Genomic DNA, 81994 nt, shown 5'->3' with positions numbered 1-81994 from the left:
TTCGAGCTTGGTCGCAAGACGATCTACCAGGGGTCCCGTTCCTCATTCACACCGGGGTTGCATCGCAGGTCACAGCCCTAACGCACCGGTGTTGATCAAGTCTTTGGTCAAAGATCACCGCGAGGAGCTACGAAGCAACGGCTACCATCTCCTGACTGGGACAGAACTGAGGTCCTTCAAGGACCTCAGTCACGTCAAGTCACGCACACCGTCGCTCGCCATCTTCAGTCGCCGAGCCGTCCTCAACGTCGCCATGCTCCTCCGGGACAGCGAAGTCGCACGTCAGGTGCGTACGTACCTGCTCGACAGGGAGTACGTGGCGCGGACTCAGCCTGTGGATAACTTTGTCCACAGTGAGCCCGAGTCCCTCGAGGACCGTATCGACCGACGCATCACCCACATTCTCGGCAAGACCGTCGTCCCCATGTTCAACGCCCTCATCGAGACCTCCGGTGAGCAGCACAGGGAGCTGATCTCCCTCCGGGACGACGTCAAAAAGATCGAGCGGAAGCTCTGCGACCACCACCACCGGCTCAGGCGCCTCGAACAGGCTCAGGGCCCACGCCCCTACACCGGAATCATGGCGTCGATCGACGCCATGAACTGGAGGGAGTTCGAGCACCACGTCGCCGTCCTGCTCCGCCGCGACGGCTGCACCGACATCGTCGTCCACGGCGGCCCCGGCGACCGCGGAGTAGACGTCACCGCGCTGACCGCGGACGGTCGCAGTGTCGTCGCGCAGTGCAAGAGCTTCGCCCCTTACCGTCCGGTGTGGAGTGGCGAGTTGCAGAAGTTCCTCGGAGCTTCCAGGGTCCAGCACCGGGCGGACGTGGCTCTCTTCGTAGCGACAACCTCCTTCACACCCGATGCACGCGCCATAGCCGAGACCCACGGCATCACGGTCGTGGACCGAGGCCACCTCGAGAAGTGGAGCGCCGGGGTACCGCTCCCGGTCCTGCAAGCCGACTGAGAGACCACCGGACGGAGAAAGGCCCGAAGCCGCAAGAGAAAGTTGCGGCTTCGGGCCTTCGCCATCCTAGGGTCAGCGCAGCTCTGCCGGGACCGTACGGTCCTTGTCGACCTTCTCCGTACGCACCAGCTCGCCCCACACGATGTACCGGTACTTCGACGTGTAGACCGGCGTGCAGGTCGTCAGCGTGATGTAGCGGCCGGGCTTCGTCACCCCCGACTCCTTGGGGACCGGCTGGAGCACCTTGACGTTGTACTTCGACGTCTCGGGAAGCTCCTTGAAGACCTTGTAGACGTACCAGGTGTCCTTGGTCTCGAAGACGACGGCGTCCCCCGTCTTCACCTTGTCGATGTTGTGGAACTTCGCCCCGTGCCCGTCGCGGTGCGCCGCCAGCGTGAAGTTGCCCTGCTTGTCCCAGGGGAGAGCCGACTTCACCGGGTCCGTGTAGTAGCCGGCGATGCCGTCGTTGAGGTTCTTGGTGTCGGTGCCCTTCTTGACGAGCACCTCGCCGTTCTTCATCGCGGGTACGTGCAGGAAGCCGATGCCGTCCTTGGTGTCGAGGGCCCCGGGTCCCTCGGCCCAGCGGTCGCGAACGGTGTGGCCCTGCTTCTCGGCCTCGCGGTCGGCGAGCACATTCGTCCACCACAGGGAGTAGACGACGAAGAGGCCCAGCACCAGGCCCGCGGTGATCAGCAGCTCACCGAAGAAACTGACCGCGGTCGCGACGGGATGGCGGTCCCTGCTCCGCACCGGAGGCGCGGACTCGTCGGTCTGCTCGTCCTGCTGCTGGGTCCTCGCTGCCACCGCACCCGTCCCTGTCGTGATGAAGTTCAGCCGACGAGCGCGTCGGGCTTTCCCTTGCTGCGCGGCCGTTCGTCGACCATCTTGCCCCAGACGATCAGCCGGTACGTACTGGTGAATTCAGGCGTACAGGTCGTCAGTGTGATGTAGCGGCCGGGCTTGGTGAAGCCCGAACCGGGCGGCACCGGGGTGATCACCGAGACATTGGACGGGGACGTCTGAGGAAGGACACTGGTCATCTCGTACGTGTAGTACGCATCCTGCGTCTCGACCACGATCGGGTCACCCTTGCGCAGCCGGTTGATGTAGCGGAACGGTTCGCCGTGGGTGTTCCGGTGACCGGCCAGCGCGAAGTTGCCCTGCGCGGCCGACGGCATCGCGGTCTTGAGCGCGCCCTGGCTGTAGTGACCGACCATGCCGCGGTCCAGGACCTTCTCCTTGCTGATGCCCTCGGCGATCGGGGCGACCACATCCAGCTTCGGGATGTGGATGATGGCGAAGCCCTGCCCCGGCTCGAACGCCCCGGGCTTGCGGCCCTTCGCCCAGCCGTCCTGAATCTTGTGCGTCTCTTTCCCGGCGATCTGGTCGGCACGCACATTCGTCCACCACAGCTGGTACGTGACGAACAGCAGCATCAGCACGCCGAGCGAGATGAACAGCTCGCCGGCGACCCGGCTGGCGACCACGGCCGGGCTGTCCTTGGCCGCGCGGGCGGCCCGCCGCGCCTCGACGCGGGACAGCGGACGCCCCTCAGGCGTCGCCGCCGACCAGGTCTCCGGCTGCTGCTCGGCGCGTCGGCGGCCGTGCCCCTTGGCGGCGCGTCGGCGCTCGGCCCGGCCTCCGGTGGTCGGTTCCGTACGCGGTTCGGGTTCTGTGGTCTCCGGACCGGGATCCGGAGCTGCGGCAGGCTCCGTGTCGTACTCCGGCTCTGCTTGCGGTGTCGGAGCCGTCACCGCCCGGTCGGCCAGGCGCCGGGGGTCCGCCGTCCGCAGACCGATCGTCTCGTCGTTGCGGGGGAGCGGCGGCGAGGGCGGAGGCGCCGCGACAGGCTCCTGCTGCCCGTACCAGTCCCGCTCGTACCCCTCGGGGTCGTACCACTCACGCGGCGTCCCCTGAGGCCCCTGTGCCCCTTGTGACGCCTGCGCCTGGCCTTCCCACTGCCGGCCCTGCGCCGCCCCGGTGTCCGCCGTCTCCGCGGGAATGCTCTCCGCCCGGAACCACGGCGAGGCGTGCTGCCCCGGCAGCGGATCGTTCAGCGGGTCCGCCAGCTGGTCGACTGCCGCCTCGAACGCGCCCGTGGCCTCGTACGCTCGTTGCTCGTACGGGCCTTCCTCACCGGTGTCATGCTCGGGGCGGAGTGCGGTCACGCGACAGCCTTGCCCACCACCGGCGCGAGCCCCTCCGACCTCGCGACGGCTCCCGTATCACCGCACCGCACCAGCCAGTTGGCCAGCATCAGATGGCCGTACTCCGTCAGGACCGACTCCGGATGGAACTGCACACCCTCCACTGGCAGTTCGCGGTGGCGCAGCCCCATGATGATGCCGTCGGCCGTGCGCGCCGTGACCTCCAACTCCGGCGGAATCGTCTCCGGTTCGGCGGCGAGCGAGTGGTAGCGAGTCGCGGTGAACGGGGACGGCAGCCCGGCGAAAACGCCCTTGCCCTCGTGCGTCACCGGCGACGTCTTGCCGTGCAGCAGCTCGGGGGCGCGGTCCACCACACCGCCGTACGCCACGGCCATCGACTGCATGCCGAGGCAGACGCCGAAGACCGGGACGCCGGTCGCCGCGCAGTGGCGCACCATCTCGACGCAGACGCCCGCCTGCTCCGGGGTGCCGGGGCCGGGCGAGAGCAGAACGCCGTCGAAGCCGTCCTGGGCGTGTGCCGTGGTCACCTCGTCGTTGCGCAGGACCTCGCATTCGGCGCCGAGCTGGTAGAGGTACTGGACGAGGTTGAAGACGAAGCTGTCGTAGTTGTCGACGACAAGGATGCGGGCGCTCACTGGCCGGCCCCCGTTCCGCTCGTGCCGTCGACCGTCACGTCGCCGAACGGAAGCAGCGGCTCGGCCCACGGGAAGACGTACTGGAAAAGCACATAGACGACGGCGAGTGCCAGTACGAGCGAGATGAGCCCGCGCACCCACGCATTGCCCGGCAGATGCCGCCAGATCCAGCCGTACATGCTGTCCCCTTCATTCGGTACGGGACCAGACTAAAGGGCCGGGGCAGAGGCGTGGGTCAGCTGTGGAAAGCTGCCGGCTTGCCGTCCGTCACAGGCTGCGTCGCGTCGAGATGCGCCCAGGCGATGAGCCGGTGGCTGCTGCCCCATTCGGGATCGCAGGTGGTCAGCGTCAGATAGCGGCCGGGCCCGTCGAAGCCGGACTTGCGGGGGACGGCGTCGATGACACCGGTGTCGCTCGGCACGGTGCGGTACGGCTTCTTCTCGATGCGGTACGTGAACCACGTCGTCCCGTCCGTCAGCACCACCGCGTCGCCGCGGCGCAGCGTCGGGAAGTCCTTGAAGGGATCCCCGTAGGTGCGACGGTGTCCGGCCACCGCGAAATTGCCGACGCCACCGAGGGAGGCGGTTCCGCGGTAGTGGCCGAGCCCCTTCCGCAAGGTTTTGACCTCGGTGTTCTCCAGCACGGGCCACTCCCAGCTCTTGCCGAATCGGGGAATGTACAGCATCGCGAACGGCTTCCCGTCCCGGTAGGCGGCGGGGGCCGGTGATGGCGTGGGTGCGGACGACGGCGAGGCCGAGGGCGACGGCGTGCCTGTCGCGTCCGGCCCGGGTACGGACACGGCCCCCTGCGCCCACTGGTTCTGCAGGGTGTCGATCTGCCCCTCGGTGGCACCGGCGGCCTTCACCCCGGTCCAGAACAGCACGTACACCACAAAAAGGATGATCAAAGCGCCCGCGGTGATGCACAGTTCGCTGAAGGTCCTGACGATCAGTCGCACCGACACCGGTCGGCCTCCCCGGAACTGCTCGCTACTTCACCGGCTTCGCATAGTGGAGATCCACTGTGCCCGAGTAGCCGGGAAGAGTCACCGCCCCGTGCTCGTCGACTTTCCAGCCGAGCCCGTACGCCTTCACGTACAGCAGGTAGTTCCGGATCGAGGAGGAGTTGTCGAGGGCCTTCTTGAGCCGGTCGGGGTCGCCGACCGCGGTGATCTTGTACGGCGGCGAGTAGACCCGGCCCTGGAGAATGAGCGTGTTGCCGACGCAGCGCACCGCGCTGGTGGAGATCAGCCGCTGGTCCATGACCTGGATGCCGCGGGCACCGCCCTGCCAGAGAGCGTTGACGACCGCCTGCAGATCCTGCTGGTGGATGACCAGGTCGTTGGGTTGCGGGTCGGGGTAGCCGGGGTTCGCGGTGGCGTTCGGCGGGGCGTCGTCGAGCGTGACGGCGACGGCCCGGCCGGAGAGCTTCTTGGTGCCCGCGGCCCGCTCCAGCGCCTTGAGCTTGACGTCCTCCGCCTTGGTGCTGCCGTCGTCGCGCTGGGCAAGGGCATCGATGTCCTCGCGCACGGACGCGTTGGAGCCGTCGAGCCCCGCGTTCTTCTCGCTGCGCTGCTGAATGAGGTCGGAGAGCTTCAGCAGCGACGAGTCGGTGCGGATGTTGGTGCCCTTGGCCGTGTTGGCGCTGGTGACGAAGATCAGCCCGGCAAGGGCGAAAACGGCAGCGGTGAGTACTCGGACCGGGTGCCGGAAGGTGCGCCGGACCGGCCCTTGGGGAGAGTCGGCAGAATTGCTCAACGTACCCTTATCTCCTTCGGCGCCACGGAAGCACTACGCTAACGGACGTCCGGGGCAGGCAGCATTCCCCCTCGCGCCCCGCCCCGGCGCCAGCCACAGTTCCCTGCGCGGTCACGCAGCGCATCGACAGGAGAGTTCCTCGTGCCGAAGTCACGTATCCGCAAGAAGGCCGACTTCACGCCGCCTCCGGCGAAGCAGGCAACCAACATAAAGCTGACCAACCGCAGTTGGGTGGCGCCGGTGATGCTGGCGTTCTTCCTGATCGGTCTGGCCTGGATCGTCGTGTTCTATGTGACCGACGGCGATCTGCCCATCAAGACGCTGGGTAACTGGAACATCGTCGTGGGCTTCGGCTTCATCGCCGGTGGCTTCGGCGTCTCCACACAGTGGAAGTAGCCGGACAGCACCCGTAGGACCACAGCCGGCCCCGGTACCGCAACCCTTGCCCTGAGTTACCCACAGCGTTATCCACAGGCGGGGGAAAAGGTCAGACGATCTGTGGATAACTCCCCGGATGTTGACGCCGGTGTGACTGCAGTCTCCCCCATCGAGGGGTGGCACGCCCCTTGTCTCCGCTGGAAAAACCCAGCTCAGCGACAAGGGGCACAGTTGTACCCACAGAATGCACAAGATCGTGCACCCGCTGTGGACAACTGCCCGAGAAGCCCCCCTGGCGGCTGCGATCAGGTCAGTGCGGCAGTTCTGGCAACCACGACGAGGACCACCGCCACCAGGACCAGCGCACAGGTGCCGTACTGCACGAGCGTCCGCCGTTCACGCGGTGCGTGCACCATGGCGATGGCGATCAGCGTGCCCGCGATCAGACCGCCGACATGCGCCTGCCAGGCGATTCCGCCCCAGGGGTTGAACGTGAAGAGCAGGTTCAGCGCGAGGAGCACGAGGACCGGCCGCATGTCGTAGTTCAGCCGACGCATGAGCACGGCGGTGGCGCCCAGCAGACCGAAGATGGCACCGGAGGCACCGAGCGAGCCCTGGTTCGGTGCGGCAAGCCAATAGGTGAGCGCGCTGCCCGCCAGGCCGGAGAGCAGGTAGAGCGCGAGGTAGCGGGCGCGGCCGAGCGCCGCCTCCAGGGGACCGCCGAGCCACCACAGTCCCAGCATGTTGAACGCGATGTGCCACACCTCCTGATGCAGGAACATCGACGTCACCAGCCGGTACCACTGCCCCTCCGCGACCCCTTCCGGTGGACCGCCCTCGTAGAAGGTGGCCCGTCCCAGCAGTGTCAGGTCGTCGAGCAGCGACACCTTCACATGTACCGCGATGAACAGGACGACATTGAGGGCGAGCAGGATCTTGGTGACCAGCCGCGGGTCGGCGGCGACGGTGCCGCCGGCCAGGGTGCGCGGCTGATTGGCAGCCGGGCCGTGCCCCGTGCCTGAACCCTGGCGGACGCAGTCCGGGCACTGGAAGCCGACCGAGGCGCTGACCATGCACTCGGTGCAGATCGGACGGTCGCAGCGCGTGCAGCGGATCCCCGTCTCACGGCCCGGGTGGCGGTAGCAGCTCAATGGGCCGCGGGCATCGGCGGACTGGTCCCGGGCGCCGGGCGGCTGCTCGTCCATCGGTCCCATCACTTGCTGGCCCCCTCGGGTCACGTCGTGGGCGACAGCGCGCATGATGCAGCCCTGCTCGTCCGCTATGTAACCAAGTACGGGCAAGCAGGGCGGTTGGTTCCCGAGACGGCCGATCAGAGAGTGATCACACCATGACCACAGGCAATCATCGGGTCTCGACGACGACCGACTCGATCACCACATCCTGCACCGGGCGGTCGGTGCGCGCGTTGGTCTGGGTGCTCGCGATGGCGTCCACGACCTTCTTGCTGGCCTCGTCCGTCACCTCACCGAAGATGGTGTGCTTGCCGGTCAGCCACGCGGTGGGCGAGACGGTCACGAAGAACTGCGAGCCGTTGGTGCCCGGGCCGGCGTTGGCCATGGCCAGGAGGTACGGCTTGTTGAAGCCGAGGTCCGGGTGGAACTCGTCACCGAACTCGTAGCCCGGGCCGCCGGTGCCGTTGCCCAGCGGGTCCCCGCCCTGGATCATGAAGCCGCTGATGACCCGGTGGAAGACGGTCCCGTCGTACAGCCTGTCCGTGGACTTCTTGCCGGTCGCGGGGTGGGTCCACTCCCGCTCGCCCGTGGCGAGCTCGACGAAGTTCTTGACCGTCTTGGGCGCGTGGTTCGGCAGAAGCCGGATCTCGATGTCGCCTTGGCTGGTCTTCAAGGTGGCGTATAGCTGCTCGGCCACGATCTGCCTTCCGTAAGTCTTCGCTGACGTCCACCGATCCTCGCACGGCCGATCCGTCGCACGGCCTTCCTGCGGCTCCCCGCAGGAACAAAAGAGGCCAAGTGCGTGACGAACCGGCGCGTGCTGAACCGAACCGTGGCATTGTCATCGGCAAGCTCCCCTTGCACCACATTGCTCACAAACATCGCTTATTACCGTTTCGCATGACCGTCTCTCATGCCCCGGATGCCCGCCCCACATGCCGCACACGCCATCGCGGGGCATGATTTCGAAATGGGCGGAAAGGCGGAGTACCTACCCGCCACCAAGGAGGAGGATCCCGTGACCCGCATCGACAGCGTGCGCGCCGCAACCGACTCGGCGAAGGAAAGCGTGCAGCACGCCGCGGAAGTGGTGGCGCCCTACGCCGACTCGGCCAAGGACCAGGCGGCACACTATGCGCACGAGGCCCGTACGCGGCTCGCGCCGAGGGTGTCGAAGGCAGCCCAGCAGGCCCGCGTCCAGTACGACGCGCATCTCGCACCACGTATCGAACTGGCTCGCGCGCATGTGCCCCCCAAGGTCGACGAGGCCGCCCAGCGCGCCGCGCTCCGCACCCGTCAGGCAGCCAGGAGCGCCGCGGAGTACACCGTGCCCCGCGTCGAGCAGGCGATGGCCGCCGCCCAGCCCGTCGCCGGGGAAGCCGCGGCCCGCAGCGCCGCGGCACTGGCCGCACTGCGCGGGCAGGTCACGGCGAAGGAGATCAAGAAGCTGGCCAGAAAGCATGAGCGGCGGGCCAAGGCCGGGCGCGCGCTCAAGGTGGTGGCCGTGGTCTCCGTCCTGGCAGTCGGCGCCTACGCCGCGTGGCGGTGGTGGGACAAGCAGGCCAATCCGGACTGGCTGGTCGAGCCCCCCGCCCCCACGGAGGTCGCCGACCGTACGCCGCTGACCTCGGTCGACGGCAGCGGGCCGACGGCTGTGGACCCCGAGGTCCGCGCCAAGCAGGCCGAGTCGGACAAGACGGACGAGGTGGACGGCACCGACCTCGACGACGGCCGCTGAGAGCCTGTCGGGTGACCTTCGATCGGAAAGCGGAAGCGGTCTGGCGCGTGCGATTCCAAGGCGCCGGAAGGTCATCGGATGGGGTCTCCCCTGCTCGAACGAAGCTGAGAGCTTGGGGAAGGAGCTACTAGGGCATTTCGGCAACGCGGGAAGCGTGCGTGCCAGGGCGTGGCCGCCCGATCAGAGGTCACCCGACAGGCTCTGAGCCGCCACAGCCGCCCGGCCCACGGCAGACACACAAGAGAGCCCCTCCGACCTGCGTTTCCGCAGATCGGAGGGGCTCTTGACGTGGAGCCTAGGAGATTCGAACTCCTGACATCTGCCTTGCAAAGGCAGCGCTCTACCAACTGAGCTAAGGCCCCGAAAAAGAGGACAGCACCAGACGCATCAGCGTCTTGGTCACCGCCGCAGACCAGACTACCGGGTGACCCCCTGAATCTTCCAAAAAGATGGGGACTCCCGGTCGGCAACCACTCTCCGTAAGATGCTGGACGAGGTTCGCAGCAGCGAAGCCTCAGCGAAGGGGAGACGCCATGGATGCAGTTCAGCAGGAAGCAACGGCAAGAGCCAGGGAACTTCAGCGCAGCTGGTACGGGGAACCGCTGGGCGCGCTATTCCGCCGGCTCATCGACGATCTCGGCCTGAACCAGGCCCGGCTCGCCGCCGTACTCGGGCTGTCCGCACCCATGCTGTCCCAGCTGATGAGCGGCCAGCGGGCGAAGATCGGCAACCCCGCGGTCGTCCAGCGTGTCCAGGCTCTGCAGGAGCTGGCCAGCCAGGTCGCCGACGGCAGCGTCAGCGCGGGCGAGGCCACCGACCGCATGGAAGAGATCAAGAAGTCCCAGGGCGGTTCCGTCCTCACCGGCACCGGTCAGACCACGACCAGCGGCGGGGCACCCACCGTCCGTCGCGTGGTCCGTGAGATCCAGTCGCTGCTGCGGTCGGTCGCTGCCGCCGGTGACATCATCGATGCCGCCGACTCCCTCGCCCCGACCCACCCGGAACTGGCAGAGTTCCTCAGGGTGTACGGCGCCGGCCGCACCGCGGACGCGGTCGCGCACTACGAAGGACACCAGAGCTAGGACCTTTCTTTCGGTTCGGGCCGGATTCAGGGGGCGGAACCTGGTACGTGCGGCTGCCAGGCGGAGGAGGGAAACAGCGCCGGGCGTTGTGGACCGACGACAACGCGGCAGATGTGCGTACCAGACCCCACAAGCTCAGCCGAATGAAAGATCCTGGTGCACTACCCCCGAGAGCCAAGCACGAGCCGAAACAGGAACTGGGAGCGGGCACAGCGCAATGGGTGAGGTCTTCGCTGGTCGGTACGAGCTGATCGATCCGATCGGACGTGGTGGCGTCGGCGCCGTCTGGCGAGCCTGGGACCACCGGCGCCGCCGGTACGTGGCGGCCAAGGTGCTTCAGCAGAGCGACGCACACACGCTGCTGCGCTTCGTCCGCGAGCAGGCCCTGCGGATCGAGCATCCTCATGTGCTCGCCCCGGCCAGTTGGGCCGCGGACGACGACAAGGTCCTGTTCACCATGGATCTGGTGAGCGGCGGCTCGCTTGCGCATGTCATCGGCGACTACGGCCCACTGCCCCCGCGCTTCGTCTGCACGCTGCTCGACCAGCTGCTGTCCGGACTGTCGACGGTGCATGCGGAAGGCGTCGTGCACCGCGACATCAAGCCCGCCAACATCCTGATGGAGGCCACCGGCACCGGCCGGCCGCACCTGCGGCTCTCCGACTTCGGCATCTCCATGCGCAAGGGCGAGCCCCGCCTGACCGAGACCAACTATGTGGTGGGAACGCCGGGTTACTTCGCGCCCGAGCAGATGATGGGCGCAGAGCCCGACTTCCCCGCGGACCTCTTCGCCGTGGGGCTTGTCGCGCTCTATCTGCTGCAGGGGAAGAAGCCGGACGCCCGGGCCCTCGTCGAATACTTCGCCTCGCACGGCACCCCCAGCGCCCCGCCAGGCATCCCGGAACCGCTGTGGCAGGTCCTCGCAGGTCTTCTGCAGCCGGATCCGCAGGCCCGGTTCCGCACGGCCACCGGCGCGCGCAAGGCGCTGACGGCCGCGGTCGAGATGCTGCCGGAGCCAGGTGCCGACGACGAACCGGTGGAGGTCTTCGACCAACTCGGCCCGCTGCCCGCCGGTTTCGGCCCCGAAGGCCCGATCGCCACCCCCAGGCCGCCCTCCCCGGCCGACCACACCGCACACGCGGGCCAGGCCGCACAGCAGGCCGTACAGCAGCCGCACACCCCACCGCCCTCCCCGATGTCGGAGACGGGCAGCTTCCATCTCGCCCCGCCTCCGCAGCAGCCGCCCACGCCGCTGCCCCAGCCGGCCCAGCCTGCCCCTGCCCCCACTCCGCTCCCGGCGCATACGGGTTCCCCCTTCCCTGCCGCCCCATCGGACCTCTCCCAGACCCCGACATTCGCGGTGCGGCGCGAACCGGTTCCTACTCGTGCATACACCGCCGAGCAGCAGCAGGTTCCGCACCCCGGGGCGGGATTTCCCCCGCACTTCGCTCCGGCATCGCCCCCGACCCACCCCATGGCCGCCGCTCCCGCACCGGCATCGCAGAAGCGTCCGGGACCGCCCCCGAAGGTGGCGATCCCGGTCCTGCTGGTGGCGCTGATCTGTTTCGCCGTCGGAATCTGGGCACTGACCCAGGCCTGAGGCCCGGTGGCCGCGGCCGCTGTCACCAGGCCTGCGGCGGCCCTCCGTACGGCTGCTGCCCGGCCGTACCACCGGCAGGACCGCCTGCGACGGCCACCGTGCGGCGACGCGCGAGCAGCGTCCACGCCCCGAGCCCGACCACCAGCGCGGCGCCTGCGCCGATCCCGGCCGCGCCCACCATCTTCATCGTGTTGCTCTTGTCGGCCTGAGGTGCGCTCTGCCCGCTCCTGGCCATGTCCTTGTCGTCCTGCGTCACACCGAAGACTCCGGCGGAACCCTCGTACGGCGATGGTTCCGCCGCGTTCTCGACCTGCACCCTGAGAGTCATCGGGATCGCCTTCTTCCCGTAGGCCTTCTCGACCTCCGGGCTGAGCGACACCGACAGGTAGTACCAGCCCGCGAACCGCATGGCACTCTCGCCGGCACGGGACGTGAAGCGGTTCTCGTACGCCACCGGGGGCAGCGGATCGAGCGACACCGAGGCGGGGTTGCCGGAGTACGACAACGGCGAGGCCTCGTCGACATGGCCGTGCGCCGGATTGTCCAGGGACACTGCGAGCGCGTTGCTGACGTACTCGTCCGAACCGCCGACACTGTTGCCGAGGTCGACGCTGGCGAAGATCTGCTGTCCCCAGTCCACCGGCACCTGGTAGAAGAGGGTCTGCCCCGGCTCGATGCCGTCCTTCCACGTGCCGGTATCCAGGCTGGTGGCGTCGTAGTAGCTCGTGCCGCCGGGCCGCTCCTCCTCCTTCTTGGCCCGCGTGGGCGGTGTCGGCGACGCCGAGGGCCAGTCCTCCGGGGCCTCGGTCGGTGCCGTCCCGCCCTTCTTCACCTTCGGCTCCGACTCGTAACGGAGCTCCAGGTCCCAGGCGTCCGGCGTCGAGGTGGCCTTGCTCTCCCGCTCGATCAGGACGTTGTACGTACCGGCGTCCCGACAGGTGCTGCTGTCCTTGTCCGTGATCCGGTAGGCGTACGCAGCGATCGGACGCGGGAACTCGGCCGCCTCGAAGCGGGCGTCCTCGGAACTGCACTGCAGGTCCGTGCTGTCCCTGATGCTGACCGTGATGCCGTCCCCGTACGCGACCTTGCCACCGGCCTTAGGTACGGCCACCGCCGAGACGTACGCGTTCGTGGCGTCGTCGAGGGCGAGGCGGTAGTAGAGCTTCTCGCCCGGTTTGATCGAGCTCCCGTAGACCGATCCGGGCTTCAGGTCCGACGCTTCGGTGCTGACCTCCGCGCCCGGGACCGCCTTCGCCCCGGGGGCGAAGGTGTACGCAGCAGGCTCACCGGCCGCGTACACCTGCCCCGGCAGCGCCGCCACCGCGCACATCGCCGCGACCGCGGCGAGCGTCGCCCGGCCCCTGTTGCGCTGCCTCATCACGCGCTTCCCCTCGTCGTCTGTGTGGCCGACCTGCGGCGGCTGCGTACGAACACGAGCCCGGCGATCACCACCACGGCGCCCGCCCCGGCAGCGGCCGCAACGCCGGTCCATCCTGCCCCGCCCGTACCTCCGCTGTCTCCGGCCGCAGCCGAATTGCCCTCCTTGTCCGCCCTCTTGCCCTCTCCCCTGTCCGGCTTCCCGGCGAGGACGGCGGCATGGTGCTCGGGGCCGGCCCGCTCGTCCCCGAGCACCGACACCCGCAGCACCACACCGATCTGCGCGTTCTCGGCAATCCCGGCAGCCTGCGCGCCCAGCGTCACCGAGATGTAGAACTCGCCCCCGGCATGCACCGGCTGGACCGTCCCCCGGTACTCGTAGCGGTTGGTCCAGGCGACCGGCACCGAACCCATCCTGATCGCGGCCGGACTGCCGCTGTACAGGGCCGACGAGGTGAACTCGCCACCGCCGCCGACCGGGAAGCGGGCCGGTGTGAACAGCTGTGTCGCACCGTACGAGTACGTCGAGGCGACCCCCGCGACCGTGGGTTCGTTGGCGAACTCCACGTCGTAGCGCACCTGCTGGCCCCAGCCCGCCGGAACCTTGTACCAGAGCGTCTGTGCCGGCAGGATCCGGTCGCGCCACACGCCCGGGCCGAGCTTCTCGGCGTCGTTGAATCCGGTGCCTCCCTGCACATCACGGGGGTTGCCGGAGGGCAGCACCGCGCTCTTGCCGCCCGCCCCGTACTCCGGCTCGGACGCGGCGGGCGTGACACCCTTCTTCAGCGGTGCCTCCACCCCGTACACGAGCTCCAGCGGCCAACGCGCGGCATCGGAACCCTTCTTGCTCGCCCGTTCCACCACCAGCCAGTAGTGGCCCGCCCGGTCGCAGCTGCGGGTCCCCTCGGCGGAAGGGATACGGGCGACGGCCGAGGTCAGCGGGGTCGCGCCCTCCTTCTGGTAGAAGCGCGCGGTGTCCGTCGCGCAGGAACTGTCGGTGCCGTACACAATGCTGGTACGCAGCGCGTCGAAGGTGTCGACGGCGGCCCCCGGCTGCGGTACCGCCGTCGCCGAGAAGTCCGCCGTGGACGCGGCGTCCAGACCGACCGCGTAGTACCGCCTCTCGCCCGGACCGATGGTGTCCAGATACTGCCCGGGTACCAGCGCGGGCGCCCGGCCGCCGGTCGCGGCGCCCTCGACCCGCTTGCCATGGAACCGGTAGCCGTCCGCCGAGAGTTGCGCCGCCCGTTGCAACTGCCTGGCCAGCGACTTGGCGTCCGGTGCGTCGTAGTAGCGGCCGTTGCCCGCCTCCGCGATGCATTCGAGCTGCTCGCGGGCTCGGCCCTTCACCTGGAAGCCGACGGTGTCGATGCGCAGCCCGATCCCCTCCTTGCCGAGCCGCTCGGCCACCTCGCAGGGCTGCGGCGTACCGCAGTTGTCCTCGCCGTCGGAGATCAGCAGGATCGTGCGCGTCCCGATGGCACCGTCCGCGGGCTCAGGAAGGTCGTTCGCGGCCTTTTGCAGGGAGAGCCCGACAGGAGTGTCGCCCCTGGGCCGCAGGTCTGCCACGGCCTGCTTCACCGCAGCCCGGTCGAGCGCCTTCACCGGGCGGACGAGACGGGTGTCCGTGCAGCCCCGGGGCCGGTCGGCGCCGTACACCCGCAGACCGGTCGGGTAGCCGCCGGGAAGACCGTCCACGACGGTGCCCACAGCGGTACGGGCGGACTCCATCCGGGTCCGGCCCGTTCCGTCGTCGTCCGCCATGGAGCCGGAGGAGTCCAGCACCATGACCAGGCTGCTGCTGCCGTCCCGGGAGGTCGTGGCCGGGGCTGCAGATGTGCCGTCCGCAGCCGTGCCGGCCGCCGTGGCGGGCATCGCACCCGCGACCAGGGCGAGCAGCGCCCCGCCGATCCAAGTCCCCTCTGCTGAAGTACGGCGATGGTTCCGTGCTCTCACTCGTGCCCCCTCGACCGGCCTACCGACCTCTTTGCTCTCGCAACCTATTGATTTGCGTAGGCGAATTCAAGAGCACAGATGTCACGGTCCCGCAACAGCACGAAGCCCCGGTCGCTCAGCGACCGGGGCTTACACAAGGCTGTTCTGTCTCAGACACCCGAACCTGCGGGCACGGAGTCAGTCGCCTCCGTCCACAGATCCTGCTCGGCGCGATCCGCCTGGATCTGGCGGTACACGAGGAGCCCGCCGATGGCGGCCAGTGCGACCAGGAGAAGCTTCTTCACCGCGCGACCTCGTCTTTCCTTGACGTAGGGGACTTCTGCCGCCCGACTATACACACCGACCGATACCGATCAGTGACCTGCCTGCGACCTGGCTGGTTCCCGGACAAAAGCGGCCATCCCACCCCACCCCGCATCGGTCCGTCCAGCCCGGTTGCACCATACGAGTGGTGTTCATCTGAAGATCGGCGGATCCGCGGCGTCGGTCCCCGAAATCGCGAGCCACATCCACATCATCAGAAAGGTAATCAAACCGGACCACCCGAAAGCGAGGGGCCATGAGCACCTTCAAGGCCAAGAGCATCTGGACCGCCTTCATCACCGCCTTCTTCGCGCTTCTCGCGTCGATGGGGCTCATCAGCACCCCCGCCGCCGCGGCCGCGCAGCCGAAGGCCACGACTCAGAAGCACACGGGTGCGACGGCGGCAACCGCGACCACCCCGTCAGTGCGATGGACCCTTCCGCGTGACAGGTCGCTGCCACCCACGATGAAGCAGCGCATCCGCGCCGAGGCACACGGCTCCTCACCGGCCACCAGGCAACTGCCGACGGACCTGAGGGACGCCATGGGCGCCACAGGCACCACCGGTGCCGCCCGCACCGCCCACGGGGCCCCGGCGGGGGACGCATCCCTCCTGCCACCGTGAGAGCGGCGCCACTGACGCACAGGGCCCCCGTCCGGTTCACACCGGACGGGGCCTTTTCGTGCGCCGGGCAGCCGGGGGCCGGCTTCGTGCCCACCATGGCAGTGGCGGACGGACTCGCAGTCCGCGAAGCCTTGCTCCACGGTCCCCGAACGCGCGATCCCCTGCGCCGACAGGGCCGTTCCCGAGCCCCGCGCTCCGATACCCAAGACCGTGCAGCCCCCGCCGCGGAACCCTGCACGCCCCTGCCGCGCGCATCCCCGTACAACCACGCACAAGCTCGGAGCGGGGCGGCATGATCGACCCTGCGGGCTTCACCCGGAGCTGCGAGCGTCTCGTGACCGGATCGGCATGACCATGGACGTCTATACGCACGTGGTCGGCTCCGACGAGCGGGAAGCCGTCGCGATGCTCGCCGAGCTGCTGGCAGACCCACCCATCAGCTGATGCCGGCCGTAGATGCCAAAGACCCCCAACGATGATCGGTTGGGGGTCTTTGTACTGGTGGGGCCAACAGGATTTGAACCTGTGGCCTCATCCTTATCAGGTCGGTCAGAGGGCCGCTGTCACCCAGAGGAGTCCCTGAGTTGCGCTGGTGCTACGGCCGCTGAGATCCGCCCTGATCCGGCTCCGTCCACCGCTGTTGGCGTCAGCCGATGATGTCGGACATCAGCGGTCCTCTTGACATGCGTGGCCCACGAAGATGTAACCGGCCTGTCGCGTGTTCCCCGTGACCGTCAGCCGACCGGCACGGTCACGGCACGGATCTCGCTGTACGGCGAGTAGTTCCCGGCCGCGTCATAGGTACGGGCCCGGTACTCATAGGTGCGCCCGTCGGCGGGCATCGGGTCGCAGACGGTGGCCGTGGCGGCGAAGCGTGGGTCGTAACCCTGGTGCAGGACAACCGACCAGGTGTCCGTCCCCGCCTCGCGGCGCTCGATCTCGAAGCCGGTGAAGTCGCGGATCGGGGCCGGCGTGTTGTCGGTGGCGGTCGCCCGGATGCTGCTCGCGCAGGAGCTCAGGGTCAGGTCGGGGGCGTAGTAGGGGGCGATGCCGTCGGGGATGTTGAGCCAGAGCTCATCGGTGGCGTAGGGGACGAGCCGGTCCGGGTTGTAGGTGGTGGTGCCGCCGTCGTTGGTGACGAGGACACGGTAGTGGCGGGCCTCGCCGTCGGCGGTGACGGGACGGTGGTCCAGGTGTTGCCCTTGGTGGTGCCGAGCGGGACCCAGACCCAGTAGCCGTCCACCTTGTCGTTGCTCAGGACCGTGTAGTGGTCGAAGTGCGGCTCGGTGTTGAGGGGCCACTTCAGGGCGACCTTGCCGGTCGCCTTGTCGTAGGTACCGGTCAGGGAAGCGACGACGGGCAGGGGACGGACGATGGTGTCCGCGCTGCCCGACGAGGTGTTGCCCGCCTTGTCCTTGGCGCGGACCTCGTAGTAGTAGGGCGTGCGGTCGTCGGGGTTCACGAGGGGGTCGGTGTGGCTGCGGGCGGTGGTCGTGGTGACCTTCGTCCAGGTGCTGGAGCCGACGGGCCGCCGGTAGAGGGAGTAACTCGCCAGGTCCATCTCCTTGTTGGCGGACCAGGAGACGGTCGTCTTGCGGGTCGTGGTGTTGTAGGCGGTCTTCACGCCGGTGGGGGCGAGTGGCTTCGTCTTGTCGTACGTGGCCGAAGTCCGGGGCGTATACGTGTACGCGACCTTCGCGGCGCCTGACCAGTTCACGTAGTCGACGCGGACGGTGTGCTTGCCGGACTGGACGGTGAAGTTGAGGTGCGTTAGATCCTGTTGTCAGGAGCGTATGACGACCTTGGATTGTTAAGTCACGCATCTCACAAGCGGTGCCCCCTCTGCCAGAGTTCTGCACCCGCGCCCTGAAGAGCGGCGGGAGCTCCAGGAACTGGACGAAAGATCGCCGGTGAGCGCTGGTCCCAGGAGACGGACCATGACCTGATCTTCTCCTCGGAGCACGGCGGCGTGATCGGCCCGGTGGGCTTCTCCAGGACCTTCAACCGCCTCGTGAAGCGGGCCGGTGTGCGGCGCATCACGGTCAAAGTCCGGCTTGCCCGGCACACCTGCGGCACCCTGCTGGCCTTCCTGAAGGCGCACCCCAAGGCGGCTCAGGCGATCCTCCGGCACGGCCAGATCAGCATGCCCATGGACGTCTACACCCACGTGGTCGGCGACGGGGAGCGCGAAGCCGTGGCGATGCCGGCCGAGCTCCTGGAAGATCCGCTCATCGGCTGACCGCAGCCGATGATGTCAGCAATAGATGACGAAGACCCCCGGCCCAAGTGGACCGGGGGTCTTCGTACTGGTGGGGCTAACAGGATTTGAACCTGTGGCCTCATCCTTATCAGGGATGCGCTCTAACCAACTGAGCTATAGCCCCGCCGCGCTGTGCGCTGACTTCTGAAGATTAGCGCACGTCGGGGCCAGTCCCAAAATCGATACCCGCAGCCCTACTCGTCCTCGGCCAGCGTGAGCTCGACACCGCCCACGAAACCGGCCGACAAGTTGTAGATGAAGGCGCCCAGCGTCGCCAGCGCGGTCGCCAGCACGACGTCGATCACCGCGATGACCGACGTGAAGATGAGGACGCGCGGAAGCGACAGGAACGACTGCACATCGAAGCCGTTGCTGTCGTTGGAGCTGGTCGCCTCGCTGATGCTGCCGCCCACGGTGGAGAAGACGCCCATGGCGTCCATCACCATCCACAGGACCGCGGCCGCCACGACCGTGCAGATGCCGAGCGCGATGGAGAGCAGGAAGCTGACCTTCATCACCGACCACGGATCGGCCTTCGCCACCCGCAGTCGCGCCTTGCGGGTACGCGGAGTGGTCCGCGCCCCCGTCCGCGGGCGACGGGCCGCCTGAGCGGCACCGACGCCCTGCACGCCGCCCTGCTGCGCGCCCTGGGGCGGGCCACCCTGCGTCCCGCCCGCGGGCGAGGGGTATGCCTGCGGCGGGTGGTAAGGCCCGCCTGCCTGCCCCGGCGCGGGCTCACGTTCACCGGGCAGCGGCCCGGTCGCGTATCCCTCGTACTGGGGCTGAGGCCCCCGGGTGTCCGTCACAGTGCCCCCTTGGGAGTCCGTGGCAGGGCCACGGGCACCGTTCGCTCCAGCTCCGGAAGCGGCCGAACCGGCGCCCGTGGCTCCACTCACGCTCTACTCCTCGTGCTCCCCGGCCGAAGGCGACGTGCCTTCGGCAGTGCCCTCGACAGTGTTCTCCGCAGTCGCCTCGGCAGTCGCCTCGGCATCCGCATCTCCGTCGACCTCTTCGGCCTCGCGGCCGGCCTCGGCGTTACGTGCGATGCCGACGACCGCGTCACGCTTGCCCAGATTGATCAGTTGGACGCCCATGGTGTCACGGCCCGTCTCCCTGACTTCATTGACTCGCGTACGAATCACACCGCCGCCGAGCGTGATGGCGAGGATTTCGTCCGTCTCCTCGACCACCAGCGCGCCGACCAGCGAGCCCCGGTCCTCCACGATCTTGGCGGCCTTGATACCCAGGCCGCCACGACCCTGAACGCGGTACTCGTCGACGGGGGTCCGCTTCGCGTACCCACCATCGGTGGCAGTGAACACGAACGTACCGGGCCTGACGACATTCATCGAGAGCAGTTCGTCGCCTTCGCGGAAACTCATGCCCTTGACGCCCGAGGTGGCGCGGCCCATCGGGCGCAGCGCATCGTCCGTCGCAGTGAACCTGATGGACTGGGCCTTCTTGCTGATGAGCAGCAGATCATCCTCGGCCGAGACCAGCTCCGCACCGATCAGCTCGTCGTCGCTGCCGTCCTCCGTCTCACGGAGGTTGATCGCGATGACACCGCCGGAACGCGGGGAGTCGTAGTCCTTCAGCGCGGTCTTCTTCACCAGGCCGCCCTTGGTGGCGAGGATCAGATAGGGCGCGGCCTCGTAGTCCCGGATCGCCAGGATCTCGGCGATCTGCTCGTCCGGCTGGAAGGCCAGCAGGTTGGCGACGTGCTGGCCGCGTGCGTCCCGGCCGGCGTCCGGAAGCTCATACGCCTTGGCCCGGTAGACGCGGCCCTTGTTGGTGAAGAACAGCAGCCAGTGGTGGGTCGTCGACACGAAGAAGTGGTCGACGATGTCGTCTTCCTTGAGCTTCGTGCCGCGGACGCCCTTGCCGCCGCGCTTCTGCGAGCGGTAGTCGTCCGTCTTCGTACGCTTCACATAGCCGCCGCGCGAGATGGTGACGACAATGTCCTCCTCGGCGATCAGGTCCTCGATGGACATGTCACCGTCGAAGGGCACCAGCTTGGAGCGCCGGTCGTCGCCGAACTTCTCGACGATCGCCGCCAGCTCCTCGCTGACGATCTGCCGCTGCCGTACCGGCGACGCCAGGATCTCGTTGTACTCGTTGATCTTCGCCTGGAGCTCGTCGTGCTCGGCCGTGATCTTCTGGTGCTCCAGCGCGGCCAGTCGGCGCAGCTGCATCTCCAGAATCGCGTTCGCCTGGATCTCGTCGATCTCCAGCAGGCCCATCAGGCCCTCACGCGCGATCTCGACCGTCTGGCTGCGCCGGATGAGGGCGATGACCTCGTCGATCGCGTCGAGTGCCTTGAGCAGACCGCGCAGGATGTGCGCCCGCTCCTCCGCCTTGCGCAGGCGGAACTTCGTACGCCGGACGATGACCTCGATCTGGTGCGTCACCCAGTGGCGGATGAACGCGTCGATCGACAGTGTGCGCGGCACCCCGTCGACGAGCGCCAGCATGTTCGCGCCGAAGTTCGTCTGGAGATCGGTGTGCTTGTACAGGTTGTTCAGTACGACCTTGGCGACCGCGTCCCGCTTCAGCACGACCACGAGGCGCTGGCCGGTGCGCGAGGACGTCTCGTCGCGGACGTCCGCGATACCGCCGACCTTTCCGTCCTTGACCAGGTCGGCGATCTTCTGCGCGAGGTTGTCGGGGTTGGTCTGGTACGGAAGCTCCGTGACGACCAGGCACTGCCGGTTCTGGATCTCCTCGACCGCGACGACCGCGCGCATCGTGATGGAGCCACGGCCCGTGCGGTACGCCTCCTCGATGCCCTTGCGGCCGACGACGAGCGCTCCGGTCGGGAAGTCCGGGCCCTTGATCCGCTCGATCAGAGCGTCCAGCAGCTCCTCGTGCGAGGCCTCCGGGTGCTCCAGGTACCACTGGGCACCGGCCGCGACCTCGCGCAGGTTGTGCGGCGGGATGTTGGTCGCCATGCCGACCGCGATGCCCGCCGAGCCGTTGACCAGCAGGTTCGGGAAGCGCGCCGGCAGAACCGTCGGCTCCTGGTTGCGGCCGTCGTAGTTGTCCTGGAAGTCGACGGTCTCCTCGTCGATGTCCCGGACCATCTCCATGGACAGCGGCATCATCTTGCACTCGGTGTACCGCATGGCTGCGGCCGGGTCGTTGCCCGGAGAGCCGAAGTTGCCGTTGGAGTCGACCAGCGGCATGCGCATCGACCAGTGCTGCGCCAGTCGCACGAGCGCGTCGTAGATCGAGGAGTCGCCGTGCGGGTGGTATGTACCCATGACGTCACCGACGACACGGGCGCACTTGTAGAAGCCCTTCTCGGGCCGGTACCCGCCGTCGTACATGGCGTACAGCACACGGCGGTGGACGGGCTTGAGGCCGTCCCGTACGTCCGGCAGCGCACGCGACACGATGACGGACATCGCGTAGTCGAGGTAGGAGCGCTGCATCTCCGTCTCGAGCCCCACGGGCTCGACACGCATGCCCACACCCGCGGCTGCGGGTTCCTCTTCAGGGGTCACAGGGGTGTTCTCGTCGGCCATTGCTGGTCAAAGTCCTTTCGAGCTGCGGCTTGCTTGGTACGGCCGACTCAGATGTCGAGGAAGCGGACGTCCTTGGCGTTGCGCTGGATGAACGAGCGCCGTGCCTCGACGTCCTCACCCATCAGCACCGAGAAGAGGTCGTCGGCCTGCGCCGCGTCGTCCAGCGTGACCTGGCCGAGCACGCGGTGGTCGACGTCCATCGTCGTGATGCGCAGCTCCTCGGCGTTCATCTCGCCGAGACCCTTGAAGCGCTGGATCGAGTCTTCCCTGATCCGCTTGCCGTTCTGCTTGCCGAGTTCGACCAGGGCGTCGCGCTCGCGGTCCGAGTACGCGTACTCGAAGTCGTCACGGCCCCACTTGATCTTGTAGAGCGGCGGGCGGGAGAGGTAGACATGGCCGGCCTCGACCAACGGCCGCAGGAAGCGGAAGAGGAACGTCAGCAGCAGCGTGTTGATGTGCTGACCGTCGACGTCGGCGTCCGCCATCAGAATGATCTTGTGATAGCGGAGCTTCTCGATGTCGAAGTCCTCGTGGACTCCGGTACCGAAGGCCGAGATCAGTGCCTGGACCTCGGTGTTCTGCAGGATCTTGTCGACCCGGGCCTTCTCGACGTTCAGGATCTTGCCTCGGATCGGCAGGATGGCCTGGTACATCGGGTTACGGCCGGACTTCGCCGAACCACCGGCGGAGTCACCCTCGACGATGAAGATCTCGCACTTCGTCGGGTCGTTCGACTGGCAGTCGCTCAGCTTGCCCGGCAGCGAGGCGCTCTCCAGGAGCCCCTTGCGACGGGTCAGGTCGCGCGCCTTCCGGGCGGCGACGCGGGCCGTGGCCGCCGCGATGCCCTTGCGGATGATGTCCGCGGCCTCGTTCGGGTTCCGGTCGAACCAGTCCGTGAGGTGCTCGTGGACCACCTTCTGGACGAAGGTCTTCGCCTCCGTGTTGCCCAGCTTGGTCTTCGTCTGGCCCTCGAACTGCGGCTCACCCAGCTTCACCGAGATGATCGCCGTCAGACCCTCACGGATGTCGTCACCCGTGAGGTTGTCGTCCTTCTCGCGCAGCAGCTTCTTGTCCCGCGCGTACTTGTTGACCAGCGTGGTCAGCGCCGCACGGAAGCCCTCCTCGTGCGTACCGCCCTCATGCGTGTGGATCGTGTTGGCGAAGGAGTAGACGCCCTCGCTGTACTGCGTGTTCCACTGCATCGCGATCTCGGCCGAGAGGAGTCGCTCCTTGTCCTCGGCCTCGATGTCGATCACCGACTGGTGAATGACGTCGCCCTTGCGGGAGTTGAGGTACTTCACGAAGTCGACGATGCCGCCCTCGTAGTGGTACGTGACCGTGCGGGCCGCTTCCTCCTCGGCGACCTCGGCGACCTCCGCGACATCCGCGCCCGCCGTCGCCTTCGCCGACTCACGCTCGTCCGTGAGCCTGATCGTCAGGCCCTTGTTGAGGAACGCCATCTCCTGGAAGCGGCGCGACAAGGTCTCGAAGGAGTACTCGGTGGTCTCGAAGATGTCGCCGTCGGCCCAGAAGGTGACGGTCGTACCGGTCTCCCCGGTGGCCTCGTTACGGGCCAGCGGCGCCGTGGGCACACCGAGCTTGTAGTCCTGGGTCCAGCGGTAGCCGTCCCGCCTGACCTCGACGGAGACGCGCGCCGACAGGGCGTTCACGACGGAGACACCGACACCGTGCAGACCGCCGGAGACGGCATATCCGCCGCCGCCGAACTTGCCGCCGGCGTGCAGCACCGTCAGCACGACCTCGACCGCGGGCTTCTTCTCCGACGGCACGATGTCGACGGGGATACCGCGACCGTTGTCGATCACCCGGACCCCGCCGTCGGCAAGGATCGTGACGTCGATGGCGTCCGCGTGCCCGGCCAGGGCTTCGTCGACCGAGTTGTCGACGACCTCTTGCACAAGGTGGTGAAGTCCACGCTCACCGGTCGAGCCGATGTACATGCCAGGTCGCTTGCGGACCGCGTCCAGGCCCTCGAGGACGGTGATCGCGCTGGCGTCGTACGAGGCAGCCACCTCGCCGCTCTCACCGGGTGTGGACGGAATGTTCTCGTTGGGGTTGCCGGAATCGGCCACGAAGCGCCCTTTCTGGCACAGCACAGGCCGTTCTCCGGACAGGCGGGAGCGGCTGCGTCGTTCGGCTTGTATCGACGACTCCCGCAAGGATGCGGGATTGTTCACCAGTCTACCGGTAGCGCCGACACGAATGGGGGTTTGCCGGTACCTGAGTCCGCATGTGCCGCCCTGAATGAGCGCCTGACGACTCCCCATATTCAGGATGGGGCCCCAAGAGGCTCACGCGGGCATTGAGCGCTTCGGCCTGTCAACCTCTCGCTACGGTGAGGGACGCCTCGGCCACACCGCGGGGTTTCAACCTGCACAGACCCGTACATCACGGAAGCAACGGACAACACTGCAGAGAAGGCAGCACACCACCGCAGCCGAACCTTCTCCGGACTGCGGAACGGCAGCCGCCGACATCGGGCAAAGAACCGCGCAGGGAGAGAAAAGCCCAGGTCAGCCGTAGGTGTCGCCCGGGCCGACGCTTCCCGGCGCACGCAGCGGACCGAATCTGCGCTGGGGACCGCCCGGCCCCAGAACCTTGATCAACTTCACGGTGCCGTGCCCCAGCTCCGCGTTCAGCCGGGCGACCAGCTGCGGCGCCAGCAGCCGCAGCTGCGTCGCCCAGGCCGTCGAATCGCACTGCACCGTGAGCACCCGCTCCTCGGGGGCCTCGTCGTACCGCAGCGGCACACAGTGATTGGCCAGATCCTCACCGACGATCTGCGGCCAGCGGCCCATCACACCGCCCACCGCCGCGGGGGTCTCCCAGCCGCGCTCGGTGATCAGACGATTGATCGCGGCGCCCAGCGGCAACGGATCGCGCCCGTCCGCCCGCGCGCCCGAACGCAGGCCACCGCCCCGTCTGGCCTGTTTCTTCTGCTGCGCCGCGGCCCCGCGCGCCCGAGCCTGCTCCTTCGCGGCACGCAAGGCGACCCGCGCCAGATCGACACCGGACGCCTCCGGCTGCTTCGCCCCGCCCAACGGCTCCTGAGGGCCGTCGGCAGCGCCCTTCGCCGGATCGACGGAGCCGCTCATATCCGCGTCACCTCGCCCGCCGACACCGCATACCGTGTTCCCGCCAGCACACCCGGAACGTCATCGTCCACCGCCGCCGTCACCAGCACCTGCTCACCCGGAGCCACCAGCTCCGCCAGCCTCTCCCGGCGCCGCGCGTCCAGCTCGGCAAAGACATCGTCCAGGACGAGCACCGGCTCATTGCCCTCGGTGCGCAGCAGATCGTACGAGGCAAGCCGCAGCGCCAGCGCGTACGACCAGGACTCGCCATGGCTCGCGTACCCCTTGGCGGGCATCCCGCGCAGTCCCAGCAGCAGATCGTCACGGTGCGGACCGACCAGCGTCACACCCCGCTCGATCTCCTGCTTGCGGACCTCCGCGAGTGCAGCGAGCAGCTGGTCGTACAGCTCGTCACGGGTACGAGCGGGCTCCACGCCCGCACCGACGGAACTGCGGTACTCCAGCGTCACCGGGCCACCACCGGGCGCGACATCCGCGTACGCCTTGTCCGTCAGCGGCTGCAGGGTCGCGATCAGATCCAGCCGCTGCGCCAGCAGCTCCGCGCCCACCCGGCCCAGATGCTGGTCCCACACGTCGAGGGTGGACAGATCCATCGACCGGCCGCCGTGCCTGCGCGCCATCGCCGCGGACTTCAGCAGGGTGTTGCGCTGCTTCAGCACCCGCTCATAGTCCGAGCGGACACCGGCCATCCGCGGCAAACGCGCCGTGATCAGCTCGTCGAGGAAGCGCCGACGCTCCCCGGGATCGCCCTTGACGAGCGCCAGATCCTCCGGCGCGAACAGCACGGTCCGTACGATCCCCAGCACGTCACGGGGCCTGACCTGCGACGATCGATTGATCCGGGCGCGATTGGCCTTGCCCGGGTTGAGCTCCAGCTCGATCAGCTGCGCGCGCTCGCCCTGGGTGACGGCGGCCCGGATGACGGCCCGGTCCGCACCCATCCGCACCAGTGGCGCATCGGAGGAGACACGATGGCTACCGAGCGTCGCGAGGTAGCCGACGGCCTCGACCAGATTCGTCTTGCCCTGACCGTTCGCCCCCACGAAGGCGGTGACGCCCGGGTCGAGAGGCACCTCGACCCGGGCGTACGAGCGGAAGTCGGCCAGCGAGAGATGCGTGACATGCATGGATGTATGCCGACCTTCCCGGCTTCCTGCTCCGTGCTCCGCAGCGCGGGCCGGTGATGTTGGTCCGGCCCGCCCTCGGTGCGGTTACTTCTTGTTCTCGACCGCGTGACCACCGAACTGGTTGCGCAGCGCGGCGATCATCTTCATCTGCGGGGAGTCGTCCTGGCGCGAGGCGAATCGCGCGAAGAGCGACGCGGTGATCGCGGGCAGCGGCACCGCGTTGTCGATCGCGGCCTCCACCGTCCACCGGCCCTCACCGGAGTCGGCGGCGAAGCCACGGAGCTTGTCGAGGTGCTCGTCGTCGTCCAGCGCGTTGACCGCCAGGTCGAGCAGCCAGGAACGGATGACCGTGCCCTCCTGCCAGGAGCGGAAGACCTCGCGCACATCGGTGACGGAGTCGACCTTCTCCAGCAGCTCCCAGCCCTCGGCGTAGGCCTGCATCATGGCGTACTCGATGCCGTTGTGGACCATCTTCGCGAAGTGGCCGGCGCCGACCTTGCCCGCGTGGACAGAACCGAAGTCGCCTTCCGGCTTCAGCGCGTCGAAGACCGGCTGGACCTTCGCCACGTTCTCGGCGTCGCCGCCGTACATCAGCGCGTAGCCGTTCTCCAGGCCCCAGACGCCGCCCGAGACACCGCAATCGACGAAGCCGATGCCCTTGATGCCCAGCTCGACCGCGTGCTTCTCGTCGTCCGTCCAGCGGGAGTTGCCGCCGTCCACGACGATGTCGCCGGGTGAGAGCAGCGCGGCCAGCTCGTCGATCGTGGACTGGGTCGCGGCACCGGCCGGGACCATCACCCAGATGACCCGCGGGCCCTTCAGCTTGCCCACAAGCTCTTCGAGGCTGTGGACATCGGAGACGTCCGGGTTGCGGTCGTAACCGATGACGGCGTGGCCTGCGCGGCGGATGCGCTCGCGCATGTTGCCGCCCATCTTGCCGAGGCCGACGAGACCGAGCTCCATCAGAGATTCCTTAAGCGTTGTGCCGATTCGTACCCTAGGCCGAGCCTACGCCCGGCCGGGGACAGACCGACGGGCATGCTCGGCTCTGAGCGTGCCCGTCGGAAGCTGCCGTTACAGGACCGGTGGCCGGATCAGCCGGAGAGGCGGACCGGCATGATCAGGTACTTGTACGCGTCATCCGCTTCGGCATCCACAGCCGGCCGGCCGCTGAGCAGCGCAGGCTTGGTGGACGTCGTGAAGGAGAGCTGGGCGACCGGGGAGTCGATCGCGCTGAGCCCGTCGAGCAGGAAGGTCGGGTTGAAGGCGATCGAGATGTCGTCACCGTCCAGCACGGCGTCGACGCGCTCCACAGCCTGTGCATCGTCGCTGGATCCGGCTTCCAGGATCAGCACACCCTGCTCGAAGCTGAGCCGCACCGGGGTGTTCCGCTCGGCGACGAGGGCCACACGCTTGACGGCCTCGACGAACGGGGCGGTCTCGATGACGGCGACCGAGTTGAACTCGGTGGGGAACAGCGTCCGGTACTTCGGCAGATCGCCTTCGAGCAGTCGCGTGGTCGTACGCCGGCCCGCGCCCTCGAAACCGATCAGACCTTCACCGGCACCCGAGCCGGACAGCGCCAGCGTCACCGTGTCACCGCTGGTCAGAGCCTTGGCGGTGTCCAGCAGCGTCTTGGCGGGCACCAGGGCGACGGCCGAGGCGTCCGGGTTCTCCGGCTTCCACAGGAACTCGCGGACCGCGAAGCGGTAGCGGTCGGTGGACGCCAGGGTGACGGTGTCGCCCTCGATCTCGATCCGCACACCGGTCAGGACAGGCAGCGTGTCGTCCCGGCCCGCGGCGATGGCGACCTGGGCGGCGGCCGAGGCGAAGACCTCGCCGGGGACCGTGCCCGTCGCCGTCGGCATCTGCGGCAGCGCCGGGTACTCCTCCACAGGAAGGGTGTGGAGTGTGAATCGCGAGGAGCCGCAGACCACGGTGGCCCGTACACCGTCGGTGGAAATCTCCACCGGTCGGTTGGGGAGGGCGCGGCAGATGTCGGCGAGCAGCCGGCCGGAGACCAGCACCGTGCCGTCCTCCTCGACCTCGGCGTCCACCGAGACCCGGGCCGAAACCTCGTAGTCGAAGCTGGAGAAGCTGAGGGCGCCGTCCTCAGCCTTCAGAAGAAGGCCCGCAAGAACGGGCGCCGGCGGACGGGCCGGAAGGCTGCGGGCCACCCAGGCCACCGCCTCCGCGAGTACATCGCGCTCCACCCGGATCTTCACCGGAACCGCCTCCTGCTGTTGCTCGCTCGCCCTGCTGGCCTTCGTGGTCTGGTCGGGGTCGCTCCACCGATGGCAGGGGGAGGACGTCCGGGGACCAGTCTGACGTACGGCACCGACACTCGGTGCTGCTCGGGGTCAAGTCGCGACAAGAGGTTCGGAGAGCTCCGGCGCCGAGTTGTGCACAGCACCCACTTCGAAGCGGAATCCGAGCTAACTCTAAGTGGCAGTAGTAGTAGGGCCTGTGGAAACCGTGGATAACGTCGTTTTCGCAGGTCAGGCCCAGTTTTTTATCCACTGGTCCTGTGGGTGGCATCGGTGGACAACCCGGCGTTTCTGTGGACACGCAAAAGTTCTGCACACCCGATGCACAGGACAGGGGTGTTTCTCCCCAGGGCTGTCCCCAGTTTTACCCAGGTTCCCCACAGCCCAACCGGGCTCCTTGGTGTGACGCCTTTCACTCCGCGCGGTGAAGGCGGGTGTTGTGTTGCCGAACAGTGGACAGGGGTGTGGAGAAGCTGGGGACAACGCAGCCCCGCCTGTGGGCCGTCGGTGGACAACATCGGGGGGCCCCTGTGGACGAATATTTTGTCCACAGGCTGTGGATCACTGTTGACCACAAATCCCCAGGCCCTTGACCTGGCCTGATGGAGTATCGGCAGTCGCCCCTGTGGAAGCAATATGGACAACTTCGCGATCCCCAGGCTGTGGAGGGGAAATTTTCCCCAGATCTGTGGAGAACCGCAGGTCGGCGGCGCGTATTCGAACACCAGGGCCGGGGCGGAGGCGTGCGGATGGCGCCGGGAAGGGCTCCGGGAGGCCTCTGGCAGCTCCGCCAAGGTGTCCCGGCAGCCCCACGGAGGCGTTCCGGAGGCCGGCAGGAGAGCTCCCGGTGGTCGGCAGGAACGGTCCAGAGCCACGCCGAGACATGCCCCGGTCCCATGGATGTGGGCAGGAGACGACGAAGGGCGCCCCTGCCGGACTTGTGTGGAAGTCCGGCAGGGGCGCCCTCGGCGCCGTGCATGAAGTCGATCCAGAAGCCGTACCGGCGCTCTGTCAGCCGTTCTTGATGCGGTTGGTGAGCTCGGTGACCTGGTTGTAGATGGAGCGTCGCTCCGCCATCAGTGCACGGATCTTGCGGTCCGCGTGCATCACCGTCGTGTGGTCGCGGCCGCCGAACTGCGCGCCGATCTTGGGCAGCGAGAGATCGGTCAGCTCACGGCAGAGATACATCGCGATCTGGCGAGCCGTCACCAGCACCCGGCTGCGTGAGGATCCGCAGAGGTCCTCCACGGTCAGACCGAAGTAGTCGGCGGTCGCCGCCATGATGGCCGTCGCCGTGATCTCCGGAGCCGAGTCCTCGCCACCCGGGATCAGGTCCTTCAGCACGATCTCGGTCAGCCCGAGATCCACAGGCTGCCGGTTGAGGCTGGCGAAGGCCGTCACCCGGATCAGCGCTCCCTCCAGCTCCCGGATGTTGCGCGAGATGCGGGAGGCGATGAACTCCAGGACCTCCGGCGGGGCGTTGAGCTGCTCCTGCACCGCCTTCTTACGGAGGATCGCGATGCGCGTCTCCAGCTCCGGCGGCTGCACATCGGTGGTCAGACCCCACTCGAAACGGTTCCTCAGCCGGTCCTCCAGGGTGACCAGCTGCTTGGGCGGCCGGTCCGAGGACAGCACGATCTGCTTGTTGGCGTTGTGGAGCGTGTTGAAGGTGTGGAAGAACTCCTCCTGCGTCGACTCCTTGCTCGCCAGGAACTGGATGTCGTCGACCAGCAGGATGTCCACGTCGCGGTACCGCTTGCGGAAGGTGTCGCCCTTGCCGTCGCGGATCGAGTTGATGAACTCGTTGGTGAACTCCTCGGAGCTCACATAGCGCACTCGGGTGCCCGGGTAGAGACTGCGCGCGTAGTGCCCGATGGCATGCAGCAGGTGAGTCTTGCCGAGCCCCGACTCCCCATAGATGAAGAGGGGGTTGTACGCCTTCGCGGGTGCCTCGGCGACAGCGACGGCGGCGGCGTGCGCGAATCGGTTGGATGCGCCGATGACAAAGGTGTCGAAGAGGTACTTCGGATTCAGCCGGGCATGGGGTTCGCCGGGACCGGGTGCGGGTGCGGGCTGTGCACCCATCGGTCCGGTGGCGCCGCCGGGGCGTCCGGTGCCGGGACCGCCCTGCCGGTGCTGGGGGTCCGGCATGTCGTGGCGCTCGGGGCGCTGCTGCTCGTAACCCTGGCGCTCGGGCGGCTGCGACCGGTAGTCGTGCTGCTGGGGGCGGTAGTCGTGCTGCGGCTCACGCCACTGCTCTGCGGACGCGTCGCGCTCCTGGAATCCGCCGAGCCGGGGCTGCTGCCAGGAGAGGTCCTCCTGGGTGCGCGGCCAGGCCCCGGGCTCGGGGCGCTGCTGCTGGTAGTCGGGGTAGGCGGGGCGGGCCGTCGGCAAGCCGTCGTCCGAGGGCCGGTGGCCGTATCCGTCGTACGCGTCGTTGTGCTGCGGTCCCTGGTAGCGGTGCTGCTGCGGCTGCTGGGACTGGTGCATCGGGGGTGCCGGCGGGTTCGGCGGCTCGCCCGCCGAGTCGTCGACGGTGATCGCGATCCGGATCGGGCGTCCGCATTCGCGGCTCAGGGTCTCGCTGATGAGCGGCGCAAGCCGTCCCTCGAGGACGCGCTTGCCCCATTCGTTGGGCACGGCGAGCAGCGCGGTGTCGGCGACCAGTGCGAGCGGCTGGCAGCGCTCGATCCACTGCTTGTCCTTCGGCTCGATGCCCTGCTGGCCCTCCCCGAGGAGTTGCTCCAGCACTCGTGGCCACACTGCGGCAAGATCGGCAGGTACGTCAGCCACAAGGCACGCTCTCTCGCTGGTCCCACGAATGTGTGGTTCTCGGGACGGGATGGGTCGGGACGGGTGAGGCCCGGCAGGCGGGAAGAAAAAGAACTGCGTCCAACCACGGTAGTCAGGCCGACCCGCGAGGTTCAAGTCGTTGTCCACAGGCTGTGTACAGCGCGGGCCTTCGCGGGGCGGGTTTGACCGGATGACGTAGCCGCGCGTACCGTGACCAGGTCGAGTTGTCGATGGCTGCTGCCGCCTGCCTCCGATGGGCAAAGATCACGATCTGTGATTGTGAAGCGGTGCACTAAGGCGTTTACGCGAGTCTCTCGTGGGCGCACGGTGACAGCCAGGCGATGTCCCGCCAACACACAATCATTTCTGGAGCCCCCGAGTGAGCAAGCGCACCTTCCAGCCGAACAACCGTCGTCGCGCGAAGACCCACGGCTTCCGGCTGCGTATGCGCACCCGTGCCGGCCGCGCGATCCTCGCGTCCCGCCGTGGCAAGGGTCGCGCCAACCTGTCCGCCTGATCGCATACAGGTCATGACGTGCTGCCTACCGAGAATCGGCTGAGGCGGCGCGAGGACTTCGCGACCGCAGTACGTCGAGGATGCCGGGCCGGACGCCCGCTACTCGTCGTCCATCTACGCAGCGGTGCAACGGACCCGCACGTGACTGGGGAGAGTGCTCCCCCGCCGCGTGCGGGTTTCGTTGTCAGCAAAGCCGTGGGTGGCGCGGTCGTACGCACAGCCGTGAAGCGGAGGCTTCGCCATCTGGTCCGCGATCGTCTGGCCATGCTGCCCCCCGGTAGCCTGGTTGTCGTACGAGCGCTGCCCGGATCGGGCGACGCCGACCATGAACAGCTGGCCCGAGACCTGGACGCCGCCCTTCAGCGGCTGCTGGGAGGGGGCGCGCGATGAAGTACCCGCTGCTGGCTCTGATCAAGCTGTACCAGTGGACGATCAGCCCACTCCTCGGGCCGGTCTGCCGTTACTACCCGTCGTGTTCCCACTATGGATATACGGCGATCGACCGGCACGGAGCGATCAAGGGAACCGCGCTGACCGCATGGCGCATCCTGCGGTGCAATCCGTGGTCACCCGGCGGCGTGGACCATGTTCCGCCACGCAAACGTCCGCGTTGGCACGAACTGCTGCGTAATGCACTACGTGGCAGCAAGGGCGGGGACTCCGCCGCTGATGTGCCTCCCGGGGGGACGGTCTCCGAACCCCCGAGCCCGGCCGCAGAGACTTCGCCCAATGCTCAAGGAGCCTGATTAGTGGACACGATTGCCAGTCTGTTCAGCTTTATCACTTACCCCGTTTCGTGGGTCATCGTCCAGTTCCACACGCTCTACGGAGCGATCTTCGGCGATGACACGGGCTGGGCCTGGGGCCTGTCCATCGTGTCCCTGGTGGTGCTGATCCGGATCTGCCTGATCCCGCTTTTCGTTAAGCAGATCAAGTCGACCCGGAACATGCAGGTGCTCCAGCCGAAGATGAAGGCGATCCAGGAGCGCTACAAGAGCGACAAGCAGCGTCAGTCCGAAGAGATGATGAAGCTGTACAAGGAGACGGGTACCAACCCGCTCTCCTCGTGCCTTCCCATCCTGGCGCAGTCGCCGTTCTTCTTCGCTCTGTATCACGTGCTCTCGGCCATCGCCTCGGGCAAGACGATCGGTGTCATCGACCAGCCGCTGCTCGACAGCGCCCGTCAGGCGCACATCTTCGGTGCTCCGCTCGCTGCCAAGTTCATGGACAGCGAAGCGACGGTCCGGGCGCTCGGAGCCTCGCTGACCGATGTCCGGGTCGTCACCGCGGTCATGATCGTCATGATGTCGGCGTCGCAGTTCTTCACCCAGCGCCAGCTGATGACGAAGAACGTCGACCTGACGGTCAAGACGCCGTACATGCAGCAGCAGAAGATGCTGATGTACATCTTCCCGCTGATCTTCGCCGTCATGGGCATCAACTTCCCTGTCGGTGTCCTCGTCTACTGGCTGACCACGAACGTCTGGACCATGGGTCAGCAGATGTACGTGATCAACCAGAACCCGACCCCGGGCAGCAAGGCGCAGAACCAGTACCTGGAACGTCTGCTGAAGAGCGTCACCGCTCACGGGGAGGTGCGCGGCCGGACCAGGCGCAACACGGTCAAGCGGATCGTGGCCAAGGGCCCGGACCGCAATGACATCGAGCGGAAGTTCATCACCGGACTGGCCAAGCTCGGCCTTGCCGCCCAGGAGGACGGCGCGGTGACGAAGAGCGATACCGCTCTTGCCGAGGCCGAGGGTGGATCCGCACAGAAGCGCCAGCAGCCCAAGCGCCAGACCAAGGCGAAGCGTCAGAGCGGTACGACTCAGACCGGTGCCGATCAGCCCGGTGCGGCGAAGGAGACCGACTCCACCGAGTCGGAGGCCAAGACCTCGCTGCAGAAGCAGGACGCACCGCAGGACGACAATCCGAAGCCGGCGGGCAAGCCCGTGTCCGGCTCCTCACGCCAAGCCAAGTCCGGACAGCGCAGGGGCCCGCAGCGGCCCAAGCACCCGTCCAAGAAGTAAGAAGGAGTCCATCCGTGACGGAAGGCACCACCTCCACGGCCGCTGAGGGCAGCGACACCTTGACCCGCCTTGAGCAGGAAGGGGAGATCGCAGCCGATTACCTCGAGGGCCTGCTCGACATCGCCGACCTCGACGGTGACATCGACATGGACGTCGAGGCGGACCGGGCCGCGGTCTCGATCATCAGCGACTCGGCACGTGAACTGCAGAAGCTCGTGGGCCGCGACGGTGAGGTGCTGGAGGCGCTCCAGGAGCTGACGCGACTGGCTGTGCACCGGGAGACCGGTGACCGCAGCCGTCTGATGCTGGACATCGCAGGCTTCCGGGCCAAGAAGCGTGCGGTCCTGGCCGAGCTGGGTGCCAAGGCCGCGGACGAGGTCAAGAAGACCGGTGAGCCGGTGAAGCTGGACCCGATGACGCCGTTCGAGCGCAAGGTTGTGCATGATGCGGTTGCGGCCGCAGGTCTGCGCAGCGAGTCGGAGGGCGAGGAGCCGCAGCGCTTCGTCGTCATTCTCCCGGCCTGACCGGACCCTTGTTCTGTCGGCCCCGTCTGTCCGCAGGCGGGGCCGATCTTTGTCAGCCTGATAGTCAGCCACCCACAGTGCGGTAGTGCGGTATGGAAGGACGGTTCCCGTGACGGCGGAAGTAGAGCTTCCCCAGGCGCCTGAAGAGGCGCGGGCGGTTTTCGGCGAGTTCTTCCCGGAGGCTGTCCGGTACGCGGAGCTCCTTGCCGATGCCGGGGTCAAGCGCGGTCTGATCGGCCCCCGCGAAGTGCCCCGGCTGTGGGAACGGCATCTGCTGAACTGCGCGGTGCTCTCCGAAGTGGTGCCCGAAGGTGTCACGGTCTGCGACGTGGGCTCCGGAGCGGGTCTCCCGGGGATTCCACTGGCGTTGGTGCGTCCCGACTTGAAGATCACCTTGCTGGAGCCGCTGCTTCGGCGGACGAACTTTCTCCAGGAAGTCGTCGAGTTGCTCGGGCTGGACCATGTGACCGTGGTTCGCGGCCGGGCCGAGGAAGTCCTGGGGACGCTTCAGCCGGTCCATGTCGTCACGGCTCGTGCCGTGGCGCCGCTCGATCGACTCGCCGGCTGGGGTGTGCCACTGCTGCGCCCCTACGGGGAGATGCTGGCGCTCAAGGGCGACACCGCCGAGGAGGAGATCAACGGCGCACGGGCCGCTCTGAGCAAGCTCGGAGTGGTGGAGACCGAGGTGCTGCACGTCGGGGAGGGCGTGGTCGAGCCGATGTCCACCGTGGTGCGCGTGGTGGTCGGTGAGAGCCCGGGTGGTGTGAGGTTCGCCGCAAAGAGGGCCAAGGCCGCAAGGACGAGCCGCACGCGACGGCGGCGCTGAGCCGCGTCGTTACGTTGCGGAATCAGTTATTACGTACAGTTCGTGCCGTCTATCGGCAATGCTCCGCACAAGCAGCCATACGCACTCTGTGCGGAGTGTCGTGCCCCTGTAGCTAGGCTGCAGGGGCATCGTGTTTCACGTGAAACGTCGCTCTCTGCTGCATGGAATCATCGGCCGCGGCCGTGCGGCTGCCGCTCCGCGCCATCGCAGGCCCGCTAGGGCTACGGAGTTGTCCACAGAAGTGGATTCATCCACAGAAGAGCGGGCCTCGCTGGTTCACGACCCCGAAAGCATGGCAGGCTCTGCTCATTGCGAGCCTGAAGTCGAGGAGGGTGAATCCTTGCGGTCCGACGCCAACATCGCGGGACCGATGACCGATCCGGTCCCCGGTCCCCGAGCCGAATCGGCGGGGGACGGTGTTTCACGTGAAACACCGCCGCCGATGGATGACACACCCATCGGTCGTGCGGCCCAGCTGGCGGTCGAGGCCCTCGGCCGCGCCGGCGAGGGGCTGCCCCGCCCTGACCAGACACGCGTCATGGTGGTGGCCAACCAGAAGGGCGGAGTGGGTAAGACGACCACGACGGTGAACCTTGCCGCCTCGCTTGCACTCCACGGCGCACGTGTTCTGGTGGTCGACCTCGACCCGCAGGGAAACGCCTCCACGGCCCTGGGCATCGACCACCATGCCGAAGTTCCCTCTATCTATGACGTTCTGGTGGAGAGCAAGCCGCTCTCCGACGTGGTGCAGCCCGTACCGGACGTCGAAGGCCTCTTCTGCGCCCCCGCCACCATCGATCTCGCCGGTGCGGAGATCGAGCTGGTGTCGCTGGTGGCGCGGGAGAGTCGACTGCAGCGAGCGATCCAGGCGTATGAGCAGCCGCTGGACTACATCCTTATTGACTGCCCGCCTTCGCTCGGTCTGCTGACGGTCAACGCCATGGTCGCGGGCGCCGAGGTGCTGATCCCCATCCAGTGCGAGTACTACGCGCTGGAAGGACTGGGACAGCTGCTGAGGAACGTCGATCTCGTCCGGGGACATCTGAACCCCGATCTGCATGTGTCGACGATCCTTCTCACCATGTACGACGGCAGGACCCGGCTCGCTTCCCAGGTGGCGGAGGAGGTGCGCAGCCACTTCGGCAAGGAGGTGCTGCGCACAAGCATCCCCCGGTCGGTACGAATCTCGGAGGCGCCGAGTTACGGGCAGACCGTGCTGACCTACGACCCGGGTTCCAGCGGATCCTTGTCGTATCTCGAAGCAGCTCGTGAGATTGCCCTGCGGGGGGTCGGGGTGCACTACGAGGCCCAGCAAGCCCACTCAGGCAGCCAGAACAGCCAGCAGAACATTTCGGAGGGGATCCAGTGAGTGAGCGTCGTAGAGGATTGGGGCGTGGGCTCGGCGCCCTGATTCCTGCTGCCCCGCAGGAACGTCAGGTACCAGCCTCCGAGCCGGGCGCGGCCTCACCGGGCGCGATCCCGGTGATGACGGCCGAGCGAGGAGTGGCCGCTGCGAAGGTGGCCACGCTCGCGGCTGCTTCCGTTGTACCGGGGCCGGGTGCGCCCGTCTCGCAGCCCGAAGCCTCCTCCGAGGCGACGGACGCTGCGGGAGCGTACTTCGCCGAGGTTCTCCTCGGCTCCATCACTCCGAACCCCCGGCAGCCTCGTGAGGTGTTCGACGAGGACGCGCTTGCCGAGCTCGTCACCTCCATCAAGGAGGTCGGCCTCCTCCAGCCTGTCGTCGTGCGGAAGCTGGGACCGGAGCGCTACGAGCTCATCATGGGCGAGCGGCGCTGGAGGGCCTGCCGTGAGGCGGGTCTGGAGCGCATCCCGGCCATCGTGCGGGCCACGGACGACGAGAAGCTGCTCCTGGATGCACTCCTGGAGAACCTCCACCGGGCTCAGCTGAACCCACTGGAGGAGGCAGCCGCGTACGACCAGCTGCTCAAGGACTTCAAGTGCACGCATGACCAGCTGGCCGACCGGATCGGGCGGTCGCGCCCGCAGGTGTCGAACACGCTGCGTCTGCTGCGGCTCTCTCCGCCCGTGCAGCGCAGGGTCGCTGCCGGGGTGCTGTCGGCCGGTCATGCCCGAGCGCTGTTGTCCGTGGACGACTCCGAGGAGCAGGATCGGCTGGCCCATCGCATCGTGGCCGAGGGCCTCTCGGTGCGTGCGGTCGAGGAGATCGTGACCCTGATGGGTTCCCGGACCACCAGTACCCCAAAGGCCAAGGGGCCCCGGGCCGGCGGTCGGCTGTCTCCCGCTCTCTCCGATCTTGCTTCCCGGCTCTCGGACCGCTTCGAGACCAGGGTGAAGGTCGACCTCGGGCAGAAGAAGGGAAAGATCGTCGTCGAGTTCGCCTCGATGGAAGATCTGGACCGCATTCTCGGCAGTCTGGCGCCGGGTGAGGGCCGCGTGCTGGAGCCGCGTCTCTCCGAGGAGTCGGCCGAGGACGGCGAGGACGGCGAGGGCTGACACCCGCCGAGTGCGCCGTGAGGCGGGCCGTGTTCGGGTACTTACCGGAACACAGCCCGCCCTTTGCTTTCTCACGGTGTCGGCTTCGTCTCGGGGTGGATACGATTCGTTCTGATATGGCACATCCAGCTTGATCCACCTCGGCGGAGGGAGGGCCATGCGATCAGTGAGCCGCAGCCGGCTGGTGACCGTGGGGCTGGGCTTGGGAGCCGTCGGAGGGTTTGTCGGCGGCCTGCTCCGCGAACGGAGTGCACTGACCGCCGCACGTGATGCGGCGGGCGAAGGAAGCGAGGAACAGCCTTCATGGGACGGCGGCTCGTACCGCTCACACTGGATAACCTTCCCGATCTCCCCAAGCGTTGCCGCTCGTGTGTCTTCTGGGAGCTTGATCCGGTCAGTGGGGAAGCTGCGGTAAAGGCAGGCACTCCGGAGCTGGAAAAGGAAGCGTGGATCTCGGCTGTCCTGCTGGAGTGGGGATCGTGCGGCCGGGTCGTCTATGTGGACGATGTGCCGGTCGGCTTCGTTCTCTATGCGCCACCGGCGTATGTTCCGCGTTCGACGGCCTTTCCCACCAGTCCCGTGTCCCCCGATGCCGTGCAGTTGATGACTGCGTGGATCATGCCCGGGTATCAGGGGCAGGGTCTGGGGCGGGTCATGGTGCAGACCGTCGCCAAGGATCTGCTGCGACGAGGGTTCAAGGCGATCGAGGCGTTCGGTGATGCCCGGTGGAAGGAGCCGGCCTGTGTACTTCCGGCTGACCATCTGCTGGCGGTGGGCTTCAAGACCGTACGCCCGCATCCGGTGTATCCACGGCTGAGACTGGAGCTGCGCACGACGCTCTCGTGGAAGGAAGACGTCGAATTGGCACTGGACCGGTTGCTGGGTGCCGTGCAGAAGGAACCGGCACTGCGCCCACTGTGATCCGAGAGCTCGGGAGAATGTGAAACGGGTCCATCCCCTCAAGGGATGGACCCGTTTCACGTGAAACAGCGCACCGTGGTCCTACTCGGCGATGAAGCCTTCGAGGTCGCGGAGGATTGCGGCCTTCGGCTTGGCGCCGACGATGGTCTTGGCGACCTCGCCGCCCTGGTACACGTTCAGCGTCGGGATCGACATCACGCCGTACTTGGCGGCGGTCGCCGGGTTCTCGTCGATGTTGAGCTTGACGATTTCGATCTTGTCGCCGTGCTCGGCCGCGATTGCCTCCAGGGAGGGAGCAATCTGGCGGCACGGGCCGCACCAGGCTGCCCAGAAGTCCACCAGTACGGGCTTCTCGCTCTTCAGGACGTCCTCGTCAAAGGAGTCGTCAGTCACGTTCTTCAGGGCGCCGGCCACGGCGGCCTCCTTAACTTCGCGGGGGTGTGGGGTGAGAGAGGCGTGGATCAGACGGCTGCCGCAGCGATCTTCTCTTCGTCGGCGAGCACGGCAAGGAAGCGCTCGGCGTCGAGGGCGGCGGAGCAGCCGGTGCCGGCAGCGGTGATGGCCTGCCGGTACGTGTGGTCGACGACATCGCCGGCACCGAAGACGCCGGTCAGGTTGGTGCGTGTCGAGGGAGCGTCGACCTTGAGGTAACCCTCGTCGTCCAGGTCGAGCTGCCCCTTGAAGAGCTCGGTACGCGGGTCATGGCCGACGGCGATGAACAGACCGGTCACCGCAAGCTCGGACGTCTCGCCGGTCTTGGTGTTGCGCAGGGTCAGACCGGAGAGCTTCTGCTCGCCGTGAACCCCGGCGACTTCGCTGTCCCAGGCGAACTTGATCTTCGGGTCGGCGAAGGCGCGCTCCTGCATGGCCTTGGAGGCGCGCAGCGAGTCGCGGCGGTGGACGATCGTGACCGACTTGGCGAAGCGGGAGAGGAACGTCGCCTCTTCCATGGCCGTGTCGCCGCCGCCGACCACAGCGATGTCCTGGTCCTTGAAAAAGAAGCCGTCACAGGTGGCGCACCAGGAGACGCCGCGACCGGAGAGCGCGTCCTCGTTGGGCAGACCGAGCTTGCGGTGCTGGGAGCCGGTGGTGACGATGACAGCCTTGGCACGGTGCACCGTGCCGGCCGTGTCGGTGACGGTCTTGATGTCCCCGGCGAGGTCGACGGCGATCACATCGTCGGGAATGAGTTCGGCCCCGAAGCGCTCCGCCTGGGCGCGCATGTTGTCCATGAGCTCGGGGCCCATGATCCCGTCCTGGAATCCGGGGAAGTTCTCCACGTCGGTGGTGTTCATCAGCGCACCACCAGCGGTGACGGCGCCCTCGAAGACCAGAGGCTTCAGCGACGCACGTGCGGTGTAAAGGGCGGCGGTGTAACCCGCGGGGCCGGAGCCGATGATGATCACATTACGGACGTCGCTCACGGGTTTCTTCCTCGTCTCTGCAGACTGCCTACTGTCCACGCCTACTGGGGTCGGTTCAACGACTCTCACCCCACCCAACGGATCCTACGGGGGATGCATTCCCGACGTGCCGGAGCGGCGTCCGGTGCCATTCTCAGGGGCGGGCGTAGGTGCGGGTCAGGAGAAGATCGCCCCTGCCTGCGGGGTCTGTGCGGACGCAGCTCGCATCGATGACGTAGGCCTGGACGAGGGTGGCGTCGGTCTCGTGCGGCAGAACGACGAGGAAGGCGTTGGTGTCCTCGTAAGTGCCTTCCTCGACGGCGAGTGCGGCAGTCTCTCGTCCGGTGCCCAGCTGTACGCAGGCGGGGACGGACGCGACGGGAGCGCGCAGCGGTGTGCCGGAGGCTGAGGCGGCAGGGGACTCGCCCTCCGGGGTCGACTGAACATCGACGGACGGCGCCTGCTTCTCGGCGTTGGGATGCTTGGGAGGGGACGCCTCGGCACTGCTCAGGAGGCTGTGTACGCGCTGGCTGAGCGGGGAGCCCGAGAATGCGCTCGCTCCCGCCTTCGAGGCACTGACCTTCATGTCCGCCGCCTTGGACCCCGAGGAGTTCTGGGACGTCTGGACCATCTGCAGCATGAGGACGGTCATGCCCACCACCGCCGCGCCGAGCGCTGTGCCGAGGACGATGCGGCGGCGGCGCCGTGACGACCGGCGGCCAGGGCCGCCGGCGGCCCTGGGGTGCCCTGAGGGACGGTCCGCAACGTTGGACTGAGCCGCCCTGTTCTCCGCTTCCCGGCCCCGCGCCGCTTGCTCTCCCACTTCCTGACCCTGTTCTGCGGCGGCTTCTGTTTCACGTGAAACATCGGCCTCGGCGGCCAGCGCGGCATCGATACGGTCTGCGACATCCTCGGGCATACGCACGGGAGCGGGCAGAGTGCCGAGCAGTCCGCGGATCTCTTCGAGAGCGGACCGGACGTCGCCACAGAGTGCGCAGTCATCCAGGTGGCGGCTTACTTCCACCGTGCGGGATGGCGAGAGCAGTCCTTCGGTGAGCTCGGAGATCTCCGAGACGTCCGGGTGCTGGGTCGTGTCGGTCGTTGATGTCATGTGCGCCCACCTCCGCCCTTCACTCCAGCGGGATTGCTGGTCTCTGCGTCCTTTGGCCGCGATGCGGGTGGGACGGATGCCCTCTGCGTCCGGTTCCTTCCCATGCCGAGTTCACCGCTCTCTCCGACTTCACCACGGAGGTGGGTCAGGAGGGGGGCCAGCCGGGCTCGGCCCCGTGCACAGCGGCTTTTCACGGTGCCGGTCGGCACCTCGAGGATGCGGGCGGCCTCCGCCACGGGATAGCCCTGCATGTCCACGAGAATCAGTGCGGCCCGTTGTTCGGCGGGAAGCGTGCCGAGCGCCGCCAGAAGCTCGCGGTGCAGATCCTGACGCTCGGCTGGCGCCTCGGCGGACTCGTGGGGCTCCAGGAGCTGTTCGAGTCGCTCGGTGTCGTCGAGGGGTGAGGTCTTGCGTGACGCCGCCTTGCGGACCCGGTCGAGGCAGGCGTTGACCGTGATGCGATGCAGCCAGGTGGTGACGGCAGACTGGCCGCGGAAGGTGTGAGCGGCCCGTAAGGCGGAGACCAGGGCGTCCTGAACCGCGTCGGCCGCTTCCTCGCGGTCTCCCAGCGTTCGCAGTGCCACAGCCCAAAGCCGGTCGCGGTGGCGCCGTACGAGCTCACCGAAGGCGTCCGGTTCACCGGCTACGTGACGAGCGAGGAGGTCTGAGTCGCTGAGTGGCTCTGAAGGCTCGGCGGCCACCTCCCCTCCCTCCCTCTGTGCGTCAGTCCGTCTGTCTATCACGATTCAGGCGAGCGGGGTCAGAGAGATGAGGAAGCTCGGTCCGATGAGTGCTGCGGTCGTTCGTTACTGCTCGCGCAGCAGGCCGACGGGGAGGATGCGTCCCCGCCGGCCTGTGCCATCAGCCGAGAACGGAAATCTCCGAGATGCCGCCGCGGAAGTGGCTCACTGACCCATCCGGCGGAAGTTCGGTGATGTGGATCAGGATGTAGCGGGTCCGCACCGGTTCATCGAGGTTCTTCTCCAGGCCGTTCCCGGCCGTAGCGAGCTTCGTGAGGTGCTGCGAGAAGTCGGAGAGGGACGACGGCGCGGATGCGCTCTTGTCGGCGGCCAGCACTTCGGCCTTCTGACCGCTGCGGTACATCTCGATCTTGATACCTCTCACGTCCTGCACACTGCCGAGGTCAACGACTATGCCGCTGCCCTGCCTGCGGTTCGCGTAGTTGCCGAAATTTGCGTAGCCCCTGTACTGAGGGGTGACCCAGGCGGTGTCCGACTTGCCGTCCACGGCATAGGGCACGTCTTCCTGCTTTATCCCCGAGCCGCTGGGCATGAACTCCGTCGCTTTGACGATCCGCAGCGGCTTGGTCGGAGCGGGAGCATGCTTGTCGCCGTTCTCCGGGTTGGTCTGTGTCCTGCCGGGGTTCCCCGGGTCGTTGTCGCGGTCGAGGAGCGTCTCGGCGAGCTGCCAGCTGCCGAGGCCCAGGGCCGCGATCAGCAATGCGGACACAGCCCACTTGAGGGCCTTGCCGGTGCGGCTCTGGAGTGGCGCCGGGGGTGCGGCCATCACGGGCTGAGTCACGGGTGCGCCGGGACGGGCGGACGGACGTCCGTAGGTGCCCTGCTGGTAGGTCGTCCGCTGGTACTCGGGCGGAGCCGTGAACGTGGGCTCGGGCGGGCGGATGCGCGGCATCGCCGCGACGGCCTTGGCGAGCTCGTCCGGGGTGGTGCACGGCTGTTCCTGCCGGGACGCGGTGGCGCCGTCGTTGGCCAGGGCGCGCATGGCGAGCTCGGAGAGACCTCGGTGTACACCGGCCCGCACCTGGTCGGGGGCGATCAGCCCCACGCCCTTGGGTAGTCCGGAGAGACCGTACGCGTCGTTCTCGTACGGCCAGCGTTGTGTCAGCGCGGCGTAGAGCAGGGCGCCGATCGCCTCCGTGTCCGTGCGCTGTGGACGCTCTGCGGTGATGCCCCGCAGGGCGGAGTTAACGGCGAGGCCGCGGATCCGGTACTGACCGGTCGAGCTCCGCAGCACCGCTCCCGGGGTGAGCCTCAGATGCGCGAGGCCCTCGCGGTGCGCGGCCGCCATGGCCTGGGAGATCTGGCTGACCAGCTGGTACGCGTCGTGAGCGTCCATGGGGCCGGAGGCCAGCAGAGCCCTGAGCTCGGTGGCGTCGGGAAGCCATTCATGGACGACGTAGACAAGGTCGTCCTCCTCGACCGCGTCGAGGACCTGCACGAAGCGGGGGTCGCCGAGCAGTGCGGAGGACCGGGCCGCGGCCAGCACGGAGCGGGCTCGCGGGTGGTCCGCGGGGAGCAGATGGACGCCCACCGCGCGGCGCAGTTTCTCGTCGACAGCACGCCAGCTGCTGAATCCGTCCAGACGGGTGACGCACTCTTCCAGTCGGTAGCGCTGGGCAAGTCTGTGGCCGCTGTGCAGATCAGGGGTCGCCGAGGCGGCCTCCGAGCTGCTTCGCTCATCGTCTGCGTCCTGGGGGCTGGTGCCCGCCGATTCCTGGGTTTCTGCCGTCCCGTCGGTCGTGGCCTCGTCCGCCTTGGCGGCCAGCGGCTCATCACCGCTGTTGTCGGCCACGTCGACGGCAGCCGTGCTACGTTCCGCCACCGTCGTTCCTGCCTCCCCATCCGTTGCGCGATGCCAGCCAGCTCTGCACAGTCACGCCAATTGTGCCCACACTCCAGCGCTATGCACGACACACGGAGACCGGCGATGGTTGTGCGGGCCGGTTGATCCTCAGCGTCCGAGCCGCCCCCGGACCATCCCGACCATGCCGTTGATCTCTTCGATCCGCATGCGCTTCGCCGCGATGAAGAAGACCCCCATCAGCACGGTCCCACCGCAGAGCAGGGCGATCAGCGAACCGAAGGCACCCTCGCCCAGGCCCTGGAGCAGTGCGAAACCCACGCCACCGCCGAGGATCGCCGCGGGGATCGCCGCGAGGCACAGACGGGCGTAGGTACGGACGACGTGTGCGCCGTCCAGGTCGCCGCCCAGCCGGTTGCGCAGTCGGCGCCAGGCGATGCCCACGCCGACGGCATAGGCCAGCCCGTACGAAGCCGCCATGCCGACGACCGCCCACTGGGCCGGAAGCACCGCGTAGCAGAGAACGGAAGCGGCGGCATTGACCCCGGCGACGATGACCGTGTTGTAGAAGGGCGTGCGGGTGTCCTCGTAGGCGTAGAAGCCACGGAGTACCACGTACTGCACGGAGTACGGGATGAGGCCGAGGGCGAACGCCATCAGGATGAAGCCCATGGACCTGGCGGCCTCGGGGCCGCTGGAGGAGTACAGCAGCGTGCACATCGGCACACCCAGCGCGAGGAACGCGAAGGCGACCGGAACGATCGCCACGGCGGAGTTGCGCAGCCCCTGTGAGATGTCGTCGCGGACCGCGCCGGGGTCGTTGTCGTGGGCGGCCCGGGAGATACGGGGAAGCAGGGCTGCCATGACCGAGACGGTGATGATCGCCTGAGGCATGCCCCAGATCAGCTGCGCATTGGAGTAGGCGAGGAAACCCGTGCCCTTCCTGCCGGAAGCCTCACCGGCGGCGGTTGCGAGCTGCGTGACGACCAGTACGCCGGCCTGGTTGGCGAAGACGAACAGAACGGTCCACTTGGCCAGCTTGACCGTCTTGCCGAGTCCATGGCCCTTCCAGTCGAAGCGCGGACGGAAGCGGAAGCCGGCCTCGCGCAGATACGGAATCATCGCGAGGGCCTGGACGACAAGGCCGAGCAGTGTGCCGATACCCAGCAGCCGGACGCCCTCCGGCGGAATCGTCTGCACACCCATGTGGGATTCGGCGGAGGTGCCGTAGACCCAGATGAACATGCCGAACGTGAAGATCATGACGATGTTGTTGAGGACCGGGGTCCACATCATCGCGCCGAACTTTCCGCGGGCGTTGAGGATCTGGCCCATCACCACGTGCACGCCCATGAAGAAGATGGTCGGCAGGCAGTACCGGGCGAAGGTGGTGGCCACATTGTCGGCCGCCGGATCGTTCGCGATCGTGCTCGACATCAGATGGATCAGCAGGGGAGCGGCGAAGACCGCGATCGCAACGATCACGCCGAGTGCGACCATGACGAGCGTGAGCAGGCGGTTGGCGTACGCCTCGCCGCCGTCCTCGTCGTTCTTCATGGAACGGACGAGCTGAGGAACGAAGACCGAGTTGAGCCCGCCGCCCACAGTGAGGATGTAGATCATCGTCGGCAGCGTGTAGGCGATGGTGAAGCTGTCACCGAGCAGCGCCGCACCCAGCGCGGCGGTGATCACCAGGCTGCGGACGAAGCCGGTAAGACGGGACACGAGTGTGCCGGCCGCCATCACCGCGCTGGACTTCAGCAGGCCGGAGGTCCGGCCGCCGGACTTCGGCAGGGCGGGTGCCGGAGCCGGAGCCGGTTCTGGCTCGGACAGAGCGGGGGACCCGGCCGGGCCCTCCTGGTCCCGGAACAGGTGAGCGAACGCGTCCGGTTCCTCGTGGTGCTCGGATGCCTGGGTGACGAGGTCGTCCACACCGACGAACTGCGTGGTCGCCGCGTCGTCCCCGTACGGCAGGTGCCGGGACGGGCCGTCGGGCTCGGGCGGCGGGGTCTGCGCCCAGATGCGTGGATCGGGGGCGTACTGCGCCGCAGGCGGCTGCTGGTAGAGCGGCTGCGGCGGCTGGTACGTGCCAGGGGGTGGCGGCGGGTGGGCGGCGCGGTCGTACAGCGCCTCGGCCACCGGGTCCTGGGCGGACAGATCCTGAGCGCGGTAAGGGTCGCGGTCATACGCGTCCTGGACGTACGGGTCGGGCGGCAGCGGCACCTGGCCCGGGCCCGGTGGCATCGGGGGGCCACCGGAAGAACCATCTCCGCCCGCACCCTGACCACGGTCACCGTCGTACGGCGCGTTCATCGAAACCCCACCTCATCGTCCCCGGCCGACCGGCCACGACAGACATCGCTCAACGGTCTACTTTCTCACCCGTGCCTGATGGCCCCCCGCTTTCCGGACCGGTGTCCGGCGTCGGGTCACTCGGCTGCTCGGGTTCACCGCCGTCGTCGCCGGCCGGGTCGCTTGCGTTGGCGCGCTTGCGATGGGTGTACATCCTGATGCCCGCGAGGACCAGCAGCAGCAGCCCGCCGGCGATCACCAGCAACACGGTCGGTGTGACCTCGGAGACCTTTACCGTGAAGGTCATCTTTTCGCCGTACGGCATGTCGTCCTCGGTGTACAGCTGCGCCACAACCTGTACCTGGCCGTTGGCGTTCGCAGCTGCGTCGAACTTCACGGACTGGCTGTGGCCACCGGCGATACGGATCGGCTTCTCGGCCACCGCGCCGCCGTTGTTCAGCTTGAGCCGCGTCGCGTTCTCCGACTTCAGCCGGAGCTCCAGATGATCGACACCCTGCAACAGCCTGTTCTGCACGGTCACAGGGATCGTGGCGCTGCGGCCGGACAACGTGACGTCCGACTTCGAAATGAGCTGCACCTCGTTGATGAGGCCCTGCAGATATGTGCGTACCGAGTCCCGGTACTGCTGTGCCTCCAGCGGCCTGCCGCGCCACGACGTCGAGATGGCCCGGTTGATCGCGTTGCCGAAGGGGGTCACCACCCGCTCCGGCTGAGTGAGGATGACCTGGAAGCTGCCCAGCGAGACCTGGGTGGACTTGATGTCCTGGAAGGCTTGGGTGGGCAGCTCCTGGCTGCGGAGCCTCTTCGGATACTGGGAGGTCCCGGGGACCCTCGTCGTCGCCTGGGCGTCGGGCTCGGCCTCGGCCGCGCCCACGAGGTCGAGAGGCTGCGTCCACCGTTCGTCGTCGAGGGCGTGCAGGGCGCGTGCCATCGACTGCGCCTGAGCGGCGGTCGGCATCCTTTGTGGCGCGACGACGATGCTGCGCTTGGTGTCCGTGTCCTGCTCGGTCAGCGCGAGGGTTGTGGCGAGGAACTTCTGAACGGCGAGAGTGGAATCCTCCGCACGCGACATGTCTCCCTCGAAGGCCTTGGAGAGCCGGGAGTCGGCCACGACGGCGTTGGTACCGCCACCGATCGGCCGGGCTGCGGACGGTGTGTACGGCAGTCTCCCTGTTTCCTGAAGGCTGTCGCTGCGGGCGATCACGTTGTGGGCACCGGCCGACGTGGCGACATCGACGATCGAAGGATCGATCGCGCCGTCGACCGGCCATGCGAAGTCGGTGGACGGCTTCACGTGCAGGATCGTCTCCACCGTTTTGACCGCCACCTCGGTGGCGGTCTGCAGGTGGCTGAGGGTCCCCGAGACGTTCTTGCCGCGGTGTGCGATGGACGCAAGATCTGGATCGGCGAAAGGCAGCGCCACGACCTTGCCGTCCGCCACCGCCTTCTCCAGTGAGCTGAGCCACCGCTTGGCAACGGCCTGGTTCTTCCCGGGAACGGTGGTGTCGCCGACCTTGACGCGGTAGTTCCTCGCCATCGCATCGACGCCGGCCAGCAGATCCGGGTCGATCACCCAGGTGACGGGCAGCTGGCTGCCCAGCGAGACCATCTGGTCGAGGCGACCGCCCGGAGCGATCTCGGCCGCCAGGTCGTCATCGGCGAAGACCGGTGTCTGCTGCTCGTCCGAGCCGGTCTCCGCAGTGACATGGGCGGATGCGATCAGCGGCCAGAGATAGGTGACATGGGTCCTGGAATTGCTCTCCTCCGCCTGCCAGGGAAGGAAGGTGCGCTGGATTCCGAGCACCTGCTCGTACGAGGTGTGGGTGGTCCGCCCGGACAGGGAGACACCGAACTGGTAGACACCTGCGTCGTCGAGTTCCAGCTTGTCGACGGGCACGGACAGCGTGAAGTCCTGGCTGATGCCCGAAGGGAGCTTCGCGAATTCCACCGTGTACTTACCGCCGATGGCTGCGGGATCGCTGCCGGGCACGTACCCGGTGCGCTCCGCGGCGGCGTCGATCGATGTCCTGCTGAAGAGCCTCGGTCCGACACGCAGATCGACCCGGGCATCGGTGACGGATTCCTTGCTCCTGTTGGTCAGGGTGCCGGAGACGGTGAGAGTGTCCCCCTTGACCGGTGCACTGGGAGCCAGGGTGTCCAGGGACACATCGACGGTGCTGGAGCCGGTGGGAGCCTTGCTCGCCACGTCGGCCTGCGCCGTGGGCGCGGCCGTGCCGGCCAGCAGCGCTGCCACGAGCGGTGCTGCGACGACCAAGGATGCTGTGCGCCGCAGCCACCGGCGGGCAGGAGAAGGACTGATCCCCTGGATGTCTGCCGCCTCGGCCACGCGCCTACCCGTCCCTCGTCGTCGTCAGCTGCTGTCGATGGTTGTCGGTTGCTGCGTCCCCGCATGGTAACGATGTGCGCGGGGGCTAAGTGCTGGGGTGTGCGCTACATGATCGGGAGAGTCTTGCAGGGCGGAGAGAAATGATGACGCCCGGGCCGGTCCGGGCACGTACCCTTTTCTGTTGTGCCGAACGCCAATGAAGAGAATTCCAGTGCCCTGACCCAGGTGCAGCATCGCGCAGTCAGTGAACTGCTGCGGGTCTCCCCGGTCGCCGACGACCTTGCCCGCCGATTCCAGGATGCCGGATTCAGTCTGGCCCTGGTCGGTGGCTCGGTCCGGGACGCGCTTCTCGGCAGGCTCGGGAACGACCTGGACTTCACCACCGACGCCCGGCCCGAGGACGTTCTGAAGATCGTGCGTCCATGGGCCGACTCGGTGTGGGAGGTCGGTATCGCCTTCGGCACAGTGGGCTGCCAGAAGAACGGCTACCAGATCGAAGTCACCACGTACCGGTCGGAGGCGTACGACAGGACCTCGCGCAAGCCCGAGGTCTCCTACGGCGACTCCATCGAGGAGGACCTCGTACGCCGAGACTTCTCGGTCAACGCCATGGCCGTCGCGCTGCCGCAGAAGGAATTCATCGACCCGCACGGCGGTCTGGAGGACCTGGCGGAGCGGGTGCTGCGCACCCCCGGGACACCCGAGGAGTCCTTCTCCGACGATCCCCTGCGCATGCTGCGTGCCGCGCGCCTCGCCGCGCAGCTGGACTTCGAGGTCGCTTCTGATGTCATCACTGCGATGACGGAGATGGCGGGCCGTATCGAGATCGTCTCCGCCGAGCGGGTCCGTGAGGAACTCAACAAGTTGCTGCTCTCCGCGCACCCTCGCAAGGGACTGGCACTCCTGGTCGATACGGGACTGGCGCAACAGGTACTGCCGGAGCTGCCCGCGCTGCGGCTGGAAAGTGACGAGCATCACCGTCACAAGGACGTCTACGAGCACTCGCTGACCGTTCTGGAGCAGGCGATCGATCTGGAGGAGGACGGTCCCGACCTGACTCTGCGGCTTGCCGCGCTGCTCCATGACATCGGTAAGCCGCGGACCCGGCGCTTCGAGAAAGATGGACGCGTCTCGTTCCATCACCACGAGGTGGTGGGCGCCAAGATGGTCAAGAAGCGCATGACGGAGCTCAAGTACTCCAATGACACGGTCAAGGACGTCTCGAAGCTGGTGGAACTGCATCTGCGCTTCCACGGCTATGGCGACGGCGAGTGGACCGACTCCGCCGTCCGCCGGTATGTGCGGGATGCGGGCCCGTTGCTGGAGCGGCTGCACAAGCTGACGCGCTCGGACTGCACGACGCGGAACAAGCGCAAGGCCGGTGCGCTCGCGCGCATCTATGACGCGCTTGAGGAGCGCATCGCACAGTTGAAGGAACAGGAGGAGCTGGACGCCATCCGGCCCGACCTGGACGGCAACGAGATCATGAAGACGCTGGGTGTCGGTCCTGGACCGGTGATCGGCAAGGCGTACGCGTTCCTGCTGGAGATGCGGCTGGAGAACGGCCCGATGGGACATGACGTGGCCGTCGCGGAGCTCAAGAAGTGGTGGGCCGAGCAGAGCTGAAGGTGGGACCGCGGTCATGTTTCACGTGAAACATGACCGCGGTCGGATGTGCCGAAGGGCGCTGTTTCACGTGAAACAGCGCCCTTCGATGCAGCAGCTATCGGTACCTGCCCCGGAAGAGGGCCAGCCCGTTGACTTCATCGGCATCAGACAGAGAACCACACTGGTCCGGCTCTTACGGCTGCCGGAGGTTTCGGTGTAGGCGACGTACTTCTTGGCGTCGCACAGGTCCGTGTCCGTGGTGTCGTCGTGCACCTCGGCCACCTTGTACTCGGCCGCCGACGAGCCGCAGTCGGCCGATGACATGTCCGGGCTGATGTTGGAGTCCTTGTTCTGCAGGCAGTCGCCGACCGAGGCGGCCTTGGCGTCCGACTCGAATATCTTGTTTCAGCCGAACTTCAGACCCGCGAGGGCGCTGAGCGCCACCACGATGATGACGATGTTGCGCACCGCGAGGAAAGCCTTCTTGCCACCGGACATGTTCTGAGGCGGCGGGCCCTGTGGGGGCATGCCCTGGGTCGGAGGACCACCGGGATAGCCGCCGTACGGCTGCTGACCCTGATGCGGCGGGTACGGCCGCTGCTGCGGATAGCCGTACGCGGGCTGTTGGGGTGGGTACGGCTGTTGAGGCTGTTGCCCGTATGGTCCAGGGCCTTACTGGGGCGGATAGGTCATGCGGGTACCCCCGTGGATCGTGCGCCACTCTTCTTTTGACGCGCGCACGCTATAGCACTTCACTGACACGGCTCCACCGGAACATCGTCACGGCGACGATCCCGTAGAGCAGCGCAAGCCCGATCACCACTGTGGCCGACTTCCCGTCAGGAGGCAGTGCCACAGCGGCTACTGCGGCAGCGCCCACAAAGGCCACGTTGAACAGCACGTCGTACAGGGAGAAGACGCGACCGCGGAATGAGTCGTCCACCGCGGTCTGCACCACCGTGTCCGTCGCGATCTTCGTTCCCTGAGTGACGGCTCCGAGAACGAATGCAGCGACCAGCATCGGTCGGGGGGTGAACCACAGCCCGAGCGCGGGTTCGAGGACGGCAGCCGCGGCGGCGCACGTCGCTATCCAGCGGAACCGGCCGAGCCGTCCAACCGCCCAGGGCGTCAGCACGGCCGCCGCGAAGAATCCCGCCCCCGAGGCGCCCACGGCCAGTCCGAGCAGGGCCAGACCGCCGGATTCGCTGTCGGACCAGGCGTACCGGCACAGCATCAGCACCATCACGGTCAGCGCCCCGTAGCAGAACCGGATCACTGTCATGGCGGCCAGTGCCCGTGCGGCGTCCGTCCGTTCCGCCAGATGGCGCAGCCCGCCGACGAGTCCGTGCGCGGTGGTGGCCAGCGCGTCCCTCAGCCGGGTAGGACTGCCGTTCGTATCCGGTCCGAGGAGTTGGGTGGCAAGGCGCAGGGAGGCCAGTGCCGAGGCGAGGTAGAGCCCCGCGCCCAGCAGCACCACTGCGGCATCCGAGTCCGCCGCCACCAGACGTACGGCGAAGGCGAGGCCGCCGCCCGCCGTGGCGGCGAGCGTGCCCGCGGTCGGTGAGAGCGAGTTGGCCATGACCAGCCGGTCCCTGTCGACGACCCGCGGCAGCGCGGCCGAGAGTCCCGCCAGCACAAAGCGGTTGACCCCTGTGACGCACAGCGCGGAGGCGTAGAAGAGCCAGGCGGGTGCGGTGCCGAGGATCAGCAGGGCGGTGCAGCAGGCGAGGGCTGCGCGCAGCAGATTGCCGTACAGGAAGACCTGGCGGCGCGGCCAGCGGTCCAGCAGGACGCCGGCGAAAGGGCCGATGAGCGAGTACGGCAGCAGCAGTACGGCCATCGCGGAGGCGATGTCTGCTGCCGATGTCTGCTTCTCCGGGGAGAAGACGACGTGCGCGGCTAGGGCGACCTGATAGACGCCGTCGGCGGACTGGGAGAGGAGCCGTACAGCCAGCAGGCGACGGAAGTTCCGAAGGCGCAGGAGTACGCGCAGATCACGTACGACGGGCATGTGGGCAAGGGTCACATACGTTGAGGGTCCCCGGGCGGATTGCCCGGGGACCCTCAACGAGGCGGAAGGGGAGAAGCGTTGCCGCTCATCGCCCTGCCGCGTTCACACGCCGTTGCCGGTCGTGTCAGCTCTCGACGTCGCCGTTGATGAACTTCTCGACGTTCTCGCGGGCCTCGTCGTCGAAGTACTGGACCGGCGGGGACTTCATGAAGTACGAGGACGCGGAGAGGATCGGGCCACCGATGCCACGGTCCTTGGCGATCTTCGCGGCGCGCACGGCGTCGATGATGACACCGGCGGAGTTCGGGGAGTCCCAGACCTCGAGCTTGTACTCCAGGTTCAGCGGAACGTCACCGAAGGCGCGGCCCTCGAGGCGCACGTACGCCCACTTGCGGTCGTCCAGCCAGGCCACGTAGTCCGACGGACCGATGTGGACGTTGTCCGCACCGAGCTCGCGGTCACGGATCTGGGAGGTGACGGCCTGCGTCTTGGAGATCTTCTTCGACTCCAGGCGCTCACGCTCGAGCATGTTCTTGAAGTCCATGTTGCCGCCGACGTTCAGCTGCATCGTGCGGTCCAGGATGACACCCCGGTCCTCGAAGAGCTTCGCCATCACGCGGTGCGTGATGGTGGCGCCGACCTGGGACTTGATGTCGTCGCCGACGATCGGGACACCGGCCTCGGTGAACTTGTCCGCCCACTCCTTGGTGCCGGCGATGAAGACCGGGAGGGCGTTGACGAACGCGACCTTGGCGTCGATGGCGCACTGCGCGTAGAACTTCGCAGCGACCTCGGAACCGACGGGCAGGTAGCAGACGAGGACGTCGACCTGCTTGTCCTTGAGGACCTGGACGATGTCGACCGGGGCCTCGACGGACTCCTCGATGGTCTGGCGGTAGTACTTGCCCAGGCCGTCGTGGGTGTGGCCGCGCTGAACGGTCACGCCGGTGTTCGGAACGTCGGCGATCTTGATCGTGTTGTTCTCGCTGGCACCGATGGCGTCCGCGAGGTCGAGGCCGACCTTCTTCGCGTCGACATCGAAGGCGGCGACGAACTCGACGTCACGCACGTGGTACTCGCCGAACTGGACGTGCATCAGACCGGGCACCTTGCCGGCCGGATCGGCGTCCTTGTAGAACTCGACGCCCTGCACCAGCGAGGCGGCGCAGTTGCCCACGCCGACGATGGCTACGCGAACCGAACCCATTCCGGTTGCTCCCTGTGTTGTGTGTTCTTGGTAATTCCGATGAAGGCCCTGCGGAAGTGCCGGGACTTCACTTGGCGGTGTCGTCGGACGGATCCGGCGGGGTATGACCCCGGTGCCGGGGCAGGCCGTCCGTCTCCCCTGCTGTGTTCTGCTGAGCGGAGCCCTCGGGCGAGGATCGTCGCTGATCCCGCCCCGACCGCTCGCTCTCGATGAGCTCGTTCAGCCAGCGCACTTCGCGCTCCACGGATTCCATGCCGTGTCGCTGCAGCTCAAGCGTGTAGCCGTCGAGTCGTTCGCGGGTGCGTGCCAGAGAGGCGCGCATCTTCTCCAGGCGCTCCTCCAGCCGGCTGCGGCGGCCTTCCAGTACGCGCATCCGCACCTCGTGCTCCGTCTGTCCGAAGAAGGCGAAACGGGCTGCGAAATGCTCGTCCTCCCAGGAGTCGGGGCCGGTGTGCGAGAGCAGCTCCTCGAAGTGCTCCTTACCTTCTGCCGTCAGCCGGTAGACGATCTTGGCGCGGCGTCCTGCCAGTGAAGAGGCAGGGGCGACCGCACGTCCGCCGACGGGCGGAACCTCTGCCGGACCGTTTCCCGGTTCCTCGATCAACCAGCCGCTGGCTACCAGCGTCTTGAGGCAGGGGTAGAGGGTGCCGTAGCTGAAGGCGCGGAAGATCCCCAACGAGGTGTTGAGGCGTTTGCGCAGCTCGTACCCGTGCATGGGGGATTCACGGAGCAGACCGAGTACGGCGAATTCGAGGATGCCCGAGCGTCTGCTCAACTTCGCCTCCTCCTTCTCCGAGTGCTCTCGCGGAGCCCTATGCCGAGCTGATGTATCGACTCGATACATCATGACGATAGATCGCTCACCGCGATGCGACAAGGGGGGGCATCGTGAGCGGCGTCACATCACCAATTCGTAGGAAGCGACTTGCGTGATTTGGGGTGAACTTGGGCCCTAGGTGGGTTTTGACCGTGCGTAGTCTGTGCGGCATGCAGACCACCGGGAACCGCGCGACGCCCCCGAGCGTCAGTCGTCGCGGACTGACCGGACGCACTGCGGATGAGCCTGTCGCAGGGTCCGTCCGTAATTCGGGGGACCGGATCTCAACTGCCGCTTCCAGGCGCTCTCGCCTGCCCGAGGAGTAGTCGTTCGATGAGCGAGCACCGTCGCAAGACGCAGCAACCGCAAGGTGGCGGGCGTGCCGCGACCAGACGAGCCGCCCAGCAGTCCGCAGGACGCCGCGCAGCTCCGTCACGCAAAGTAACTAATGAGTCACCTTCCGGTTCGTACGACGACGAGAGTCCGTACGGCGGGCGTGCTGCGGCCAGACGAGCCGCGCAGCGTGGAAGCGGGAGCCGGCGTGCCGCCGAGGGAGGTGGCGCGGGTCATGGCGGCGGGAGTGGCCGACGCCGCGGTGGTGGCGGCGACGGGCACGAGGGTCCTGGTCGGGGCCGCGGGCGCGACAGCCAGCGTCCCGTCAAGAAGCGCTTCATCGACTACCCGCGCGCCGGGAAGTACGGAGCGCGGCGCTGGGTGCCGTCCTGGAGGCTGGTCTCCAGCCTGTGCATCGGCTTCCTCGGCCTTCTCATGGGCCTTGGCGGTATCGCGTACGCAATGGTCGGGAAGCCCAGTGTGAAGGCTGCGGCCAAGGCGGAGAACAATGTCTACTACTGGGCCGACGGGAGGCAGATGATCGCCACGGGCGGTGCGGCCAACCGTCAGATCATCGGTTACGAGCAGATCCCCGAGGCCATGCGGAACGCCGTCATCTCGGCGGAGAACAAGTCGTTCTACACCGACAGTGGCATCGACCCGATGGGTATCGCCCGGGCCTTCTACAACATGGCCAAGGGCGGACAGACCCAGGGCGGCTCGACGATCACCCAGCAGTACGTGAAGAACTCGCGTCTCTCTCAGAAGCAGACACTGAGCCGGAAGTTCGAAGAGCTCTTCATCACGATCAAGGTCGGCAAGACGGAGACCAAGCAGACGGTCATGGAGGGCTACCTGAACATCTCGTATTACGGGCGAGGCGCATCGGGGATCCAGGCCGCGGCACGTACGTACTACGGCAAGGACGCCAAGAAGCTCAATGCAAGCGAGTGCGCCTTCCTGGCCACCCTGCTGAAGGGCGCGACCTACTACGACCCGGCCGGCGTTACCGAGGTCGACCCCAAGATGGCGACCCCTGCGAAGAACAAGGACCGGGCGGTGAAGCGCTGGCGCTGGATCCTCAACGAGGAGGTGAAGGACGGGCGGATGACCCAGAAGGAGCGCGACAAGTACACAACGTTCCCCATGCCGAAACCGCCGAAGCAGAACGCGCAGCTGGGCGGTCAGACCGGTTATCTGGTGTCCCTCGCCCGGGAGAGCTTCCTCAACAACTACAAGGACGTCACCCGGGAAAAGCTTGCCCGGGGCGGCTACGAGATCCACACCACCTTCGACGAGAAAAAGGTCAAGGCGCTCAACGCCGCGGTCAAGAAGGTCTACGACCGCAAGATCAAGCCGAAGCAGCGCCCCAAGACGGACACGCACGTCCAGTTCGGCGGCGCTTCGGTGGATCCGAAAACCGGCGCCATTCTCGCGATCTACGGTGGTCAGGACGCGACGCAGCACTACACCAACAACGCCGACGCCACCGGTGCGCAGGTCGGTTCGACGTTCAAGCCGTTCGTGCTGGCTGCCGCGATGGAGTACGGCAAGCGTGACCCGAAGGGCGATCCGGATCAGGACGAGTCGCAGCGCAGGAAGGTCTCCCCGAAGAGCATCTACAACGCCGACGACCGGCTGAAGATCAAGAAATACAACGGTGAGATCTGGACCAACGAGAAGGGCGAGGAGTGGCTGCAGACCAACGACGGCCATGAGTCGAGGGGGAACATCACCCTTCGCGAGGCCATGCAGCATTCTGCCAACTCCCCGTACGTCCAGCTCGGTATGGACGTCGGCACCGACAAGGTGAAGGACGTCGCGATAGCCGCGGGTCTGCGTGACGACAGGTACATGGCGGACGCGACCGTTCCGTCGTTCTCCATCGGTACGTCCCAGCCCAGCGCGATCCGGATGGCTGGGGCCTACGGCACCTTCGCCGACAGCGGGATGCAGCACGACCCCTACTCCGTCGAGAAGGTCAAGTACCGCGGTGAGGTCGTCTATCAGCACAAGAAGGCGCCCAAGCGTGCCTTCGACAACATCGTCGCCGACAACGTCACCGACGTCCTGAAGAACGTCGTCGAGCATGGGACCGGCACGCCTGCCAAGCTCCCCGGTCGTGACGTGGCGGGCAAGACGGGTACGACGGACAGGAACAAGTCCGCCTGGTTCGTGGGGTACACCCCGCAGCTGTCGACCGCCATCAGCATGTTCCGGTACGACGACAACGAGAAGCACAAGAACCGTAAGTTCGAGGAGATGTACGGCACGGGTGGCGAGAAGACGATCCACGGTGCCTCGTTCCCGGCCCAGATCTGGCACGACTACATGGCCGACGCGCTGAAGGGGGAGGATGTCCTGACCTTCCCGAAGCCGGAGCCGTGGGGCGAGACGCTCTACGGGGGCGGCGCGCCGAGCCCTTCGCCGACGCCGCCCATCGTGCCGTCGCAGACCCCCTCCAGCACGCCGCCCACGACACCTTCGATGACGCCCTCCTCCCCCACGCCCGACCCGAGCGGCAGCTGCGGGGCGTTGGACTGGAACTGCCAGCCCAGCAACGGAGGCAACAACGGAGGCAACCCGGCCGGTAGCGGCGGAGGCGGATCTCCCACTCCGACCGACGGGACTACGTCTCCGTTGCCCCCGTCGGGCGGCGGGGGCAACGGGAACGGGAACGGGAACGGGAGCGGCGGTCTCTTCGGAGGCCCGACCGGATAGCGCCCGAACGGCAGGCCAATAGGCGCAGCCGGAAGAAGGCCACCAGGGCCGCCGCACCACTCGGTGCGGCGGCCCTCGCCGTTTCCACAGCCCCGTACGGCAGGATGTGCGGCATGCCAAGCGCAGATGACACGAGCGTGCACGAGGAACGGCCCGTCGTTCGGCCCACGCACCAGGACGAGATCGCCGCGGCCGGCAGCGAGCTGATCGGCGGGCGGTCGGGGCGCTGGGCGCGACTCGGCTCCGGCCCCCTCACGCCTGTGCGTGTCGTCGCCCTGGTGGCGATCGGCATGTTCGCGCTCGGCATGGTGCAGAAAGTGCCCTGTTACAACTGGGCGTGGTTCAGGGGCGCCAGCTCGCAGTACACGCATGCCTGCTACTCCGACATTCCGCACCTTTTCGTCGGACGTGGTTTCGCGGACGGTCTCGTGCCGTACTTCGACCGGCTGAGCGACACCATGCAGTACCTGGAGTACCCCGTCCTGACCGGGGTGTTCATGCAGGTCGCGGCCTGGCTGACGCCTGGCGGCTCCATCCAGTACCGCGAGCAGATGTACTGGATGGTCAACGCGGGCATGCTGATGATCTGCACCGCGGTCATGGCGGTGTGTGTCGCCCGTACGCACCGGCGCCGTCCGTGGGACGGGCTGCTGGTCGCTCTCGCGCCGGCCTTCGCGCTCACCGCGACGATCAACTGGGACCTGCTGGCCGTCGCGCTGACAGCTGCGGCCATGCTCATGTGGTCCCGGCAGCGGACGCTGGCCTTCGGCATCCTCATCGGCCTCGCCACAGCCGCCAAGCTCTACCCCGTACTCCTGCTGGGGCCGGTCTTCGTGCTCTGCTGGCGGGCGGGCAAATGGCGGGAGTTCTTCGTGGCGACACTCGGCGCGGCCGCATCATGGCTGGTGGTGAACCTGCCGGTGATGGTGTTCGCGCCCGAGGGATGGAAGAAGTTCTACACGTTCAGCCACGACCGGCCGCTCGACTTCGGCTCGTTCTGGCTGATCATCTCGCAGCGCACCGGCATTTCCATCCCGGTCGACACGGTGAACAGCGCATCGACGCTGCTGATGCTCTTCTTCTGCGTATGCATCCTGGTGCTGACGCTGATGGCCCCGCGCCGGCCCCGTTTCGCCCAGCTGGTCCTTCTTGTCGTCGCGGCGTTCATTCTCACCAACAAGGTCTACTCGCCGCAGTACGTGCTGTGGCTGATCCCCCTCGCCGCACTGGCCAGGCCGCGATGGCGGGACTTCCTGATCTGGCAGGCGTGCGAGGTCATGTACTTCCTCGGGATCTGGATGTACCTCGCGTACACGACGAGCGGCGACAAGCACCAGGGACTGCCGACCGAGGGCTACCAGGTGGCGATCGCCCTGCACCTGCTGGGCACGCTCTACCTCTGCGCAGTCGTCGTACGGGACATTCTGATGCCGGAGCGGGACGACGTACGCAGGGACGGTTCGGACGATCCGTCGGGCGGGGTGTTCGACGGTGCCGAGGACGTCTTCGTGCTGGGGCATGCGGCGGCGCATCCGCCGCGGCACGCGGCACCCTTCGAGGGGCCGCGGGTGGAGTGGGGCGCGGCGCACGGGCCGGTCACAGACCGAACAGGGTCACATGGGCCGGCCGCGGACTGAACAGGGTCTCGTCAAGGGCGCGAAACCCTTGGCGAGGCCCTGGCCCCATCGGTCGTGGGGGCCGGTCGCGGTGCCGTCCGGCCCGGTGTCCAGTGCCCCTCCCGGCACGCTTTGCCCCGTCGCGTCGTCCAGCACGCCCGCTCGCCGCGTTGGCCACAAGCCCTGGTAGCGCCTTCCCCAAGCTCTCAACTTTGTTCGAGCAGGGGAGACCCCGCTCAAGGACTTCCGGCCGCCTTGCGATCGCACGCACCGGACGACGCTCCTCATGGGGCAAACATCGCCGGTCACGGCACTAGCGGTCGACGAGGCGGTCGAACTGGGTGGTCGTGTGGCGCAGATGGGCCACCAGCTCGTCGCCGACCTTCGGTTCCTGTGCGTCCGCGGGCACGAACAGGATCGACACCTGCATGTGGGGCGGCTCGGCGAACCAGCGCTGCTTGCCCGCCCAGACGAAGGGCGACAGATTCCGGTTGACGGTGGCCAGGCCCGCGCGGGCGACGCCCTTGGCACGCGGCATCACGCCGTGCAGCGCCTTCGGGGCCTCCAGGCCCACGCCGTGCGACGTGCCGCCGGCGACGACCACCAGCCAGCCGTCGGAGGCGACCTTCTGCTGGCGGTAGCCGAAGCGGTCACCCTTGGCGACACGCGTGACGTCGAGGACGGCACCCCGGTACTCCGTCGCGTCGTGGTCGCCGAGCCACAGCCGTGTGCCGATCCGGGCGCGGAAGCGGGTCTGCGGGAACTGCTGCTGCAGCCGTGCCTGTTCCTCGGCGCGCAGATGGCTGACGAACATGGTGTGCAGCGGCAGCCGGGCGGCGCGAAGGCGGTCCATCCAGCCGATGACCTCCTCGACCGCGTCCGAGCCGTCGGTGCGGTCCAGCGGCAGGTGCAGCGCGAAGCCTTCGAGACGTACGTCCTCGATGGCGGCGTGCAGCTGCCCCAGCTCCTCCTCCTTGACACCGTGACGCTTCATCGAGCTCATGCACTCGATGACGACCCGGGCGCCCACCAGCGCGTGCACGCCGTCCACGGAGGAGACCGACCGGATGACGCGGTCGGGCAGCGGCACGGGCTCCTCACCCCGCCGGAACGGGGTGAGGACCAGCAGATCGCCGCTGAACCAGTCCTTTATGCGGGCTGCCTCGTAGGTGGTGCCGACGGCGAGAGTGTCGGAGCCGAAGCGGATCGCCTCATCTGCGAGTCGCTCGTGACCGAAGCCGTATCCGTTGCCCTTGCAGACCGGGACGAGCCCGGGGAACTGGTCGAGGACGGATTTCTGGTGCGCCCGCCAGCGCGCGGTGTCGACGTAGAGGGAGAGCGCCATGGCCGGTCCGGAACCTTTCTGGTGGCTGCGGTGTATCAGAGGTATGTGGAGCTTGTCGAAGTGTCTGAGCCTGTCGGCCTGCCTGCCGGCGGGCCTGGTGAAGCGCTCATTGAAACGGATGATGCCGGTTTCGTCAGCGGCGCGACATGTACATGTCCAGCGCCTTGTGCAGCAGCTTGTTGAGCGGGAAGTCCCACTCACCGACGTACTCGACGGCTTCGCCGCCGGTGCCGACCTTGAACTGGATCAGGCCGAAGAGGTGGTCGGTCTCGTCGAGCGAGTCGCTGATGCCGCGCAGGTCGTAGACGGTGGCGCCCATCGCGTAGGAATCGCGCAGCATCCGCCACTGCATGGCGTTCGAAGGCCGTACCTCGCGTCCGATGTTGTCGGACGCGCCGTACGAGTACCAGACGTGCCCACCGACGACGAGCATCGTCGCCGCGGAGAGGTTCACCCCGTTGTGGCGCGCGAAATACAGCCGCATGCGATTCGGGTCCTCGGAGTTGAGGACGGTCCACATGCGCTGGAAGTAGGAGAGGGGACGCGGCCTGAAGTGGTCGCGCACAGCGGTGATCTCGTACAGCCGCTGCCATTCGGCGAGGTCCTCGTAACTACCCTGGACCACCTCGACGCCGGCCTTCTCAGCCTTCTTGATGTTGCGCCGCCACAGCTGGTTGAAGCCCTTGAGAACGTCTTCGAGCGAGCGGTTCGCCAGCGGCACCTGGAAGACGTAGCGCGGCTGCACGTCACCGAAGCCGGCGCCGCCGTCCTCGCCCTGCTGCCAGCCCATCTTCCGCAGCCGGTCCGAGACTTCGAAAGCGCGCGGCTCGATGTGCGTGGCCTCGACGTCGCGCAGGCGCTTCACGTCGGGGTCCTGGATACCGGACTTGATGGCGGCTGCATCCCAGCGGCGGATGACGACCGGCGGGCCCATCTTCACCGAGAAGGCGCCCTGTTGCTTGAGATGCGCGAGCATCGGCTGCAGCCAGTCGTCGAGGTTCGGCGCGTACCAGTTGATGACCGGGCCCTCGGGGAGGTAAGCGAGATACCGCTTGATCTTCGGGAGTTGGCGGTACAGCACCAGGGCGGCGCCCACGATCTCGCCGCTCTTGTCGAACCAGCCAAGGTTCTCCGAACGCCATTCGGTCTTCACATCCGCCCACGCCGGGACCTGGCAGTGACTGGCCGACGGCAGACTCTGGATGTACGCCAGATGCTGCTCTCGGCTGATGGTCCTCAGGGTCAGGCTCATGCGGGGCGCTCCTCGGCAGGTGTGTCCCCATCGGTCAGGGGCTCCGGCTCTCGCGCCGAAGCCTACTGCGACCGGGGAGCGCGTCGTCTGGCCCTGTCGGACCTTGTCGGCCAGGTGGGTCCCGGCTGTCCGCCCCCGGGGGGCCTGGGCGACCCCCTGAGGGGGGTGCGGGTGGACTTGCCGGGACCGGCGTCCGGAGGTGTCTGGGACAGGCGCGGCTACAGGCCGCCGAAGAGACCGCCGTGGGCCATTCCCAGGTAGAACCCGATGGCGGACGCGCCTATACCGAGGATCAGCGGGAACCTCTCGCGGGTGGTCACCGAGATGTACTGCCCGTATGCACCCGTGAGGATCCCGATGAGCCCGGCCCACGAGCTGATCAGATGCAGGCTGTGGAACATCGCCGTCACGAAGGCGATAAGACCGAGGGCCACGGTTACCGCCGCCAGAGTGTCCTGGAGCGGATGGGGTCTGCCGTCCGTGGCGAGAAGGGAAACGGCGGGGCGGGTTCGCATTGTCTGTGCCATGGAGTACCTCCTGGCCGAAAAGGCGGCGCATCGTGGCGCCGCTCACACCCGATGTGTACAGATTGCGTCTCCTGAGCACCGGATTTCAACCGGAAGCCGGTGTGCGGGTACTCTGTACGGTCTGCACCGGTGTCTGCCCAAGCCAGCACGGCAGCCCTCCTCGGAAGGGGGCGTTGTCAGTGGCGGCTGTTTTACTCGGAGACACTGTTGCTTACGCATCACGACCCTCCTGCCACGGAACGACCGTGGCCGCTGAGTCCAAAGGAGGTGGGTTCCACATGCGTCACTACGAGGTGATGGTCATCCTCGACCCCGATCTTGAGGAGCGCGCTGTCTCCCCGCTGATCGAGAACTTCCTCTCCGTCGTCCGTGAGGGCAACGGAAAGGTTGAGAAGGTCGACACCTGGGGCCGTCGTCGTCTCGCTTACGAGATCAAGAAGAAGCCCGAGGGCATCTACTCGGTCATCGACCTGCAGGCCGAGCCTGCGGTCGTCAAGGAGCTCGACCGCCAGATGAACCTGAACGAGTCGGTCCTCCGGACCAAGGTCCTCCGTCCCGAGATCCACTGAGCATCTAGCTCAGCGGTCATCGGGTTCGAGTAGCAGCAAGCAGCCAGAAGCAATCCCCGCCGAGAGGTTCACCCATGGCAGGCGAGACCGTCATCACGGTCGTCGGCAATCTCGTCGACGACCCCGAGCTGCGCTTCACCCCGTCCGGTGCGGCGGTCGCGAAGTTCCGTGTCGCGTCCACTCCCCGCATCTTCGACCGGCAGACCAATGAGTGGAAGGACGGCGAAGGCCTGTTCCTCACCTGCTCGGTCTGGCGGCAGGCGGCGGAGAACGTCGCCGAGTCGCTCCAGCGAGGCATGCGCGTTGTCGTGCAGGGCCGGCTGAAGCAGCGGTCGTACGAAGACCGCGAGGGCGTGAAGCGCACGGTCTATGAGCTGGACGTCGAGGAAGTCGGCCCCAGTCTCAAGAGCGCCACGGCCAAGGTCACCAAGACCACCGGTCGCGGTGGCCAGGGCGGCCAGGGTGGTTACGGCGGTGGCCAGCAGGGCGGCGGCAACTGGGGCGGCGGTCCCGGTGGCAGCGGCCAGCAGGGCGGCGGCGGTGCTCCCGCCGACGACCCGTGGGCCACCAGCGCGCCGGCCGGCGGCCAGCAAGGCGGGGGTCAGCAGGGCGGCGGAGGCGGTTGGGGCGGAAGCTCCGGCGGCTCCGGCGGCTCCGGCGGCTCCGGCGGCGGCTACTCGGACGAGCCTCCCTTCTAGGGCAGCTCGTACCCCCACTTCTTGATCACACAGGAGAAACACCATGGCGAAGCCGCCTGTGCGCAAGCCTAAGAAGAAGGTCTGCGCTTTCTGCAAGGACAAGACCCAGTACGTGGACTACAAGGACACGAACATGCTGCGGAAGTTCATTTCCGACCGCGGCAAGATCCGTGCCCGCCGCGTAACCGGCAACTGCACGCAGCACCAGCGTGACGTCGCCACGGCAGTCAAGAACAGCCGTGAGATGGCGCTGCTGCCCTACACGTCCACCGCGCGATAAGGGAAGGGTGACCGAATAATGAAGATCATCCTCACCCACGAGGTCTCCGGCCTCGGCGCTGCCGGCAACGTCGTCGACGTCAAGGACGGGTACGCCCGTAACTACCTGGTTCCGCGTGGCTTTGCTATCCGCTGGACCAAGGGTGGCGAGAAGGACGTGGCGCAGATCCGCCGCGCCCGCAAGATCCACGAGATCGCGACGATCGAGCAGGCCAACGAGATCAAGGCCAAGCTTGAGGCCGTGAAGGTTCGTCTGGCCGTTCGCTCCGGCGACGCCGGCCGTCTCTTCGGCTCCGTCACCCCGGCCGACATCGCTTCGGCGATCAAGGCTGCCGGTGGCCCGGACGTCGACAAGCGTCGCGTCGAGCTCGGCTCGCCGATCAAGACGCTCGGCGGGCACCAGGTGTCCGTGCGTCTGCACCCCGAGGTTGCGGCGAAGCTCGGCATCGAGGTCGTTGCTGCCTAAGGGCACAGCTCACCAGAGCAGCTGAAGGGCCGCACCCCACGGGGTGCGGCCCTTTGTCGTTTCACGTGAAACAGGGTCGACGGCCGCTGCTCAGCGGGTGGCTCCGGTGACGATCCACTTGCCCGAGCGCGTGCGCAGCCAGAGCGTCACCATGCGGACCGTCATCATCAGCGCCATTGCCCACCACAGAGCAGTCAGGCCCCCGCCGTACATGGGCACGAGCAGGGCGACCGGGGCGAAGACGGCCAGGGTGATCAGCATGGCCCAGGCGAGGTACCGACCGTCTCCGGCGCCCATCAGCACGCCGTCCAGCACGAAGACCACACCGGCGATCGGCTGGCACACGGCCACCACCAGCAAGGCGGGGAGCAGGGTGCTCTGCACGTCCTGGTCGCCGGTGAACAAGGGGATGAACAAGGGACGCGCGAGCACGATCAGTGCCCCGAGCACTACACCTGAGGCAATGCCCCACTGCACCATGCGGCGGCATGCCTCGCGTGCGCCCTCGGTGTCATTGGCCCCCAGGTAGCGGCCGATGATGGCTTGCCCGGCGATCGCAATGGCGTCGAGAGCGAAGGCCATCAGACTCCATAGGGAGAGGATGATCTGGTGGGCGGCGATATCGGTGTCGCCCAGGCGTGCGGCGACGGCGGTGGCGATCATCAGGACGGCGCGGAGCGACAGCGTACGAACCAGCAGGGGGACGCCTGCCTGGGCACTGGCCCTGATCCCTGCCGCGTCGGGGCGCAACGATGCGCCGTGTCGGCGCGCTCCCCGCACCACCACGATCAGATAGGCCGAGGCCATGCCGACCTGGGCGATCACGGTGCCCCAGGCCGATCCGGCGATACCGAGACCGGCGCCGTAGACAAGCCCCGCGTTGAGGGCTCCGTTGGCCGCGAAACCGCCGATGGCGACGTACAGCGGGGTCCTGGTGTCCTGCAGGCCACGGAGCACGCCGGTAGCGGCCATGACTATGAGCATGGCGGGGATGCCGAGGCTGGAGATCCGTAGATAGGTGGTGGCGTACGGTGCGGCGGTGTCGGAGGCGCCGAAGATATCGACGAGCCAGGGGGCAGAGGGGAGCGCCACGGCGATGACGGCGATGCCGAGGAGCAGCGCCAGCCAGATGCCGTCCATGCCCTGCCGTATTGCGGAGGCGAGATCGCCCGCACCTACGCGTCGCGCGACCGCTGCCGTGGTGGCGTAGGCGAGGAAGACGAAAATGCTCACGGCGGTGGTCAGCAGAGCCGCGGCGACGCCCAGGCCGGCTAGTTGCGGTGTGCCGAGATGGCCGACGATGGCGCTGTCGACCATGACGAAGAGCGGCTCGGCGACGAGCGCGCCGAAGGCGGGGACGGCGAGTGCGACGATCTCGCGATCGTGCCGGCGACGGCTGGAATGCGAGGTCGCGGTGGCCTGGGTCATGAGGGTCAATCTAATCTTCCACAGGTAACAGATGCAATGGCATAGCAGTCCTTACATTTACTGGCGTTGAGTGTTCTCCTGTGTGCGGTTTGCCGTGATCTTGTGCCGACTCGGAAAGTTTTTCTCCCCCACAGGCCGTGGATGGAGAAAGCCCAGGTCAGCGCTGCGGTCAGGGCGGCTTTATGAGTTTGTCCACAGTGCTGTCCCCTGCTCCGTGCACAGGTTCTGCGGAGTTCTCCACAGCATCTGGTCCGCCGTCCACATGCCCTGTGGATAACCAGATTGGCTGACGGTGCAGCGGGGCCTACCGTGGACCGGCGCCCACACCCCGTTTCAGCCCTGGAATCCCGCAGAACTCGACGTGCCGGAACCGGAGTCGAGCGTCTTGTTTGTCGGTGCTGTGCCGTAAGAAAGAGTGGCACGGCGAAGGTCCGCGGAGCGGACGGGAGGAGGTGGCACGGTGAGCATTCCCGAGCCTTTGGACGACCCCTGGGCCGACACCGGTCCCAGTGACCGTCTGCCCGTTACCCGCCAGCGTCGCGGCGAAGGCCGGGACCGCGGCGAGCAGCACGACCGCGGCAGGGAGAGCGGCGGCTGGGACGGCGGCTCGCCCGGATTCGAGCGCGTGCCCCCTCAGGACCTCGACGCCGAGCAGTCGGTCCTCGGCGGCATGCTCCTCTCCAAGGACGCCATTGCCGACGTCGTGGAGATCATCAAGGGGCACGACTTCTACCGCCCCGCCCACGAGACCGTCTTCCAGGCGATCCTCGACCTCTATGCCAAGGGCGAGCCCGCCGACCCGATCACGGTCGCGGCCGAGCTGGTCAAGCGCGGCGCGATCACCAAGGTGGGCGGCGCCCCCTATCTGCACACCCTCGTCCAGTCCGTGCCGACCGCGGCCAACGCCTCGTACTACGCGGAGATTGTCCACGAGCGGGCGGTCCTGCGACGGCTTGTCGAGGCGGGCACGAAGATCACGCAGATGGGATATGCGGCCGACGGTGACGTCGACGAGATCGTCAACTCGGCGCAGGCCGAGATCTACGCCGTCACGGAGCAGCGCACCAGCGAGGACTATCTGCCGCTGGGCGACATCATGGAGGGCGCGCTCGACGAGATCGAGGCGATCGGTTCGCGCTCCGGCGAGATGACCGGCGTACCGACCGGCTTCACCGACTTCGACGCCCTGACCAACGGCCTGCACCCGGGCCAGATGATTGTCATTGCGGCGCGTCCGGCCATGGGTAAGTCCACGCTGGCCCTGGACTTCGCGCGGGCCGCGTCGATCAAGAACAACCTCCCGAGCGTGATCTTCTCCCTCGAAATGGGCCGCAACGAAATTGCGATGCGGCTGTTGTCCGCCGAGGCGCGGGTGGCTCTGCACCACATGCGTTCCGGCACGATGACCGACGAGGACTGGACGCGGCTGGCCCGCCGGATGCCGGACGTCTCGGCCGCGCCGCTCTACATCGACGATTCGCCGAACCTGTCGATGATGGAGATCCGGGCGAAGTGCCGTCGGCTGAAACAGCGGAACGACATCAAGCTGGTGATCATCGACTATCTGCAGCTGATGCAGTCCGGTGGCTCGAAGCGTGCCGAGAGCCGTCAGCAGGAGGTCTCGGACATGTCCCGAAACCTCAAGTTGCTGGCCAAGGAGCTGGAGCTCCCGGTCATCGCGCTGTCCCAGCTGAACCGTGGTCCGGAGCAGCGTACGGACAAGAAGCCGATGGTCTCCGACCTTCGTGAATCCGGCTCCATCGAGCAGGACGCCGACATGGTGATCCTGCTGCACCGCGAGGATGCGTACGAGAAGGAGTCCCCGCGGGCGGGCGAGGCGGACCTGATGGTGGCCAAGCACCGTAACGGCCCGACGGCGACGATCACTGTGGCATTCCAGGGCCACTACTCACGCTTCGTGGACATGGCGCAGACCTAGAGGGTGTCTTGTAGGTTCTCAAATCCCGTGTCATTTTCTCAGTCGCAATGTCATCTGATTGTCCGAACTGACATGGGATTGAGAATCGCTGGCCACTGCCTTCACTCGTTCGGCTGACCTTGCCTTAGGTCCGGCGTGGGAGCCTCGCACGGATGCGAACGTAGCGCTCGCGGAGGAGGCGGCCGACGATCCGGGGGTGACGCATGGCGGCAGGGCTGAGAGCGGCATCGATCACCGTGAGCCTGCGGGGCCCGGATGGCAGCCAGGTTGAGAACCGGGAGTGGAGCGCGTCCTCGATCGACCTGCTTGCGGCGGCGTCACCCTGGCGAACCTTTCGCTGGTATAGGGGCCAGCGGCACTACTTGGGCACCTACTGGTCCGCCACGATGCGCGACCACGTGATCTACGAGTCGCGCCTCGAACTGGCGAGGCTCCTCTTCGCTGATTTCGATCCGTCCGTACGGCGTGTCGTGGCCCAGCCATTTCTGCTCAAGGCCGAGGTGGACGGGGCTGTGCGCAAGCACATCCCGGACTACCTCCTCGTCACCGACGAGGGGCCCGTGGTCGTGGATGTGAAGCCACTGCACCGGTTGTCGAAGCCGGAGGTGGCCTTCACTTTCGGCTGGACCCGTGAGGCGGTGGAGGCCCGCGGGTGGAAGTACGAGGTCTGGAGCGAGCCACCCACGGCTGAGCTGGAGAACGTCCGCTTCTTGTCGGGCTACCGCAGAGACTGGCTGTTCGACCGTGGGCTCGTCGACGAGCTCCGTGGGGCTGATCTCAACGGAGTCTCTCTGCGGCGTGCGGCGGCCAGCTTGCCCGGTCGCCCGGAGGAGCAAGTCCGATCTGCGGTCTATCACTTGCTGTGGACGCACGAGTTCACGGTGGACCTCGACCGGCCGTTCAGCCCGGCGCACTTGCTCAGGAGAACGGCGTGACCAGGGCCGGAGCGCGGGTCGGCGTCGGTACACACTTCCGCTACGACGGGGAGACCGTCGAGGTGGTCGAGATGGCCGCCACCACGGCCGGCAACGAGGTCGTCCTCAAGGACCGCCACGGCAGGCTCCTGCGTCTGTCATTGCGGGAACTGCTCTTCTCCGACCGGGCCACTCTTATCCCCGAGAGGCCTGGACCGTCCTCGGACGACGCCGAGGAGATTGGCTCGGTGGTACTGGGGCAGTTGGACGAGAAGGACAGACAGCAGATCCTGGAGCGGGCCGAGCACATTCGGGAACTTCTCACGGGATATCGGTCCGGCAGCACCGAACTTGCGCGTGAAGGCGAACCGCGAGCTCCGTACGCGCCGACGCTGTCGCTGGACGCCCGCTATGCGGCGAAAGCTGCGGAACTCGGAGTCACTGATCGCACTATTCGACGGTGGGTCGCCGACTACCGCCGACACGGTGAGGCCGGCCTGGTCCAGCGGACAAGTCTCCAGGCACGGTCCTTCGGCAGGGCCGATGACCGATGGGTGGAGACCGCGCTGGAAGTCATGGTCGAGCACACCGGAGAGTCGAAGCCATCACGCAAGATGGTCATAGATCGGACTCAGGCCCGGGTGATCGCGCGGTTCGGTCCTGAAGTCGTACCCCAGCCCAGCCAAGCCACGGCCTACCGGGTGCTCACAGAGCTGGAGCGGCGACACCCGCTGTTCCGGCTGAGTACGAAGCGCAACCGGGATATCGCCGATCGGCCGGAGGGTCCGTACGGCAAGCTGCGGCCGACGCGGCCGGGCGAGTACCTGCTGATGGACTCCACCCGCCTGGACGTCTTCGCGTTCGACCCGCTGACCCTGAAGTGGGTGCAGGCCGAGCTGAGTGTCGGGATGGACTGGTACACCCGCTGCATCACGGGGATCCGGCTCACGCCGGTCTCGACGAAGGCGGTGGATGTCAGCGCAGTGCTGTTCCAGTCATTTCGGCCGAGGCCTGCGGGGCGGGACTGGCCGCGGCACGCGGTCTGGCCCGAGCACGGCATCCCCCGCACCGTCCTGGTCGACGTCAAGGGCGCCACCGGGCCGGGGCTGGCCTCGCCGCCTTTGGTTCCCGAGACGCTGGTCGTCGACCACGGCAAGGTCTACGTCTCGGAGCACCTGACCAGCGTCTGCCGCCGGATGGGCATCTCCATCCAGCCGGCCCGGCTGCGGACGGGCCGCGATAAGGGGCCGGTCGAGCGCTACTTCCGGACCCTGCGGGAGGGTCTGCTGCAGGTGCTGCCCGGCTATAAGGGCCCCGACATCCACTCGCGAGGCGAGAGCCCGGAGGACGACGCGTTCTTCTTCCTCGACGAGCTTGAGGCGATCATCCGGGAGTGGACCGCGACGGTCTATCACTGCCGGCCGCATTCCAGTCTGGTCGATCCGGGTCTGCCGGGTCTGCGGATGTCCCCGGCGAAGATGTTCGAGCACGGCATGGCGCGGGCGGGTTACATCGAAGCGCCCCGCGACCGGGACCTGGCTTACGAGTTCCTGCAGACGAAGTGGCGCACGGTCCAGCACTACGGGGTCGAGATCGGCCGCCGCCGTTACAGCGGCCCCGGCCTGCCCGAGACGGGAGTCCGCAGCCCCTACGACAGTCCGGTCAAGAACGGCTGGCCTTTCCAAGTGGACCCCGACGACATCACCCGGATCTACTTCCGCGATCCGGCTACTCGGGCCTGGCACACGCTGGTCTGGGAGCACGCGCCGTCGGCCGAGATGCCGCTGAGCGAGGACGCGTTGACGTTCGCCCGCCAACTGGCGGTCTCGAAGTATCGCTTTCCTGATGACCGGCTTGCCGTCGCTGATTTGTTGGAGCGGTGGAATCTCGGGCTGGGCACCACGATCGCCGAGCGGCGCATGGCCCTGCGGCTCTCGCGCGAGCAGGCCGCTATCGAGCTTCCGGAGAGTGAGGCGGAGACGGTCGTCTCGCTTCCCTCCGTACGCAAGGCCCTCGGTCAGGACGAGCAGACCGCGGAACTGCGGGAGCCCGACGTGGTGGCGGAGACGGGGGATGACGACGAGGTTGATCTGGAGGACCTCGCCGGGGAGGACGACTTCTACGCTGATGCCCTGGAGGACGTGTGACCGTCGGCAGCGTTCCGGAGCCGGGCAGTCTTGCCTTGTCGCGGAAGGAGGACTTCAAGGCGTTCGCCGAGAGCCCTCGCCGCAGTCGGCCCGATCTGCTGACCCGCAAGCAGCTGAAGTCCCTGCCCACGCAGGCCCGGGCGGACTACGACCGTCAGCGCCGGCAGTGGCACGCGAACATCGGCCCAGTGAAGACGCCGCAGCTGACGGAGCTCCATGAAGACCTATGGGACATCGTCGACAGCAACGAGCAGGACGGTGACAAGGCCAAGGGGGCGGTGGCCGTCGACGCGTTCCCGGGGCTGGGCAAGACGACCTCGGTGCTGGCCTTTGCACGCGACTTCCACCAGCGGGAGATCGAGGAGTCTGGAGCGTTCACGAGCCAAGGGCACGAGCGGATCCCGGTCTGCCGGGTCGGACTGACTGGGAACACCGGAATGAAGGATCTCAACCGGGCCATGCTGGAGTTCTTCGGCCACCCCGGACAGATGCGGGGGACCACCGCCCAGTTCGGACGGCGGGTGCTGGACTGCGTGCTGTCCTGCGATGTCCGCCTGGTGGTTCTGGACGATCTGCACTTTTTGAAGTGGGGACAGAAGAGCGGCATCGAGGTGAGCAACCACCTGAAGTGGATCGCCAACGAGTTTCCGGTGACGTTGCTGATGGTGGGGGTCGAGCTCGCGAAGAAGGGCCTGTTTGGCGAGGGCACGAACGGGCGCGACACCGCTCTGGCCCAGACCGGCCGCCGCACCACCCGCCTCGGGCTTCGTCCGTTCACCATCGATATGGAGGCCGGGCGCCGGGAGTGGCGGCAGATGCTGCTGGCCCTCGAACAGCGAGTCGTGCTCACCGACAAGCATCCCGGCATGCTCGCGGACGACCTGTCGGACTACCTCTTCGCCCGCAGCACCGGACACATCGGCTCGCTGATGACGCTGATCAACCGCAGCTGCCAGCGGGCGGTCCGCACCGGCGCCGAACGTCTTGACCAGGAGCTCATGGACCGGGTGAAGAACGACGAGGCATCCGAGGCCGCCCGCCTCGAACTGCAGGCCGCGCTGGAGAAGAAACGGCTGACCAGCCGCCCGCGGCCCCGGAGCCGGCGACCCGCATGAGAACGCCGGTCCGCACCCTGCCGATCCGGCTGCCTCCACTGCCCGGCGAGGCTCTGGACTCATGGCTGGAGGCGATGGCCAGGCGGATGGACACCGCGCTCGGTGATGTCCTGCTGCACTTCGGCTTCCCGGTCCGGCACCGGGCCGGAAACCAGTTCAGGGGCATCCCGGCAGACTGGACGATCGTCCTCGACGAGCAGCAGACCAATGCCGTCGCGCACGCCACCGGGACGTCCCCGGAGAAAGTCGCTGCCCTGACCCTGGCTCATTACGACGGACGGGCCCTCCACCTGAGTGCCGGGGGCCGGGCCGTGTCACGGCACGTCCTTTGGGGCCGCGGAGGGGGATCCCGGTTCTGTCCGGAGTGCCTTCATGCCACTGGTGGGCGATGGCAATTGTCCTGGAGGCTCGGTTTCTCCTTCGCCTGCACCCGGCACCGCAGGCTGCTGGCGGACTGCTGCCCGCACTGCGGGAGGGTGCCGCGGCAGCGGCCCCGTTCCGGCCGGTCCGTCCCCCGGCCTGAACTCTGCGGCAATCCACCGACCCGCCCCACCCGCCCGTTCTCGGCGGGCTGCGGCACCGATCTGACTCGCGCTTCGCCACTTCTCCTGCCTCCTGGCCATCCGGTTCTCATGGCCCAAGACCGAGTGATGGAGATCATCGACGGGGCAACGGCAGCTTTCGGCCCCTACCGAACCTCTCCCCAGCCGGCCTCGGCGGTGCTGGCCGACATCCGGGCCCTGGGCATACGCGTCCTGAGCGACCTGCCCACGGCCGTCCTCCAAGAACAGATTCCGGCTGACATCGCAGAAGCTCACCTCAGCACCGATGCGGTCTCCCCGCACACCGGACAGGCCATGGAACGTCCGGGGTTCATGGCCCCGCCCCGAGCCGCAGACACGGCCGTCGCGGTCACCACGGCCCTGAGCATCCTGGAGCAACCAGGAATCCACCCGGCCGGCGAGGCCCTGCGGAGCCTGCTGGAAGCAGTACGCGAGGAACTCACGCAGATCTCGGCGACCAGCATCGACAGCTGGGGCAGGGGCATCAGCCCGGTGCTGCAGTCCGTGCACCTGGCGGCCCTCGCCCCTTCCCTCCGCCCCAGCGAATACGTCCGCTACCGCATCATGACCGAGACCCCCCGCCGGCCGACCCGGACCACTCGGGACATCGAGCAGCGAGCCAGGAAGATCCCCACGATGTTCTGGCCGCCCTGGACGATCCGCCTCGCACCACCTGAAGGAATCCATGCGCGGGCTCTGGCTCCCGTTCTCGCCGCCCTGTTGCTGATTCCCGACAGCCGCACATCCCTGGACCAGGCAGCCGGGCTGATCGGTGACGTCATCGACGGCACTGAGGTGTCACGCCTCCTCCAGGAAGTCGACGACCTTCCGCAATGGCCGGACATCGCCACTGCTCTGGACCGGCTCGCGGACTACCTCGGTGCCAACAGCACCCCCATCGACTACGGTCGGCGCCGACTCCTCGACTACACTGGCCTGCTTCCTCATGACCGCTGGCTGGAGATCTGCCGCCACACCGGAACACCACCGGGAACCGGACGGCGCGAACGCATCGCACGCAGCCAGCTCTTCCAACGTCTCAGCGGCCTGCCCGCCGAGTCTGCCCCCGACGACCTGGGCGGGCCCGACAGTGCAGAGTTCCGGGCGACGTCCCTGCGGTTCACCGCGCTTCAGACCCCTGAACTCGCGCACGCCCTCCAGCAGGAAGCCCTCAACTTCCTGGCCTCACACCACATCCACGACGAGCCCATGACCTGGCAGCCGCCCGCCACCCTGCTGGCAGGGCTCTCCCTTCCCGGCCCCGACCCGGCACACGTCGACCTACCCCGCCTGCACCAGCTTGTCCGCGAACGCCAGCACCCTGTTCAGCACGCCGCCCAGGTTCTGGGTACGACCGTCGAGGCCATCCGACATGTTCTCGACGAACATCCAGCCCCTGCACCCCCGCTGACGAAGAGCACCGCCAGGGCCGCCGGCCGCATCCGGCAGCAGGCCCGGCAAGCCATTCCGGCAGAGCGCTTCACCCGGCTCTACCTTGACGAACACCGGTCCCTCCAGCAGATCGCCACCCTCACCGGCTTCTCCCGCAGAGTGCTGACCGACCTTGCCAAGGAGTACGGCATCCCGCTCCGCGAGGGCCCCAAGGACTACAAGCGCCGCGGCACCGTCGAACGGGCCTGGCTCATCGAGCAGTACGTCCACCGCCGCCGGACCCTGCCGGACCTCGCCCGAGAAGCTGGCATGAGCACCGCGAACATGGCCCGCTGGGCCAAGACCCACAACGTTCCGCTGCGACCACGCGGAGGATCCAGTCACAGCCAGGTACTTCGGGCAATCGACCAGGCCAGCCGAGCACCAAGCATCCTTCGGCCGGCACTCGGCGGCCAGGGGGCCAGCGAACGGTTGAGCCGATTCGCGGCTGCATCTCCCTACCCCAGCCTCGGTGCCGCAGCGAGCGGCCTCGGCCTCAACACGTTCACCCTCGTCGCACAGATCAACCGGATCGAACGAGAACTCGGTGGACCACTCCTGGTCCGGGCGGAACGCGGTAGACCCATGACGCTCACTCCCCTGGGGAAGAAGGTGCTCAAGGCCATTCGAAAGATGCAGGACAACACGATGCCCTGAGACGCGGCATGATCATTCCGGGTCGGCAATGCGTCGGAACACCCCGTCGAACTCGCCGGATGCCACGAGCCCGGCAATCACGCGCACCATGCTGCCGATGCCGGGATTCCGCACGATCAGCCCGTCCGCGCAGAAGAAGCACTGCCCGGAGACCGCCTCTCCGCTCGCCTCCCAGCTCCGCATGAGCCGATCCACCTCGGCGAGAGTGAAGATCGTGGAACTCCAGCGCGACCCGTCGGCAAGATGAACCTCGGCATCGACGTTGCAGACCTCTTCGATCGCCTCGTCCGGTTCCACGAGGAAGAGCACCTGGAAGCCGGCGGCCCGAACCCGGTAGTAGGGAGCCTCCCAGTCGGCATCAGAAGCCCGACCCTCGGACGCCGGGCCCGCCTGTTGCGGCATCGACGCCGTCACTGAAGCTCCTCACCCGGCGGTATGAAGGCGTCGGCGCTGTCGGCGTCCTCCACATGCCCCTGAGCATCGACTGTGATGGCAGTCGCCCGGCCCTGCGAAGTGATCAACCAGGCCAGCACCTGCTCCGTGAGAGGTGATCCACCCGGCCCTTCATCCGTCCAGTGTGCCCGCCATCCCCCACCGGGTATCGCGGCGACCACCTGATCGGCCCGCTCCAAGTGGGAGAAGTCCACGTAGTCCGTGACCTGGCGCAGTGCCCCTCGTTGCGGGTCGACCACCAAGGCTGTCCCGGTTGCGGGATCCCATCCCTCCACGCGCACCATGCGACCGATCTCGGTCTTAGTGCCATTGAAGATGGCGGTCCATCCGGTCTGATTGAAGTATCGGAGTTGCATGGCGTCATGATCCCGGAGGTCCGGCGACCTGCTCGACCTCCGTGTCGTGGAAGCCGTGGTTATCAAGAAACCGACAGGCCGGTGATACTGATGTCAAAGACCCGACGGACTGTGGAAGCGGACCCAGACATTCCTGTAGGGCTCACGGAGCTTGTGGCCGACCGGCGGGCAGCCGGGCCAGCGTTGCTGCCACAGATCCGTCAGAAGCACCCGCACATCTCCAGTCAGTGGAGCCGCGACTGGCTCCCCAAGCAGGGGAGGCCGCCGAGTAGGCGGGAGAGAGTGCGGTCAGTGGATTGCTGCTTTTCTATGCTGGTGCACACATTCACTCGTTGGGGGACTCCGTTGCCAGCGGGATACCGCACCGCCAGCAGTCGTTCGCGTGGTCGTCCTGGCAGACGTAGCCGATGGCACCATCCACGCACCATTCGGCGGCCTCCTCGGAAAGCAGGTCGGGCCCGGCAAGGAGCAGCCGACGAAATTCCGTGGTGTCCGCAATGTCGGCCGGCCGGTTGGTGAACCACTCGTTGAACCAAGGCTTGTCCCGGTATATGCGCCAGTGCGCATTCTCCCGGTCGTCGACAGCCGTAAGGAACCGATCGACGATGCGCCCCCAACTCGGTGCTCCGAACCAGCCGTTGTCGGACGCACAGAAGGATTCGATCAGGGTTCGCAGGCCGAACTCCTTCTCGTGAAGGCAGTACCTTCGCCCCCATGAGATCGCGACCTGCGCCATCTCCGCGAGTTCTTCTCGCGGATCAACCTCGTGCGCCGGGTCGTCAGGGTTGTGGCAGGCCAGCCCGAGCTCGAGTACGGACTGCCCTGTCGGTAGAACCCGGGACGGGTTGACGATCGCGAGACCGAGACCGATCCAGTCGACATGGTCGAACGACAGCATCGAGCGCACGAGTCGGGTGGTTGCCGTGTTGATCCGCATCATTGTGCCGTCGTGGAGCGGACTCTTCCCGGCATGCCAATTCTCGACGGGTGTGTTGCGCCACACGGCGAGCGTGATGCGGGTGGCAGCGAGCCACAGCAGGGCGTCGTCGTCGAGGTGCCCGAACCGCTTGGCACACTCCTGGGCGCCGTAGGTGATCAACTCTTCCGGTTTCGGCCACCTGTGGCTGTCGGGCCCTCCAGGCCCTTCAGGCGCGTACTCATAGTCGTCGGCGTACTCGTCGAGGATCGCACTCAACTCGGTTGCGCTGTAAGCCTCGCTGTACTCGGAGCTGTCCGGCTCCTCGACGGTGTACATGTCGTGGTCCCAGGAGACGTACACGTCGCCCCAGAGCACGACGTCGTCGCACTCGCTGGCGTTGTCCGTCACAACCGGCCTGATGGTGATCGGGGCAGTACGCCCGTCGGTTCGCTCGCCGTCCTTCTCGGCGGCCCATGCGGTGATGATCTCGAGTGGCTTCGGAAGGAGAGGGCCGACCTCGGTGATGCTGAAGGGTTCGTCGTCGTCATCGGTGTCGAACCGGCTGTTGACGAAAGCGACCGCCTCGGAGGGCGTGCTGACGATGGACTGGGTACCGCTCTCGTTGTCAACCACTCGCCACAACGGGCTGTTCTTCACGGTGCTCTCCGATCGCGGTGAGTGCACCCGGGGTGGGTGCGATGCGCCGGGTCGCTCGGCACTGACACCAACTTATGGGCTGATCAACCCATCCCTAGTCCCGAAGGTGCTTGTCGGCGATGACGTTCGGTACGTTCGCGTGCAACCTGCTTTTCGCGACCGCGGCGACACAGCACAGTCCAACAGCGGAGGAGGCGAAGATGGCGCTGAACAAGAAGGGTTCCCGGCGCATAACCGTTGACGGGATCGAGTACCGCTGGCGGATCCGCAGGAAGCCCTCCTACATGCAGGGACTCTGCTGGACACCGATGACCTATGCGGTTGAAGCGGCCAGCGGCAGCCAGCCGGGCACGACCTTGATCGTCACCAGCGGTCAGGCCCATCCCAGCAACTGGGTGGGCGTCGAGACGGAGCCCATTCGTCCGGCTCACGTTGCTGCCAGCATTCGAGAGGCACGGGATCAAGGCTGGGATCCAACCCGGGTCGGTTCTCCTTTCCAGCTTGACCGATCCGCAGGATTCATCGCCCAGTCATGAGGTAGAGCGGAGTAGGGCGGCGCATCTGGCCCGGCATCATGGCCTGGTGACCACATGGATGCGCTGCTACTGGGACGAGGAAGACACCTGGTTCTACTTCGAGGTAGACGCCGACGGCTGGGTGATCCGGCAAGTCGAACTCGAAGGGCCTGAGCTGATCCCGATCGCAGCTGCCTCCCTCGCCGAGTGGCAGGGGGCCCGCGATGCAGGCCGCCTCGATGAGTACGACAGCAGGTTCGGGATCACAGCCGAGCTGCCCGTCTCGGAGTGGGAAGGCCACGAGCCCGAACAACTCACCTTCGAGGAGTTCGAGGAAGTCTGGGGTCCTGCCCGTTGCCAGATTGCATCCCGGCCCGGCTGACCGCTCGGCCCCGCGGAGGCTTCTTGGCATCATCGGGGCATGGCCCCGACCCTTCCCCGCACCGTCCGAGCCGTCGACACCGCTCAGCTCCTGGACCTGGCCCAGGAGGCCGCTATGCATGGCTTCAGCCAGCGGCTCCCGGTCGACTGGCTCCGAGAGCACCTGGCCGCAGAGGCGACGCACTACCTGTTCCCGACGCTCGTGCAGCGGCTCACGCACCGTCCCGAGGTGCCGCTGCAGTGGAGATGCCAGCAACTGCTGACCGTCAGTACCGGCGAACAGATCTGGGGTCTCCTCGACGTCCTTCCCGACACCTTCGACAAGATCCCGGAGACCTTGGACACGGAGTCCAAGAAGGACATCGTCAACCGCATCGAGCAAGCAGTGAAGGTGCGGGAGTGGATGGAACGGACGGCCGCCGATGCAGGTTCATGAGGTCCGGCGCAGCCGGCTGGGCAGTCTGAGGAAATGACATCGATCTGAGACAGCCGCCTGCCGACACGTCGTGAGACTGGAGGGGAACATCCAGGTCATAGCGTCCGCGCATGACACCGAAAGTGAGAACCTACATGTCTGTAGGGTCTCAGATTTCGTGTCGGAATCTCACTGTCGATGTCGGATCGAAGTCGGATCCGACACTGAGCTGAGACTCGCAGGTCGCTGTCGTACCTCGTTCGAGTGAAAGTGTTGCTGGTGTGCTCCCGTCGGCGTGTGGGACGGGAGCATCGTGCTGCCGAGGGCAACTCCAACTCGGGAGTGGGGATGGAAGCGACGGTCAGCTTTCGTGGGCACGGTGGCGGGGTTGAAGAGTGTTCCTGGGCGTCTGTGGCACCGGCGTTGCTGCAGACGGCTCATCCGTGGCGGACGTTCCGCTGGTACAGGAACCAGAAGCACTACTCGGGCACCTACTGGTCGGCGACGATGCGCGACCACGTGATCTACGAGTCACGACTTGAGCTGTCGCGTCTGCTCTTCGCTGATTTTGATCCGTCCGTACGCACCATCGTGGCCCAGCCCTTTCTGCTGCAGACGGTGCTGGAGGGGAAGGTGCGTCGGCACATCCCGGACTATCTCCTGTTCACCGGGCAGGCGCCGGTGGTTGTCGACGTCAAGCCGCGGCACCGATTGTCCAAGCCGGAGGTGGCGTTCACCTTCGGCTGGACCCGGCGGGTGGTGGAATCGCGGGGATGGAAGTACGAGGTCTGGAGTGAGCCTCCGGCCACAGAGCTGGAGAACATCCGGTTCCTGGCGGGCTACCGCAGGGATTGGCTGTTCACTCCCGAGATTCTGGAAGAGCTGCGGGATGCGGATCTCAACGGGGTTCTTCTGGGGCAGGCCGTGGGGTATCTGTCGGATCAGCCAGAACCTCAAGTCCGTGCTGCGATCCACCATTTGCTCTGGACTCAGGTCTTCTTAACCGATCTCGACCGGCCGCTCGGCCCTTCGCACCTCCTGAGGAGGGCAGCGTGAGTAGGGCGGCCGCTTGCGTCGGAGTTGGTACGCGCTTCCGCTACGACGGGGAATCCGTCGAAGTAGTGGAGATGGCTGCGACCACAGCGGGCAACGAAGTGGTCTTGAAGGATGGTCATGGGCGGCTCCTGCGGCTGTCGCTCAAGGAACTGCTGTTCTCCGACCGTGCTGCGGTCAGTCCTGATGGCCCGGGACCGTCCGCGGATGACGAAGGCGAGATCGCCTCCGTGGTCCTCGGACAGCTCGATACGGAGGAGAAGCAGAAGGTCCTGGAGCGAGCTGGGCATGTCCGCGAGGTGCTGACCGGATATCGCTCCGGCAGCAGGGAGTTGGCGGCTGACGGCGAGCCGAAGGCCACCTACGACACGGCAGTGCCGATGGAGGCGAGGAAGGCAGCCAAGGCGGCGGAACTTGGCGTGACGACCCGCACCATTGAGCGCTGGGTCGCTGGATTTCTCCAGCATGGCGAGGCCGGGCTTGCACCGAGGAGGACGCAGTCGGAGCGGTCACAGACCTCGGTCGATGATCGATGGGTGGAGACCGCGGTGGAGGTGATGGTCGAGCACACCGACCAGTCGCGGCCGTCGCGGACGATGGTGATCGAGCGGACCCGGGCTCGGGTGATTGCGCGGTTCGGTGAGGGAGTGGTGCCGCAGCCGAGTCGGGCGACGGCGTTTCGGCTGCTGGAGGAGGTGGAACGACGACATCCGCTGTTCCGGCTGAGTACGAAGCGCAACCGGGACATCGCCGGTCGGCCGGAGGGTCCGTACGGCAAGCTGCGGCCGACGCGGCCGGGTGAGTATCTGCTAATGGACTCCACGCGCCTGGACGTTTTCGCGTTCGACCCGTTGACGCTCAAGTGGGTTCAGGCCGAATTGAGTGTTGGGATGGATTGGTACACCCGCTGCATCACGGGGATCCGGCTTACGCCGGTCTCGACGAAGGCGGTGGATGTCAGCGCGGTGCTCTTCCAGTCGTTTCGGCCGAGGTCGGCGGGGCGGGATTGGCCGCGGCACGCAGTCTGGCCCGAGCACGGCATCCCCCGAACTGTCCTGGTCGACGTCGAGGGTGCCACCGGGCCGGGCCTGGCCTCGCCTCCTCTGGTCCCCGAGACGCTGGTCGTCGACCACGGCAAGGTCTACGTCTCGGAGCATCTGGCCAGCGTCTGCCGCCGGATGGGCATCTCCATCCAGCCAGCCCGGCTCCGGACGGGCCGCGACAAGGGCCCGGTGGAGCGCTATTTCCGGACCCTGCGGGAGGGGCTGCTGCAGGCGCTGCCCGGCTATAAAGGGCCCGACATCCACTCGCGGGGCGAGAACCCGGAGGACGACGCGTTCTTCTTCCTCGACGAACTTGAGGCAATCATCCGGGAGTGGACCGCGGCGGTCTATCACTGCAGGCCGCACTCCAGTCTGGTCGATCCGGGCCTGCCGGGTCTGCGGATGTCCCCAGCGAAGATGTTCGAGCACGGCATGGCGCGGGCGGGCTACATCGAAGCACCCCGCGACCGGGACCTGGCTTACGAGTTCCTGCAGACGAAGTGGCGCACGGTCCAGCACTACGGGGTCGAGATCGGCCGTCGCCGCTACAGCGGCCCCGGTCTGCCCGAGCCGGGCATTCGCAGCCCCTACGACAGTCCGGTCAAGAACGGCTGGCCGTTCCAAGTGGACCCCGACGACATCACCAAGATCTACTTCCGCAACCCCGCAACCCGGGAATGGCACACGCTGACCTGGGAGCACGCGCCGTCGGCCGAGATGCCGCTGAGTGAGGACGCGTTGACATTCGCGCGGCAGCTGGCGGCCTCGAAGTATCGCTTTCCCGACGACCGGCTGGCCGTCGCCGACTTGCTTCAGCGGTGGAACCTCGGGCTGGGCACCACGATTGCAGAGCGGCGCATGGCTCTGCGGCTCTCGCGCGAGCAGGCCGCCATCGAGCTTCCGGAGAGTGAGGCGGAGACGGTGGTCTCGCTTCCGTCCGTACGCAAGGCTCTTGGCCAGGACGAGGAGACCGCGGAACTGCGGGAGTCCGACGTGGTGACGGAGACGGGGGACGACGACGAGGCTGATCTGGAGGACCTCGCCGAAGAGAACGGCTTCTACGCGGATGCTCTGGAGGACGTGTGAGCGACGGCAATGTTCCGGAGCCGGACAATCTCGCCCTGTCGCGGAAGGAGGACTTCAAGGTGTTCGCTGAGAGTCCCCGCCGCAGCCGACCCGATCTGCTGACCCGCAAGCAGCTGAAGTCCCTGGCCACGCAGGCGCGGGCGGACTACGACCGGCAGCGCCGGAAGTGGCACGCGAACATCGGCCCAGTCAAGACACCGCAACTGTCCGAGCTCCACGAGGACTTGTGGGACATCGTCGACAGCAACGAGCAGGACGGTGACAAGGCCAAGGGGGCGGTGGCCGTCGACGCGTTCCCGGGGCTGGGCAAGACGACCTCGGTGCTTGCCTTCGCCCGCGACTTCCACCAGCGGGAGATTGAGGAGTCGGGCCCGTTCACCAGCCAGGGGCACGAGCGGATCCCTGTCTGCCGGGTCGGGCTGACCGGGAACACCGGGATGAAGGACCTCAACCGGGCCATGCTGGAGTTCTTCGGCCACCCCGGACAGGGACGGGGCACCACCGCCCACTTCGGACGACGGGTGCTGGACTGCGTGTTGTCCTGCGATGTCCGTCTGGTGGTTCTGGACGATCTGCACTTTTTGAAATGGGGACAGAAGAGCGGCATCGAGGTGAGCAATCACCTGAAGTGGATCGCCAACGAGTTCCCGGTGACGTTGCTGATGGTCGGGGTCGAACTCGCGGAGAAGGGCCTGTTCGGCGAGGGAACGAACGGGCGCAACACGGCTCTGGCCCAGACCGGCCGCCGCACCACCCGCCTGGGACTGCGTCCGTTCACCATCGACGCGGAGGCCGGGCGCCGGGAATGGCGGCAGATGCTGCTGGCCCTCGAACAGCGCGTCGTGCTCACCGACAAGCACCCCGGCATGCTCGCAGACGACCTGTCGGACTACCTCTTCGCCCGCAGCACCGGACACATCGGTTCGCTGATGACGCTGATCAACCGCGGCTGCCAGCGGGCGGTCCGCACCGGCGCTGAACGGCTGGACCAGGAGCTGATGGACCGGGTGAAGAACGACGAGGCGTCCGAGGCGGCCCGCCTCGAACTTCAGGCCGCGCTGGAGAAGAAGCGGCTGACCAGCCGTCCGCGGTCCCGGGGCCGACGAGCCGCATGAGGCCGTCGGCCCGCACCCTGCCCATCCGGCTGCCCCCACTGCCCGGCGAGGCCCTGGACTCCTGGCTGGAGGCGACGGCCAGGCGGATGGACACCACGCTCGGTGATGTCCTGCTGCACTTCGGTTTCCCGGTCCGGCAGCGGGCCGGAAACCAGTTCCGGGGCATCCCGACAGACTGGACGATCTTCCTCGACGAGGGGTTGACCGCTGCTGTCGCGCACGCCACCGGGATGGCTCCGAAGGCGGTCACTGCCCTGACCCTGGTGCACTACGACGGACGGGCCCTGCAGATGAGTGCCAGAGGCCGGGCCGTGTCACGGCATGTCCTTTGGGGACGCGGACGGGGATCCCGGTTTTGCCCGGACTGAATCGTTCCGGGTTTGACCGAGGCTCGATCTCTTGGAAGGATCGGGATCGTTATGTCGAAGCCATACCCGAAGGAAGTCCGTGAACGGGCCGT

At 67.1% G+C, this 81994-nt stretch carries 75 protein-coding genes and 2 tRNA genes; 35 read left to right on the top strand and 42 right to left on the bottom strand.

All coding sequences use genetic code 11. The features are described from left to right. On the top strand, positions 1–970 hold a 970-nt coding region (locus tag ACWD6R_RS18005), incomplete at its 5' end, for a restriction endonuclease (RefSeq protein WP_451819554.1). A 72-nt stretch (positions 971–1042) separates the two neighbouring features. On the opposite strand, the gene ACWD6R_RS18000 is transcribed toward ACWD6R_RS18005, so the two are convergent. Genes ACWD6R_RS18000 through ACWD6R_RS17975 form a run of 6 tightly spaced genes read right to left on the bottom strand, consistent with a single transcriptional unit; the run spans position 1043 to position 5530 of the window. After that, positions 1043–1774, bottom strand: coding sequence for a class E sortase (locus tag ACWD6R_RS18000; protein WP_451819553.1), 732 nt, complete (start codon positions 1772–1774; stop codon positions 1043–1045). Positions 1775–1800: 26 nt separating this feature from the next. Continuing rightward, on the bottom strand, positions 1801–3138 hold the full coding sequence (locus ACWD6R_RS17995) for a class E sortase (RefSeq protein ID WP_451819552.1): 1338 nt from the start codon (positions 3136–3138) through the stop codon (positions 1801–1803). Beyond that, positions 3135–3773 carry an aminodeoxychorismate/anthranilate synthase component II gene (locus ACWD6R_RS17990; protein ID WP_451819551.1) on the bottom strand — a complete coding sequence of 213 codons (639 nt, stop codon included), beginning with the start codon at positions 3771–3773 and terminating at the stop codon, positions 3135–3137. The genes ACWD6R_RS17995 and ACWD6R_RS17990 overlap by 4 nt, the downstream gene beginning before the upstream one ends. After that, complete coding sequence (locus ACWD6R_RS17985) at positions 3770–3952, bottom strand: hypothetical protein (RefSeq protein ID WP_037702041.1); 183 nt, start codon at positions 3950–3952, stop codon at positions 3770–3772. Before ACWD6R_RS17985 ends, ACWD6R_RS17990 begins: the two co-directional genes overlap by 4 nt. A 56-nt stretch (positions 3953–4008) precedes the next feature. Next, positions 4009–4737, bottom strand: coding sequence for a class E sortase (locus ACWD6R_RS17980; protein WP_451819550.1), 729 nt, complete (start codon positions 4735–4737; stop codon positions 4009–4011). A 25-nt stretch (positions 4738–4762) separates the two neighbouring features. Next, a complete protein-coding gene (locus ACWD6R_RS17975) occupies positions 4763–5530 on the bottom strand; it encodes a DUF881 domain-containing protein (protein ID WP_451819549.1) in 768 nt (255 codons plus the stop codon). Between the two features lie 141 nt (positions 5531–5671). Here ACWD6R_RS17975 and crgA point away from each other — a divergent pair, with 141 nt between their 5' ends. After that, positions 5672–5926 carry a cell division protein CrgA gene (crgA, locus tag ACWD6R_RS17970; protein WP_359109441.1) on the top strand — a complete coding sequence of 85 codons (255 nt, stop codon included), beginning with the start codon at positions 5672–5674 and terminating at the stop codon, positions 5924–5926. A 287-nt stretch (positions 5927–6213) separates the two neighbouring features. On the opposite strand, the gene ACWD6R_RS17965 is transcribed toward crgA, so the two are convergent. Both ACWD6R_RS17965 and ACWD6R_RS17960 read right to left on the bottom strand, forming a co-directional pair. Further along, positions 6214–7113, bottom strand: a complete 900-nt coding sequence (locus tag ACWD6R_RS17965) for a rhomboid family intramembrane serine protease (RefSeq protein WP_451819562.1) — start codon at positions 7111–7113, stop codon at positions 6214–6216. Positions 7114–7270: 157 nt separating this feature from the next. Beyond that, entirely contained in the window at positions 7271–7798 is a 528-nt protein-coding gene (locus ACWD6R_RS17960; RefSeq protein ID WP_451819548.1) for a peptidylprolyl isomerase, read from the bottom strand. A gap of 321 nt (positions 7799–8119) precedes the next feature. Between ACWD6R_RS17960 and ACWD6R_RS17955 the strand changes: the two genes are divergently transcribed. Then, positions 8120–8839, top strand: coding sequence for a DUF5324 family protein (locus tag ACWD6R_RS17955; RefSeq protein ID WP_451819561.1), 720 nt, complete (start codon positions 8120–8122; stop codon positions 8837–8839). 289 nt (positions 8840–9128) lie between these two features. Here ACWD6R_RS17955 and ACWD6R_RS17950 read toward each other — a convergent pair. After that, positions 9129–9201: transfer RNA gene (locus ACWD6R_RS17950), tRNA-Ala, on the bottom strand. Between the two features lie 171 nt (positions 9202–9372). Between ACWD6R_RS17950 and ACWD6R_RS17945 the strand changes: the two genes are divergently transcribed. Continuing rightward, positions 9373–9921, top strand: a complete 549-nt coding sequence (locus tag ACWD6R_RS17945) for a helix-turn-helix domain-containing protein (RefSeq protein WP_266983753.1) — start codon at positions 9373–9375, stop codon at positions 9919–9921. Between the two features lie 217 nt (positions 9922–10138). Continuing rightward, positions 10139–11521, top strand: coding sequence for a serine/threonine protein kinase (locus tag ACWD6R_RS17940; protein ID WP_451819547.1), 1383 nt, complete (start codon positions 10139–10141; stop codon positions 11519–11521). 22 nt (positions 11522–11543) lie between these two features. Here the strand turns inward: ACWD6R_RS17940 and ACWD6R_RS17935 are convergent, their stop codons facing one another. From ACWD6R_RS17935 to ACWD6R_RS17925, 3 genes are all read right to left on the bottom strand, one after another. Beyond that, a complete protein-coding gene (locus ACWD6R_RS17935; RefSeq protein WP_451819546.1) occupies positions 11544–12899 on the bottom strand; it encodes a hypothetical protein in 1356 nt (451 codons plus the stop codon). Continuing rightward, positions 12899–14773: a vWA domain-containing protein gene (locus tag ACWD6R_RS17930; RefSeq protein ID WP_451819560.1), complete on the bottom strand. Its 1875-nt coding sequence runs from the start codon at positions 14771–14773 to the stop codon at positions 12899–12901. Before ACWD6R_RS17930 ends, ACWD6R_RS17935 begins: the two co-directional genes overlap by 1 nt. A gap of 230 nt (positions 14774–15003) precedes the next feature. Continuing rightward, positions 15004–15138 carry a DLW-39 family protein gene (locus ACWD6R_RS17925; protein WP_003958712.1) on the bottom strand — a complete coding sequence of 45 codons (135 nt, stop codon included), beginning with the start codon at positions 15136–15138 and terminating at the stop codon, positions 15004–15006. A 275-nt stretch (positions 15139–15413) separates the two neighbouring features. Between ACWD6R_RS17925 and ACWD6R_RS17920 the strand changes: the two genes are divergently transcribed. Next, positions 15414–15782 carry a DUF6344 domain-containing protein gene (locus ACWD6R_RS17920; protein WP_451819545.1) on the top strand — a complete coding sequence of 123 codons (369 nt, stop codon included), beginning with the start codon at positions 15414–15416 and terminating at the stop codon, positions 15780–15782. 1021 nt (positions 15783–16803) lie between these two features. Here ACWD6R_RS17920 and ACWD6R_RS17915 read toward each other — a convergent pair. After that, a complete protein-coding gene (locus ACWD6R_RS17915) occupies positions 16804–17499 on the bottom strand; it encodes a hypothetical protein (protein ID WP_451819544.1) in 696 nt (231 codons plus the stop codon). Between the two features lie 186 nt (positions 17500–17685). On the opposite strand from ACWD6R_RS17915, the gene ACWD6R_RS17910 reads away from it, so the two are divergent. After that, on the top strand, positions 17686–18021 hold the full coding sequence (locus ACWD6R_RS17910; protein ID WP_451819559.1) for a tyrosine-type recombinase/integrase: 336 nt from the start codon (positions 17686–17688) through the stop codon (positions 18019–18021). Between the two features lie 68 nt (positions 18022–18089). Here ACWD6R_RS17910 and ACWD6R_RS17905 read toward each other — a convergent pair. The 9 genes from ACWD6R_RS17905 to dnaA form a co-directional block, all read right to left on the bottom strand. Next, positions 18090–18166, bottom strand: a tRNA-Ile gene (locus ACWD6R_RS17905). Positions 18167–18236: 70 nt separating this feature from the next. After that, on the bottom strand, positions 18237–18848 hold the full coding sequence (locus ACWD6R_RS17900; RefSeq protein WP_451819543.1) for a DUF3566 domain-containing protein: 612 nt from the start codon (positions 18846–18848) through the stop codon (positions 18237–18239). Positions 18849–18941: 93 nt separating this feature from the next. Then, positions 18942–21566 (bottom strand): DNA gyrase subunit A, encoded by a 2625-nt coding sequence (gene gyrA / locus ACWD6R_RS17895; RefSeq protein WP_451819542.1) that lies wholly within the window; start codon positions 21564–21566, stop codon positions 18942–18944. 47 nt (positions 21567–21613) lie between these two features. Next, positions 21614–23683 (bottom strand): DNA topoisomerase (ATP-hydrolyzing) subunit B, encoded by a 2070-nt coding sequence (gene gyrB / locus ACWD6R_RS17890; RefSeq protein WP_451819541.1) that lies wholly within the window; start codon positions 23681–23683, stop codon positions 21614–21616. A gap of 417 nt (positions 23684–24100) precedes the next feature. Continuing rightward, positions 24101–24682 (bottom strand): DUF721 domain-containing protein, encoded by a 582-nt coding sequence (locus tag ACWD6R_RS17885; RefSeq protein WP_451819540.1) that lies wholly within the window; start codon positions 24680–24682, stop codon positions 24101–24103. Beyond that, positions 24679–25809, bottom strand: a complete 1131-nt coding sequence (recF, locus tag ACWD6R_RS17880; protein WP_451819539.1) for a DNA replication/repair protein RecF — start codon at positions 25807–25809, stop codon at positions 24679–24681. Before recF ends, ACWD6R_RS17885 begins: the two co-directional genes overlap by 4 nt. An 84-nt stretch (positions 25810–25893) precedes the next feature. Further along, positions 25894–26772, bottom strand: a complete 879-nt coding sequence (gene gnd / locus ACWD6R_RS17875) for a phosphogluconate dehydrogenase (NAD(+)-dependent, decarboxylating) (RefSeq protein ID WP_451819538.1) — start codon at positions 26770–26772, stop codon at positions 25894–25896. A 131-nt stretch (positions 26773–26903) separates the two neighbouring features. Next, positions 26904–28034, bottom strand: a complete 1131-nt coding sequence (gene dnaN, locus ACWD6R_RS17870; RefSeq protein WP_030930479.1) for a DNA polymerase III subunit beta — start codon at positions 28032–28034, stop codon at positions 26904–26906. Positions 28035–29087: 1053 nt separating this feature from the next. Next, complete coding sequence (dnaA, locus tag ACWD6R_RS17865) at positions 29088–30869, bottom strand: chromosomal replication initiator protein DnaA (protein WP_451819537.1); 1782 nt, start codon at positions 30867–30869, stop codon at positions 29088–29090. Positions 30870–31248: 379 nt separating this feature from the next. Here dnaA and rpmH point away from each other — a divergent pair, with 379 nt between their 5' ends. The 9 genes from rpmH to ACWD6R_RS17820 all read left to right on the top strand — a co-directional run bounded on the left by rpmH (position 31249) and on the right by ACWD6R_RS17820 (position 38162). After that, a complete protein-coding gene (gene rpmH / locus ACWD6R_RS17860; protein WP_030930485.1) occupies positions 31249–31386 on the top strand; it encodes a 50S ribosomal protein L34 in 138 nt (45 codons plus the stop codon). Between the two features lie 18 nt (positions 31387–31404). Then, on the top strand, positions 31405–31776 hold the full coding sequence (gene rnpA / locus ACWD6R_RS17855) for a ribonuclease P protein component (RefSeq protein ID WP_451819536.1): 372 nt from the start codon (positions 31405–31407) through the stop codon (positions 31774–31776). Beyond that, complete coding sequence (yidD, locus tag ACWD6R_RS17850) at positions 31773–32132, top strand: membrane protein insertion efficiency factor YidD (protein ID WP_451819535.1); 360 nt, start codon at positions 31773–31775, stop codon at positions 32130–32132. The genes rnpA and yidD overlap by 4 nt, the downstream gene beginning before the upstream one ends. 3 nt (positions 32133–32135) lie before the next feature. Next, a complete protein-coding gene (yidC, locus tag ACWD6R_RS17845; protein ID WP_451819534.1) occupies positions 32136–33416 on the top strand; it encodes a membrane protein insertase YidC in 1281 nt (426 codons plus the stop codon). 14 nt (positions 33417–33430) lie between these two features. Then, entirely contained in the window at positions 33431–33940 is a 510-nt protein-coding gene (locus ACWD6R_RS17840) for a Jag family protein (protein WP_451819533.1), read from the top strand. Between the two features lie 109 nt (positions 33941–34049). Further along, positions 34050–34766, top strand: a complete 717-nt coding sequence (rsmG, locus tag ACWD6R_RS17835) for a 16S rRNA (guanine(527)-N(7))-methyltransferase RsmG (RefSeq protein WP_376338997.1) — start codon at positions 34050–34052, stop codon at positions 34764–34766. A gap of 292 nt (positions 34767–35058) precedes the next feature. Then, positions 35059–36135: a ParA family protein gene (locus tag ACWD6R_RS17830; RefSeq protein WP_451819558.1), complete on the top strand. Its 1077-nt coding sequence runs from the start codon at positions 35059–35061 to the stop codon at positions 36133–36135. Next, entirely contained in the window at positions 36132–37241 is a 1110-nt protein-coding gene (locus ACWD6R_RS17825) for a ParB/RepB/Spo0J family partition protein (protein ID WP_451819532.1), read from the top strand. Before ACWD6R_RS17830 ends, ACWD6R_RS17825 begins: the two co-directional genes overlap by 4 nt. Positions 37242–37544: 303 nt before the next feature. Continuing rightward, entirely contained in the window at positions 37545–38162 is a 618-nt protein-coding gene (locus ACWD6R_RS17820) for a GNAT family N-acetyltransferase (protein WP_037702094.1), read from the top strand. A gap of 81 nt (positions 38163–38243) precedes the next feature. On the opposite strand, the gene trxA is transcribed toward ACWD6R_RS17820, so the two are convergent. The 7 genes from trxA to ACWD6R_RS17785 all read right to left on the bottom strand — a co-directional run bounded on the left by trxA (position 38244) and on the right by ACWD6R_RS17785 (position 47898). Then, a complete protein-coding gene (gene trxA / locus ACWD6R_RS17815; RefSeq protein ID WP_030930508.1) occupies positions 38244–38576 on the bottom strand; it encodes a thioredoxin in 333 nt (110 codons plus the stop codon). Between the two features lie 47 nt (positions 38577–38623). Beyond that, positions 38624–39586 carry a thioredoxin-disulfide reductase gene (trxB, locus tag ACWD6R_RS17810; RefSeq protein ID WP_451819531.1) on the bottom strand — a complete coding sequence of 321 codons (963 nt, stop codon included), beginning with the start codon at positions 39584–39586 and terminating at the stop codon, positions 38624–38626. Between the two features lie 133 nt (positions 39587–39719). Beyond that, positions 39720–40676 (bottom strand): anti-sigma factor family protein, encoded by a 957-nt coding sequence (locus ACWD6R_RS17805; RefSeq protein WP_451819530.1) that lies wholly within the window; start codon positions 40674–40676, stop codon positions 39720–39722. Beyond that, positions 40673–41377, bottom strand: coding sequence for an RNA polymerase sigma factor SigM (gene sigM / locus ACWD6R_RS17800; RefSeq protein WP_451819529.1), 705 nt, complete (start codon positions 41375–41377; stop codon positions 40673–40675). The genes ACWD6R_RS17805 and sigM overlap by 4 nt, the downstream gene beginning before the upstream one ends. A gap of 160 nt (positions 41378–41537) precedes the next feature. Next, entirely contained in the window at positions 41538–43259 is a 1722-nt protein-coding gene (locus ACWD6R_RS17795) for a serine/threonine protein kinase (RefSeq protein ID WP_451819528.1), read from the bottom strand. A gap of 129 nt (positions 43260–43388) precedes the next feature. Beyond that, the gene (gene murJ, locus ACWD6R_RS17790; RefSeq protein WP_451819527.1) at positions 43389–45551 is read right to left on the bottom strand and encodes a murein biosynthesis integral membrane protein MurJ; all 2163 of its coding nucleotides are present in this window, start codon (positions 45549–45551) and stop codon (positions 43389–43391) included. 49 nt (positions 45552–45600) lie between these two features. Next, positions 45601–47898 carry a DUF6049 family protein gene (locus tag ACWD6R_RS17785; protein WP_451819526.1) on the bottom strand — a complete coding sequence of 766 codons (2298 nt, stop codon included), beginning with the start codon at positions 47896–47898 and terminating at the stop codon, positions 45601–45603. 183 nt (positions 47899–48081) lie between these two features. Here ACWD6R_RS17785 and ACWD6R_RS17780 point away from each other — a divergent pair, with 183 nt between their 5' ends. Further along, a complete protein-coding gene (locus ACWD6R_RS17780; protein ID WP_451819525.1) occupies positions 48082–49524 on the top strand; it encodes a CCA tRNA nucleotidyltransferase in 1443 nt (480 codons plus the stop codon). A 66-nt stretch (positions 49525–49590) separates the two neighbouring features. Here ACWD6R_RS17780 and ACWD6R_RS17775 read toward each other — a convergent pair whose 3' ends face one another. The 6 genes from ACWD6R_RS17775 to ACWD6R_RS17750 form a co-directional block, all read right to left on the bottom strand. Next, positions 49591–49863, bottom strand: coding sequence for an LppU/SCO3897 family protein (locus ACWD6R_RS17775; RefSeq protein WP_451819557.1), 273 nt, complete (start codon positions 49861–49863; stop codon positions 49591–49593). A gap of 48 nt (positions 49864–49911) precedes the next feature. Continuing rightward, positions 49912–50034: a hypothetical protein gene (locus ACWD6R_RS17770; protein WP_451819524.1), complete on the bottom strand. Its 123-nt coding sequence runs from the start codon at positions 50032–50034 to the stop codon at positions 49912–49914. A 214-nt stretch (positions 50035–50248) separates the two neighbouring features. Continuing rightward, positions 50249–51517 carry an MFS transporter gene (locus ACWD6R_RS17765; RefSeq protein ID WP_451819523.1) on the bottom strand — a complete coding sequence of 423 codons (1269 nt, stop codon included), beginning with the start codon at positions 51515–51517 and terminating at the stop codon, positions 50249–50251. Positions 51518–51641: 124 nt separating this feature from the next. Further along, complete coding sequence (locus ACWD6R_RS17760; RefSeq protein ID WP_451819522.1) at positions 51642–52724, bottom strand: inositol-3-phosphate synthase; 1083 nt, start codon at positions 52722–52724, stop codon at positions 51642–51644. A gap of 67 nt (positions 52725–52791) precedes the next feature. Next, positions 52792–53499, bottom strand: coding sequence for a helix-turn-helix transcriptional regulator (locus ACWD6R_RS17755; protein WP_451819521.1), 708 nt, complete (start codon positions 53497–53499; stop codon positions 52792–52794). Between the two features lie 495 nt (positions 53500–53994). After that, a complete protein-coding gene (locus ACWD6R_RS17750) occupies positions 53995–54156 on the bottom strand; it encodes a hypothetical protein (RefSeq protein WP_451819520.1) in 162 nt (53 codons plus the stop codon). A 153-nt stretch (positions 54157–54309) separates the two neighbouring features. On the opposite strand from ACWD6R_RS17750, the gene ACWD6R_RS17745 reads away from it, so the two are divergent. Both ACWD6R_RS17745 and ACWD6R_RS17740 read left to right on the top strand, forming a co-directional pair. Next, a complete protein-coding gene (locus tag ACWD6R_RS17745; protein ID WP_451819556.1) occupies positions 54310–56595 on the top strand; it encodes a transglycosylase domain-containing protein in 2286 nt (761 codons plus the stop codon). 113 nt (positions 56596–56708) lie between these two features. Continuing rightward, a complete protein-coding gene (locus ACWD6R_RS17740; protein WP_451819519.1) occupies positions 56709–58232 on the top strand; it encodes a glycosyltransferase family 87 protein in 1524 nt (507 codons plus the stop codon). A 292-nt stretch (positions 58233–58524) separates the two neighbouring features. Here ACWD6R_RS17740 and ACWD6R_RS17735 read toward each other — a convergent pair whose 3' ends face one another. From ACWD6R_RS17735 to ACWD6R_RS17725, 3 genes are all read right to left on the bottom strand, one after another. After that, positions 58525–59556 (bottom strand): alanine racemase, encoded by a 1032-nt coding sequence (locus ACWD6R_RS17735; protein WP_451819518.1) that lies wholly within the window; start codon positions 59554–59556, stop codon positions 58525–58527. A 133-nt stretch (positions 59557–59689) separates the two neighbouring features. Then, positions 59690–60808 (bottom strand): lipid II:glycine glycyltransferase FemX, encoded by a 1119-nt coding sequence (locus ACWD6R_RS17730; RefSeq protein ID WP_393297534.1) that lies wholly within the window; start codon positions 60806–60808, stop codon positions 59690–59692. Positions 60809–61026: 218 nt separating this feature from the next. Continuing rightward, entirely contained in the window at positions 61027–61335 is a 309-nt protein-coding gene (locus ACWD6R_RS17725) for a hypothetical protein (RefSeq protein ID WP_451819517.1), read from the bottom strand. A gap of 278 nt (positions 61336–61613) precedes the next feature. Here ACWD6R_RS17725 and rpsF point away from each other — a divergent pair, with 278 nt between their 5' ends. The 4 genes from rpsF (at position 61614) to rplI (ending at position 63347) form a co-directional block, all read left to right on the top strand. Further along, positions 61614–61904 (top strand): 30S ribosomal protein S6, encoded by a 291-nt coding sequence (gene rpsF, locus ACWD6R_RS17720; RefSeq protein ID WP_015609864.1) that lies wholly within the window; start codon positions 61614–61616, stop codon positions 61902–61904. 74 nt (positions 61905–61978) lie between these two features. Beyond that, positions 61979–62602, top strand: a complete 624-nt coding sequence (locus tag ACWD6R_RS17715) for a single-stranded DNA-binding protein (protein WP_451819516.1) — start codon at positions 61979–61981, stop codon at positions 62600–62602. Between the two features lie 43 nt (positions 62603–62645). Further along, positions 62646–62882: a 30S ribosomal protein S18 gene (rpsR, locus tag ACWD6R_RS17710; protein WP_003967857.1), complete on the top strand. Its 237-nt coding sequence runs from the start codon at positions 62646–62648 to the stop codon at positions 62880–62882. 18 nt (positions 62883–62900) lie between these two features. Further along, complete coding sequence (rplI, locus tag ACWD6R_RS17705) at positions 62901–63347, top strand: 50S ribosomal protein L9 (RefSeq protein WP_451819515.1); 447 nt, start codon at positions 62901–62903, stop codon at positions 63345–63347. A 90-nt stretch (positions 63348–63437) separates the two neighbouring features. Here the strand turns inward: rplI and ACWD6R_RS17700 are convergent, their stop codons facing one another. Then, positions 63438–64775 carry an MATE family efflux transporter gene (locus ACWD6R_RS17700; protein ID WP_451819514.1) on the bottom strand — a complete coding sequence of 446 codons (1338 nt, stop codon included), beginning with the start codon at positions 64773–64775 and terminating at the stop codon, positions 63438–63440. A 478-nt stretch (positions 64776–65253) separates the two neighbouring features. Here ACWD6R_RS17700 and dnaB point away from each other — a divergent pair, with 478 nt between their 5' ends. From dnaB to ACWD6R_RS17675, 5 genes are all read left to right on the top strand, one after another. Further along, positions 65254–66714 carry a replicative DNA helicase gene (dnaB, locus tag ACWD6R_RS17695; RefSeq protein ID WP_327249482.1) on the top strand — a complete coding sequence of 487 codons (1461 nt, stop codon included), beginning with the start codon at positions 65254–65256 and terminating at the stop codon, positions 66712–66714. 362 nt (positions 66715–67076) lie between these two features. Beyond that, entirely contained in the window at positions 67077–67649 is a 573-nt protein-coding gene (locus ACWD6R_RS17690; RefSeq protein ID WP_451819513.1) for a TnsA-like heteromeric transposase endonuclease subunit, read from the top strand. Continuing rightward, complete coding sequence (locus tag ACWD6R_RS17685; protein ID WP_451819512.1) at positions 67646–69775, top strand: helix-turn-helix domain-containing protein; 2130 nt, start codon at positions 67646–67648, stop codon at positions 69773–69775. Before ACWD6R_RS17690 ends, ACWD6R_RS17685 begins: the two co-directional genes overlap by 4 nt. Continuing rightward, the gene (locus ACWD6R_RS17680) at positions 69772–70890 is read left to right on the top strand and encodes an AAA family ATPase (RefSeq protein ID WP_093895072.1); all 1119 of its coding nucleotides are present in this window, start codon (positions 69772–69774) and stop codon (positions 70888–70890) included. The genes ACWD6R_RS17685 and ACWD6R_RS17680 overlap by 4 nt, the downstream gene beginning before the upstream one ends. Beyond that, positions 70887–73541: a TniQ family protein gene (locus ACWD6R_RS17675; protein WP_451819511.1), complete on the top strand. Its 2655-nt coding sequence runs from the start codon at positions 70887–70889 to the stop codon at positions 73539–73541. Before ACWD6R_RS17680 ends, ACWD6R_RS17675 begins: the two co-directional genes overlap by 4 nt. A gap of 12 nt (positions 73542–73553) precedes the next feature. Here ACWD6R_RS17675 and ACWD6R_RS17670 read toward each other — a convergent pair whose 3' ends face one another. The 3 genes from ACWD6R_RS17670 to ACWD6R_RS17660 form a co-directional block, all read right to left on the bottom strand. Beyond that, the gene (locus tag ACWD6R_RS17670; RefSeq protein ID WP_344316316.1) at positions 73554–73838 is read right to left on the bottom strand and encodes a hypothetical protein; all 285 of its coding nucleotides are present in this window, start codon (positions 73836–73838) and stop codon (positions 73554–73556) included. A gap of 113 nt (positions 73839–73951) precedes the next feature. Continuing rightward, entirely contained in the window at positions 73952–74350 is a 399-nt protein-coding gene (locus tag ACWD6R_RS17665; protein ID WP_093895073.1) for a hypothetical protein, read from the bottom strand. A gap of 325 nt (positions 74351–74675) precedes the next feature. Then, a complete protein-coding gene (locus ACWD6R_RS17660; RefSeq protein WP_451819510.1) occupies positions 74676–75926 on the bottom strand; it encodes a hypothetical protein in 1251 nt (416 codons plus the stop codon). Between the two features lie 119 nt (positions 75927–76045). On the opposite strand from ACWD6R_RS17660, the gene ACWD6R_RS17655 reads away from it, so the two are divergent. The 7 genes from ACWD6R_RS17655 to ACWD6R_RS17625 all read left to right on the top strand — a co-directional run bounded on the left by ACWD6R_RS17655 (position 76046) and on the right by ACWD6R_RS17625 (position 81902). Next, positions 76046–76462, top strand: a complete 417-nt coding sequence (locus ACWD6R_RS17655) for a hypothetical protein (protein ID WP_370740851.1) — start codon at positions 76046–76048, stop codon at positions 76460–76462. A gap of 58 nt (positions 76463–76520) precedes the next feature. Then, entirely contained in the window at positions 76521–76823 is a 303-nt protein-coding gene (locus tag ACWD6R_RS17650) for a hypothetical protein (protein WP_451819555.1), read from the top strand. A 39-nt stretch (positions 76824–76862) separates the two neighbouring features. Next, entirely contained in the window at positions 76863–77258 is a 396-nt protein-coding gene (locus tag ACWD6R_RS17645; protein ID WP_451819509.1) for a hypothetical protein, read from the top strand. Positions 77259–77585: 327 nt separating this feature from the next. Continuing rightward, complete coding sequence (locus ACWD6R_RS17640; protein WP_451819508.1) at positions 77586–78293, top strand: TnsA-like heteromeric transposase endonuclease subunit; 708 nt, start codon at positions 77586–77588, stop codon at positions 78291–78293. Next, positions 78290–80419 (top strand): helix-turn-helix domain-containing protein, encoded by a 2130-nt coding sequence (locus ACWD6R_RS17635; protein WP_451819507.1) that lies wholly within the window; start codon positions 78290–78292, stop codon positions 80417–80419. Before ACWD6R_RS17640 ends, ACWD6R_RS17635 begins: the two co-directional genes overlap by 4 nt. Next, positions 80416–81534, top strand: coding sequence for an AAA family ATPase (locus ACWD6R_RS17630; RefSeq protein WP_451819506.1), 1119 nt, complete (start codon positions 80416–80418; stop codon positions 81532–81534). Before ACWD6R_RS17635 ends, ACWD6R_RS17630 begins: the two co-directional genes overlap by 4 nt. Further along, complete coding sequence (locus ACWD6R_RS17625) at positions 81531–81902, top strand: TniQ family protein (RefSeq protein ID WP_451819505.1); 372 nt, start codon at positions 81531–81533, stop codon at positions 81900–81902. Before ACWD6R_RS17630 ends, ACWD6R_RS17625 begins: the two co-directional genes overlap by 4 nt. The last annotated feature ends 92 nt before the right edge of the window (positions 81903–81994 follow it).

It is taken from the genome of Streptomyces sp. NPDC005151 (assembly GCF_053599875.1).
This window is presented reverse-complemented; position numbering and strand designations above follow the sequence as displayed.

Excerpts from the sequence above, each read along its gene's own strand:
- ACWD6R_RS17985 (WP_037702041.1), bottom strand. The coding sequence starts at position 3,952 with ATGTACGGCTGGATCTGGCGGCATCTGCCGGGCAATGCGTGGGTGCGC.
- ACWD6R_RS17965 (WP_451819562.1), bottom strand. The coding sequence starts at position 7,113 with ATGGACGAGCAGCCGCCCGGCGCCCGGGACCAGTCCGCCGATGCCCGC.
- ACWD6R_RS17945 (WP_266983753.1), top strand. The coding sequence starts at position 9,373 with ATGGATGCAGTTCAGCAGGAAGCAACGGCAAGAGCCAGGGAACTTCAG.
- ACWD6R_RS17940 (WP_451819547.1), top strand. The coding sequence starts at position 10,139 with ATGGGTGAGGTCTTCGCTGGTCGGTACGAGCTGATCGATCCGATCGGA.
- ACWD6R_RS17935 (WP_451819546.1), bottom strand. The coding sequence starts at position 12,899 with ATGAGGCAGCGCAACAGGGGCCGGGCGACGCTCGCCGCGGTCGCGGCG.
- ACWD6R_RS17930 (WP_451819560.1), bottom strand. The coding sequence starts at position 14,773 with ATGCCCGCCACGGCGGCCGGCACGGCTGCGGACGGCACATCTGCAGCC.
- ACWD6R_RS17920 (WP_451819545.1), top strand. The coding sequence starts at position 15,414 with ATGAGCACCTTCAAGGCCAAGAGCATCTGGACCGCCTTCATCACCGCC.
- gyrA (WP_451819542.1), bottom strand. The coding sequence starts at position 21,566 with ATGGCCGACGAGAACACCCCTGTGACCCCTGAAGAGGAACCCGCAGCC.
- ACWD6R_RS17885 (WP_451819540.1), bottom strand. The coding sequence starts at position 24,682 with ATGAGCGGCTCCGTCGATCCGGCGAAGGGCGCTGCCGACGGCCCTCAG.
- recF (WP_451819539.1), bottom strand. The coding sequence starts at position 25,809 with ATGCATGTCACGCATCTCTCGCTGGCCGACTTCCGCTCGTACGCCCGG.
- gnd (WP_451819538.1), bottom strand. The coding sequence starts at position 26,772 with ATGGAGCTCGGTCTCGTCGGCCTCGGCAAGATGGGCGGCAACATGCGC.
- yidD (WP_451819535.1), top strand. The coding sequence starts at position 31,773 with ATGAAGTACCCGCTGCTGGCTCTGATCAAGCTGTACCAGTGGACGATC.
- ACWD6R_RS17830 (WP_451819558.1), top strand. The coding sequence starts at position 35,059 with ATGGCAGGCTCTGCTCATTGCGAGCCTGAAGTCGAGGAGGGTGAATCC.
- ACWD6R_RS17820 (WP_037702094.1), top strand. The coding sequence starts at position 37,545 with ATGGGACGGCGGCTCGTACCGCTCACACTGGATAACCTTCCCGATCTC.
- ACWD6R_RS17805 (WP_451819530.1), bottom strand. The coding sequence starts at position 40,676 with ATGACATCAACGACCGACACGACCCAGCACCCGGACGTCTCGGAGATC.
- murJ (WP_451819527.1), bottom strand. The coding sequence starts at position 45,551 with ATGAACGCGCCGTACGACGGTGACCGTGGTCAGGGTGCGGGCGGAGAT.
- ACWD6R_RS17770 (WP_451819524.1), bottom strand. The coding sequence starts at position 50,034 with ATGCCCCCACAGGGCCCGCCGCCTCAGAACATGTCCGGTGGCAAGAAG.
- ACWD6R_RS17765 (WP_451819523.1), bottom strand. The coding sequence starts at position 51,517 with ATGCCCGTCGTACGTGATCTGCGCGTACTCCTGCGCCTTCGGAACTTC.
- ACWD6R_RS17760 (WP_451819522.1), bottom strand. The coding sequence starts at position 52,724 with ATGGGTTCGGTTCGCGTAGCCATCGTCGGCGTGGGCAACTGCGCCGCC.
- ACWD6R_RS17745 (WP_451819556.1), top strand. The coding sequence starts at position 54,310 with ATGGGCCTTGGCGGTATCGCGTACGCAATGGTCGGGAAGCCCAGTGTG.
- ACWD6R_RS17740 (WP_451819519.1), top strand. The coding sequence starts at position 56,709 with ATGCCAAGCGCAGATGACACGAGCGTGCACGAGGAACGGCCCGTCGTT.
- ACWD6R_RS17735 (WP_451819518.1), bottom strand. The coding sequence starts at position 59,556 with ATGGCGCTCTCCCTCTACGTCGACACCGCGCGCTGGCGGGCGCACCAG.
- ACWD6R_RS17730 (WP_393297534.1), bottom strand. The coding sequence starts at position 60,808 with ATGAGCCTGACCCTGAGGACCATCAGCCGAGAGCAGCATCTGGCGTAC.
- ACWD6R_RS17725 (WP_451819517.1), bottom strand. The coding sequence starts at position 61,335 with ATGGCACAGACAATGCGAACCCGCCCCGCCGTTTCCCTTCTCGCCACG.
- rpsF (WP_015609864.1), top strand. The coding sequence starts at position 61,614 with ATGCGTCACTACGAGGTGATGGTCATCCTCGACCCCGATCTTGAGGAG.
- ACWD6R_RS17715 (WP_451819516.1), top strand. The coding sequence starts at position 61,979 with ATGGCAGGCGAGACCGTCATCACGGTCGTCGGCAATCTCGTCGACGAC.
- rpsR (WP_003967857.1), top strand. The coding sequence starts at position 62,646 with ATGGCGAAGCCGCCTGTGCGCAAGCCTAAGAAGAAGGTCTGCGCTTTC.
- rplI (WP_451819515.1), top strand. The coding sequence starts at position 62,901 with ATGAAGATCATCCTCACCCACGAGGTCTCCGGCCTCGGCGCTGCCGGC.
- ACWD6R_RS17700 (WP_451819514.1), bottom strand. The coding sequence starts at position 64,775 with ATGACCCAGGCCACCGCGACCTCGCATTCCAGCCGTCGCCGGCACGAT.
- ACWD6R_RS17675 (WP_451819511.1), top strand. The coding sequence starts at position 70,887 with ATGAGAACGCCGGTCCGCACCCTGCCGATCCGGCTGCCTCCACTGCCC.
- ACWD6R_RS17665 (WP_093895073.1), bottom strand. The coding sequence starts at position 74,350 with ATGCAACTCCGATACTTCAATCAGACCGGATGGACCGCCATCTTCAAT.
- ACWD6R_RS17655 (WP_370740851.1), top strand. The coding sequence starts at position 76,046 with ATGACGTTCGGTACGTTCGCGTGCAACCTGCTTTTCGCGACCGCGGCG.
- ACWD6R_RS17650 (WP_451819555.1), top strand. The coding sequence starts at position 76,521 with ATGCGCTGCTACTGGGACGAGGAAGACACCTGGTTCTACTTCGAGGTA.
- ACWD6R_RS17645 (WP_451819509.1), top strand. The coding sequence starts at position 76,863 with ATGGCCCCGACCCTTCCCCGCACCGTCCGAGCCGTCGACACCGCTCAG.
- ACWD6R_RS17640 (WP_451819508.1), top strand. The coding sequence starts at position 77,586 with ATGGAAGCGACGGTCAGCTTTCGTGGGCACGGTGGCGGGGTTGAAGAG.
- ACWD6R_RS17625 (WP_451819505.1), top strand. The coding sequence starts at position 81,531 with ATGAGGCCGTCGGCCCGCACCCTGCCCATCCGGCTGCCCCCACTGCCC.